Below are 114,081 nucleotides of genomic sequence, written 5' to 3'. Positions count from 1 at the left end.
CGTGGAAGCCCATCCGCTTGAGCGCGGAGCCGTGCCAGGTCTGGATGTACGTGGTCCCAGGGCGCTTGGCGAGGGCCAGCGGGAAGCCCTGGTTGTCGACCCAGAACTCGGCCTGAGCCAGCGCGCGCAGATAGGCCCAGCCCCAGCGCCGCACCAACGTGGCCTCCTTGGGGAAGCCGGTGGGCTTGCCGCCCGCGTACGACCAGATCGCCTCGAAGGGCGCGCCCTGGCGCACCATCTCCTCGTAGATCGCCTTCGGGCTGTCGCTGTACTGCTTGCCCATGTGGCTCTCGAAGACGACCGTGCCCTTCTTGATCGGCAGCTTCGAGAAGACCTCGTGGTAGATCTTGACCTTCTGCTCGCCGGAGCCCATGTTCCGGCGGGCCCGCAGGGCCTTGCGCAGGCCCCGCTTGACCACGTTGGCAGCCTTGCCCTGTATGGCGTTGTTGAGCAGGCTCTGGGTGCGGACGGCGGCGGCGCTCTCGGCGGTCAGGACGTACGAGAGGTTGCCCTTCTTGGTCACCTCCGGCTCGAACCGGTCGGAGACCAGCCGGGTCAGCCGCGGTCGCACGCGCAGCCGGGCCGCCGAATCCAGGTCCACGCCGCCGACCGAGACGCGGGTGGTGACCCGGTCGCCGCCGGCGGTCAGCTTCAGCCGGACGTCCCAGACGGCGTCGATGATGCCGAGGGGACGGACGGTGCCGCCGACGTCGGCCGTAGCGGTCCACTCGATCGTGTCACCGGCGTGCCGCACGGTTGCCACCGGGAAGCTGAACGAGCGCACGCCGATCTGCCGGCGGGCCCGGAACTCCAGGGAGGCCTTCAGCTCCGCGTCCGGGGCGATCCGGCCGAGCGGATTGACGACGGCGCCGGACAGCGTGACCGTGCCGCGCCCGTCGTCCTCGTACGAGGTGAGGCGGTTGCCGAGCTGCAGGGAGCCGAGCGGGGTGGTGTGGAAGCCCTGCTCCGTGACGTCCAGTATCCGGCGGGCCTCGTCGCCGTCCGGGCCGTCGATGTGGCGGGCGCACCAGTAGACGCGCCCGTCCCGCTCGGCGAGCGGCGAGGAGAGCCGGCCCTTGTTGGTCATCGCGTCGGCGGCCGGGAGCAGGTTGTCCCAGTCCTCCTTGCCCAGCAGGTAGGCGCAGATCGCCTGGAGGTACGTGACGTTCTCGTACGCGGCCGGATCGATCCCGGCGAGGTAGCCGTTGGCGAGGCGGGCGAACTCCTGGCGGTACTCGTCGCTCAGCAACGGCAGGTCGCGCAGGTGCAGGACCAGGTCGTGCTTGAGGAACTTGGCGTCCTTCGCGGACTTGATGTCCGTGTGCCCCTTGGCGGCCAGCAGCTGGTCGACGCGGCGGTGGATCTCCATCCGGTGGACGAAGTTCGCGATCTCGTGGCGCCGGTTGCTGATCGACTTGGACGCGGCCTTCTCGACGACGTTCCAGAAGTAGACGTGGTTCGGGATCAGCGTGATGCGGCGGGCCGCGACGTACGCCTGCGCGGAGAACAGCAGGTCCTCGTAGTGGATCCCGACCGGGAACTCCAGGCCCTGCTCCAGCAGGAACGCGCGCCGGTAGCACTTGTTCGTGGAGAGGGTGTCGTAGACCAGCAGGTCGGGGAATTCGGTGATCGACTCCAGGGTGCGCGTGCGCGAGTAGATCCACGGGTACCACTCGGTGGTCTTGCCCCACCGGTTGTCGAGGTGCACGCGCACGCACATGCCCGACACCAGGTCGGAGCCGGTGCGCTCGGCGGCGTCGAGCATGTTCCGGCAGGCGTTGCGCTCCAGGACGTCGTCGCTGTCCAGGAACATGACGTAGGTGCCGGTGGCCTGCTGGATGCCGTGGTTGCGGGGCGCGCCGCAGCCGCCGCTGTTCTCGGGCAGCCGGAAGGCGCGCACCCTGCCCGGGTGGGCGGCCTCCAGCTCCTGGGCGACCGCGTACGAGCGGTCCTGGCTGCAGTCGTCGACGATCACAACCTCGACCCCGTGCAGGGTCTGGTCCAAAACCGACTGGACTGCTGTCGACAGACGCTCTGCGTCGTTGTAGACGATGACGACCACGGAGACGTCAGGCACGTGCACCTCGATCCCTTCGCTTCATTCCGCTTATCCCGTCAAAGCTACCGTGTGCCGCACTCGACTCGGGCAGGCCGACCCTCGGCGTGCATACTTCTAAGGAAGAGGTGAGTGGCGGGTCCGGTCGCCGATAATCACCCGTTCGGACCCAGCAGGAAGTGTTCATGACGAAGCTGTCCGTAGTCGTCCCTTGCTACAACGAAGAAGCCGTGATCGACAGCTTCGACGTGGAGATCCGCAGGGTCCTGGACGCCCTGCCCGTCGAGTACGAGGTCTGTTACGTCGACGACGGGAGCCGCGACGGCACCCTCGACAAGCTCCGCAAGATCGCCGCCGAGCACGGCGAGCGCACCCGCTACGTCTCCTTCAGCCGCAATTTCGGCAAGGAAGCGGGCATGCTCGCGGGCCTCCGCGAGGCCACCGGCGACGCGGTGGTGATCATGGACGCGGACCTCCAGCACCCGCCGGAGCTCATCGCGACCATGCTCGACTACCACCGGCAGGGCCACGACCAGATCATCGCCCGCCGCACGCGCGAGGGCGACAAGAAGGTCCGCTCCGCGCTCAGCCGCCTCTACTACCGCGGCGTGAACCGCTGGGTCGACGTCGAACTCACCGACGGTGTCGGCGACTTCCGCCTCCTCTCGCGCCCGGCCGTGGACGCGCTGCTCTCGCTGCCGGAGTACAACCGCTTCTCCAAGGGCCTCTTCTCCTGGATCGGCTTCGACACCGTCCACTTCGACTACCGCAACGCCCAGCGCGAGGCCGGCGAGACGAAGTGGAAGTTCGGCTCGCTGCTGAACTACGCCATGGACGGCCTGATCTCCTTCAACAACCGGCCGCTGCGCATCGGGATCTGGCTCGGCGTGTCGCTGGTCGCCCTGACCGGCCTGTACGCCCTGTGGATCACGATCGTGGCGATGACCAACGGCGTCGAGTCGCCGGGCTACGTCACCCTCGTGGCACTGATCGCCGGCATCGGCGGCGTTCAGATGATCATGCTGGGTCTGATCGGCGAATACATCGGCCGTATCTACTACGAGACCAAGCGAAGGCCGCACTTCCTGGTGAAGGAGGCCCACGGCGCCGATCCGCTGGCGCGGGCCCGGCGGGCCGAAGCGGTGGCGGGCGCGAGCATCGCGGAGCGCGGCCCGGAGCGGGAACTCGCCCCGGAGCCCGGGTCCCCGTCCCCGTCCGAGCCCCAGCGCAGCGGCCGCGGCAGCACCCGATGAGCCGCAGGGAACAGCTCGGCCAGATCTTCCGCTTCGCCCTCGTGGGCGGCGTCAACACCGCCACCTTCTTCGGCATCTACCTGCTCCTGCACCCGTGGATGCCGTACTTCGCCGCCTACTCGCTCGCCTTCGTGCTGGCGATGGTCGGCTCGTTCTTCATGAACACCTACTTCACCTACCGGACCCGGCCGACCTGGAAGAAGTTCGTCCTCTTCCCGCTGACGAACGTCACGAACTACGTGATCCAGTCGGTCGGCCTCTACGTCCTGGTGACCTGGGTCGGGATGGACACCCGGATCGCCCCGCTGGTCGCCGCGATCGTGGCCATCCCCTTCACCTTCCTGCTCTCGCGCAAGATCCTCGTCCCCGGGGCCGCCGCCCGGGCCGAGGAGCCCCAGCCCACGGAGGCCGGGTCGTCCAGGGGCTGAAACCCCCGGGCGGCCGCCGCGGCCCACCCCGTAGATTGAGACGGCAGCAATCCGGCAAGGGGCAAGGGGTAAGACGTGTCAGCCGCTAGGCAAGGTGTCGTGGACGCCCGCAGGATCGTGGTCAAGGTCGGCTCCTCCTCCCTGACCACCGCGGCCGGCGGCCTCGACGCCGACCGGGTGGACGCGCTGGTCGACGTCCTGGCCAAGGCCCGAAGCGGCGGGGAGAAGGAGATCGTCCTCGTCTCCAGCGGAGCCATCGCCGCCGGACTGTCCCCGCTCGGCCTGCGCCGCCGCCCCAAGGACCTGGCCCGGCAGCAGGCCGCCGCCAGCGTCGGCCAGGGACTGCTCGTCGCCCGCTACACCGCCTCCTTCGCGCGCTACGGCGTCCGCGTGGGCCAGGTGCTCCTCACCACCGACGACACCAGCCGCCGGGCCCACTACCGCAACGCGTACCGCACCCTTGACCAGCTGCTGGCCATGGGGGCGCTGCCCGTCGTGAACGAGAACGACACCGTCGCCACCGACGAGATCCGCTTCGGCGACAACGACCGCCTCGCCGCCCTGGTCGCCCACCTGGTCCGCGCCGACCTCCTCGTCCTCCTCTCGGACGTGGACGGCCTCTACGACGGCGACCCCTCGCTGCCCGGGACCACCCGCATCGACGAGGTCCGCGGCCCCGAGGACATCGCGCACGTCTCCATCGGCAGCGCGGGCAAGGCGGGCGTGGGCACCGGCGGAATGGTCACCAAGGTCGAGGCGGCGCGGATCGCCGCCGCCGCCGGGATCCCCGTGGTGCTCACCTCCGCGAGCCAGGCCGCCGACGCGCTGGCCGGGCGGGCCACGGGCACGCACTTCCACGCGACGGGCCGGCGCTCGGCGGACCGGCTGCTGTGGCTCCAGCACGCCTCCACCCCCCAGGGACACCTCGTACTCGACGAGGGGGCCGTACGCGCGGTCACCGAGCGCGGCAGCTCGCTGCTCGCGGCGGGCATCGCGGCGGTCGAGGGCGAGTTCACGGCGGGCGACCCGGTGGAACTGCGCGACACCTCGGGCCGGGCCGTGGCGCGCGGACTGGTCAACTTCGACGCCAAGGAACTGCCGCAGCTGCTGGGCCGTTCCACGCGTGATCTCGCGCGGGAACTCGGACCCGCGTACGAACGGGAGGTCGTCCACCGGGACGATCTCGTCCTGCTCCAGGGCTGAGGTTCGGCAAAACCGCCGCGCGGCGGGCCGGGGACTGGTCAACTGTGAGGGGCGGACACCCGCGGCGGACACCCGCGGCGGAGACGAGGAGGCGACTGGTGAGACGAGCGCTGACCAGCGTCGGTCCGGGCGACGGTGCGGGTGACGGCGGCGGTGGCGGAGACGACCGGGACGAGACCTCCCGCCTCTGGCACGTGACCCTGAGCGTCTCCGGCAAGCCGGCGCCGCTGTCCGAGGTGCGGCGGGGGCTGGAGCAACTGGCCCACGACCACCCCTTCCTGCTGACCAGCCGGTACGCCGACGACCACGCGGAGATCCGCTACTGGGAGGAGGCCCGCGACCTCCACGACGCGGCGGCCGTCGCCCTGCGGCTCTGGGGCGAACACCGCTCCTCGGCGCAGCTCCCGCCGTGGGAGATCGTCGGCCTGGAGGTCATCGACCGCGCCACCTACCACCAACGGGTGGCGGAGGGCTACGGCCTACCCCCCGCCCACCCGGTGGGCGTCCACCCGTACTGAACGTGGCAAGATCCAGCCCCTCCGGCGTTTGAGGAGCGGGGTACGGGGCGGAGCCCCGATCCTGAAGCCGCACCCGCGAACCCAGGGACCCACATCCAGCCCCGCCCGCGTTTGGGGCGGCTCCGGGCAGCGCCCGGGGAACGGCGGAAGGGCGGGTAGGGGACCAGCCCCGCGCAGCGGCACCCGCAGGCCCGGCCGGAGGCCGTCTCGCGGGGTGGAAAGGGCGTCGGCCGGGGGCTGCCCGGGGACTACCCTGGGCGGCATGACCTCGCTCGACGACGCCACCGCCACCTCGCCCGTCCTCGCCACCGCGGCAGCGGCCCGCACCGCGGCCGCCGCCCTCGCGCCACTCCCGCGGTCCGCCAAGGACACCGCGCTGCTGGCGATCGCGGACGCGCTGGAGGCCCGTACGGCCGAGATCATCGCGGCCAACGCCGTCGACACGGACAAGGCCCGCGCCGCCGGTACGAGCGAGACCGTCATCGACCGCCTCACCCTCACCCCCGAGCGCATCGCCGCCATCGCCTCCGACGTGCGCGACGTCGCCGCCCTCCCCGACCCCGTCGGTGAGGTCGTCCGCGGCAACACCCTTCCCAACGGCATCGACATCCGGCAGATCCGCGTCCCCCTCGGCGTCGTCGGCATCATCTACGAGGCCCGCCCCAACGTCACCGTCGACGCCGCCGCCCTCTGCCTGAAGTCCGGCAACGCGGTCCTGCTCCGCGGCAGCTCCTCCGCGTACGCGTCCAACACCGCGCTCGTGGCCATCCTGCGCGACGCCGTCGAGAGCGCCGGCCTGCCCGCCGACGCGGTCCAGCTCGTCCCCGGCGAGTCCCGTGACTCCGTCCGCGAGCTGATGCGCGCCCGCGGCCTCGTCGACGTGCTCATCCCGCGCGGCGGCGCCTCGCTCATCAAGACCGTGGTCGAGGAGTCCACCGTTCCGGTCATCGAAACCGGTACCGGCAACTGCCACGTCTACGTCGACGCCCAGGCCGACCTGGACATGGCCGTGGACATCCTCATCAACTCCAAGGCCCAGCGGCCCTCCGTCTGCAACGCCGCCGAGACGCTACTCGTCCACCGCGACATCGCCGACGCCTTCCTGCCGCGCGCCCTCGACGCCCTCGCCGACGCCGGCGTGACGGTCCACGGCGACGCCCGGGTCCTGGCCGCCGCCGAGGGCGGCAAGGCCACCACCCTGCCCGCCACCGACGAGGACTGGGCCGCCGAGTACCTCTCCTACGACATCGCCGCCGGCGTCGTCGACTCCCTCGACGAGGCCGTCGCCCACATCCGCCGCTGGACCTCCGGCCACACCGAGGCGATCGTCACCACCTCGCAGGCCGCCGCCCGCCGCTTCACCCAGCTGGTCGACTCGACCACGGTCGCCGTGAACGCGTCCACCCGGTTCACCGACGGTGGTCAGTTCGGCTTCGGCGCCGAGATCGGGATCTCCACGCAGAAGCTGCACGCCCGGGGCCCGATGGGCCTTCCCGAGCTGACCTCCACCAAGTACATCGTCACCGGCGACGGTCACGTGAGGTAGTCGGAGCCTGAACACGGTGTGGCCGGATTCGGCTCACACCCTGCCCAAAGCGGCCCCCCAGGTCTACGCTGGTCCTGTGCCGGACGACGTGGGGGGCAAGCCGTTCCCGGACGACGGGACCCCCGAAGACCATGCAGACGACCGCGGAGGCGCGGACAAGGACTTCGCCTCCGTGGTGTTCGACGAGGACTTCGTCCGGAACGCCGAGATCCACGAACCGAGCGCCGCCGAGCGCCAGCGGGCGGCCGACCGGGCGCGCGCCGAGGCGGAAGCCGCCCGCGCCGTCGCCGGCGGCTGGACCGGCGAGGACGACTACGACGGCTACGGTTACGGCCACCCCGACGGGTACGGCTCCGACGACCACGGCTGGGAGCAGGACCGCGGCCACGGCTACTCCGACGGACCGTACGGGGCCTACGGCGGCAGCCTGCGCCCCTACCGCGGCCGCGCGCCCTGGCTGCGTCCCGTCGCCTGGGTGCTCGCCTTCGTGATGGGTCTCGGCATGGTCGCGCTCGCTTTCAGCGCCGTCTACCGCAGCGCCGCGGGCGAGGCGGATCCCGCCCCCGCGCCCGCCAGCACCCCCCTGCGGGAAGTCACCGGCGTCGGCGCGTTTACGTACCCCTCCGGCCGCCAACCCTGAAGGTACGACCCCACTCGCTTACGTTGGAGGTGGGGGCTTCTCTGAAGCGGGGACAGCGGGAGAAGCGATGGCCGTGCCAGGAGATCCACCCAGCGGCACCCCCGATGGCATCGGAGGGGGCGACGACGAATTCCGTGCGGACGAATTCCGGTCGGTGGTGTTCGACGAGGACTTCGTGCGGGCCGCCCGGCTCCAGGAGTACTCCGCGCAGGAGCGCATGGGTGAGCACGCCCGCGCCGTACGCAGCCGGTCGATCTGGTCATCGGGCGGCGCATCGGCCTCCCGCACCGGCACTCCCGGCCGCGGCGCCCGCCAGGGCATGCTCCTCGTGCTGCTCATCGCCACCGCCTTCGCCGCCGCCGTCTACATGGGGCTGCGCAACCCCTACGTGCCCCCGGCGGGCGGCCCGGCCCAGCCCCTGGCCAGCACCGTCGTCCCCCTCGCGCCCGCCGCCGCCGTGCCCGGCGGGCGGCCCGCCGACCTGTACGCGACGAGCCCCGCCGCCGACTTCCGCGTCGGGGCGTCCGGGATCGCCCTGCCCGCCGTGCGGCGCACCCAGCACTTCACCGACGGGCAGGTCGTCACCGCGCTGTCCATCGCCAAGGACTACCTCGTGCAGTCCTCGCTGGACCCCGACGTCCTGGCCGGGACGGCCTCCCGGCCCGTGCGGGTGCTGCTCGACCCCGACCAGCTGGCGCAGTTCGACCGCAGCATGAGCGCCCCCGTCGGCGACGGCGCGCACGCCGCCACCGGCTGGCTGGTCCGCTTCGACCCGGGCACCGCCGTCCTCGCCGACTCCCGGGTCCGGGTCGGCGGCACCCTCTCCGTCGCGGAGGTCACCCCGAACGTGCTGGAAGTGACCACCGACCACACCTTCGTGTACGCCGTACGCCCCGCCACCGGAGCCCCCGCCGCGGCCGACGGCGCCTCGCTCTTCACCGTCCGCCGCGAGCTGCGGCTGCGCTTCGACCGGGAGGACCTCGCCGCCCGGCGGGCGGAGCTGGCCTCGGCCTACGTGATGGCCGGGCCGCAGGACTGCTCCGCCGACCCGGCCGGAGGCTTCCGCCCCGCCCTGGCCGGCGCCGGACCGACCACCGTGGGCCCGGCCGCGAGCGACCCGTACGCCGTCGGCCACCCGCGGCGCGCGGCCGGGCTGTGCGGCGTCCTGGCCCAGCCCGCGACCCCGACGGGCACCCCGGTCAGCCCTGCTCCGTAGCCCCGCCACCGCCCTTGCCCTCGGCGCCCGGGCCGCCGCCCGCGGCGGGCCCCGAGCCGGCACCGGTGAACCTGTCGCGGAGCTTGCCGCCCAGGTCGCCCGCCCCGCCGGCGATGTCACCCACCAGCTTCATCAGCGGATCCTTGCTGGTGCGCACCGAATCGGCGTAGTGCGCGGCCGATTCCCGGAAGGAGTCGGTCACCGAGGTGTCCTTGTCCTCGTCCCGCCGCGGGTAGTGGCCGGCCATGATCCGCTGGAAATCGCGGCTCTCCGCCCACTTCTTCAGCTCGGCCGCCCGCACCGTGGTGAAGGGATGCGTCCGCGGCAGCATGTTGAGGATCTTCAGTACGGAGTCGCGCAGATCGCCGCTCGCCTCGTACTCCTCGGCCTGGGCCAGGAAGGCGTCCACGTTCATCTCGTGGAGGTGGTTGCCGCCCGCGATCTTCATCAGCCCCCGCATCGAGGCCTGCACGTCCTGCCCCACCAGCAGCCCGGCCCGGTCCGCCGACAGCTCCGACTTGCGGAACCACTCCCGCAGGGCCGTGACGATCGCCATGATCGCCATGTTGCCCAGGGGGATCCAGGCCACCTTCAGCGCCAGGTTCGTCAGGAACAGCAGGATCGTGCGGTACACCGAGTGCCCCGACAGCGCGTGGCCCACCTCGTGGCCCACCACCGCCCGCATCTCCTCCTCGTCAAGCAGCTCGACGAGGGCCGTGGTCACCACGATGATCGGCTCGTCCATGCCGATGCACATGGCATTGGGCTTCGGGTCCTGCTGGACGTACATCTGCGGGACCTTCTCCAGGTCCAGGATGTAGCAGGCGTCGCGGAGCATCGCGTACAGGTGCGGGAACTGCGTCTCGCCCACCCGCACGGAGTCCGACAGGAACAGCAGCCGCAGGCTGCGCTCCGGGAGCAGCCCGCTCAGGGCCTTGAACACGGTGTCGAAGCCGCTCAGCTTCCGCAGCGCGACCAGCGCCGAGCGGTCCGCCGGATGCTCGTACGTCCGCGAGGAAATGCCGGGGAACCTCCTGCGGTCCCGCGCCGGTGCCTGTCCGAACCCTGTCTCCGTCATTGCGCCCTCCCCTGGATCGACCTGACCGCTCTGCGTCTATCCTCTCCAACGCCTGAGTCGGCGCGAGCGTGCCCCAGGCCCCCGCATACGATGTGAGCGAAGTCTCCGCCCGCTCCCCGACTCGATAGGTACCTGCCTGATGAGCCTCTCCTCCACCGCCCACAACCTGGTCGTCCTCGCCTCGGAGGGGGCCGAGCAGCACGGCGGCAACCACGACAGCCTCAACCCCTACCTGACCGGCGGCGGCGCCCTCTTCATCCTCTGCCTGATGCTCTGGATCACCACGCGCCTGAACCGTGACCGCTAGGCCCCGTCCGACCGCAGTGCACGCGCCACCGGGCCAGTAGGCTCTGCGCTCATGGGAGAGCAGGAAATGCCTACCGGCCCGGTCAAGCGCCGGCTCGGCGTGATGGGCGGGACATTCGACCCGATCCACCACGGACACCTGGTGGCCGCCAGCGAGGTCGCCGCCCTTTTCCACCTCGACGAGGTGGTGTTCGTACCGACCGGCGAGCCGTGGCAGAAGTCGCAGCGGGCCGTGTCGCCCGCCGAGGACCGCTACCTGATGACGGTCATCGCCACGGCCTCGAACCCGCAGTTCTCGGTCAGCCGCATCGACATCGACCGTGGCGGACCGACGTACACCATCGATACCCTGCGGGACCTGAAGGCGCTGAACGACGACGCCGACCTGTTCTTCATCACGGGCGCCGACGCGCTCGCCCAGATCCTGACCTGGCGAAACGCCGACGAGCTCTTCTCGCTCGCCCATTTCATCGGAGTCACCCGGCCGGGTCATGTGCTCACCGACGACGGCCTGCCCAAGGGCGGGGTGTCCCTGGTCGAGGTGCCCGCGCTGGCGATTTCCTCCACGGACTGCCGCGCACGGGTCGCCGAGGGGGATCCTGTCTGGTACTTGGTGCCGGACGGCGTGGTGCGCTACATCGACAAGCGTGAGCTGTACCGGGGAGCCTGAGCTTCCGGAGAGAGGGGCCCCGCGGTGAACGACCGACAGGATCCGTACGACCGGTACGATCCGCACGCCGCCCACGAGCAGCAGCTCATCGGCTACGACGCGTACGGACGGCCGGTGTACGGCCAGGTGCCCGCGCAGTCCGCCCCCCAGTACGAGCAGTACCAGCAGCCGTACGAGCCGCAGCAGCAGTACGGCTACGAGCAACAGCAGCAGTACTACGCGCCGCAGCCCGCCCCCCAGCAGTACGCCCAGCCGCCGGCCTACGGGTACGACACGCAGCAGACCCAGCAGTGGATCCCGCAGCAGACCGCACCGGAGCCGCCGCAGCCCGAGCCGCAGCCCGACCGGCAGCAGCCTCAGCCCGACCGACAGCAGCCGGCCGGGGCGCACGTCCCCGAGCCGCGCAGGGCGTCCGACTACCGCACCGAGCAGTTCTCCTTCATCGAGGAGCCGGACGAGGACTCCGAGGACGTCATCGACTGGCTCAAGTTCACCGAGAGCCGGACCGAGCGCCGCGAGGAAGCCCGCCGCCGCGGCCGCAACCGCGTGGTCGCGCTGATCGTCGTCCTCGCCCTGTTCGTCGTCGGCGGTCTCGGCTACCTCTGGTACGCGGGCAAGCTGCCCTTCCTCGAGGGTCCGGGGGAGAAGCAGACCGGTGCCACCGCCGACGCCGGCGCGCAGAAGCGGGACATGATCGTCGTCCACCTGCACAACACCAAGAAGGGCGGCACCTCCTCGGCGCTGCTCGTCGACAACGTCACCGCGAAGCAGGGCGCCACCGTCCTGCTGCCCAACGCCCTCGCGGTCCCCTCCCAGGACGGCACCTCCAGCGGCCTCGGCAAGGCGGTGGAGGAGGGCGGCCTCGGCACCCGCGAGTCCCTCGACTCGGTGCTCGGCACCCACATCGGCGGCACCTGGCGCCTGGACACCCCCTTCCTGGAGAACCTGGTCGAGCTGGTCGGCGGCATCGAGGTCGACACCGACACCGCGGTCCCCGCCGACGACGCGGCCAAGGCCCCGGCCGTCGCCCAGGGCCAGAAGCAGAGCCTGAGCGGCGCGATGGCCGTCGCCTACGCCACCCACCACCCCCAGGGCGAACCGGAGGCCAAGCAGCTGGACCGCATGGGCAAGGTGCTCTACGCCGTCCTGCGCAAGGTGCCCGCCGACCCGAAGGCGGCAGCCGTCACCGTGGAGAGCATGGGCCAGATCCTCGACCCGGCCCTGAACGCCCAGACCCTCGGCGCACTGCTGTCCCGTCTCGGCGCCCACGCCAAGGTGGGCGCGTACCGCACCGACCTCCTCGCGGTGAAGCCGGACGGGACGCTGACGGACGACGCCACCCAGAAGGTCGTCAAGGAGGTCCTCGGCGGTTCGGTCGCGGCGGCGCAGCCCGGCGCCGCCCCGCGCGTCGGCCTCAAGGACGCCACCGGCGACGAGAAGACGCAGGTCGCGGCCAAGGCGGCCCTGCTGAACGGCGGCTACACCTTCGTGGAGGGCGGCAAGGCGGACAAGACCGCCGCCACCTCGCAGATCACGTACCAGGACGACGCGCAGCGGGACCGGGCGATCGAGGTCGCCAAGACGCTGGGGCTGCCGGAGACGGTCGTGAAGAAGGGCGAGAACGCGGTGAACGCCGAGGTCGTGGTGATCCTGGGCAAGGACTACAAACCCTCCTGACCAGGCCCCGGGGAGCATCGTCGCCCGCGCGGAACGTTCCGCGCGGGCGGTGTCGGCGGTACATGAGACCCTTGTAAGGATCTGCCCGCCAACCCGAAAGCATGGCCAGTGACCGCCACGGACCGCTCCATCGAGCTCATCACCACCGCTGCCCAGGCAGCGGCCGACCGGCTCGCGCACGACATCATCGCGTACGACGTCAGCGACGTGCTGTCGATCACCGACGCCTTCCTGCTCGCCTCCGCGCCCAACGACCGCCAGGTCAAGTCGATCGTGGACGAGATCGAGGAGCGCCTGCTCAAGGAGCTCGGCGCCAAGCCGGTGCGCCGCGAGGGCGACCGCGACGCCCGCTGGATCCTGCTCGACTACGTCGACATCGTCGTCCACGTGCAGCACAGCGAGGAGCGGGTCTTCTACGCGCTGGAGCGCCTGTGGAAGGACTGCCCCGAGATCGAGCTGCCCGAGGACGCCAAGCTCACCATCGGCAAGGCCGAGGAGCACGCCAAGCTGCGCGAGGCGGCGGGCGACGACGAGCTGGACGGTGATCTGTTCTGAGCACGACCGCCAGCGGAAAGACCGGCCGGAAGATCGTCCTCTGGCGACACGGCCAGACCTCGTGGAACCTGGAGCGCCGCTTCCAGGGCTCCACGGACATCGAGCTGACCGAGACCGGTGTGGCGCAGGCGCGCCGCTCGGCCCGGCTGCTCGCCTCGCTGAAGCCGGACGCCATCGTCGCCTCCGACCTGCGGCGCGCCTCCGCCACGGCCGCCGAGCTGGCCGCCGTCACGGGGCTGCCCGTGGCGCACGACCAGGCGCTGCGCGAGACCTACGCCGGAGAGTGGCAGGGCCTCACGCACGACGAGATCGTCGCGAAGTACGCAGAGCAGTACGCGGCGTGGAAGCGCGGCGAGCCGGTCCGCCGGGGCGGCGGCGAGCTGGAGACCGAGGTCGCCGACCGCGCGGCGCCGGTCGTGCTGGAGCACGCCGGCCGGCTGCCGGAGGGCGGCACGCTCGTCGTGGTCAGCCACGGCGGCACGATCCGTACGACCATCGGCCGCCTGCTGGGCCTGGAGGCGTACAACTGGGAGAGCCTGGGCGGGCTCTCCAACTGCTGCTGGTCCGTCCTCGGCGAGGGCGCGCGCGGCTGGCGTCTCATGGAGCACAACGCCGGCACGCTGCCGGAACCGGTGCTCGGCGACGACGACTGAGCGGCTCCCGACCGCTCCCCGCCGGGGCTGCCACCCGGATTTCACTTTCCGGCTGGTCACAGGCTAGAGTTCTTCTTGTTCGCAGCGCAGAACACCGGAAACGGGGGGAGCGCGGTGGAGAGCGGGGCTATAGCTCAGTTGGTAGAGCGCCTGCATGGCATGCAGGAGGTCAGGAGTTCAATTCTCCTTAGCTCCACAATCAGGATCCCGTCCCCAACAGGGGGCGGGATCCTTGCTTTTGTCCCCTTTGCGTTTGCTGACCGGGCCCGCACCGGCATGGCAGAATCGGACCGCCGGAGGGGGAGACGACGGCCCGATGCGGGAGGGAGTCGCTGACGGATGGGTGCACACCGGCGCCGGTGCGACTGGTGCAACAACGGCACGCCGATCGTGCGGGACATGGACCCGGTCAACCCCGACTACCAGTACTGGTGCGAGGAATGCGCGCGGGCGCTGATCATAAAAGGCGACCCGATCGAAACGTACCGCGAGCTGGAGGGGGAGCCGATCTATGGCCGGCTGCTCGACGAGCACTGCACGCTGAAGCGGTTCTACCAGTTCGCGAGAGCGTGACTGCGTGGCGGCGTGACGGCGCAATGTCGTGACGAGATGGGTCAAATCGGGCATGGCTCGGGGCTGACGGAAACCGATTTTTGGACCAGGGCCATGACCGTGTAATGTTTGGGACGTCGCCAAGGGGAACCGGCAAGGGAAACCGAAGCGGCAAGCAGGGCAAGGGGCTATAGCTCAGTTGGTAGAGCGCCTGCATGGCATGCAGGAGGTCAGGAGTTCAATTCTCCTTAGCTCCACAGTGAAGAAGAAGCGGGCCACCCGGATCGGGTGGCCCGCTTCTCGTTGTGCTCGGCCCTCGGAACGGCTGAGCGCCCGCGGGGGCCGCTGCGGTACCCTGACGCCATGCGTGCCGTACGCCTTCTGCTTATCGAGCCGCGCTGATCAGTGCCGACCCTTCGAGACGGTCGGCATCGGCGCGGCGTCCCCTCCTGTGCGAGGGGTTTTTTCGTTTGGGCAGGCAGAGACGGCAGAGACGATCGATGGAGCTTCAGGAATCATGAGCGAGACGAACACCCCGGCCCCCGAGGCGGCCGAGGCGCACCGTTACACGGCTGCCATGGCCGCCGACATCGAGGCACGCTGGCAGGACGTATGGGACGCGCAGGGCACCTACGAGGCCCCGAACCCCACCGGTGACCTGGCCGGGGACGCCGCGGTCGTCGCACGGCCCAAGAAGTTCATCATGGACATGTTCCCGTACCCTTCCGGTGCGGGGCTGCACGTCGGCCACCCGCTCGGGTACATCGCCACCGACGTCTTCGCCCGTCACCAGCGGATGACCGGCCACAACGTCCTGCACACCCTGGGCTTCGACGCCTTCGGCCTGCCGGCCGAGCAGTACGCCGTGCAGACCGGCACGCACCCGCGCGTGTCGACCGAGGCGAACATCGAGAACATGAAGGTCCAGCTGCGCCGGCTGGGCCTGGGCCACGACAAGCGCCGCTCGTTCGCGACGATCGACCCGGACTACTACAAGTGGACCCAGTGGATCTTCCTGCAGATCTACAACTCCTGGTACGACGCGGACGCGAAGAAGGCCCGCCCGATCGCCGAGCTGGTCGCCGCCTTCGAGAACGGCACCCGTGAGGTCCCCGGCGGCCGCTCCTGGGCCGGTCTGACCGCGGGCGAGCGGGCCGACGTACTGAACGGGTACCGGCTGGCGTACGCCTCCGACGCGCCCGTGAACTGGTGCCCCGGGCTGGGCACCGTACTGGCCAACGAGGAGGTCACCGCGGACGGCCGGTCCGAGCGCGGCAACTTCCCGGTCTTCAAGTCGCGCCTGAGCCAGTGGAACATGCGCATCACCGCGTACGCCGACCGGCTGCTGGACGACCTGGACGAGCTGGACTGGCCCGAGGCGATCAAGCTGCAGCAGCGGAACTGGATCGGCCGCAGCGAGGGCGCGCGCGTCGACTTCGCGCTGGGCGACGAGGCCGTCACCGTCTTCACCACCCGACCCGACACCCTGTTCGGCGCGACCTACATGGTCCTGGCGCCCGAGCACCCGCTGGTCGAGAAGTTCATCCCGGCCGCCTGGCCCGAGGGCACCCACGACGTATGGACCGGCGGGCACGCCACCCCGGCCGAGGCCGTCGCGGCGTACCGCAAGCAGGCCTCCTCGAAGTCGGACGTCGAGCGGCAGGCCGAGGCCAAGGACAAGACCGGTGTCTTCACCGGCGAGTACGCGGTCAACCCGGTCAGCGGCGAGAAGGTCCCGGTCTTCATCGCCGACTACGTGCTGATGGGCTACGGCACCGGTGCGATCATGGCCGTCCCCGCGCACGACGCCCGCGACTTCGAGTTCGCGCGCGCCTTCGAGCTGCCGATGCGCTGCGTCGTCCAGCCGTCGGACGGGCGCGGCACCGACCCCTCGACGTGGGACGACGCCTTCGTGTCGTACGACGCCAAGCTGGTCAACTCCACCGGCGAGGGCATCTCGCTGGACGGCCTGGGCGTCGTCGAGGCCAAGGCCGCGATCACCGACTGGCTGACCGAGCGCGGCATCGGCGAGGGCACCGTCAACTTCCGCCTGCGCGACTGGCTGTTCAGCCGCCAGCGCTACTGGGGCGAGCCCTTCCCGATCGTCTACGACGAGGACGGCGTGGCGCACCCGCTGCCCGAGTCGATGCTGCCGCTGGAGCTGCCGGAGGTCGAGGACTACTCGCCGCGCACCTTCGAGCCGGACGACGCCGCCTCGAAGCCCGAGACCCCGCTGTCCCGCAACGAGGCGTGGGTCAACGTGGAGCTGGACCTGGGCGACGGCCGGGGCGTCCGGTCCTTCCGGCGCGAGACCAACACCATGCCCAACTGGGCCGGTTCCTGCTGGTACGAGCTGCGCTACCTGGACCCGAACAACTCTTCGGCGCTGGTCGACCCGGCCGTCGAGCAGTACTGGATGGGCCCGCGCGAGGGCGCCCCGCACGGCGGTGTCGACCTGTACGTGGGCGGCGCCGAGCACGCGGTGCTGCACCTGCTGTACGCGCGCTTCTGGTCCAAGGTGCTGTTCGACCTGGGCCACGTGTCGTCGGCGGAGCCGTTCCACAAGCTGTTCAACCAGGGCATGATCCAGGCGTACGCCTACACCGACGAGCGCGGCGTGTACGTCCCGGCGGCGGAGGTCGAGGAGCGCGACGGCGGCTACTTCTACCAGGGCCGGCCGGTCAAGCGTGAGCACGGCAAGATGGGCAAGTCCCTGAAGAACGCCGTCACCCCGGACGAGATCTGCGAGGAGTACGGCGCGGACACCCTGCGCCTGTACGAGATGGCGATGGGCCCGCTGGACGTCTCCCGGCCCTGGGACACGCGGGCCGTGGTCGGCCAGTACCGGCTGCTGCAGCGCCTGTGGCGCAACATCGTGGACGAGGAGACGGGCGCCGTCACCGTCGTCGACGGCGAGCCGGGCGAGGACACCCTGCGCGCGCTGCACAAGGCGATCGACGGGGCCGGCGCGGACATGGCGGGCCTGCGGTTCAACACCGCGATCGCCAAGATCACGGAGCTGAACAACTTCCTGACCAAGGCGGGCCGCCCGCTGGAGCGCTCGGTCGCCGAGCGGCTGGTCCTGCTGGTCGCCCCGCTGGCCCCGCACATCGCGGAGGAGCTGTGGCACCGCCTGGGCCACCGCGAGTCGGTCGTCCACCAGGACTTCCCGGTCGCGGACCCGGCGTACGTCGTGGACGAGAGCGTGACGTGCGTCGTGCAGGTCAAGGGCAAGGTCAAGGCGCGCCTGGAGGTGTCGCCGACGATCTCGGAGGCGGAGCTGGAGCAGCTGGCCGTGACCGATGAGGGTGTCGTCGCGGCGCTGGGCGGCGCGGAGATCCGCAAGGTGATCGTGCGTGCGCCGAAGCTGGTGAACATCGTCATCTGATGTCCCGGATCTGACGCCGGTGCCCCCATGGGGGCATCCCATGGGGGACATCCCGTACGGGCAGGTTGGGGGTTCGATTGGAACCCCTGGCCTGCTCGTGGCGTTTACGGTGGAGGGGAAGAGCTGACGCCTGGGGAAAGGGGCCACCATGGAGGCCGCGTTGATCATCTTCGCGCTGATGTTGCTGGCCTTCGTCGGCCTCGGCGCGTACCTCACGGTCAAGGCGGTGGGCGCGGCCAAGCGGGGCGTGGAGCGCACGGTCGTGCAGGCGCGGCGCACGGTGGAGGACACCACCCTGCGGGCCAAGAGCCTCGGCCAGATCGGGGTGGTGAGCGCGCTGGCCCAGCTGCGCCTGGACCTGCGGACGTCGATGCGGGCCACGCAGCAGGCCCTGTCCGAGGGCGCGCGGACGGACGCCTCGCTGCGCGAGTCTCTGGGGCTGTTCGAGCGGCTGAGCGCACACGGGCAGGAGTTGGACGCGGAGCTCAAGCGGCTGGAGCAGGAGCCGGACCGGCGGCGCACCGCCGAACTCCTGCCGGAGCTGCGGGAGCGCACGGCCCAGATCACCAAAGCCGCGGACTCCCTGCGCTGGGCGGCCCGGGACCGGGCCCGCCGCTTCGCGGAGGACGACCTGTCCGCGTTGTCGGAACAGATCGAGATGGAATCCGGGGCCTTGCGGGACTGGTCCCGCGAATCGGTGGACGACCTGGCGGCGGCGGCAGCCGCCTGGGACGCGACCCAGCCGGCCACCCCGCCGCAGACCCCGCCCGCCGCTCAGCAGCCGCAGCAGCAGCCGCAGCAACGGCCCGCGGCCCTGAACCCGGCGCCCCCGGCGACGCCGTACCCCTGGCAGAAAACCCCCCGACCGGAGAGCGCGGGCTGAGGGGGCCGGTGTTCCCGCCGGGGCTGGTGGGTGCGCGCTTTGGGTTTTCGGGGGCGGAGCCTTCGCGGGGGTCCGGCGTGGGACTCGCCCGGACTGCGTGGGCCGGGGCGGGCTGCCGTCAGTTCCGGGGCGGAGCCCCGGCGTGGGGCGGGGCCGGCCCCGCGCTGGGCCAGGGACGCGGCCGGGGCTAGGCATGCGCCCGGCCTGCCCGGGCGCCGGAGCCGCCGTTAATTGTGCGGCGGAGCCACGGCTTGGGAGCGGGTCCGGCCCCGCGCCGGGCCAGGCACGCGGCCCGGGCCGGGCATGGGGCCGGCCCGGACCCCGGAGCTGCTGCGTTAATTTCGGGGCGGAGCCACGGCTTGGGGGCGGGTCCGGCCCCGCGCCGGGCCAGGGACGCGGCACGGGCCGGGCATGGGGCCGGCCCGGACCGGAGCTGCCGTTAATTTCGGGGCGGAGCCACGGCACGGGGCGGGGCCGGCCCGGCGCCGTGTCAGGGACGCGGCACGGGCCGGGCATTGGCCGGCGGTCGGTCGGCCCGGGCGCCGGAGCTGCCGTCAGTTCCGGGGCGGAGCCCAGGCAGGGGGGGCCGGGGGAGAGCCCCCCGGTTTCGGGAAGGGGCGGGGTGGGGGAGAGCCCCGCAGGGCCAAGCCACCGCCCCGGCTCGCCGCCTGGCGCCACGGCTGCCGTAGGCTCTGACCGCCCGCCGTGAGGGGCGTACCGGCGCCCCGGGCCAGGCACGCGGCCCGCGGTCGGCCCCGCCGGGGACGGGCAGGCGGCGCGGTCGATGCACCGGCACGGGGGCCCAGGCTGCCGTCGCACCCCCACTGGCGGTAACCTCCGCCTCATGTCCCGCCATGTCGCCATCGTCACCGATTCCACGGCCTACCTGCCCCAACCGGCCATGGCGCGGCACGGAATCACCGCCGTCCCGCTCACCGTCGTACTGGGCGGCGAGGCGCTGGAGGAGGGCACCGAGATCTCTGCGCGCAGCCTGGCCCTGGCCCTGCAGAAGCGCCGGTCGGTCACCACCTCCCGCCCCGGCCCGGAGGAGTTCGTACGGGCCTACCAGGCGGCCGTGGACGCCGGTGCGGCCGCCATCGTGAGCCTGCACCTGTCCGCGGAGTTCTCCGGGACGTACGACGCCGCCGTGGTCGCCGCCAGGACCGCGCCCGTACCCGTACGCGTCGTGGACACCGGCATGGTGGCCATGGCCCTCGGCTTCTGCGCGCTCGCCGCCGCCGAGGCCGCCGAGGCGGGCGGTTCCGCCGACGAGGCCGTGGCCGCCGCCGAGAAGCGGGCCGCGGACATGTCCGCGTACTTCTACGTTGACACCCTCGACTACCTCCGCCGCGGCGGACGGATCGGGGCCGCGCAGGCCCTCCTCGGCTCCGCCCTGGCCGTGAAGCCGCTGCTCACGCTGGAGGGCGGCCGGATCGAGATGCTGGAGAAGGTGCGTACGGCCTCCAAGGCCATCGCCCGCCTGGAGGAGTTGGCGGTCGAGCGCGCGGGGTCGGGCAGTGTCGACGTGGCCGTGCACCACCTGGCGGCACCGGAGCGGGCCGAGAAGCTCGCCCAGCGGTTGCGGGAGCGCATCCCCGGGCTGGTCGAGCTGCACGTCAGCGAGGTCGGCGCGGTGATCGGCGCGCACACCGGGCCGGGGCTGCTGGCGGCGGTCGTCTCTCCCCGCTGATCACCGGAACGGGTGACCCGGTTATCCACAACGGGCTGGTTGTCCCCCGGAATTGAGGGCTCCGAACGGCGCCCGTGCTTCGCCCCTACCGTCGTGGCATGACTCTTCGAACGCGTACCTCACATCCGTCGGGCTCGGGCGCCACCAGCGGCCCGGGCCGTCCCCGACTCTCCGACAGCCGTGTACGGCACCGCCGTGAGCGGCGCCGCCCCCATCCCGAACCGGCCGCGGTGCGCCGCCGCGCGGAGGCCCTGCTGGGCGGCAGCAGTCCGCCACCGGCGGAGTCGTCTGCCGCGCCGGCGGCGCCGTCCTCGTTGCAGCCCCCGCCTCCGCCCGCGGTCCCCGCTCCCGTCGAGGCGGCGTCCGGAGCCCCGCCCGGGGAGGCGGCCGAGTCGTCCGCCGGGCGGGCGCGGAGGCTGGCCGTACGGGAACGGCTGCCGGTGTGGCTCCAGGCCCGTTGTGCGGTGGAGCCGCGCACGGTGGCCGCGGTGGCGGTGGTGCTGGCCGCCGGGCTGGGCTTCGCGGCGCAGCAGTACTGGTCGGCGCGGCCGCAGCCGGTGACCGTGCCCGCAGTGGTCAACCCCGGCCCGGGGGCCGCGACGGCGCCCGCCCTGGCGGGAATCGCCGGCCCGCCCGCCCCCGCCGGTGCCGCCGGGCGGATCGTGGTCGACGTGAGCGGCAAGGTCCGGGACCCGGGTGTGCGGCGGCTGCCTGCCGGCTCGCGGGTCGAGGACGCACTGGCCGCCGCCGGGGGAGTGCGGCCGGGTACGGACACCTCCGGGCTGAACCGGGCCCGGGTGCTGGTGGACGGCGAACAGGTGCTGGTGGGCGCCCCCGCACAGCCGCCGCCGGGCGGGGCGGGGCCGAGTCCCGGCCCCGTCAGCCTCGGCACGGCCACGGTCGAGCAGCTGGACGACCTGCCCGGAGTCGGGCCCGTGCTGGCCCAGCACATCGTGGACTTCCGCACCGCACGCGGGGGTTTCCGCTCCGTGGAGGAGCTCCGACAGGTCAACGGCATCGGGGAGCGGCGCTTCGCCGACCTGCGCACGCTGGTGAGGCCGTGAACCGCCCAGGGGACCGCAGGCCGGCGGACCTGCGCCTGGTCGTGCCCGCCCTGGCCGCCTGGGCGGCAGCCGCCCTCGCCCTGGACGCCCCGGCGGGCGTGAGCGCCGCCGGGGCGGGCCTGGCGGTGGTCGCCGCCGGGCTGCTCCTGGCGGTCGGATGCCGTCGCCCCCGGGCGCTGTGGAGGATCGCCCCGGCGGCTGCCGCGGCGTTGCTGTGCGCGGCGGCCGGCGCCGGGGTGGCGGGGCTCCAGCGGGCCGAAGCACGGGCCGGGCCCGTCGCCGCGCTGGCCCGCGAGCATGCCCGTGTCCAAGCGGAGCTCACCGTCGGCTCCGATCCGCGGGTCCCGCTCTCCCCGAGCGGGAGCGGGCCGCCCCTGGTGGTGCTGGACGCGGTGGTGACCCGGGTGACCGGACCCGATGGGGCGAGCACCCGGGTGCGGACCCCGGTACGGATGCTCGCGGGACACCCGGGATGGGCGCGGCTGCAGCCCTCCACCCGGGTCGCGGTGGTCGCACGGCTCGCCCCGGCGCGGAGCGGGGAGCGGGCGGTGGCCCTGCTGCGCCCGGCCGGTGACACCCCGCCCGAGGTGAGCGGCGGACCGGATCCCGCGCAGAGGTTCGCCGGACGGCTGCGGGCCGGGCTGCGCCGGGCCACCGAAGGGCTCGCACCGGACGCCAGGGCCCTGCTGCCGGGGCTGGTCGTCGGGGACACCTCCAGGGTGCCGCCGGACCTGCACGAGGCCTTCCGGGCCACCGACCTGCTGCACCTGCTGGCCGTCTCCGGATCCAACCTGACCGTGGTGCTGTTCCTGCTCATCGGGCCGCCGGCCCGCGCACAGCAGGCCGAGCGGGGCGGACTGGCGCCCCGGCTGGGACTCTCGCTCCGGGCGACCGCCCTGGGCGGGGCGGCCCTGATCCTGGCCTTCGTGGTGGTGTGCCGGCCGGAGCCCAGCGTGCTGCGGGCCGCGGCCTGCGGCGCCATCGGCCTGGTGGCCATCGCCACCGGGCGGCGCAGATCACTGGTCCCGGCTCTGGGCGCCGCCGTGCTGCTCCTCGTGCTCTACGACCCTTGGCTGGCCCGCAGTTACGGCTTCCTGCTCTCGGTCCTGGCCACCGGGGCCCTGCTCACCCTCGCTCCCCGGTGGAGCGAAGCCCTGCAGCGGCGCGGGATGCGGCCCCGGCTCGCCGAGGCCCTGGGGGCCGCCGCGGCCGCCCAGGCGGTGTGCGCGCCCGTGGTCGCCGTGCTCGCCGCCCGGGTCAGCCTGGTGGCGGTGCCGTGCAACCTGCTGGCCGAGCTGGCGGCCGGTCCGGCGACCGTGCTCGGCTTCGCGACGCTGGCGGTGGCCCCGGTGTGGATGCCCGCGGCCCGGGTGCTCGCGTGGTGCGCCGGGGTGCCGGCCGGGTGGATCGCCGCCGTGGCCCGGGCCGGGGCACGGCTGCCGGGAGCGGAGCTGTCCTGGCCGGGCGGGCTCACCGGCGGGCTGCTGCTGGCCGCCGCCACCGTGGTCCTCGTCGGCCTCGGCGCGCGGTTCGGCCGGCGGCGGTGGGTGTGTGCCGCCCTGGCGGTGCTGCTGCTCCTCGTCGTCCTGCGGCCGCCGCAGCTGACCCGTACGCTCACCGGATGGCCCCCGCCCGACTGGAGCTACGTCCAGTGCGCCGTGGGCCAGGGGGACGCCGCCGTACTTGCCGTCGGCCCGGGCGAGGCCGTCGTGGTCGACACCGGTCCGGATCCAGGTCCGGTGGACTCCTGCTTGAGGTCCCTGGGCGTGCGCCGGGTGCCGATGCTGCTGCTGACGCACTTTCACGCCGACCATGTGGGAGGTCTGCCAGGGGTGCTGCGCGGCCGGTCCGTGGGTGTGATTCAGGCCACCGCGCTGGAAGAGCCGCGGGGCCAGGCGGAGTTCGTCCACCGGGCCGCTGCGGCCGCAGGGGTGCCCGTCGTCCGGGCGGTGGCCGGGGAGCGGCGGCGCGCCGGACCGCTGGAGTGGCAGGTGCTCTGGCCGCCTTCCGACGCGCCCCCGCCCGAGGGGCCCAACGATGCGAGCGTGGCCCTGCTGGTGCGGGGCGCGGGACTGACGCTGCTGCTGCTCGGTGATCTCGAACCACCGTCCCAGGAAGCCCTGTTGAGGGGTCATCCGGAGCTGGGGCCGGTGGACGTGCTGAAGGTCGCGCACCACGGTTCGGCGCACCAGGACCCGGCGCTGCTCGCCCGAGCCCGGCCCCGGCTCGCGGTCGTCCCGGTCGGTGCGGGCAACCGCTACGGGCACCCCGCACCCCGTACGCTCGCCCGGCTGCGGGCGGTGGGGGCGACCGTACTGCGCACCGACACCGACGGCTCGATCGCGGTCACCGGAAGCGGCCTGGGGATGCGGGCGGTTCCGGCCAACCGGCGGCGGCGCCGGTGTGGGCATACCGGGCGCGACCATTCTGTTTGCCCCCAACCCGGCAGCATGATCGAATGCGTCTTCGCCAGAGCGGTCCAAGTCCACACAGCACGGGGGTGCATCAGCCATGTTCGGTCGCCGACGGGGGATGGAGACGGCCGGAAGTTCCAGCCCACACACATCCGCGACACTGAGCCTGCCGCCGACGGCACGGCTGCTCAGCTGCCGGGTTCTCGACACCGTCCACCAGCCGGTCCGGCAGGCCGCGTTCGAGGTGACCGACCCGATCGGCCGCCGGATCGTCAGCGGGGAGACCGACCCGTACGGCGGATTCACGGCGGCCGTGCCGGAGGGGGAGTACCGGCTCTCGGTCACCGCGGAGGGGTACGCGCCGTTCCACGGGGCGACGCTCGTGGGGGACCCCGCGCAGCCCGGTACGGGGGAGATCATCCTCGACACGGTGGAGCCGCCGCTGCTGCCGCAGCCCGGCCACTGGGAGCTCGACCCGACCCACTCGTCCATCGGCTTCACGGCCCGGCACATCGGCTTCGCGCGGATCCGCGGCCGGTTCAACACGTTCGCCGGCGCGGTTCGGATAGCCGAGCGCATGGAGGACTCCTCCATGCACGTGATCATCGATGCGGCGAGCATCGACACCGGGGTGCGGATGCGCGACGACCACCTGAGGTCGGCGGACTTCCTGGACGCGGCCCGTCACCCCACGGTGGAGTTCTACAGCGAACGGTTCATCCACCGCAGCGGCAGCCGCTGGGCCGTCGCGGGGGCCCTCACCCTCCATGGGGTGAGCAGCTCCGTCACCCTGGACACCCGGTACCTGGGCCTCGGCACGGGCCTGGAGGGCGAGCCGCGGGCCGCCTGCCGGGCCACCGCCGAACTGCAGCGCGAGGACTTCGACCTGAACTGGCAGTCGATTCTGGCCCACGGCATCGCGGCGATCGGTTCGAGCGTGCAGGTGACCCTGGACGTCCAGATCGTCCACAAGGCCTGAGGCCAGGGCCCCGGGCGACGGGGCCCCTAGGGGGCTTCCAGCCAGCCCTCGTACTCGGCGGCGAGGGCGTCCAGGGCGGTGGCGTCGAGCTGTTCGCGCGGGTCCTCGACGACCACCAGCCACTGGGCGTCCTCGGCGTCGTCCTCGCCGGCGAGGGCGTCGCGGACCAACTGCGGTTCCTCGGGGAGGCCGAAGCGGTCGACCGCCTCCTGCGCCACATCCTCGGCGGCGTCACGGTCGGGCAGGACGAGTACATGTCGCACGTTCACGCGACCATTCTCGAGTATGCGCCGAGCGGGGCCGCCGCGCGGGGGGCTGTCAGTGCGGCGTGGGATGCTGGAGCCGATGGCCACCAGGAAGAACTCAACCGACGATCCGCTCGCCCCGCTCACCCTCGCGGTGGGGCAGGAGGACCTGCTGCTCGACCGTGCCGTGCGGGAGGTGGTGGCGGCCGCCCGCGCCGCCGACCCGGACACGGACGTCCGCGACCTCGCCTCCGAGCAGCTCCAGCCCGGCACGCTGGCCGAGCTGACGAGCCCCTCGCTCTTCTCCGAGCGCAAGGTCCTGGTCGTGCGGAACGCCCACGACCTGTCCGCGGACTCGGTCAAGGAGGTGAAGGCGTACCTCGACGCGCCCTACGAGGAGATCATCCTCGTCCTCCTCCACGCGGGCGGCGCCAAGGGCAAGGGCCTGCTGGACGCGGCCCGGAAGGCGGGTGCGCGGGAGATCGCCTGCCCGAAGATGACCAAGCCGGCGGACCGGCTGGCCTTCGTCCGGGGCGAGTTCCGCACGCTGGGCCGCTCGGCGACCCCGGAGGCGTGCCAGACGCTCGTCGATGCGATCGGCAGCGACCTGCGGGAGCTCGCGAGTGCGGCCGCGCAGCTGTGCGCGGACGTCGAGGGGACGATCGACGAGGCCGTGGTCGGCCGCTACTACACCGGGCGGGCGGAGGCCTCCAGCTTCACGGTCGCCGACCGGGCGGTCGAGGGGCGCGCGGCGGAAGCCCTGGAGGCCCTGCGCTGGTCGCTGTCCACCGGGGTGGCGCCGGTCCTGATCACCAGCGCGCTGGCCCAGGCCGTGCGCGCGATCGGCAAGCTGGCCTCCGCCCCGCGCGGGGCCCGCCCGGGCGACCTCGCCCGGGACCTCGGCATGCCGCCGTGGAAGATCGACCGGGTCCGCCAGCAGATGCGCGGCTGGTCGGCGGACGGTGTCGCGGACGCCCTGCGCGCCGTGGCGGCCGCCGACGCGGGAGTGAAGGGCGGCGGCGACGACCCCGAGTACGCCCTGGAGAAGGCGGTCGTGGCAGTGGCCCGCGCCGCCCGCCCCCAGCGCCGCTAGGACGGACCTCCCGCCTCGGGACCCGAGCGGGCCTGGCCCCGGGTTCGATGCGCCCTGCCGCCCTGCCCCTGCCGCCCTGCCGCCCTGCCGCCCTGTTTTGCCCTGGCCCGCTGGTGGGTTCGGGGCGCCGCGGCCCGGGTGGTTGTGGGCGGGGTGCACCGCCGGGGGTGGGGTGCTTCCGGCGGCTCGGCGGGGGGCGCGGTCCTGTGCGTGCCGCTCCGGGCGGAGCCGGGGCTCCGCCTGGGGTGGGGCGGCGCTCGGTGTCCGGATCCCGGCGGGCTGGTCTCCGTAGAAGATGCATATGCCCTCACGGAGAAGGGCCTCGCCCTGTGGCCGGCCCTGAGCCACCTGATGCAGTGGGCCGCCGCCCGCCCGACCGGCACCGGCTGTGCGACCCGCCCGGCGCCGCCGACGTCACCATCCGCTCCGGCCTGTCGCCTACCTCCGGGGTAGCACGAAGGCCCCGGGCGCCACCCTGGGGAAGGGTGGTGACCGGGGCCTTCGTCGTTACTGCTCTGTGTGCGCCGCACCCGCGTGGCGAACGCAGGCCGCGTGCGGCGCGGTGTGCCGGTCCGGAGCGGAAGAGAGGGCCCGCTGGGTCCTTACCGGCGATTCACATCGAGAGCTCAGCCCTGCAGGGAGGCAACCTTGGAGGCCAGCGCCGACTTCTTGTTGGCGGCGGCGTTCTTGTGGATGACACCCTTCGAGACAGCCTTGTCGAGCGCACGCGCGGCGGCGCGGGAAGCCACGGTGGCCTTCTCGACGTCACCGGCGAGGACGGCCTCGCGGGCCTTGCGGATCGCGGTCTTGAGCGAGGACTTGACGGCCTTGTTGCGCAGGCGCGCCTTCTCGTTCGTCTTGTTCCGCTTGATCTGGGACTTGATGTTCGCCACGAAAGAGCCTTTTCAGGTTCAGAGTTTGATCTTCGGATTGTGCCTCGACAGCTGAGAGGGCATACGAGACACAGCTGCCCAGGCTACCAGGCACGCTTCGGGCAGCCCAAACCGAGCGCACTGCCCCGTCCATGGGACCATGGGAGCCTGCGTACAGATCCGACATCGCGCCGACGAAGGCGACGAGATCCGAACTTTCGCTCCGAGCTTCGTTCCGACTGCGACCCGAGAATCAGGACACTGCGTGCCCGCGATCCCCAGCCACGTGCCCGAGCCGAGCCGTACCGACCCGGCGCTGATCCGCAACTTCTGCATCATCGCGCACATCGACCACGGCAAGTCGACCCTTGCCGACCGGATGCTCCAGCTCACCGGTGTGGTCGACCAGAGGCAGATGCGCGCCCAGTACCTCGACCGCATGGACATCGAGCGTGAGCGAGGCATCACGATCAAGTCCCAGGCGGTCCGGCTGCCCTGGGCGCCCACCACGGGCGAGGGTGAGGGCAAGACCCACATCCTCAACATGATCGACACTCCCGGGCACGTCGACTTCACCTACGAGGTCTCGCGCTCCCTCGCCGCGTGCGAGGGCACGATCCTGCTGGTGGACGCCGCGCAGGGCATCGAGGCGCAGACCCTCGCCAACCTGTACCTGGCGATGGAGAACGACCTCGCGATCGTCCCCGTCCTGAACAAGATCGACCTGCCGGCCGCGCAGCCGGAGAAGTTCGCCGAGGAGCTCGCGAACCTGGTCGGCTGCGACCCGGACGACGTGCTGCGCGTCTCGGCCAAGACGGGCCTCGGTGTCGACGCGCTGCTCGACAAGGTCGTCGCCACTGTCCCGGCCCCGGTCGGCGTCAAGGACGCGCCCGCCCGCGCGATGATCTTCGACTCGGTCTACGACTCGTACCGCGGCGTGGTCACCTACGTCCGTGTGGTCGACGGCCAGCTCAACAAGCGCGAGCGCATCAGGATGATGTCCACCGGCGCCACGCACGAGCTGCTGGAGATCGGCGTCTCCTCCCCGGAGATGACCCCGGCCGACGGCATCGGCGTCGGCGAGGTGGGCTACATCATCACCGGCGTGAAGGACGTCCGTCAGTCCAAGGTCGGTGACACCATCACCAGCCTCAGCAACGGCGCGACGGAGGCCCTCGGCGGTTACAAGGACCCGAAGCCGATGGTCTTCTCGGGCCTGTACCCGCTGGACGGCTCGGACTACCCCGACCTGCGCGAGGCCCTGGACAAGCTCCAGCTCAACGACGCCGCGCTCGTCTACGAGCCGGAGACCTCCGCGGCGCTCGGCTTCGGCTTCCGCGTCGGCTTCCTCGGCCTGCTCCACCTGGACGTGGTCCGCGAGCGCCTCGAGCGCGAGTTCGGCCTCGACCTGATCGCCACCGCGCCCAACGTGGTCTACCGGGTGGTGCTGGAGGACGGCAAGGAAGTCACCGTCACCAACCCGAGCGAGTTCCCCGAAGGCAAGATCAAGGACGTCTTCGAGCCGGTCGTGCGGGCCACCGTGCTCGCGCCCACCGAGTTCATCGGCGCGATCATGGAGCTCTGCCAGCAGCGTCGCGGCACCCTCCTCGGCATGGACTACCTCTCCGAGGACCGGGTCGAGATCCGCTACACCCTCCCCCTCGCTGAGATCGTCTTCGACTTCTTCGACCAGCTGAAGTCCAAGACGCGCGGCTACGCCTCCCTCGACTACGAGCCCACCGGCGAGCAGGCCTCCAGCCTGGTCAAGGTCGACATCCTGCTGCACGGCGACAAGGTCGACGCCTTCTCCGCCGTCACCCACAAGGACGCCGCCTACGCCTACGGCGTGCGCCTGGTCGCCAAGCTGCGCGAGCTCATCCCGCGGCAGGCCTTCGAGGTGCCGATCCAGGCCGCGATCGGCTCCCGCGTCATCGCCCGCGAGACCATCCGCGCCATCCGCAAGGACGTCCTCGCCAAGTGCTACGGCGGTGACATCTCCCGTAAGCGGAAGCTGCTGGAGAAGCAGAAGGAAGGCAAGAAGCGGATGAAGATGGTCGGCTCCGTGGAGGTCCCGCAGGAGGCCTTCATCGCCGTCCTCTCCAGCGACGAGTCCGGCGGCAAGAAGAAGTAGCCGATCAGGCAGCGGTGCGGGCGATCGTCGGCGCCCGCCGCCCGCTCGTGTGTGAAAACAGGCCCCCACGCGGAAGCGCGGGGGCCTGTTTCGTTATGAATCGGCCGCTCGCGGGCCCTTACGCGCCAGGCGGAGGGCCCCTAGTCTGATCACTGCTCGATGGTTACTCGCCAGTTACAAGACCCTGAATGACAGCCCCTGCCGCTGGTCCGGAGGACGTCCGTGAGCGACACACAGACCTTGATCGAGAACCGCCCGCCCACCGTGGCGGCCCTCTTCCTTGAGCGCGTCGCCGCCACGCCCCATGCGGAGGCGTACCGGTTCCCCGTTCCGGCGGCCGGCGGCCAGGGCCCCGACGACTGGAAGTCGCTGAGCTGGGGCCAGGCGGCCGACCGGGTCTTCGCCATCGCCGCCGGCCTGATCGGCCTCGGCCTCGGCCCGGAGGAGCGCGTCGCGCTCGCCTCCAACACCCGCGTGGAGTGGATCCTCGCCGACCTCGGCGTCATGTGCGCCGGCGGCGCGGTCACCACCATCTACCCCAGCACGAACGCGGAGGAGTCGGCGTTCATCCTCGCGGACTCCGACAGCCGGGTGCTCATCGCCGAGGACGGGAAGCAGCTGGCGAAGGCACGCGAGCGCCGCGCCGACCTGCCGCACCTCGCCCACGTGGTGGTCGTGGAGGCGGCCGATGCGCTCGCCGCCGAGGGGGACCCCGAGGGCTGGGTGCTCTCGCTCGCCGACCTGGAGGAGCGCGGCAAGGAGTACCTGGCCAAGCACCCCGAGGCGGTCAAGGAGCGGATCGCGGCCATCACCGCCGACCAGCTCGCCACGCTCATCTACACCTCCGGCACGACCGGCCGCCCCAAGGGCGTCCGGCTGCCGCACGACAACTGGTCGTACATGGCCAAGGCCACCGTCGCCACCGGCATGATCTCCAGCGACGACGTCCAGTACCTGTGGCTGCCGCTCGCGCACGTCTTCGGCAAGGTGCTGACCTCCGGTCAGATCGAGGTCGGGCACGTCACCGCCGTCGACGGCCGCATCGACAAGATCATCGAGAACCTGCCGATCGTGCAGCCGACCTACATGGCGGCCGTCCCGCGCATCTTCGAGAAGGTCTACAACGGGGTCGCGGCCAAGGCCCGGGCCGGCGGCGGAGCCAAGTACAAGATCTTCCAGTGGTCGGTGGGCGTGGCCCGCGAGTACGCCAAGGTCACCCAGGACAACTTCCGCCGGACCGGCCAGGCGACCGCCCCCCTCGGCCTCGCCACCAAGCACAAGATCGCCGACGCGCTCGTCTACTCCAAGCTCCGCGAGGCCTTCGGCGGCAACCTGCGCGCCGCCGTCTCCGGCGCCTCCGCCCTGGCCCCCGAGATCGGCTACTTCTTCTCCGGCGCGGGCATCCACATCCTGGAGGGCTACGGCCTGACCGAGTCCAGCGCAGCCTCCTTCGTCAACCCGGGCGAGGCCTACCGCACCGGCACGGTCGGCAAGCCGCTCCCCGGCACCGAGGTCCGCATCGCCGACGACGGCGAGGTCCTGCTGCGCGGCCCCGGCATCATGCAGGGCTACCACGGCAAGCCCGAGCAGACCGCCGAGGTGCTGGAGTCCGACGGCTGGCTGCACACCGGTGACATCGGCGAGCTGTCGCCCGACGGCTACCTGCGCATCACCGACCGCAAGAAGGACCTGATCAAGACCTCGGGCGGCAAGTACGTCGCCCCGGCCGAGGTCGAGGGCCAGTTCAAGGCGATCTGCCCGTACGTGTCGACCATCGTCGTGCACGGCGCCGACCGGAACTTCTGCTCGGCGCTGATCGCGCTCGACGAGCCGTCGATCCTGGGCTGGGCGGCCGAGAACGGCCTGGAGGGGAAGACGTACGGGGAGGTCCTGGCGGCGCCGGAGACCGCGCGCATGATCGAGACGTACGTGCAGACCCTGAACGAGGGCCTGCAGCGCTGGCAGACGGTCAAGAAGTTCCGGATCCTGCCGCGCGACCTGGACGTGGAGCACGGGGACCTCACGCCGAGCCTGAAGCTGAAGCGGCCGGTCGTCGAGCGTGAGTTCAAGCACCTGATCGAGGAGATGTACGAGGGGGCGCGCGAGGCCTGACGCCTGCCGCGGGCTCGGGGGGTGGGGTGGCTGGGCTGCCCCGCCGCCCCCGCCAGTGCCGGGCGTACGGCCGTGGTTCCCTGCGGCGCCGCTTCCCGGGGCTCCGCCCCGGACCCCGCGCCTCAAACGCCGGCGGGGCTGGTTTTGCCCCCGCTCGAGTACGCGGGTGCGGCTGCAGGAGCGGGCTCCCTCGCCGGAGGGCGGTCTCGGACGTGCGGCGGTGCGGGATGATGGGGGTATGCCTTCCGCACTGCCCGATGGTGAACCCATGCCCGAAGACGGCTCGCTGCCGTCGCACGCCCTGGCGGGCGCCGGGGACCGGCCGCTCGGGTTCTACCTGCACGTCCCGTACTGCGCCACGCGCTGCGGGTACTGCGACTTCAACACCTACACGGCCACCGAGCTGCGGGGCACCGGCGGGGTGCTCGCCTCCCGGGAGAACTACGCCGACACCCTGATCGACGAGGTCAGGCTCGCGCGCAAGGTGCTCGGGGACGACCCGCGGGAGGTCCGGACCGTCTTCGTCGGCGGCGGTACGCCCACGCTGCTGCCCGCCGGGGACCTCGTACGGATGCTCGCGGCCATCCGCGACGAGTTCGGTCTGGCGCCCGACGCCGAGATCACCACCGAGGCCAACCCGGAGTCGGTGAATCCGGAGTACCTGGCCGAGCTGCGGGCCGGCGGCTTCAACCGGATCTCCTTCGGCATGCAGAGCGCCAGGCAGCACGTCCTGAAGGTGCTGGACCGCACGCACACCCCCGGCCGCCCGGAGGCATGTGTCGCCGAAGCCCGCGCGGCGGGGTTCGAGCACGTCAACCTGGACCTGATCTACGGGACGCCCGGCGAGTCGGACGACGACTGGCGGGCCTCGCTGGAGGCCGCGCTCGGGGCCGGCCCGGACCACATCTCGGCGTACGCGCTGATCGTGGAGGAGGGCACGCAGCTGGCCCGCCGGATCCGTCGCGGCGAGGTCCCGATGACGGACGACGACGTGCACGCCGACCGCTACCTGATCGCCGACGCCGTGATGGCCGAGGCCGGCTACTCCTGGTACGAGGTGTCGAACTGGGCCACCTCGGAGGCCGGGCGCTGCCTGCACAACGAGCTGTACTGGCGCGGCGCCGACTGGTGGGGCGCGGGCCCCGGCGCCCACTCGCACGTCGGCGGGGTCCGGTGGTGGAACGTCAAGCACCCGGGCGCCTACGCGGCGGCGCTGGCCGCGGGCCGCTCCCCGGGCGCGGGCCGCGAGCTCCTCTCCGAGGAGGACCGCCGGGTCGAGCGGATCCTGCTGGAACTGCGCCTGGTGGACGGGGTCCCGCTGTCCCTGCTGGCCCCGGCCGGGCTCAGAGCTGCAGGGAAGGCGCTCGCGGACGGGCTGCTGGAGGCGGGCCCGTACGAGGCCGGGCGGGCCGTGCTGACCCTGCGGGGGCGGCTCCTGGCCGACGCGGTGGTCCGGGACCTGGTGGACTGACCACTCGCGCGGGTGAATCCGGGCGGGACCGGCGCGAGCCTGCCTATCCTGTTCCTAGGCTGCCACCGTAAGTGACGGCGGCAGGACGCGGAGGACCACGGAGATGACCGCTGTGGATGACCGGCTGATCACGGATGCCGTCCAAGCCTTCGAGGACCTGGAGGTCCCCGAGGGTTTCAAGGCGGAGCTCCTCAGGGGGGACATCGTGATGATGGCCGGGCCCGATTGGGTCCATAATCTGATCGTCCTGCATGTGCAGAAGCAGATCCCACTCGACAAGTGGTATCCGGTGCAGACGCAGGACATCGCGATTCCCGGAGAGTCCTCGGAGCCGCAGCCGGACCTCGTGGTCGTCGAGCACGGTGCCTTCGACGGTCCGGGCAGGCTCGTGCCCGCCCCGGCCATCACGCTGCTCGTCGAGGTCGTGTCCAAGAACAGCTCGGTCGCCGACTATGGGATCAAGCGTTCGATGTACGCGGCGGGCCAGGTCCCCGCCTACCTGATCATCGATCCGTTCGAGGCGGAATGCCTGCTCCTCACGGAGCCGACCGGTGCCGGGGAGGACGCCGACTACAAGGTCGAACGAAGGGTGCCGTTCGGCGACCCCGTCCCCCTGGCCGTCCTGGACCTCAAGCTGGAGACTGGCGAGTTCGGCACGCTGCCGAAGTTCAAGAAGTACCACCGACAGTGACGAAGTCGATCAGCTCCTCGACCCGGCCCAGGAGGGTCGGCTCCAGGTCCTTGTAGGACGTCACCCGGGACAGGATGTGCTGCCAGGCGGCCCCCGTGTTCTCCGGCCAGCCCAGCGCCCGGCAGATGCCCGTCTTCCAGTCCTGACCGCGCGGAACCTCCGGCCACGCGCCGATGCCGAGCGCGGACGGTTTCACCGCCTGCCAGACGTCCACGTACGGGTGGCCCACGACCAGCACGTCCGGTGAGGTCACCGAGGCCGCGATGCGGGACTCCTTCGAGCCGGGGACCAGGTGGTCCACCAGGACCCCCAGACGGGCGTCCGGCGCCGGGGCGAACTGCGCCACCACGGCCGGGAGGTCGTCGATGCCCTCCAGGTACTCCACCACCACGCCCTCGATGCGCAGGTCGTCACCCCAGACCCGCTCCACCAGCTCCGCGTCGTGCCGGCCCTCGACGTAGATCCGGCCCGCCCGTGCCACCCGCGCCCGGGCCCCCGGAACGGCCAGCGAGCCCGACGCCGTCAGCCGCGGCGCGGAGGGCGCCCGGGACGGCCGGACCAGCGTGACGACGGCGCCTTCCAGCAGGAAGCCGCGGGGCTCCATCGGGAACACCCGCCGCTTGCCGAACCGGTCCTCCAGGGTCACCGTGCCGGCCTCGCAGGCGACCACCGCGCCGCAGAAGTCCATACCGGCCACCTCGACCACCAGATCGGGCTCGGCCGGCACTTCCGGCACGGCCTTGGGGCGCTTCCACTGCGGGGTCAGGTCGGGGGAGTACTCGCGCATCCGGCCGACACTAGGAGAGCCGCGGCCGTCACGTCTCCGACACGCCGAAACGGGCGGCCAGTGTGGCGCGTTGCGCACGCACGAAGCCCGCGTCGACCACCGCTCCGTGACCCGGCACGTACAGCGCGTCCTCGCCGCCCAGCGACAGCAGCCGGTCCAGGGCCGCGGGCCACTGCCGCGGCACGGCGTCTGTGCCCGCCTGCGGCTCGCCGGACTCCTCCACCAGGTCCCCGCAGAACACCGCCTCCCGCTCGCCGGGTACGCAGACGGCCAGGTCGTGCCCGGTGTGGCCCGGTCCCACGTTGGCGAGCAGCACCTGCACCCCGCCCAGGTCCAGCGTCCACTCCCCGGACACCAGGTGCTTCGGCAGCACCAGCAGGTCCACCGCCTCCGCGGCCTCCGCCTCGGCCAGGCCGTGGCGGACCGCGTCCGCGCGCAGCGCCTCCCGACCCGTCGACAGCAGCGCGTCGAGTCCGACCGCACCGTAGAACTCGGCCCCCGCGAAGGCGGCCCCGCCCAGTACGTGATCGAAATGGCCGTGCGTGAATGCGATATGGGTCACGTGCCGTCCGGTCAGCCGCTCCGCCTCGGCCCGCACCGCGGCACCCTCCCGCAGGCAGGAACCGGGGTCGATCAGGAGCACCGACTCGTCCCCCACCACCAGCCCCACCGTGCAATCCCACACCGGAAGCCGCCTCCGGCCGGTCCGCCCGGTCAGCCGTTCCCAGCCCGCCTCTTCCCAACGCACGTCCATGCCGCGACGCTACCCTGGCGGGCCTCCCTTGCCAGGGTCTTACTACCCGGCCGTACACTGAGCGGGGGGATCTCTGGCACTCGAACGATCAGAGTGCCAACGAACTGCCCACGAACAAGGCAACGGACCAGCTGGAGGTGCGCGCGATGCTCAGCGAACGCAGACTCGAAGTGCTGCGCGCCATCGTCCAGGACTACGTCGGGACGGAGGAGCCCGTCGGCTCCAAGGCGCTCACCGAGCGGCACCGTCTCGGCGTCTCGCCCGCCACCGTGCGCAACGACATGGCCGTGCTGGAGGAAGAGGGCTACATCGCCCAGCCCCACACCAGCGCCGGCCGGATCCCCACCGACAAGGGCTACCGGCTCTTCGTCGACAAGCTGGCGGGGGTCAAACCGCTGTCGTCGCCCGAGCGCCGCGCCATCCAGAACTTCCTCGACGGCGCCGTCGACCTGGACGACGTGGTCGGCCGCACCGTGCGGCTGCTCGCGCAGCTCACCCGGCAGGTCGCGGTCGTCCAGTACCCCTCGCTGACGCGCTCCACCGTGCGCCACGTCGAGCTGCTGTCGCTGGCCCCGGCCCGGCTGATGCTCGTACTGATCACGGACACCGGGCGCGTCGAGCAGCGGCTGATCGACTGCCCGGCGCCCTTCGGCGAGACCTCGCTGGCGGATCTGCGGGCCCGGCTCAACAGCAGGGTCGTCGGCCGCCGGTTCACCGATGTCCCCCCACTCGTCCAGGACCTCCCCGAATCCTTCGAGGCCGAGGACCGCGGCACCGTCTCCACCGTGCTCGCGACGCTCCTCGAAACCCTGGTCGAGGAAGCCGAGGAGCGGCTGATGATCGGCGGCACCGCCAATCTCACGCGCTTCGGACACGATTTTCCCCTGACGATCAGGCCGGTGCTCGAGGCGCTGGAGGAGCAGGTCGTGCTCCTCAAGCTGCTCGGCGAGGCCAATGAGTCGGGAATGGCCGTACGGATCGGGCATGAGAACGCCTACGAGGGGCTGAACTCCACGTCGGTCGTCTCGGTCGGTTACGGTTCGGGCGGCGAAACCGTCGCCAAGCTCGGCGTGGTCGGACCGACCCGCATGGACTACCCCGGAACGATGGGAGCGGTACGCGCAGTGGCACGTTACGTCGGACAGATCCTGGCGGAGTCGTAAGTGGCCACGGACTACTACGCCGTTCTCGGCGTGCGCCGCGACGCATCGCAGGACGAGATCAAGAAGGCATTCCGGCGGCTTGCGCGCGAGCTGCACCCGGATGTGAACCCCGATCCCAAGACGCAAGAGCGTTTCAAGGAGATCAACGCCGCCTACGAGGTCCTCTCGGACCCGCAGAAGAAGCAGGTCTACGACCTCGGCGGCGACCCGCTCTCCTCCTCGGGCGGTGGCGGCGGAGCCGGCGGCTTCGGCGCGGGCGGCTTCGGCAACTTCTCCGACATCATGGACGCCTTCTTCGGCCAGGCCTCGCAGCGCGGCCCGCGCTCGCGGACCCGCCGCGGCCAGGACGCCATGATCCGCCTGGACCTGGAGCTGGACGAGGCGGCCTTCGGGACCCAAAAGGACATCCAGGTCGACACGGCCGTCGTCTGCACCACCTGCTCCGGTGAGGGCGCCGCCCCCGGCACCTCGGCGCAGACGTGTGACATGTGCCGCGGCCGCGGTGAGGTCTCGCAGGTCACCCGGTCCTTCCTGGGCCAGGTCATGACCTCGCGCCCCTGCCCGCAGTGCCAGGGCTTCGGCACCGTGGTCCCCACCCCGTGCCCCGAGTGCGCGGGCGACGGCCGGGTCCGCTCCCGCCGCAGCCTCAAGGTCAAGATCCCGGCCGGCGTCGAGAACGGCACCCGGATCCAGCTCTCGGGCGAGGGTGAGGTCGGCCCCGGCGGCGGCCCCGCCGGCGACCTGTACGTGGAGATCCACGAGCTGCCGCACCCGACCTTCCAGCGGCGCGGGGACGACCTGCACTGCACGGTCACCATCCCCATGACGGCGGCGGCCCTGGGCACCAAGTGCCCGCTGGAGACGCTGGACGGCATGGAGGAGATCGACATCCGGCCCGGCACCGGGTCGGGGCAGTCGATCCCGCTGCACGGGCGGGGCGTCACGCACCTGCGGGGCGGCGGGCGCGGGGACCTGATCGTCCACGTCGAGGTCACCACCCCGACCAAGCTGGACGCCCAGCAGGAGGAACTGCTGCGCCAGCTGGCGAAGCTGCGCGGCGAGGAGCGCCCGATGGGCCAGTTCGCGCCGGGGCAGCAGGGCCTGTTCAGCCGCCTGAAGGACGCGTTCAACGGCCGCTGACCGGCCCGCGATCCGATACGCCGAGCCCGGCCGGGGACGCCCCCGGCCGGGCTCGCCGCATCCCCCGGCCGGGCCCGCCGCAGCCGTTCCGGCCACGCCGGGAAGCGGACTATGCCAGGCGAATGCGGTGATTCGGCCCCCTGAGCGGGACATGGCACGATGCAGTCCATGTCCACCGCACCGAACGGTCTCTGCCGCCATCCGATCGTGCAGGCTCCCATGGCGGGCGGCGCCTCCTGTCCTCCCCTCGTCGCCGCCGTGTGCGAAGCGGGCGGACTGGGCTTCCTGGCCGGCGGCTACAAGACCGCCGACGGCATGTACCAGGAGATCAAGCAGGTGCGCGCGCTCACCCGGCGCGCCTTCGGCGTGAACCTCCTCCTGCCGCAGACCGGCTACGTGGACCCGGCCGCCGTGGAGGCGTACCGCGGGCAGCTGGCCGGCGAGGCCCGCTGGTACGACGTCTCCCTCGCCGACGAGGACATCATCGGCACCAGCGACGACGGCTACGACGCCAAGCTGGCCATCCTCCTGGAGGACCCGGTCCCCGTCGTCTCCTTCACCTTCGGCTGTCCCACGCCCGTGGCGCTCGCGGCCCTGCGCAAGGTCCGTACGTACACCGTCGTCACCGTGACCTCCGTGGAGGAGGCGCGCGCCGCGCAGGAGGCGGGCGCGGACGCCGTGTGCGTCCAGGGCGTGGAGGCGGGCGGCCACCAGGGCACCCACCGGGACGACCCGCAGGCCGACGGCACGGCGGCCGTCGGACTGCTCGCGCTGGTGGCGCAGGTACGGGAGGCCGTGGCCCTCCCGATCATCGCGGCGGGCGGCCTCATGCGGGGCTCGCAGATCGCCGCGCTGCTGGCGGCGGGCGCGGAGGCGGGCCAGCTCGGAACCGCCTTCCTGGCCTGCCCCGAGTCGGGCGCGCACCCGCTGCACAAGAAGGCGCTGACCGACCCGCTGTTCGTACGGACCGAGCTGACCCGGGCCTTCTCCGGGCGGCCCGCGCGGGGGCTGGTCAACCGCTTCATGCGGGAGCACGGGCCCTACGCCCCGGCCGCCTACCCGCAGATCCACCACCTGACCTCGGGGCTGCGCAAGGCGGCCGCCGCGGCCGGGGACCCGCAGGGCATGGCGTTGTGGGCGGGCCAGGGGCACCGGCTGGCGCGGACGCTGCCGGCCGGGGAGCTGGTGGAGGTGCTGGCGGCCGAACTGGCCGAGGCGCAGAGCACGTTGAAGGCAAGACAGATGAGGAGTGCGTCATGACCGCCCCGGTGTTCGTGGTCGAAGAGGTCCCCGCGGGACCGGAGTTCGTCCTGGACGGCCCGGAGGGCCGGCACGCGGTGTCCGTGAAGCGGCTGAACCCCGGCGAGGACGTGGTCCTGACCGACGGGCGGGGCCACTGGACGGAGGGCGTCGTCAAGGCCGCCGAGGGCAAGGACCGCCTCGTGGTCATGGACCTGCACACCGTCGAGGAGGAACCGGAGCCGCAGGTGCGCATCACCGTGGTCCAGGCCCTCCCCAAGGGGGACCGCGGAGAGCTGGCCGTCGAGACCATGACCGAGACGGGCGTGGACGCGATCGTGCCGTGGCAGGCCTCGCGCTGCATCACCCAGTGGCGCGGCGAGCGCGGGGCCAAGTCCCTGGCCAAGTGGCGGGCCACGGCCCGGGAGGCGGGCAAGCAGTCCCGCCGCGTCCGCTTCCCGGAGGTGGCCGAGGCCATGTCCACCAAGCAGGTGGCGGCGCTGCTCGCCGGCGCCGACCTGGCGATGGTCCTCCACGAGGACCGCGACACCCCCTCCGAGGCACTGGCCACGGCCGAACTGCCCGCCTCCGGCTCCGTCGTGCTGGTGGTCGGCCCCGAGGGCGGGGTCTCCCCGGAGGAGCTGGCCGTCTTCGCCGGGGCGGGGGCCCACCCCTACCGCCTGGGCCGCTCCGTGCTGCGGACCTCCACGGCCGGCACGGCCGCGACCGCCGTCCTGCTGGCCCGCACCGGCCGCTGGTCCTGACGGCCGGGGCGCGCTCCCGGCGCGGACGGGACCGGAGCGGGCCCCGGCCGGCCGGAAGCGGGACCCGAACCGGCCGGGACCGGACCGGACGGGACCGAACCGGGAGGCCCAGACCGGGCCTCGGCCCGCGGCGGGCGCACGGCTGGATACGATGCCCCGACCGATCACGATCACCGTCACGAGAGGCGAAGCAATGGCCGGGGAACCGCAGGCCGACTGCCTGTTCTGCAAGATCGTCGCGGGGAAGATCCCGGCGACGGTGGTCCGGGAGACCGAGACGACCGTCGCCTTCCGGGACATCAACCCCCAGGCGCCCACCCACGTGCTCGTCATCCCGAAGGTGCACTACCCGGACGCCGCCACCCTCGCCGAGGCCGAGCCGGCCGTCGCCGCCGACATACTGCGTGAGGCCGCACGGATCGCCGCCGACGAGAAGATCGCCGACCACGGCTACCGGATCGTCTTCAACACCGGCACCGGCGCCGGCCAGACCGTCTTCCACACCCACGCGCACGTCCTCGGCGGCCGTGGCCTCGAGTGGCCCCCCGGATAGTCGTGTCCGTACGCGAATTCGTGGTGCTGGGCACCGCCAGCCAGGTGCCCACCCGCCACCGCAACCACAACGGCTACCTCCTCCGCTGGGACGGCGAGGGCATCCTCTTCGACCCGGGCGAGGGCACCCAGCGCCAGATGCTCCGCGCCGGGGTGGCCGCGCACGACATCAACCGGATCTGCGTCACGCACTTCCACGGTGACCACAGCCTCGGCCTGGCCGGCGTGATCCAGCGCATCAACCTCGACCGGGTCCCGCACCCCGTCACCGCGCACTACCCGGCCTCCGGGCAGAAGTTCTTCGACCGGCTCCGGTACGCCACGGCCTACCGGGAGACGGTGATCATCGACGAGGAGCCGGTCGCCGCGGACGGGCCGCTGGCCCGCGGGGCCTCGTACGTCCTGGAGGCCCGGCGGCTCTCGCACCCGGTGGAGTCCTTCGGCTACCGGCTCACCGAGCCGGACGGGCGCCGGATACTGCCCGGACTGCTCGCGCGGCACGGGATCAAGGGGCCCGACGTCGGCCGGATCCAGCGGGAAGGCGCGCTGAACGGGGTCACCCTCGAGGAGGTCAGCGAGCCGAAGCCGGGACAGCGGTTCGCGTTCGTCATGGACACCCGGCTCTGCGACGGGGTGGAGGCGCTGGCGGAGGCCTGCGACATGCTGGTGATCGAGTCGACCTTCCTCGACGAGGACGCGCAGCTCGCCGCCGACCACGGGCACCTCACCGCCGGGCAGGCGGCACGGGTGGCGCGGGACGCGGGCGTCCGGCACCTGGTGCTGACGCACTTCTCGCAGCGGTACTCCGACCCGTCCGAGTTCGAACGGCAGGCCCGCGCGGCGGGATTCGAGGGCGAGCTGACGGTGGCGGCGGACCTGCTCCGGGTCCCCCTGCCGAAGCGGGTCTAGGGGGTTCCCGAAGAGGCGGAAAACGGCGCCGTGAAGGTGATCTGCGACACACTGGGGTTTGGCTCCCCCCGCAAGGGGCAGGGCTGGCAGCTTTCCACCGCAGAAACGACCCTTCAAGAGCTACGGGGAGTACACCGTGACCAGTCGGGACAGCATCGACAGCCGCGCCGCCGCAGTGGACCCCCTCGGTCCGCTGCGGGACCCCCAGGAACCGGGCTGCGACGTCTTCCTCACCGGGACGGTCTTCCTCGACATCATCTTCACCGGCCTCGACTCCGCACCCGTGCGCGGTACGGAGTCCTGGGCCCGCGGCATGGGCTCCAGCCCCGGCGGCGTGGCCAACATGGCCACCGCCCTGGCCCGCCTCGGCCTGCGCACCTCGCTGGCCGCCGCCTTCGGGGACGACCACTACGGCGAGTACTGCTGGGACGCCCTGGAGCAGGGCGAGGGCATCGACCTGTCCATGTCCCGGACCATCCCCGGCTGGCACAGCCCCGTCACCGTCTCCATGGCCTACGAGGGCGAGCGCACGATGGTCTCGCACGGCCACGAGGCGCCTCCGCCGTCGGGCCCCGGGCCGTTCCCGCAGTGCCCGCCGCTCGCCCGCGCGGCCGTGGCCTCGCTCGCCCCGGGCCGCGGCGAGCAGTGGATCGGCGAGGCCGCCCGGCGCGGCTCGCGGGTCTTCGCGGACGTGGGGTGGGACGAGAGCGGGCGGTGGGACCTGGGGGCCCTGGCCGACCTGGAGCACTGCGAGGCCTTCCTGCCGAACGCGGGCGAGGCCATGCGGTACACGCGGACCGACTGCCCGCGCGCGGCGGCCCGGGCGCTGGCCGAGAAAGTGCCGATCGCGGTGGTGACGATGGGCGCGGAGGGTTCGTACGCGGTGGACGGGCGCACCGGCGAGACGGCGCACGTACAGGGGATCACCGTGGACGCGCTGGACCCGACCGGGGCGGGGGACGTCTACGTGGCGGGCTTCGTCACCGGGACCCTGGCGGGCTGGCCGCTGGCGGACCGGCTGGCCTTCGCCGGGCTGACGGCGGCCCTGTCGGTCCAGGAGTTCGGCGGCTCCCTGTCGGCCCCAGGCTGGCCGGAAGTGGCCCACTGGTGGCTGACCGCCCCCGAGGCCCTGCGCGGCCGCTACGGCTTCCTGGACGACCTGATCCCGGGGGCCTCGACCCCCGCGGCCCGCCGCAGAGCGGTCCCGACGATCGGTTTCCGCCACTCCGCGTAGGCCTGCGCCGGGCTCTCCCCGTCGCGCTGTGCACCGGCGTCGCAGCAGGGCGTAAAACCCCTCGGGGAAGCCGCGGCGGGGACGTACGCTTGGTTATCCGGAGGTCGTCGATCGGCGCGGCCCCTCAGCGGGAGGTATGTGCAGGCCACAGTGCCGGCCCATGACTCAGACACCCACAGCCCACATCCCCGTGCCGGGGCAGGCGCGAGCCCACTTCACCGTTCCGGCCAGGCACCCGATGGTGACGGTGCTCGGCTCCGGTGACGCCCTGTTGCGCGTCATCGAGAAGGCCTTCCCGAAGGCCGACATCCATGTTCGGGGCAATCAGGTCAGCGCGGTCGGCGACGCGGTGGAAGTCGCCCTGATCCAGCGCCTGTTCGACGAGATGATGCTGGTGCTCCGCACCGGGCAGCCGATGACGGAGGACGCAGTGGAACGCTCGATCGCCATGCTCAAGGCGAGCGGCAACGGCAAGGCGGGCGGGCCCGAGGAAACGCCCGCCGAGGTGCTCACCCAGAACATCCTCTCCAGCCGCGGCCGCACCATCCGCCCCAAGACCCTGAACCAGAAGCGGTACGTCGACGCGATCGACAAGAACACGATCGTCTTCGGCATCGGCCCCGCCGGTACCGGCAAGACGTACCTGGCCATGGCCAAGGCGGTCCAGGCGCTCCAGTCCAAGCAGGTCAGCCGGATCATCCTGACCCGGCCCGCCGTCGAGGCGGGGGAGCGGCTCGGCTTCCTGCCGGGCACCCTCTTCGACAAGATCGACCCGTACCTGCGCCCGCTCTACGACGCCCTGCACGACATGCTCGACCCGGATTCGATCCCGCGGCTCATGGCGGCCGGGACCATCGAGGTGGCCCCCCTCGCCTACATGCGTGGTCGCACGCTCAACGACGCGTTCGTCGTCCTCGACGAGGCGCAGAACACGACCACCGAGCAGATGAAGATGTTCCTCACCCGTCTCGGCTTCGACTCGAAGATCGTCATCACCGGTGACATCACCCAGGTCGACCTGCCGGGCGGCGCGAGGAGCGGTCTGCGCCAGGTCCAGGAGATCCTGGACGGGGTGGCGGACATCCACTTCTCGCGGCTCACGTCCGAGGATGTCGTCCGGCACAAGCTGGTCGGCCGTATCGTCGACGCGTACGAGAAGTACGACGACGCCCATCCGGCCCCGAACGGCCTCCAGCGGAAGTAGAACCCAGCGCACCATGTCGATCGACGTCAACAACGAGTCCGGAACCGAGGTCGACGAGCAGGCGATCCTCGACATCGCCCGCTACGCGCTCACCCGGATGCGGATCCACCCGCTCTCGGAGCTCTCCGTCATCGTCGTCGACGAGGACGCCATGGAGCAGCTCCACATCCAGTGGATGGACCTGCCCGGACCCACCGACGTCATGTCCTTCCCGATGGACGAACTGCGTCCCCCGGCGAAGGACGACGAGGAGCCCCCGCAGGGGCTCCTCGGTGACATCGTGCTCTGCCCCGAGGTCGCCAAGAGGCAGGGCGAGGACGCCCCGACGCAGCACTCCATGGACGAGGAGCTCCAACTCCTCACGGTCCACGGGGTGCTGCACCTGCTCGGCTACGACCACGAGGAACCCGACGAGAAGGCCGAGATGTTCGGCCTCCAGGCGGCCATCGTCGACGGCTGGCGCGCCGAGCGCGGCATGACCGGTCCGTCCCCGGCCCCCACCGTCTCGTGACCGCCGCGCCTCAGCTGATCACCGGGGCGGTCCTGCTGGTGGTGGTGGCCTGGTTCGCGGCCTGCGCCGAGTCCGGGATCGCCCGGATGTCGAGCTTCCGCGCCGAACAGGCCGTACGGGCGGGCCGGCGCGGCAGCGCGAAGCTGGCGCAGGTGGCCGGCGACCCCACCCGCTACCTCAACGTGGCCCTGCTGGTCCGCGTGACCTGCGAGATGGCGGCCGGCGTCCTCGTCACCTACGTCTGCCTCGACGAGTTCGGCGAGAACTGGACCGCGCTGCTCGTGGCCATCGCCGTGATGGTGCTGGTCTCCTTCGTCGCCGTCGGGGTCTCCCCGCGCACCATCGGCCGACAGCACCCGCTGAACACCGCGACGGCGGCCGCGTACGTCCTCGTCCCGCTCGCCCGGGTGATGGGGCCGATCCCGCAGCTGCTGATCCTCATCGGCAACGCGCTCACGCCCGGAAAGGGCTTCCGCAAGGGGCCGTTCGCCTCCGAGGCCGAGCTGCGCGCGATGGTGGACCTCGCGGAGAAGGAATCGCTGATCGAGGACGACGAGCGCCGGATGGTGCACCAGGTCTTCGAACTGGGCGACACGCTGGTGCGCGAGGTGATGGTGCCGCGCACCGACCTGGTCTGCATCGAGCGGTACAAGACGATCCGTCAGGCCACGACCCTCGCCCTGCGCTCCGGCTTCTCGCGCATCCCGGTGACCGGGGAGAACGAGGACGACATCGTCGGGATCGTCTACCTGAAGGACCTCGTCCGCAAGACCCACATCAGCCGGGAGGCGGAGGCCGACCTGGTCTCCACGGCGATGCGGCCGGCCGCCTTCGTGCCCGACACCAAGAACGCGGGCGATCTGCTGCGCGAGATGCAGCAGGTGCGCAACCACGTGGCGGTCGTCATCGACGAGTACGGCGGCACGGCCGGCATCGTCACCATCGAGGACATCCTCGAGGAGATCGTCGGCGAGATCACCGACGAGTACGACCGGGAGCTCCCGCCGGTCGAGGACCTCGGCGAGGACCGCTACCGGGTCACGGCGCGCCTGGACATCACCGACCTCGGTGAGCTGTTCAAGGTCGAGGCCTTCGACGACGAGGACGTGGAGACGGTCGGCGGACTGCTGGCCAAGGCCCTGGGCCGGGTGCCGATCGCGGGCGCCTCGGCGCTGGTGGCCCTGCCCGACGGGCGTCCGCTGCGGCTGACGGCCGAGTCCCCCGCCGGGCGGCGGAACAAGATCGTGACGGTGCTGGTGGAACCGGTGGCCGCGGCGGAGACCGCGGGGGAGGAGGGGGAGTGACCCCGGCGCAACTGCGGGAGTTCTGCCTGAGCTTCAACGCGGCGGTGGAGGAGTTCCCGTTCACCCCGGAGACCTCGGTGTTCAAGGTGCTGGGCAAGATGTTCGCGCTGTCGGCGCTGGACGCGGAGCCGCTCAAGGTCAACCTCAAGTGCGAGCCGGAGCTGGCGGTGCGGCTGCGCGAGGAGCACGAGGCGATCGCGCCGGGCTATCACATGAACAAGCGGCACTGGAACACGGTGACGGTGGGCGGCCTGCCGGACGCGATGGTCCGGGAGCTCGTGGAGGACTCGTACGACCTGGTGGTCGCCGGTCTGCCGAGGGCGGAGCGGCTGCGGCTCGACCGGCCGTGAGACCGCCCCGGCGGGGTGGTTGCACGGCTGCGCCGGGAGGCTCCCTATGCTTTCGCCCATGACCGACACCACCGGGATCGACCCCGAGGACACCAAGATCATCACGCTGGCGCGCAGCGCCCGGGCCCGCAACGGCGTGCCCGAGGGCGCGGCGGTGCGGGACGAGACGGGCCGCACCTACGTCGCCGGGACGGTGGAGCTCGACTCCCTGAAGCTGAGCGCGCTCCAGACCGCGGTCGCGATGGCGGTGGCGAGCGGGGCCCGGTCCCTGGAGGCCGCCGCCGTGGTCAGCGCGGCCGACGCCCCGGCCGAGGCCGACCGGGCGGCCGTCCGCGACCTGGGCGGCCCGGAGACCCCGGTCCTCCTGGCGGCCCCGGACGGCACCCTGAAGTCGTCCACGCCGGCCGGCCCGTAGGCCTCGGGCCGGGACTACTGGGCCGCCGCTGCAGCGGGCGCGGGCCCGGCGGAGCGGGAGCGGCGGATGACCATCGCCATCAGGGCCGCCATCGCGCACAGGCCGCCGGACGCGTACCAGACCAGGTCGTACGAGCCGAAGGCGTCCCGGGCCAGGCCGCCGAGGAAGGCCACCACGGCCGCGCCGACCTGGTGCGAGGCCAGGACCCACCCGAAGACGATCGCGCTGTCCTGTCCGTACTGCTCGCGGCACAGCGCGATCGTCGGCGGGACGGTGGCGACCCAGTCCAGCCCGTAGAAGACGATGAAGAAGACCAGGGGCGGCTGCACCGAGGGCGCCAGCAGCATCGGCAGGAAGAGCAGCGAGATCCCGCGCAGCGCGTAGTACACGGCCAGCAGGCGCCGGGCGTCGAAGCGGTCCGTGAACCAGCCCGAGGCGATCGTGCCGACCACGTCGAACACGCCGATCACCGCGAGCAGCCCGGCGGCCGCCGTCACCGGCATGCCGTGGTCGTGGGCGGACGGCACGAAGTGGACCCGCACCAGCCCGTTGGTCGAGGCCCCGCAGATAGCGAAGGTGCCCGCCAGCAGCCAGAACGGTCCGGTCCGGGCCGCCTTGAACAGTACGGTGACGGCTCTGCGGGCCGCGCCCGTGACGGGTGCGGGCTTGGGCTCGTAGGTGCCCCCGTACGGGGCCAGGCCCACGTCCGCCGGGTGGTCGCGCAGCAGCAGCCACACGAAGGGGACCACGGCCAGGGCCGCCAGCGACACGGTGATCGACGCCGGCCGCCAGCCGTGGTGTTCCACCAGCCACGACAGCAAGGGCAGGAAGATCAGCTGCCCGGAGGCGCCGGCGGCGGTCAGGATGCCCGTGATCAGCCCGCGCCGCGCGGTGAACCAGCGGTTGGTCACCGTCGCCGCGAAGGCCAGTGCCATAGAGCCGCTGCCGAGGCCGACCAGCACGCCCCAGAACAGCACCAGCTGCCAGGACGCGGTCATCCACACCGTGGCCGCCGAACCGCCGGCGATGACGGTCAGGGCCACCGCGACGACCTTGCGGATGCCGAAGCGGTCCATCAGGGCGGCGGCGAAGGGGGCGGTGAGCCCGTAGAGCGCGAGATTGACGGAGACCGCGAAGCCGATCGTGCCGCGCGACCAGTCGAACTCCTCGTGCAGCGGCTCGATGAGCAGTCCGGGGAGGGAGGCGAAGGCGGCGGCGCCGATGATCGTCACGAAGGCCACGGCGGCGGCGAACCACGCGCGGTGGATGCGTCCGGGCCTGCGGGGCGCCTGCGGGGCGGCGGTGGAGGTGGGTGCTGTCTGCGTCACGACGACAGCTTCCGGCCTCCGGGACACCGCACGACAGTGGCCTGACTGTCATCCTTCGATATGATCGGGCCATGGATGCGACCCAGCCGCAGAAGACGCAGGAGACCCCGGAGCCGTCGGAGGGCCGCAGGCCGCACCGGGTGGTCGTCCTCGCCCTCACCGGGCTGCTGCCCTTCGAACTCGGCATGCCGCACCGGATCTTCGGCCGCGCCAAGGACCCGGCCGGGCGGCCGCTGTACGAGATCCTCACCTGCGGGCTCGCCCCCGGCGCGGTGCGTACGGACGCCGACTTCGCGATCCACGTCGAGCACGGCCCCGAGCTGCTCGGCACCGCCGACACCGTGGTGGTGCCGGCCTCGCACGAGCTGGGCCCGGTCCACGAGCGGGGCGCGCTGACCGACGAGCTCGCGGCGGCCCTCGCGCACATCCGGCCCGGCACCCGTCTGGTCTCCATCTGTACCGGCGGCTACGTCCTGGCGGCGGCCGGATACCTGGACGGCCGCCGGGCCACCACCCACTGGGCCTACGCCGAGCACTTCCAGCGGCTCTTCCCGGCCGTACGGGTCGACGCGAACGTGCTCTACACCGACGACGGGGACGTGCTGACCTCCGCCGGAGTCGCCGCCGGCATCGACCTGTGCCTGCACATCGTCCGCCGCGACCACGGCGCGGCCGTCGCCAACGACGTGGCCCGGCGGACCGTCGTACCGCCGCACCGGGACGGCGGGCAGGCACAGTTCATCGCGCGCCCGGTGCCGAAGCCGCAGGTCGCCAGCACCACGGCGGCCCGCGCCTGGGTGCTGGACCGGCTGCACGAACCGCTGCGCCTGAGCGACCTGGCGCGCCAGGAGGCCATGTCGGTACGGACCTTCACGCGCCGGTTCCGGGAGGAGTCGGGCATCAGCCCCGGCGAGTGGATCACCGGTCAGCGGGTGGAGCGGGCCCGGCAGTTGCTGGAGCAGACGGACCTGCCGATGGAGCAGGTGGCGCGGGAGACCGGCTTCGGGACGGCCCAGTCGCTGCGCAAGCACGTGCAGGCGGCGCTGGGCGTCAGCCCGACCGCCTACCGCCGCACCTTCAAGGCGACGGCCCCGGCTCCCGGTTCGCCGACATCTCCTGATGGGCCATCAGATGATGCCGGCTCCGTGCATTGACTTCTCCCGCCGCCCACTCGTGAATGGCCCCCTGTCGGCGGGACGGAACCCAGGGGGCGGGCAGTGCGAACAGGGGCGCGCAGCAGGAGATGGTCGGTGGCCGTCGGCATGGCGGTCCTCGCGGCCGCGACCGGGGGCGCGCTGAGCGCACCGGCCGCCGCCGACGGAGAACCGGCCCCCGGCCAGGTGACCTTCCCGACGCACTGCCTGCCGCCGCAGGAGGCCGGGCTTCCGCCCGCCGAGGGCCCGACCACCGCCCGGATCACCGTCGACGACCCGGCCCCGCAGGTCGGCGACACCGTCACCGTGACCTACCAGGTGGCAGTGACCCCCGCCGTGAACCCCGTCGGCGGCGAACTCCCCGCGGACGTCCTGACCCCGACCGGACGCGTCCTTCTCGCGGGCGCCCAGCGCGGCGAGGTCACCGTGGTCGGCGCCAGGCGAAACGATCCCGTCCCGCCGGGCGCGGCCCTCCCGGCCGTCACGATGACCGGCACCTTCACCGTCACCGCGCCCGGCGAGATCACCCTGGCCCCCGCCGGCTACACCCTGCACACCGGCCATCTGCTGGACCTCGACACCACCTGCTCGGCGACCGGAACCCCCGTCTCCGAGCGCCTCCACGCGACCCCGCTGCCCACGGCGAACCTGCGCAGCGTCGCGCTCGCGGCGGCGTACGGGAAGCCGGGCGCCAAGGTCGAGGTCACCGCCGCCGGCTTCACCCCGGGAGCCACGGTGACGGTGGCGGGCCGGGCGGGCGCCGCCGAGACCGCCGACCGGGTGGCCGCCACGGCGGACCGGCTGGGCGTGGCCCGGGCGCAGCTCCCGGTCACCGACCGGGCCACCAGCGCGGTGGTCGCCTACGAGGGCCCGGGCTGGTCGGCGGAACGGGGCTCGGGGCCGGCCGCGTACACGGTCGTCGACGCCGCGCCGCTGCCGCCGGGCACGCAGAAGCTGACCGCCACCGTCGAGCCGGGCGCGCTGGGCATGACCCAGGCGGGCGAGGACATCGCCCTCGGGGCGGTCCCGTACGGCGAGGGCGGCGCCGCCCCCGGCCGGATCGGGACCGTCACGGTCAGGGACGCGCGCGGCGGCCCGGCCGGCTGGTCGCTGACCGGCAAGGTCGGCGACTTCACGGGGCCGGGAGGGGTGCGGATCCCCGGGGGCGCGCTGTCGTGGAACCCGTCGTGCGTGGCGGCGGCGGGCAGCCCGAGCGTGTGTGTGGCGGGCAGCGCGGGGGTGGTGGGGCCGGAGGGGGCCGTCCTGGCGTCGACGCCCGACGCGGCGCTGGTCGGCGGCACGTTCACCGTGGACGCGGACGTCACCCTGCGGGTGCCGCCGTACACGCCGCCGGGCTCGTACACGGCGGTCCTGACCCTCACCCTGTCGTGACGGCCCGCGCGGCGGTGGCCCGCCTCGGCCGGGCGGCGCAGGCCGGGTTCGCCGCCGGGGCGGCCGCGGCCGGGCTCGTCGCCGCGGCGGCCGTAGCGGGCCTGGGCCTGGTACTGGCCGGGCCCGCCGGGACGGCCGCGGCCGCCGACAACGGGCAATGGTCCGTGCTGCCGGCCGCGAACACCGTGGGCCAGCGCCCGTACTTCTACCTCGCCGCCGCCCCCGGCCAGAGCGTCACCGACTCCGTCACCATCGCCAACCGCACCGACCGCCCCCGCACCTTCCGCCTCTACGCCGCCGACGCCTACAACACCCCCCGCGACGGCGGCTTCGCCCTCCGCGGCCCCGACGAACCGCGCCGGGCCACTGCCGCATGGGCCACGCTCGACCGCGAGCGGGTGACCGTACCGGCCCGGGCCGCGGTCGGCGTCGCCTTCCGCCTCACCGTCCCCGACCGGGCGGAACCCGGCGACCATCCCGGCGCCATCGTGGCCCTGGAGGACCGTGCGGGCGCTGCCGCGACCACGGGGATCGGCGTGCAGCAGGCCGTCGCCGCCCGCGTGTACCTCCGGGTGACCGGGCCCACCGCGCCCGCCCTCGCCGTACGGGAGGTCAGGGCCACCGGTACCGACGTCTCGTACACGCTCCACAACAACGGCAACGTCACCCTGCGCCCCCGCGCCACCCTCACCGCCACCGGTGCACTCGGCCGCCCCCTGCCCGGCGGCGGCCGCGAGCTCGCCGGGCTGCCCGCCGAACTGCTGCCGGGTCAGGAAGTCCGGCTCAAGGCCGCCTGGGACGGCCCGCCGCCCGCGGAATGGGCGGAGCTGACCGTACGCGCCCGGGCCGACGGAACCACAGCTCAGGGCAGTGCGGCCTACGCCGCGCACCCCCGGCTCGCCCCCCTCCTCGCGGGCGGGTCGGCCCTCGCGGCGGTGGCCTGGTCGGCGCGGGGAGTCGCATCGGGGAGAATGGCCCGTATGAGCGATCGTTCCCCCGAGTCCACCGCCCCGCACCGTGCGGGCTTCGCCTGCTTCGTCGGCCGCCCCAACGCGGGGAAGTCGACCCTCACCAACGCACTCGTGGGCACCAAGGTCGCGATCACCTCCAACCGGCCGCAGACCACCCGCCACACCGTCCGCGGCATCGTGCACCGCCCCGACGCCCAGCTCGTCCTCGTCGACACGCCCGGCCTCCACAAGCCGCGCACCCTGCTCGGCGAGCGCCTCAACGACGTCGTACGGACCACCTGGGCCGAGGTCGACGTCATCGGCTTCTGCCTGCCGGCCGACCAGAAGCTCGGCCCCGGCGACAAGTTCATCGCCAAGGAGCTCGCGGGGATCAAGAAGACCCCCAAGATCGCCATCATCACCAAGACCGACCTCGTCGAGTCCAAGGTGGTGGGCGAGCAGCTCATCGCCGTCCACCGGCTCGCCGAGGAGCTCGGCTTCGAGTGGGCCGAGATCGTCCCCGTCTCGGCGGTCGGCGACAGCCAGGTCCAGCTGCTGGCCGACCTGATCGCGCCGCTGCTGCCGGAGAGCCCGCCGCTGTACCCGGAGGGCGACCTCACGGACGAGCCCGAGATGGTCATGGTCGCCGAGCTGATCCGCGAGGCCGCGCTGGAGGGCGTACGGGACGAGCTCCCGCACTCCATCGCCGTGGTCGTCGAGGAGATGATCCCGCGCGAGAACCGCCCGGCCGACCGGCCGCTGCTCGACATCCACGCCAACGTCTACATCGAGCGGCCGAGCCAGAAGGGCATCATCATCGGCCCGAAGGGCGCCCGCCTGAAGGAGGTCGGGATGAAGTCGCGCAAGCACATCGAGGCGCTGCTCGGGACCCCGGTCTTCCTCGACCTGCACGTGAAGGTCGCCAAGGACTGGCAGCGGGACCCGAAGCAGCTCCGCAAGCTCGGCTTCTGATTCCCTCTCCACGCGCCGGACACCCCGCGGGGTGTCCGGCGGATCCCGGCCGGGCCGGCGCTCAGGCCGCCGGGGGCTCCGCGATCAGGGCCGTCGCCACGCGGCGGAAGCCGGCGCGGGCGTAGATGCGGGCCACGTCCTCGTCGCCCGCCGAGAGGAAGACGGTACGGGCGCCGTGCGCGAGGGCGTCCGCGACCAGGGCCGCCGTGACCCCGAGGGCCAGGCCCTGGCGGCGGGCTGCCGGGAGGGTGCCCACGGCCACCACCTCGGCGACGTCCCCGACCGGGTTGTACTGGCCCGAGCAGAGCACCACGCCGTCGCGGACGGCGGCCGCCATGGCGGTGGTACCTGCCGCGATCTTCCCGGACACCCGGGCCCGGCCTTCCTCAGCCGAGGGCTCGGCCGCCTTCGCCGCCAGCTCTGCCGGACCGGCTTCGCCGACCGCGGTCCCCGGGGCCCGGAAGGCCAGTGCCGGGACCGTGACCGCCGCCGTCAGCAGCGGATCGTCCGCGCCGAGGAGGCGTACCTCCGGATGCGCGGGGAGCGGTATGGCCCCGGCGTCGAGCACCATCAGCGGGTGCGCGTGCACGTGCAGCCCCGCCGCCTCCACCGCGGCGCGCAGCGAGGGGCTGGTTTCGGCCACCCACTCGAAGGACTCCGGCACCTCCAGCTCCCGCTGCCTCTCGAGCACCTTCCGTACGTCCGCGGCGGTCACCTCGCCGTCGCCCCCGAGCGCGGGCCGCGCATAGTACGGCCAGCCCGTGCCCTCCTGGACGAACAGGGTGAGCGGTCCGAAGTCCTCGGCCCGTGCCCCGCCGACCCGCGGGGCCGTGTCGTAGTACTGCTCAAGCGAGTCCAAGATCGTAGTCATCCGGCCATCCAAGCAAAACGGTGCCGGGAGGGCACTCCTTTTAGAGCGCCCTCCCGGCACCGTGCCACCTCTCAGGCGCCCCCGCTCACGCCCCCTCCTTCAGGATGCGCGAGATGAGGGACCGCTGCGCATCCGACAGGTTCGGCTCCTGGCAGGCCACCGTCCGCCCGTCCACCGTGATCCGGTACGAGAACCCGTCCCGCACCCGGTCCGCCCCGGGCCCCGGCGGGCCGGGCCGCAGCGCCAGCCGGGCCAGGGCCTGCAACTCGGCCTCGTCAGGCCGGCCCGAGGTGTCCACCTCGGCCCGGCGCTCGATGCCCGCGAAACCGCCCGTCCGTACCACCTGAATCCGCATGCGTGCCGTTCTACCCCGCCGGCGCGACGCCCACCACCGACCAGGCCTTTTGCAGGGCCAGGTGTTCGGCGCCCCCGTCCCCGTACCGGGCGACGGCGGCAGCCGTCGACAGCCGGGCGAAGTCCGCGAAGTCGGCGTTCGAGTCCAGCCCGCCGCCCGTGAGGGTGTCGTACCAGATCTGCCCGGCGCGCTCCCAGGCCTTGCCGCCCAGCTCGGTCGCCACCACGTAGAAGGCGTGGTTGGGAATGCCGGAGTTGATGTGCACGCCGCCGTTGTCGCGCTCGGTCCGCACGTAGTCGTCCATGGTGGCCGGCTGCGGGTCCTTGCCGAGCTCGTCGTCGTCGTACGCCGTCCCCGGCGCCTTCATCGACCGCAGCGCGACCCCGCTGACATCGGGCCCGAGCAGTCCGGCCCCGATCAGCCAGTCGGCCTGGTCCGCCGTCTGCTCCAGCGAGTACTGCTTGATCAGGGAGCCGAAGACGTCCGACATGGACTCGTTCAGGGCGCCCGACTGGCCGTGGTAGTTCAGATTCGCCGTGTACTGCGTGACCCCGTGGGTCAGCTCGTGCCCGATGACGTCCACCGCGACCGTGAAGTCGAGGAAGAGGTCCCCGTCCCCGTCGCCGAAGACCATCTGCTGCCCGTCCCAGAAGGCGTTGTTGTAGTCCTCGCCGTAATGGACGCTCGCGTCCAGCGCGAGACCGGCGCCGTCGATCGACCGCCGTCCGAAGCCCTTCAGGAACAGCTCGTACGTCGCCCCGAGCCCGGCGTACGCGCGGTTGACGGTGGCGTCCCTGCTCGGCTCCTCTCCCTCCCCGCGCACCTTCTTCCCGGGCAGCCGGGTGCGGTGCTGGGCGTCGTAGACGGTCCGGCGCGGATCGTCGGAGTCGGGCGCCTCCGGCGTTGCCGCGAGGCCCCGGACGGCGGTGACCCGGCGCCGGGTGCGCAGGAGGGAGTCGCGTTCGAGGGTGCGCTGGGCGAGATCGGCGCGCCGCGCGTCGCCGGAGAGGGCGGCCTTGTCGAGCAGGTGCGGCGGCACGACGGTGCAGAAGACGGGGTGACGGTGGCTGTGGGAGGCATCCATGCCCGGAAATGTGGCAGCGGGTCATACCAATGTCACTAGCTGCAACCATGATTCATTCAGGTGTCTGAATGCGGGGGCGTCGCGTTGACGGATCCAACGGACCTTCCCGAGTGAAAGAGGCTTAGCTCACATTTGGTGTAAATCGGACAGGGCGGTCTTGCATACTGAACAGGTCCTCGCGTTACGGCGCGGCTCGGCTAGGCTCGGCCCATCATGCGTTTCGGGCTGCTTCTCCTTAGCTGCCGCGGCGAGGGTCTGTAGTCGTAGGCCGACCCCCTCCCCGCGGAGTTTGGTGTTGCGGTTTTTACGACCGTCGTCGGCCGTTCAGCGAACTACACGCGAACACGCGAGGAGCCCAACGCCATGAGTCAGCACACTTTTGTCGGTCGCCCCACGCCCATCACCAACGCGACCCACACCCAGAAGCCCTCCGGGATGCCGATCCACAAGTACGGCCAGTACGAGCAGGTGGACATCCCGGACCGCACCTGGCCGGACGCCCGCGTCACGAAGGCTCCCCGCTGGCTCTCCACCGACCTGCGCGACGGCAACCAGTCGCTGATCGACCCGATGACGCCCGCCCGCAAGCGCGAGATGTTCGACCTGCTGGTGCGCATGGGCTACAAGGAGATCGAGGTCGGCTTCCCGTCCTCCGGTGAGACCGACTTCGCCTTCGTACGTTCCATCATCGAAGAGGGCGCGATCCCGGACGACGTCACCATCTCCGTGCTGACCCAGGCCCGCGAGGACCTGATCGAACGGACCGTCGAGTCGCTGATCGGTGCCAAGCGCGCCACCGTGCACCTGTACAACGCGACCGCCCCGACCTTCCGCCGGGTCGTCTTCCGCGGCTCCAAGGAGCAGATCAAGCAGATCGCCGTCGACGGCACCCGCCTGGTCATGGAGTACGCCGAGAAGCTGCTGGGCCCCGAGACCGTTTTCGGCTACCAGTACAGCCCGGAGATCTTCACGGACACCGAGCTGGACTTCGCCCTGGAGGTTTGCGAGGCGGTCTGTGACGTGTGGCAGCCGGCCGAGGGCCGCGAGATCATCCTGAACCTGCCCGCCACCGTGGAGCGCTCGACGCCGTCCACGCACGCGGACCGCTTCGAGTGGATGGCCCGCAACCTGACCCGCCGCGAGCACATCTGCATCTCCGTTCACCCGCACAACGACCGCGGCACCGCCGTCGCCGCCGCCGAGCTGGCGCTGATGGCCGGCGCCGACCGCATCGAGGGCTGCCTGTTCGGGCAGGGCGAGCGCACCGGCAACGTCGACCTGATCACGCTGGGCATGAACCTGTTCTCCCAGGGCATCGACCCCCAGATCGACTTCTCCCAGATCGACGAGATCCGCCGCACCAGCGAGTACTGCAACCAGATGGAGGTCCACCCGCGCCACCCCTACGCGGGCGACCTGGTCTACACCGCCTTCTCCGGCTCCCACCAGGACGCCATCAAGAAGGGCTTCGACGCCATGGAGGCCGACGCGGCCGCCCAGGGCAAGACGGTCGACGACATCGAGTGGGCGGTCCCGTACCTGCCGATCGACCCGAAGGACGTCGGCCGCTCCTACGAGGCGGTCATCCGCGTCAACTCGCAGTCCGGCAAGGGCGGCATCGCGTACGTCCTGAAGAACGACCACAAGCTGGACCTGCCGCGCCGCATGCAGATCGAGTTCTCCCGGATCATCCAGGCGAAGACCGACGCCGAGGGCGGCGAGGTCACGCCGAAGGCGATCTGGGACGTCTTCTCCGACGAGTACCTGCCGAACCCCGAGAACCCGTGGGGCCGCATCCAGCTGCGTTCCGGCCAGACCACCACCGACAAGGACGGCACCGACACGCTGACCGTCGAGGCGGTCGTGGACGGCGTGGACACCGTGCTGAACGGCACCGGCAACGGCCCGATCTCGGCCTTCTTCGACGCACTGGCCGGCATCGGCGTCGACGCCCGCCTGCTGGACTACACCGAGCACACCATGAGCGAGGGCGCCTCCGCCGTGGCCGCCTCGTACATCGAGTGCGCGATCGACGGCCGTGTCCTGTGGGGCATCGGAATCGACGCCAACACCACCCGCGCCTCCCTGAAGGCGGTCATCTCCGCCGTCAACCGCGCGGGCCGCTGAACCACCCGTGCGAAGCCCCGCCCCTCCGGCCGGAGGGGCGGGGCTCCGCCATTTTCCGTCGGGCCTCAGCGGGCCAGGTAGCCGCCGTCCACCGGCAGGACCACCCCCGTCACGAACGAGGCCGCGTCGGAGGCGAGGAAGGCGATGACGCGGGCCACCTCCTCCGGTTCCCCGAGCCGGCCCATCGGATGGGCTCCGGCGATCTCGGCGAGGTACTCCGGGCCACCCGGCTCCTCGTCCAGCGCCAGCACCCGCTCCGTACGGATGGTGCCGGGGGCCACCGCGTTGACGCGGATCCCGTGCGGCGCCCACTCCACCGCGAGGTGCTTGGTCAGCCCCGAGGCCACGAACTTCGCCGGCCCGTAGGCCGCCTGCCGGGCCTGTCCCGCGACCCCCGAGATCGAGGACAGGCACACCAGCGCCCCGCCCGGCGGATCCTGGGCGGTCATGGCCTCGATCGCGTACTTGCAGGTCAGGAACATCCCCCGGCCGTCGACCGCCATGACGTGGTCCCAGTCCTTGGGGCTGGTCTCCCGTACATCCGAAAGGGGGATCACGCCGGCGTTCGCCACGGCGACGTCGAGCCGCCCGTACGCGCCGACGGCCGCCTCGACCATCGCGCGGTTGGCCGCCGGATCGGACACGTCACCGGTCACGACGGTGATCGTGTGACCCTCGGCGGCCAGCTCCGCGCGCAGGGCCTCGAGGCCGGGGCCGTTGACGTCGGACGCGGTCACCCGGGCCCCCGAGCGGGCCAGCAGCAGGACCGTGGCCCGGCCGATGCCGCTCGCGGCGCCGGTCACCAGACAGGACTTCTCGTTCATGCGGCCGAGCGTAGGGAAGAGGGCGAGGTGGCGGGGGCGCACTTCGGCCAAGTGCGGCCCCCGCCCGATGTTGTCTTGTCACACGACTGACGCATCCTCACCGATGTGGCTAACATCACGCCAACCCGGCGATGTTGCCGTGGGGGTCCCTCCCGTGCCCGAAGGGCGACGGGGGCGTTTACGGAGGTGCGACGTGCTGCCAGTTCGGGGTGGGGACGGCCGGAAGCTGACGGTCTGGGGCATCCGTACCACCTGGAGCACCGTGGGCGACGGGGAGTTCTTCTGCCCGGCCTGCGGTGGAGACCGCAACTACCGCCGGCGGACCGGCCGCCGCCGTTTCACCGTCATGGGCGTGCCGCTGCTGCCGCGCGGGAGCGCCGGGCCCGTCGTCGAGTGCCAGGCCTGCCGGGAGCGCTTCGCCACGGACGTCCTGGACCACCTCACCACCACCCGCTTCACCGCGATGCTGCGCGACGCCGTGCACACCGTGGCGCTGGCCGTGCTCGCCGCCGGCGGCACCGCCTCGCGCAGCGCGCTGGAGGCCGCGCTGCACGCCGTACGGGCCGCGGGGTTCCAGGACTGCTCCGAGGAGCAGCTGGAGTCCCTCGTGGAGGCGCTGTCGAGCGACGAGGGGCGGCTCGGGCTGTACGACGTACCGGAGTGCTGCGGGGCCGCGCTGTCGATCGAGCTCCACGAGGCCCTGGAGCCGCTCGCTCCGCACCTGGCGGGTCCGGGCCGGGAGTCGATCCTGCTGCAGGGGGCCCGTATCGCGCTCGCGGACGGCCCGTACATCCCGGCGGAGCGCGAGGTGCTCTCCACCGTCGGCGCGGCGCTGCGGATCGACGCGGACGACGTGGCCCGGCTGCTGTCGGCGGTGCGCGCGCCGTAGCGCCCGCCCCCGTACCCGCCGACGTGACGCCCGAGCCCTCCGGGGTTCGGGCGTTTTTCGCTGTTCCGGACGCCGGGACCCGCTGAGCGGAGCGGATCCGTCCGAAAGTGGCCGGGTGGGAGGTAACGATCCGGCCTCACAGGGCCCTTTTCCGGTCTCGTGAACGTCCTGTGAACGCCGGAATCACATGGTCCACACACCGTCAGTCCACCAGTCGGACACCCGGAGCGCGCGTTCCGACTTCGCGGATCCGAAGGGAAGCGAAGCCTTTCTTCGCAGGTCAGACGGCGTGGACTTCGCGGGTGCGCAGCCGTCGGAGCCCTTTTGGGGGCGCTGTGCGCGTACACCTCCGCACGCGGTCGTGCCATTGGAGAAACCTACAGATCAGGTGCTCTCCAGGGTCAACAATTTGTGGAAGTCGACGATATCTGTGAGGCCCCCCACAGGCGTTCAATTCCGGTCACACGACAACACGAGGCCGTTAACACAGAGCGGCTTCGATGCACATAAGCGTGAACACACTGACAACCCCGGCGGATCAACGGGATAGCGACCCACTCCGGCCGGGGATAACCAGATCTCCTCTCAATTACCTACCTCTTTGAAGGGCAAGGCAGAGATGGCACGTGTCGCCGCCCGGCTCTCCCCCAGTGGAGACCAGAGCACGCACCCGGTCGACGAGGTGCTCCCCGTTCCCAAGCTCGCGCTGTACGGCTTCCAGCACGTACTCGCCTTCTACGCCGGCGCGGTGATCGTCCCGATCATCGTGGGCGGTGCCCTCGGCCTCACCACCGAGCAACTGGTCTACCTGATCAACGCGGACCTGTTCACCTGCGGTATCGCCTCGATCATCCAGGCCTTCGGCATCGGCCGGATCGGCGCGCGCCTGCCCCTCATCCAGGGCGTCACCTTCACCGCGGTGTCCCCGATGATCGCGATAGGCCTCGGGGCGGGCGGTGGGACGGCGGGCCTGCTCGTCATCTACGGCGCGGTCATCACGGCCGGCATCGCCACCTTCGCCTTCGCCTGGCTGCCCCCCAAGGCCTTCCGTACGGTCATGAGGCTCTTCCCGCCGGTCGTCACCGGCACGGTGATCACCGTCCTCGGCATCGTGCTGATCCCCGTCGGCCTCAACGACGCCGCGGGCGGCCTCGGCAGCCCCGACTTCGGCGATCCCAGGAACTTCGCCTACGCCGGCGGCACGATGATCTTCATCCTCGTCCTGATGAAGCTCGGCAAGCCCTTCCTCTCCAGCATCTCCATCCTGCTCGGCCTGGTCGGCGGCACCGCGGTCGCCTTCCTGCTCGGCGACGCCAAGTTCGGCGACGTGACCAACTCGGACTGGATCGGCATCACCACCCCGTTCCACTACGGAGCGCCGAAGTTCGCCTGGTTCCCGATCCTGCTGATGCTGATCGTCATGCTGATCACCATGGTCGAGACCACCGGTGACACGTACGCCGTCGGCGACATCGTCGGCAAGGAGATCGACAGCGAGACCGTGGCCCGCGCCCTGCGGGCCGACGGCGCCGCGACCGCCCTCGGCGGCGTCCTCAACTCCTTCCCGTACGTCGCCTTCGCCGAGAACGTCGGCCTGGTCCGCATGACCAAGGTCAAGAGCCGCTTCGTCGTGGTCGCCGCCGGTGTCTTCATGATCGTGCTGGGCCTGATCCCGAAGGCCGCCGCGATCGTCGCCGCCGTCCCGCACGGCGTGCTCGGCGGCGCCGCGACCGTGATGTTCGCCATGGTGGCCCTGGCCGGTATCCAGACGCTGGCCAAGGTCGACCTCAAGGAGGAGAAGAACGCGCTGGTCGTGGGTGTCTCCCTGGCCTTCGCGCTGCTCCCCGCCACCGTCCCGGTGCTCTTCAAGGACCACATGGACGCGGACCTCTCCTCGCTCCTGAACAGTGGTGTGACGCTCGGTGCCACGGCGGCGATCGTGCTCAACCTGATCTTCAACGGTCTGGCCAAGGACGACGCGCACGCCTCCATATCGGCCGCGGTGCCCGCCCAGGCGTCGGGTCCGGCCGACAGCGAGGCGCCGGCCGAGGCGGAAGCCCCGTCCGAGGCGAAGGCCCCGGCGGTCGAGGCGGAAGCCGCGTCCGAGACCGAGCCCGAGCCCGAGGCCAAGGCCGCCGACAAGGCAGCCGACAAGGCAGCCGACAAGCCCGCCGGCAAGGAAGAGGCGCCCGAGGTGCCTCAGGCGAAGACCGAGGCCGCAGCCGAGACGGTGGCCGAGGCCAAGGTCGGCGCCGCCGTGACCGCGGTCGCCGCAGATGCCGCGAAGGCGGACGCGGACGAGGAACCCGCACCCGCCTCCTGATCCTCCCAAGGGGCGTCGGCCCTCCGCCCGGACCGTGTCCGGGCGGAGGGCCATCGCCCTGCCCGGGCAGGCGACAATGGGCGCATGAGTCTGTTCCGCGACGACGGCATCGTGCTGCGCACCCAGAAGCTGGGTGAGGCGGACCGCATCATCACGCTGCTCACCCGGGGCCACGGCCGGGTACGGGCCGTCGCCCGCGGGGTCCGGCGCACGAAATCCAAATTCGGCGCCCGGCTGGAACCTTTCTCCCATGCCGACGTGCAGTTCTTCGCCCGCGGCAGCGAGCTGATCGGCCGCAGCCTCCCGCTGTGCACGCAGACCGAGATCATCGCCCCGTACGGGAACGGGATCGTCACCGACTACGCCCGCTACACCGCCGGCACCGCGATGCTGGAGACCGCCGAGCGGTTCACCGAGAACGAGGGCGAGCCGGCCGTACAGCAGTACCTCCTGCTGGTCGGCGCCCTGCGCACGCTCTCGCGCGGCGAACACGAACCGCACCTCATCCTCGACGCCTTCCTGCTGCGCTCCCTGGCCGTCAACGGCTACGCCCCCAGCTTCGAGGACTGCGCGAAGTGCGGGATCCACGGCCCGAACCGGCACTTCTCCGTCGCCGCGGGCGGGGTCATATGCGGGGACTGCCGGGTGCCCGGCAGCGTCGTACCCTCGTCGGAGGCCATCGCCCTGCTCAGCGCCCTGCTGACGGGCGACTGGAACCACGCGGACGCCTGCGAGGCGCGTCACGTGCGGGAGGGCAGCGGGCTGGTCTCGGCCTATCTGCACTGGCATCTGGAGCGCGGGCTACGCTCCTTGCGATACGTCGAGAAATAGGAGCTGGACACATGGCACGACGCGGGATTCTGGGACGCTCTCGCCGGGAGTACAAGGTTCCCGAGCCGCACCCGTCCGGTGCGGTCCCGCCGAAGATCCCCGGCGAGCTGATCCCGAACCACGTGGCCATCGTCATGGACGGCAACGGCCGCTGGGCCAAGGAGCGTGGCCTGCCGCGCACCGAGGGCCACAAGGTCGGCGAGGGCGTCGTGCTCGACGTGCTCAAGGGCTGCCTGGAGATGGGAGTCAAGAACCTCTCCCTCTACGCCTTCTCGACGGAGAACTGGAAGCGCTCGCCCGACGAGGTGCGCTTCCTCATGAACTTCAACCGCGATGTCATCCGGCGCCGCCGCGACGAGATGAACGAGCTGGGCATCCGCATCCGCTGGGTCGGCCGCATGCCGAAGATGTGGAAGTCCGTCGTCCAGGAGCTGCAGGTCGCGCAGGAGCAGACCGTCGACAACGACGCGATGACCCTGTACTTCTGCGTCAACTACGGCGGCCGCGCGGAGATCGCGGACGCGGCGCAGGCCATTGCCCGCGATGTCGCGGCCGGCAAGCTGGACCCGTCGAAGGTCAACGAGAAGACCTTCGCGAAGTACATCTACTACCCGGACATGCCGGACGTGGACCTCTTCCTGCGCCCCAGTGGCGAGCAGCGCACCTCCAACTACCTGATCTGGCAGAGCGCCTACGCCGAGATGGTCTACCAGGACGTGCTGTGGCCCGACTTCGACCGCCGTGACCTGTGGCGGGCCTGCCTGGAGTACGCGCAGCGCGACCGCCGCTTCGGCGGCGCCGTGCCCAACCAGCCGGAATCCCCGACCGGCTGAGCCCGCCCGGCCGCTACCCTCCACTGTCATGGACATGAATGTGGAGCAGGAGCAGGAGCAGGCGGTGGAGCTCGCCTACCGGCTCACCAAGGCGGACATGGCGGAGGCGCTCCGGGCCCGCGACCGGCACACGGCCGCGGGGCGCCGCAGGCTCTGGGTGTTCCGCGGGGTCGGGACGCTGCTGCTGCTCCTCGGCGTGCCCGCCCTGTTCGCGTCGAGCCCTTCCACCGACAAGCCGGCCTTCTTCGTGGCCGCCGGGGTGCTGCTGTGGGTGGTCTCGCTGTACGGCCACTGGCTCACGGCGCGGGCCTTCGGCGGGCTGCTGGCGAAGGCGGGGGACACCCGGACCACCGTCGACGACTCCGGGTTCCAGGTGGCGAACCAGGCCTCGACGACGCGCATGGGCTGGGCCGTGCATCCGACGTACGCGGAGACGGCGGGTTCGTTCGTGCTGCTCAGCGAGGGCAAGGGGGCGGTGGCCATCATGGTCCTGCCCAAGCGCGGCGCCCAGGACCCGGCCGAGGTGGACCGGCTGCGCGCGATCCTGGACCGGAACCTGAAGCGGCTCTAGCGGCGGCGCCGCGGCGCGCGGTCACACCTTTGGGGCGGCGGCCGCGCAGTCGGCGCAGGTGCCGAAGATCTCCACCGTGTGGGCGACGTTCACGTAGCCGTGCTCGGCCGCGATGGACTCGGCCCACTTCTCCACGGCCGGGCCCTCCACCTCGACGGCCTTGCCGCACTTGCGGCAGACCAGGTGGTGGTGGTGCTCCCCGGTGGAGCAGCGCCGGTACACGGACTCGCCGTCGCTGGTGCGCAGCACGTCGACCTCGCCGGCGTCCGCGAGGGACTGCAGGGTGCGGTAGACGGTGGTCAGGCCCACGGAGTCGCCACGGTGCTTGAGCATGTCGTGGAGTTCCTGGGCGCTGCGGAACTCGTCCACCTCGTCCAGCGCCGCCGCTACGGCGGCCCGCTGGCGGGTGGATCGTCCTCGTACTGGCGCGGTATTCGTCTCGCCAGGCGCAGTCGCCACCGGTTCCTCCTCGTATCGGCCTGCCGTCATTGTGCCAGGCGGCCGGCCGCCCTAGACCTTCACGTCGTCGCGGGTGCAGACCTCCTCGGCCTCGCGGGCCGCGTTCGCCCGCCTCCTGGCCAGCGGGGTCGAGACCGCCGTCATCACCATGAAGACGGCGATGGCGAGCAGCACGATGGTCCCACCGGACGGCGCGTCGATGTAGTACGTGGTCACCGTGCCCGTGAGCGAGACGAGCACGCCGATCACCATGGCCGCCGACAGGGTCGCGGTGAATCCGCGGGTGACGCGCTGGGCGGCCGCCACGGGGATCACCATCATGGCGCTGACCAGCAGCAGGCCCACGATGCGCATGGCGACGGTCACGGTGACGGCCGCCGTGACCGCGATCAGCAGGTTCAGCGCGCGCACCGGCAGGCCGGTGACGCGGGCGAACTCCTCGTCCTGGCAGACGGCGAACAGCTGACGGCGCAGGCCCAGCGTGACGGCGATGACGAACGCGGCGAGGATCACGACCGCCGTGACGTCCTCGGCCGAGACGGTGGTGATGGAGCCGAAGAGGTAGCTGGTCAGGTTGGCGGTGGAGCCGCCCGGAGCCAGGTTGATGATCATCACGCCGCCGGCCAGGCCGCCGTAGAAGAGCATGGCCAGCGCGATGTCACCGCTGGTCCGGCCGCGGGAGCGGATCAGCTCCATGCCGACCGCGCCGACGACCGCGACCAGGGTGGCCATCCACACCGGGCTGGCGTTGAACAGGAAGCCCAGCGCGACGCCGGTCATCGCCACGTGGCCGATGCCGTCGCCCATGACGGCCTGGCGGCGCTGGACGAGGTACGTGCCGATGGCCGGGGCGGTGAGGCCGACCAGCACGGCCGCGAGCAGCGCCCGCTGCATGAAGGCGTAGTTCAGGAGGTCCATCAGCTCAGCAGTCCCGTCCGCAGGGGCTCGGCGTCGTGCGCCGCGTGGGGGTGTACGTGGTCGTGGCCGGGCAGGGCGTGCTGGCCCACGGCCTCCGGGGGCGGCCCGTCGTGGACGACGCAGCCGTCGCGCAGCACGACGGCCCGGTCGATCAGCGGCTCCAGCGGGCCCAGCTCGTGCAGGACGAGCAGGACGGTGGTTCCGGCGGCGACCTGCTCGCGCAGGGCGCCCGCGAGGACCTCCTGGTTGGCCAGGTCCACCCCGGCCATCGGCTCGTCCATGATCAGGAGCTCCGGCTCGACTGCGAGCGCCCGGGCGATGAGTACGCGCTGGTGCTGGCCGCCGGAGAGGGCGTTGACGGAGGCGTCGGCGTGGGACTCCATGCCGACCAGCGTCAGGGCCCGCTCGACGGCGGCCTTGTCGGCCTTGCGCAGGATTCCGAAACGGGAGCGGGCCAGGCGGCCGGAGGAGACGACCTCGCGGACGGTGGCCGGGACGCCGCTGGCGGCGGTGGTGCGCTGGGGGACGTACCCGATGCGCGACCAGTCGCGGAAGCGCTTGAAGCCGGTGCCGAAGAGCGACAGCTCACCGCCGGAGAGCGGGACCTGGCCGACCACGGCACGCACGGCGGTGGACTTGCCGGAGCCGTTGGCGCCGAGCAGGGCGACGACCTCACCGCGGCGGACGGTGAGGTCGATCCCGCGCAGCACGGGGCGCGAGCCGAGCGAGGCCGTGGCCCCGCGCAGGGATATGACGGGCTGGTCGTCAGCCGGTCGGGGCGTGGACTGCATGGCTCGCGCCTCCGTTGCTGCTGCTGTCATCACTTGGCTCCGAGGGCCTTCTGCAGGTTCTTCAGGTTGGAACGCATGACCTCGAAGTAGTCAGCGCCCTGGGACTTGTCGGTGATTCCCTCGAGCGGGTCCAGGACGTCCGTCTTCAGGCCGGTGTCGGTCGCGAGGGACTTGGCGGTCTTGTCGCTGGCCAGCGTCTCGAAGAACACCGTGGAGACATTCTCCTGCTTCGCGACGGCCTGGAGTTCCTTCATCCGGGCCGGGCTCGGCTCGGACTCGGGGTCGACTCCGGAGATGCCCTCCTGGTCCAGGCCGTAGCGCTCGGCGAGGTAGCCGAAGGCGGAGTGGGTGGTGATGAAGGTCTTGGTGGCCGTGTTCTTCAGGCCGTCCTTGAACTCGGTGTCCAGCGCGGTCAGCTTGCCGACGAGCTCGTCGGTGTTCTTCCTGTAGTCCGCCGCGTGGTCGGGGTCGGCCTTCTCCAGGGCCGCGCCGACACCCTTGGTGACCTCCGCGTACTTGACCGGGTCGAGCCAGACGTGGGGGTCCTCGCCGGCTTCGGCCCCGTGGTCGTGGCCCTCGCCCTCGCCCTCGGCGTGATCGCCTTCGTGGCCGTGGTCGTGGCCGGAGGTTCCGTGGGCCTCGAGCCGGGTGAGGGTGGCGGCGTCGACGACGTTCTTCACGCCGGACTGGGCGACGGCCTTGTCGACGGCGGGCTGCAGGCTCTTGAGGTAGAGGACGACGTCGGCCTCGGCGAGCTGCGCGGTCTGCTTCGGGGTGATCTCCAGGTCGTGCGGTTCGACGCCCGGCTTGGTCAGGGCGGTGACCTTCACGTGGTCCTTGCCGATCTGCTCGGCCAGGAACTGCATCGGGTAGAAGGACGCCGTCACGTCGAGCGTGCCGTCCTTGCCGCTGCCTGCCGCTCCGGAGCAGGCGGTGAGGGCGGTGGCGGCGAGGGCCACGGCCCCGGCGAGGGCGGCGGTCGGTATGAGGCGTCGTACGTTCATGACATCCATTTTCATCAAAGATGGAAACGGTTGTCAAAAAGCCTGGTGAGAGGGGTGTGGGCGGGCCCGTGGAAGGGGATCCGATTTGATAGGGGGGGTGCGGGCGCCGGTAACCTGGAGCCTTCGCCGTTCGTCCTCGTAATGAAGAGAGCACCGTGGCCGCCGACAAGATCGAAACCATCGTCAGCCTGAGCAAGCGCCGTGGCTTCGTTTTCCCGTGCAGTGAGATCTACGGCGGCTCCAGGGCTGCCTGGGACTACGGCCCGCTCGGTGTCGAGCTCAAGGAGAACATCAAGCGCCAGTGGTGGAAGGCGATGGTCACCGGACGTGAGGACATCGTCGGCATCGACTCCTCCGTCATCCTGGCCCCCGAGGTCTGGGTGGCCTCCGGTCACGTCGCGACGTTCTCCGACCCCCTGACCGAGTGCACCGCCTGCCACAAGCGTCACCGCGCGGACCACCTGGAAGAGGCGTACGAGGCCAAGCACGGCCGCCTGCCCGCCAACGGTCTCGCCGACATCAACTGCCCCCACTGCGGTGTGAAGGGCCAGTTCACCGAGCCGAAGCAGTTCTCCGGCATGCTGGAGACCCACCTCGGCCCGACCCAGGACACCGGCTCCAAGGCGTACCTGCGCCCCGAGACCGCCCAGGGCATCTTCACCAACTTCGCCCAGGTGCAGACCACCTCGCGCAAGAAGCCCCCGTTCGGCATCGCGCAGATGGGCAAGTCCTTCCGGAACGAGATCACTCCGGGCAACTTCATCTTCCGCACGCGCGAGTTCGAGCAGATGGAGATGGAGTTCTTCGTCAAGCCGGGCGAGGACGAGCAGTGGCAGGAGTACTGGATGCAGGAGCGGTGGAACTGGTACCGCGACCTCGGCATCCGCGAGGAGAACATCCGCTGGTACGAGCACCCGAAGGAGAAGCTGTCCCACTACTCGAAGCGCACCGCCGACATCGAGTACCGCTTCAACTTCGGCGGCAATGAGTTCTCCGAGCTCGAAGGCGTCGCCAACCGCACCGACTTCGACCTCAAGGCGCACTCCGCGGCCTCCGGCCAGGACCTCACCTACTTCGACCAGGAAGCGGGCGAGCGCTACACCCCGTACGTCATCGAGCCGGCGGCCGGTGTCAACCGCGCCATGCTCGCCTTCATGCTCGACGCGTTCAACGAGGACGAGGCCCCGAACGCCAAGGGCGTCATGGAGAAGCGCACCGTGATGCGCTTCGACCCGCGCCTGGCCCCGATCAAGGTCGCCGTCCTGCCGCTGTCCCGCAATGCGCAGCTGTCGCCGAAGGCCAAGGGCCTCGCCGCCGACCTGCGCAAGAACTGGAACATCGAGTTCGACGACGCCGGTGCCATCGGCCGCCGCTACCGCCGCCAGGACGAGATCGGTACGCCGTTCTGCGTCACCGTCGACTTCGACACCCTGGACGACAACGCGGTGACCGTGCGCGAGCGCGACACCATGAAGCAGGAGCGCGTCTCCCTGGACCAGATCCAGAGCTACCTCGGCAGCCGCCTGCTCGGCTGCTAGGGACGAGCTGGGTCCCCGCGGACACACGAAGACCGGTGGCCCGGTGCGCGAGGTGCGCACCGGGCCACCGGTCTGTCCGGCCCCGATCAGGCGGTCTGGGTACCGGCCCCGGCGGCGGCCGCCTCGGCGGCGCGGCGCTCGCCCTCGGCCTGGGACCGCTTTCCGTAGAGCGCCGTCCACACGCCCAGGCAGCCCAGCACCCCGTAGATCATGATCGGGCTCAGGGTCACCATGGTCTTGGTGTCCAGGACGTAGGCCAGGCCGATCCGCACCAGCGCCTCGGCGATGTAGGCCACGCCCCAGACGAGGGTCATGGTGCGCATGGTGGTGCGGAAGCCCTCGTACTGCCACAGGCCGTTCCACCAGGCCGTGCTCTCGGGAGTCCCGTCGGTGGCGAACTTGCGGCCGAAGTAGAACATCAGCGGGCGAGACGCGAGCAGGGTGGCCAGGCAGAGCAGGCCGAACAGCCCGGTCACGCCCGAGTCCTTGATCAGCAGCGCGCGGGCCGAGTGGGCGCCGACGAGCGAGACGACGGCCGTGATCACCAGGAACACCAGGGTGACGACGGCGAATTCGTCGAGCTTGCGACGCCAGGCCACGCTGATGGCGCTGTCGAGCACCGGCCAGGCGCTGCTCAGGAGCAGTGCCGAGAACTCGCTCCAGCCGTGGTCCTCGGTGAGCGTGTTGTACGTGATGATCGGCGCGACCACGTTGAGGCCGATGGTCAGGATCCAGCCGATGGCGGTGGCGGCGCCGGAGCGTGCGGGAGGCGCGGGTCGTGCTGCTTGGGCGGACAAGGTTCCCCCTGGAACGTGCCTGATGAGTGCGGTAGGGGGACCGTAAGGACACGGAGGTGACATGTACAAGCCGACCAGGCCCAAAATGATCGCCAAGCCGTCCGGACCGACCGGTTCCGGACACACCGGGGCGGGACCCGGGCCGGGCCGTGGCCCGCGTCAGGCGCGCAGGCCCCGAATGATCAGCGAGGTGACCGCCTCGAACTCCGTGAAGATCGTGGGGGAGACCCAGTCGGCCGCGTACTGCGGATCGTGGAAGCGGCCGGTGGCATCGAAGACCGCGCGGGCGGCGGCCGGCACGTCGTCGGCGGCGAGCGAACCCGCCTCCACCCCCTCGGCGATGATCCGGGCCAACTGCTCGATCAGCTCGGTCAGGTGCGCGTCCACGATGCTGCTGTTCTCGGCGAGCAGCACCGTGTAGGTGGCGAACAGCTCCGGGTCGTCGCCGGCCTTGTGGCGCTTGGCCTCGAAAAGGGCCTCCAGCCACGCCTCCAGCTTGGAGGGGGCGCTCTCGGTGGGCGCCGAGGTGATCTCCTCCAGCATCACCACGCTCTTGGCGAGCCAGCGGTCCGTGACGGCCTCGCGCAGCGCCGCCTTCGACGGGAAGTGCCGGTACACACTGCCGTGGCTGACGCCCAGGGCGCGGGCCACATCCACCACCGTCGCCTTGGTGGGTCCGAAGCGGCGCAGCACTTCCTCGGTGGTTTCGAGGATGCGCTCGGGTGTCAGGGGCTCGGCGGCAGCGGGTGGCATGTGTAAGACCGTACCGCCGGCTCAGTGTTCGCTGTCGAGGTGGGCCATCTGGGCCGCCGGGTAGCGATCGCCCGCCGCGGCGCCGACGGGCACGGCCTCCTCGATGGCCGCCAGGTCGGCCGCGCCGAGCGTGATCTCCGCGGCCCCCAGTGCCTCGGCCAGCCGGTCCCGGCGCCGGGCGCCCACCAGCGGCACGATGTCCTCGCCGCGCGACAGCACCCAGGCGATGGCGGTCTGGGCCACGCTCACCCCCTTGTTCTCCGCGACCTTCCGCAGGGCGTCGACCAGGTCGAGGTTGCGGTCGAGGTTGGCCCCCTGGAAGCGGGGGCTCATGCCGCGGAAGTCGCCCGGGGCCAGCGCACGGTCGCGGGCGAAGTGCCCGCTGATCAGCCCCCGGGAGAGCACCCCGTACGCGGTGATGCCTATGCCCAGCTCGCGGGCGGTCGGCAGGATCTCCGCCTCGATGCCGCGGGAGATGAGGGAGTACTCGATCTGGAGGTCCGCGATCGGGGCCACGGCGGCGGCCCGGCGCAGGGTGTCGGCGCCGACCTCGGAGAGGCCGATGTGGCGCACGTGCCCGGCCTCGACCGCCTCGGCGATGGCGCCGACGGTCTCCTCGATCGGCACGTCCGGGTCCACCCGGGCGATCCGGTAGATGTCGATGTGGTCCCGCCCGAGGCGCTGGAGCGAGTAGGCGAGGAAGTTCCGGACGGCCTCCGGCCGGCCGTCGTAGCCGGTGAAGCCGCCCTCGACCGTGCGCAGTGCGCCGAACTTGACGCTGGTCAGCGCCTGCTCGCGGGCCGCGGCGGGCGCCGTGCGCAGGGCTTCGTTGATCAGCAGCTCGTTGTGGCCCATGCCGTAGAAGTCGCCCGTGTCGAGCAGGGTGACGCCCGCGTCGAGCGCGGCGTGGATGGTGGCGAGGGACTCGGCGCGGTCGGCCTCCCCGTAGAGGGCGGACATCCCCATGCAGCCGAGGCCGATCGGGAAGACGGACGGGCCGGTCGCACCGAGCGTGCGGTGGGCCGGGGCGGCCGCGGGGGCCGGGCTCGGGGTGGTCGGGGTCGGGGTCGGGTTCGGGAGGACGTTGAGGTTTTCGTGGGTAGCCATGGAACGAGAATGGCATGACGAGTGACAGATTTCAATATCTGTCACTCGTTAGCGTGGCGATGCCATGGATGAGCTGTTCGCTGCCCTCCCGGAGGATGAGCCGGGCCACGCGGCGCGGCCTGCAGGCACGGATCGACACCGGCGCGGACGAGTCGGACGGGCAGAGCGGGTCCGGACGCCGCGATGAAGGGGGACGGTCGGTCAGACGTCGGCCGGGGCGTGGGCGGCCGCCGGGTCGAGGGCTCGGGCCGTCCGCTCCGCCGTGGAGCGGGCCCAGGGGCCGCTCGAGGCCGCGCCCACCACCAAGACCAGCAGGCCGCACCCCGTGATGATCCACCAGGCCGGCCCGGTCGCCCGGGCGAAGTCCGAGCCGTCCGCCAGGCCCGCCGCCAGGACGGAACCGACGATCGCGACACCCAGCGTGCCGCCGGTCTGCCTGCTGGTGGAGGCGATGGCGGCGGCGACGCCCGCCTGGGAGCGCGGCATCCCCGAGACCGCCGTATTGGTGATCGGGGCGTTGACCATGCCGAAGCCGAGCCCGAACACCACGTACGCCGTGAACAGCAGCGGCGTGGAGGTCTCGGCCCCGAACGCGGCGAAGAGCAGCCCGCTCGCGGCCATCGCGACACCCGCGATCAGCAGCGGCAGCCGCGGCCCCCGACTGCCCACCAGCCGCCCCGACAGCGGCGCGAAGAGCATGGTCAGCGCCGCCATCGGCAGCATGTAGAGCCCCGCGTGCAGCGCGTCCAGCCCGCGTACGTCCTGGAGGTACAGCGTGTTCAGGAAGAGGAACCCGGCCATCCCGGCGAAGGCGGTGACGGCGATCAGGTTCGCCCCGCTGAAGGGGACGCTGCGGAAGAACCGGAGGTCGATCAGCGGCTCCGCGCGCCGGGGCTCGTACGCCAGCAGCCCCACCAGCGAGGCCAGGGCCACCAGGGCGCAGCCCATGATCAGCGGCGAGTGCCAGCCCGCGGCCGGCGCCTCGATGATCCCGTACGTCAGGCTGCCCAGCAGTGCCATGACCAGCAGCTGGCCCACCGGGTCGGCCCGCCGCGGCCGCGCCGCACGCGACTCGGCAATGTGCCGCAGGGTCAGAGCGAGCGCCACGAGACCGACCGGCAGGTTCACCCAGAAGATGGAGCGCCAGCCCACGGAGTCCACCAGCACGCCGCCGATCAGGGGGCCGGCGGCCATCGAGATGCCACCGACCGCGCCCCACACGCCGATGGCCCGCGCCCGCTCCGCGGGGTCCGTGAAGGTGTTGGTGATGATCGACATCGCCACCGGGTTGAGCATGGCGCCGCCGACCGCCTGGACCATCCGGAAGACGATCAGCCAGTCCAGGCTGGGGGCCAGCGAGCACAGCAGGGAGCCCACGGAGAACAGCACGAGGCCGGCGACGAACACCTTGCGGCGCCCGATCCGGTCGGCCGTGGAGCCCATCAGCATCAGCAGTGAGGCCAGCACCAGCGTGTAGGCGTCGATCGTCCACTGCATGCCCGACACCGAGGCGTCCAGATCGCGGCGCATCGAGGGCAGCGCGACGTTGAGCACGGTGTTGTCGAGGCTGACGATCAGCAGGCTGATGCAGCAGATCGCCAGAACGATCATGCGCTGCCGGCGACTCGGCTGACCCGGCTGACTCGGCTCGATCATGCCGCCGATCGTACGTCTGCCCTACCCGCTCGGCATGCGGGACAATGGGCGGATGACCACGCTCCCTCCGCCCCTCGCGATCGGCCCGCACACCGTCCAGCCCCCGGTGGTGCTCGCGCCCATGGCCGGCATCACCAATGCCCCGTTCCGCACTCTCTGCCGAGAGTTCTCCGGCGGCAAGGGGCTGTTCGTGAGTGAGATGATCACGACCCGCGCCCTGGTCGAGCGCAACGAGAAGACCATGCAGCTGATCCACTTCGACGAAACGGAGAAGCCCCGCTCGATACAGCTGTACGGGGTGGACCCGGCAACGGTCGGCAAGGCGGTCCGCATGATCGTCGAAGAGGACCGTGCCGACCACATCGACCTGAACTTCGGCTGCCCGGTCCCCAAGGTCACCCGCAAGGGTGGCGGCTCGGCCCTCCCGTACAAGCGGAACCTGCTGCGCGCGATCCTCCGCGAGGCCGTCTCCGGAGCCGGTGACCTGCCGGTGACCATGAAGATGCGCAAGGGCATCGACGACGACCACCTCACCTACCTCGACGCGGGCCGCATCGCCGTCGAGGAGGGCGTCACCGCCATCGCCCTGCACGGGCGCACCACCGCCCAGCACTACGGCGGCACCGCCGACTGGGAAGCCATCGCGCGGCTCAAGGAACACGTGCCGGAGATCCCGGTGCTCGGCAACGGTGACATCTGGTGCGCGGAGGACGCGCTGCGCATGGTCCGCGAGACCGGCTGCGACGGCGTGGTCGTCGGCCGCGGCTGCCTGGGGCGCCCGTGGCTGTTCAACGACCTGGTGGCGGCCTTCGAGGGCCGCCCGGAGGACTTCCACAAGCCGGCGCTGCGCGAGGTCGCGGGCACCATGCTCCGGCACGCGCAGCTGCTGGGGGAGTGGATCGGCGACGAGACGCGCGGGGTGATCGACTTCCGTAAGCACGTGGCCTGGTACCTCAAGGGCTTCTCGGTGGGCTCCGAGATGCGCAAGAAGCTCGCGGTCACCTCTTCGCTGGCCGAACTGGATGCTCATCTGAGCGAGCTCGACTTGGATCAGGCCTGGCCCGAGAGTGCGGACGGTCCGCGGGGCCGGACGTCCGGAAACAACCGAGTTGTCCTGCCGGACGGCTGGTTGAAGGATCCGTACGACTGTGCGGGCGTGAGCGAGGACGCCGAACTGGACACCTCCGGAGGCTGACAAATCGCCCTCCGTGCTGCGTGATATACGCCACGCATGGGAAAGGTTTCGCTCAGATGAGCAGCGAGGTCACGGGTAAGACTTTCAAAGGGTGGCACTGGGTGCCACCCTTTGTTCGTTCAAGACTTGAACGCAAATGTATCGATGATCGCTCATCCGAGCGCGTTCAGGCGGATCGGGCGCCCTCTCCCTTCGGGAGGTGAACGCTCTTTGGGTCTTCTGATTACTCTTGAGTTACTTTCGATCTGCTGGCGCACGGGTGGTTACAGCCGCATGTCGACCAAGTGGACATACCCATAAGCCTTCGATCTGGGTATGTTCCTGGCCGTCAGGGCAGCCACCGAGCCTCGAGGAGTCGAGACCCGTGTCGGAAAACAAAGATCAGAAGTTCGTCTACGACTTCACCGAGGGCAACCGCGACCTCAAGGACCTTCTCGGCGGCAAGGGAGCCAACCTCGCCGAGATGACCAACCTTGGCCTCCCGGTCCCTCCCGGCTTCACCATCACCACCGAGGCCTGCAAGGTCTACCTGGAGAGCGGTGAGGCCCCGGCCGCGCTGCGCGACGAGGTCAGCGCCCACCTTGCCGCCCTCGAGTCGAAGATGGGCAAGAAGCTCGGCCAGTCGGACGACCCGCTGCTGGTCTCGGTGCGCTCCGGCGCCAAGTTCTCCATGCCGGGCATGATGGACACCGTCCTCAACATCGGCCTCTCCGACGAGTCCGTGAAGGGCCTCGCCGCCCAGGCCGGTGACGAGCGCTTCGCGTGGGACTCGTACCGCCGCCTCATCCAGATGTTCGGCAAGACCGTCCTCGGCGTCGAGGGCGAGCTCTTCGAGGACGCCCTCGACGAGGCCAAGGCCGCCAAGAAGGTCACCGTCGACACCGACCTCGACGCCGCCGACCTGAAGAAGCTGGTCACCCGCTTCAAGAAGATCGTGGCGAAGGAGGCCGGCCGCCCCTTCCCGCAGGACGCCCGCGAGCAGATGGACCTCGCCGTCGAGGCGGTCTTCAACTCGTGGAACACCGACCGCGCCAAGCTCTACCGCCGCCAGGAGCGCATCCCGAGCGACCTGGGCACCGCGGTCAACATCTGCTCCATGGTCTTCGGCAACCTGGGTCCCGACTCCGGTACCGGCGTCGCCTTCACCCGCGACCCCGCCAGCGGCCACCAGGGCGTCTACGGTGACTACCTGCAGAACGCCCAGGGCGAGGACGTCGTCGCCGGCATCCGCAACACCGTGCCGCTGGCGGACCTGGAGGCCATCGACAAGGTCTCGTACGACCAGCTCATGACGATCATGGAGACGCTGGAGACCCACTACAAGGATCTCTGCGACATCGAGTTCACCATCGAGCGCGGCCAGCTGTGGATGCTCCAGACCCGCGTCGGCAAGCGCACCGCCGGCGCCGCCTTCCGCATCGCCACCCAGCTCGTGGACCAGGGCCTGATCGACGAGGCCGAGGCCCTCCAGCGCGTCAACGGCGCCCAGCTGGCGCAGCTGATGTTCCCGCGCTTCGACGACGAGGCCAAGACCACGCTGCTCGGCCGCGGCATCGCCGCCTCCCCGGGCGCGGCCGTCGGCAAGGCCGTCTTCGACTCGTACACGGCCGTCAAGTGGTCCCGCTCCGGCGAGAAGGTCATCCTGATCCGCCGTGAGACCAACCCGGACGACCTGGACGGCATGATCGCCTCCGAGGGCATCCTGACCTCGCGCGGCGGCAAGACCTCGCACGCCGCCGTCGTCGCCCGCGGCATGGGCAAGACCTGCGTCTGCGGTGCCGAGGAGCTCGACGTCGACACCAAGCGCCGCCGCATGACGGTCGGCGACACGGTCATCGAAGAGGGCGACGTCGTCTCCATCGACGGCTCCACCGGCAAGGTCTACCTCGGTGAGGTACCCGTCGTACCCTCCCCGGTCGTCGAGTACTTCGAGGGCCGCATGCACGCCGGCGCCGACGACGCCGACGAGCTCGTCGCCGCCGTGCACCGGATCATGGCGTACGCCGACCGCGTCCGCCGGCTGCGGGTGCGCGCCAACGCCGACAACGCCGAGGACGCGCTGCGCGCCCGCCGCTTCGGCGCCCAGGGCATCGGCCTGTGCCGCACCGAGCACATGTTCCTCGGTGAGCGCCGCGAGCTGGTCGAGCGCCTGATCCTCGCCGACACCGACGGCGAGCGCGAGGAGGCACTCAGTGCCCTCCTGCCGCTCCAGAAGAAGGACTTCGTCGAGCTGTTCGAGGCGATGGACGGCCTGCCCGTCACCGTCCGCCTCCTCGACCCGCCGCTGCACGAGTTCCTGCCCGACATCACCGAGCTGTCGGTGCGCGTCGCCCTCGCCGAGTCCCGCAAGGACGCCAACGAGAACGACCTGCGCCTGCTCCAGGCCGTCCACAAGCTGCACGAGCAGAACCCCATGCTGGGTCTGCGCGGTGTCCGCCTGGGTCTGGTCATCCCCGGCCTGTTCAAGATGCAGGTCCGGGCGATCGCCGAGGCCGCGGCCGAGCGCAAGAACGCCAAGGGCGACCCGCGCGCCGAGATCATGGTCCCGCTCGTGGGCACCGTCCAGGAGCTGGAGATCGTCCGCGAGGAGGCCGACGCGGTCATCGCCGAGGTCGAGGCCGCCACCGGCACCAGCCTCAAGCTGTCCATCGGCACGATGATCGAGCTGCCGCGCGCCGCCCTGACCGCCGGCCAGATCGCCGAGGCCGCGCAGTTCTTCTCCTTCGGTACCAACGACCTGACCCAGACGGTGTGGGGCTTCTCCCGCGACGACGTCGAGGCCAGCTTCTTCACCGCGTACCTGGAGAAGGGCATCTTCGGGGTCTCGCCCTTCGAGACCATCGACAAGGACGGCGTCGGCTCGCTCGTCCGCAGCGCCGTCCAGGCCGGCCGGGCCACCCGCCCCGACCTGAAGCTCGGCGTCTGCGGTGAGCACGGTGGCGACCCCGAGTCCGTCCACTTCTTCCACGAGGTCGGCCTCGACTATGTCTCCTGCTCGCCCTTCCGGATTCCGGTGGCGCGCCTGGAGGCCGGTCGTGCGGCCGCCGAGGCGAAGGGCAGCGACAGCCGCTGATCCCCGGCCCCGCAAGGGCCTGCAGACCGCGTCCGCCCCCGGGTTCCCTGACCCCCGAGGGCGGACGCGCCTATTTCTTTGTTGTTCAACGAATCTTTACGCCAGCAGGCGGTGGACGGATCCCCACCCGTCCACCGCCGCTGTCATTCTGCCGGGCACGTCGGCGCTTCCCGGTGCGACCGACCGCCAGGCCCCGCAAAGCCCCCCACGGCCTTCGCGGAGCGTTTCGGTCGCATCGGAGTGTGCCCGGCGGAGTACAGGATTTCGGTTGTCACGCCCCTGCCGAAAGGGGTTTCAACTGTGGCCGAAAGGGCGTGGTGACCACGTGTGACGGCGTGCATACTCATGGGGCGGGGGGATTGCGGTTGCACAGGTGGGGGTTCGGTGCTGCGTATCCATTTCACTGGAGTGGACCTGGCACGCGTACGGATGGCAGGGCGTCCCGATGCGTTGTGGGAAACGATTCTCAGCTTTCATCGCTTAAGAGACCGGCGCGATGCCCGGTTGTTCGGTGAATGGCGGACGGAAACCCGGAGCAGGTTGAATAGTGAAACACGCATGCTCGGTATGCTTATACCGGGCCGGGGCTATTTCCCCGATTTCCTCACGCCCGTGGAGGGCCAGTACGGGTGGGACGTGGGCCTCGACGCCCTGCGCGGGCTCCGGCCCGAGCGGTTGCGGCGCGAGCTCTCGCTGCTGACCGCGGGCGCGCCGCCGGCGCCGCGGCTACGGGACTTCGTGGACGGCGGGACCAAGCACCTGCCGAGACTGCTGGGCGAGCTGCGGGGCTACCACCGGGCGGCCGTCGAGCCGTACTGGACGCACATCCAGGCCCAGATCGAAGCCGAACGGGCCGCCCGCGGCCGGGCCCTGCTGGACGGGGGCGCGGACGAACTGCTGGCCTCGCTGCCGCCGATGCTGCGCTGGCGGGCTCCGGTCCTCGAGTGCGACTACCCGGTCGACCGGGACGTGCGGCTGCGGGGACGCGGGCTGCTGCTCCAGCCGTCCTTCTTCTGCCGCCGTACCGCGGTGACCCTGCACGACCCCGAGCTGCCGCCGGTGCTGGTCTACCCCGCCGCGGCCCACCTGGCCTCGGCGCCGGCGGGAGGCGAGGCGGCGCGGCCGGCGGTGGAGGAGCAGCGGGTGCGCACCCTGGGCAAGCTGGTGGGGCACACCCGGTCGGTGGTCCTGCGGGCCATAGGGGACGGGGCCACCACTAGCGAGCTGGCCCGCCGGGCCGGGGTGTCGCTGGCCTCCGCGAGCCAGCACGCGTGCGTGATGCGGGAGGCGGGGCTGGTGACGACGCTGCGGCACGGCAACGCCGTGCTGCACACCGTGACCCCGCTGGGGGCGGCGCTGCTCAAGGGCGGTGCGGTCGCCTCATGACGGCGCCGCACCCCGGCGGAGCGAACCCGCCGGGGTGCGGCTTACGAGACCGGGGGCTCAGGTGCGGAACGGGCCCGTCACCTCGTAGGTGATGCCGCCCGTCGAGCTGCCGCTCGTGCCGCGCTGGCTGCTGAAGTAGAGGCGGGTGCCGTCGGGGGAGAAGGCAGGGCCGGTGATCTCCGAGGAGGACTGGCCGGTGATGCGCAGGAAGACGGCGACCACGTCGTCCGGAGTGATCAGGCAGACTTCCATGTTGCCGCCGTCCTCGGCGACGTACAGGTCGCCGTACGAGGACCCGGTGACGTTGTCCACGCCCGTCAGCGGGGCCGCCCCGCCGGGGACGAGGGAGTCGTCGTAGGCAAGCTCGTAGGTGCTGTTCGCGAGGTTGAGCTGCCAGACGCGGTTGTCCCCCTTGGTGGTGAACCAGACCGTGTCGTTGGCGTAGTGGCAGCCCTCGCCGCCGCTGAACTTCTTGGCGCCGGAGACCTGGGTGCGGGTGGTGGTCGGGGAGCCGTCCGGGTCGGGGACGTTCTGCCAGGTGAAGGAGCCCGAGGTGGCCGTTGTGGCCTTGAGGACCTGCAGGGTGCCGGAGGAGAGGTCGCCCCAGGTGGTGGGGATGAAGCGGTAGAAGCAGCCGTCCGTCTCGTCCTCGGTCAGGTAGATCACGTGGCGGACGGGGTCGGCGGCGGCCGCCTCGTGCTTGAACCTGCCCATCGCCGGGCGCTGCACGGCCGCGTTCACGCCGTACGGGTCGGTCTCGTAGACGAAGCCGAGGCTGACCTCCTCGCAGGACAGCCAGGTGTTCCACGGGGTCTTGCCGCCCGCGCAGTTCTGCCGGGTGTTGGAGAGGATCCGGTAGGAGCCGGTGATCGTGCCGGAGGAGTCGAACCTCACCGCGCTCGCTCCGCCGGAGGGGTTGATCTCCGAGTTGGACACGTAGATCCAGCCCGTGCCGTCGGCGAAGCAGGCGCCGCCGTCGGGGGCGCTGTGCCACTTGTAGGTGGTGGGGCCGACGTTCTGGCCGGACCGGGCGATCACCCGGCTGCTGAAGCCGGCCGGGAGCATGATGCCGTTCGCGTCCGCCGCGCCGAGCGCCCCGTAGGGCCCGGCGCCGGGCTGGGCGGGTGCCGCGTAGGCGGCTCCGCGCATCAACGTGCCGCCGAAGGCGGCGGCCGACGAGCCGATGACGGCGCCGCGCAGGAAGGTACGACGTTCCACGGTCACTCCTGGGGGAGGGAGGCCCCGCGTCCGGTCGGATGCGGGGTCGCACGCGTGGAGGAACCTAGGAGCGCCGGGTTGACGTGACGTCAATTCCTCATGACGAGGGAGCGTCCGGCTCGGGGTCAATGACCGCGCCATTCCTCCCGCACCGATTTCCCGGGGCCGGGGTGGCGCGCTCCTTTCCGCGGGATGACATTTTCGGCGGGACTTTCTCCCCTGGGCGGCCCTCCGGTGGGGGAGGATGGTGGAACCATGAACCACTCTGCCGCCGACATCTCGGACCGCGCCGACCTCGAGGCCGTGCTGCGCCGCTTCTACACGGCCGCCTTCGCGGACCCGCAGATCGGGCCGTTCTTCACGCAGATCGCGGGCACTGACCTGGAGGTCCACCTGCCGCGGATCACCAACTTCTGGGAGCGGGCGATCTTCCGCACGGCCGACTACCGGCGCAACGCCTACGCGCCGCACGCCGCGCTGCACTCGGTACGGGCGATGACGGCCGCGGACTTCGGGCGCTGGGTGCAGCTGTGGAACGCGACGATCGACGGCCGCCACCGCGGGCCCAACGCGGAGCGCGCCAAGGCGCAGGGCGAGCGGATCGCGCTGACCCTCCACAAGAGGCTGGCCGGCCACGACGCCTCGACGGCGGCGGGCGGCGACGGGCTGGGCTTCGTCCCGCTGGCGGCCCTGGAGCTGCGCTCGGCACTGGCCTGACCTGGGCCTGCCTAGGCCTGAACTGGGCCTGCCCTAGGCCTGACCTGCGGTTTCGAGAAATCTCGAAAAAAGTTCACGGCGAGCGATGAGTTCTTCGCGGCGCCCCGGTCTACCTCTCGAAAGCAACGACGACCCGAGAGAAGAGGGACCGCGATGTCCGCCGCCACCACCATGATCTTCGTCAACCTGCCCGTCAAGGACCTCGACGCCACCAAGGCCTTCTGGGCCCGGCTCGGCTACTCCTTCAACGCCCAGTTCACCGACGAGAACTGCGCCTCGATGCCGATCACCGACAGCATCGTCGCGATGTTCCTCACCGAGGCCCGCTACAAGGACTTCACCCACAAGGCCATCGCGGACGCCACCACCACCTCCGAGGTGCTGCTGTGCCTGAGCGCCGAGAGCCGCACCGCGGTCGACGAGCTGGTCGACGGGGCCCTGGCGGCCGGGGCCACCGAGCCCCGCCCCGCCCAGGACCACGGCGTCATGTACGGCCGGGCCTTCGACGACCTCGACGGCCACACCTGGGAGATCATGTGGATGGACCCGGCCATGGTCCAGGGCTGAGGGCCCGGTCCCCTACGAGGTGGCGGCGGTCCGCACCGGGTAGGTCCGGACCTCCACCTCCTCGTCGTCCAGGCAGCGCCCCGACTCCAGGTCGAAGCGCTGCTTCAGCAGCGGCGAGGCCACGAACGGCCGGTCCCCCGCACGCCCCAGCAGCCCCCGCGAGAGCACCTGCGCCCCGGTGAAGGGGTCCTGGTTGCCGATGGCGTACGGGCGCCCCGAGCGGTCCACGAACACCGCGGCCTGGCTCCCGTCGGGCAACAGGGCGGCCACCCCCCGTCCGGGGACGAGCGCCGAGAGCTCGCAGACGGTCAGCCAGCCCTCCGCCACCTTCAGTTCCACGGTCATCGGACTCCTCCGATCGTCAGGACGGCCAGGTCGGGCTTGACCTGGTCGCGCTCGGGCACGAACTTCACGGTCGGGTCGGGGGCGCCGGGCGCGTTGACGAACGACACGAACCGGCGCAGCCGCTCCGGGTCCTCCAGCGTCTGCGCCCACTCGTCGCGGTAGTGCGCCACGTGGTCGGCCATCAGGGCCTCCAGCTCCGCGCACAGGCCGAGCGAGTCGTGCACGACCACGTCCCGCAGATGGGCCAGCCCGCCCTCCAGCCGCTCCAGCCAGGTCGAGGTCCGCTCCAGCCGGTCGGCGGTGCGGATGTAGAACATCAGGAACCGGTCGATAAGCCGGACCAGTTCGGCGTCCGACAGGTCCTGAGCCAGGAGGTCGGCATGGCGCGGGGTGGCCCCGCCGTTGCCGCCCACGTAGAGGTTCCAGCCGCTCGCCGTGGCGATGACCCCGAAGTCCTTGCTCTGCGCCTCCGCGCACTCGCGGGCGCAGCCGGAGACCGCCGACTTGAGCTTGTGCGGGGCGCGCAGCCCCCGGTAGCGCAGCTCCAGGTCGATGGCCATCCGCACGCTGTCCTGCACCCCGTAGCGGCACCAGGTCTGCCCCACGCAGGACTTCACCGTCCGCAGGGCCTTGCCGTAGGCGTGCCCGGACTCGAATCCGGCGTCGACCAGCCGGGCCCAGATCCGGGGGAGCTGGTCCACGCTCGCGCCGAAGAGGTCGATCCGCTGACCACCGGTGATCTTCGTGTAGAGGCCGAAGTCCCGGGCCACCTCGCCGATCACGATCAGCTTGTCGGGGGTGATCTCACCGCCCGGGATGCGCGGGACGACCGAGTAGGAGCCGTTGCGCTGCATGTTCGCGAGGAAGTGGTCGTTGGTGTCCTGGAGGGCCGCCTGCTCCCCGTCCAGGACGTAGCCGCTCGCGCCGACGGTCGGGGCGAGCGAGGCGATGATCGAGCCGACGGTGGGCTTGCACACCTCGCAGCCGTCGCCGCCGCGCGCCTCCGGGCGGCCGTGGCCGTCGAGGAGCTGCTCGTACGAGGTCAGGCGCCGGGTGCGGACGATCTCGTAGAGCTCCGCGCGGGTGTACGGGAAGCAGCCGCACAGGCCCTTGTCCGCGGCGGCGGGCAGCAGCTGCCCGATCACCTTGAGGCAGCTGCCGCAGCCGGTGCCCGCCTTGGTGCACTTCTTGACCTCGGGCAGGGTCGCGCAGGCGGTGATCTCCTTCTTGGTGACGTTGTGGCAGGAGCAGATCACCGCGTGGTCGGGGAGCGAGGACGGGCCGAGCGCGACGGGCGCGCCGACGCCGGCGGGCAGCACCAGCTGCTCGGGGGCGACGGGCGGGACACTGCCGGTGAGCGGGCGCAGCAGACCGTACGAGTCCGCGTCGCCGACCAGGATCCCGCCGAGGAGGACGCCGTCGGGGGAGACGACCAGCTTCTTGTAGACGCCGGAACGGGAGTCGGACCACACGACGTCGAGGCTGTCGGGGGCAGTTCCGTGGGCGTCGCCGAAGGAGGCCACGTCCACGCCCAGCAGCTTGAGCTTGGTGGAGAGGTCGGCTCCGGTGAACTCCTTCTCGCGGCCCAGCAGATCGTCCGCGGCGGTCTCGGCCATCTCGTAGCCGGGGGCCACCAGACCGTAGACCCGGCCGTCGACGGCGAGGGCGCACTCGCCGATGGCGTAGACCTGCGGGTCGGAGGTGCGGCAGCGGGCGTCGACCGCGATGCCGCCGCGCTCGCCGACCTCCAGCCCCGCGTCGCGGGCCAGTTGGTCGCGGGGGCGGACGCCGGCGGAGAAGACGACGAGGTCGGTGTCGACGGTGGAGCCGTCCGAGAGCCGCATGCCGCTGACGCGGCCGTCCTCGCCCGTCACGACCTCCTGGGTACCGACACCGGTGTGGACGGTCAGGCCCATGGACTCGATGGTGCGCAGCAGCGCCGCGCCACCGCCGTCGTCGACCTGGACGGGCATCAGGCGCGGGGCGAACTCGACGATGCGGGTGGCCAGACCGAGCCCCTGCAGAGCGCCGGCCGCTTCGAGCCCGAGCAGACCGCCGCCGACGACCGCGCCGCTGGTGCGGCCCTTCGCGTACTCCTCGATGGCGAGGAGGTCCTCGATCGTGCGGTAGACGAAACACCCGGGGGCGTCCTTGCCGGGGACCGGCGGCACGAAGGGGTAGCTGCCGGTGGCCAGGACCAGGACGTCGTACGGGAAGACCCGGCCGGAACGGGAGGTGACGGTACGGGCGTCGCGGTCGACGTGCTCGGCGGGGTCGTCCAGGTGGAGGGCGATGCCGTGCTCCTCCATGAACCCGGAGGGCGTCATGGACAGGTCCTCGGGGGTGCTGCCGGAGAAGTACGAGGTCAGGTGCACGCGGTCGTAGGCAGGCCGGGGCTCCTCGCAGAGCACGGTGATCCGGTGGGTCCGGGTCGCACCGCGCTCGGCGAGGGCCTCCAGGTAGCGCTGGCCGACCATGCCGTGCCCGATGAGCACGATCGTGGGCAGGGGCTTGGTCATGTCAGTCTCCTTGAGTGGAAACCCCCGGCTTCGGCCGGGAGGGGTACCTCGTCGGTGCGGAGCCGCGCAACCTGGACGTATCGCTGCGTGATGCTCAGACCTGGGCTTGTGTTCGGTTTTCGACCGGCTCTAGCGTCGGGGGCGTGGAGGCCTCTACTTCTGTGAAGCGGGCGTTCAGGTACCGCTTCCATCCGACCCGTGCACAGGCAGCTGAGCTGTCGCGGACGTTCGGGTGTGTGCGGAAGGTCTACAACCTGGCCCTCGCCGCCCGTTCCGAGGCCTGGGCGGCACGTGGAGAGCGGGTGAACTTCGTCCAGACATCGGCGATGCTCACGGTCTGGAAGCAGTCCGAGGAGCTGGCCTATCTGGCCGAAGTGTCGTGTGTGCCCCTGCAGCAGGCGCTGCGGCATCTGCACAGTGCGTTTGTGGGGTTCTGGGGCAGGCGGGCGAAGTATCCGCGCTTCAAGTCGAAGCGGAAATCCCGGGCATCGGCCGAGTACACGCGCAGTGCGTTCCGCTACGCCGACGGCCGGCTGACCCTGGCCAAGATGGCGGAACCCCTGGATGTCGTGTGGTCGCGCCTGCTGCCGACGGGTGTGGAGCCGTCCACGGTCACGGTCTCCCAGGACAGTGCGGGGCGCTGGTTCGTGTCCCTGCTGTGCGAGGACACCCCCGCACCGCTGCCTGCGGTCACAGCGGCGGTCGGCGTGGATGCCGGGCTCACGGCTCTCGTCACGCTCTCTACCGGGGAGAAGATCACCAACCCGGGACATGAGCGCAGGGACCGGGGGCGGTTGGCCCGTGCCCAGCGGGCGCTGGCACGGAAGGAGAAGGGCAGTAAGAACCGGGCCAAGGCCCGCGTCAGGGTGGCGAGGATCCATGCCCGGATCGCCGACCGCCGCCGGGACCATCTGCACAAGCTGACGACTCGACTCGTGCGCGAAAACCAAACGCTCGTGATCGAGGACTTGACCGTCCGCAACTTGCTCAAGAACCACACGCTCGCCCGCTCCATTTCGGACGTGGCCTGGCGTGAGCTGCGGCGCATGCTGGAGTACAAGACGGCCTGGTACGGGCGCCGGCTGATCACCGTCGACCGGTGGTTTCCCAGCACGCACCTGTGCTCCGCATGCGGGGCACTCGCCGACAAGATGCCCCTCGACGTCCGCGAGTGGACATGTGAGGGCTGCGGGACGGTCCATGACCGGGACGGGAACGCAGCGGTGAATCTCCTGGCCGCCGGGCTGGCGGTCGCTGCCTGTGGAGCGGGTGTAAGACCTCATCGGGAGTCCTCCTCTCGGTCGGGGCGGTCCGTGGTGAAGCAGGAAACCCCACCCGTGAGGGTGGGAATCCCCTCCCGCTAGGGAAGGGAGAGGCCAAGTCAGTGGCCTCCGTCGTCGGTGAGCAGGTGGAACAGGCTGTTCAGGTCCTCGTCGTCGGCCCAGCCGCGGGCGAGGGCGCCCACGGTGGACAGCTCGCCCAGCAGGACCCCGCCGACGAGGCGGTCGCCGCGGACGACGACCGTCCGGTAGGTCCCGCGGGTGGCGTCGGCGAGGCGGACCACGTCGTCGCCGGGGCGGGGCGTGGTCTCGCCGAAGGCGGCGAGGTCGAAGGGGTCCGCGGCTCCGCCGAGGGTGAGGCGGGTGAGGGCGCGGGTGCCGGTGTACTGCGCGGAGGAGCCGGTGAGGGTGGCGGCGAGGGCGTCGGCCTGCTCCAGGGCGGCGCCGGCCAGGCCGTACACCTGGCCTGCGTGCTCGGCGCAGTCGCCGATGGCGTGGACGCGGGGGTCGCCGGTGCGCAGCCGGTCGTCGACCACGATGCCCTTGCGGACCTCCAGACCGGCGGCCTGCGCCAGGCCCGTACGGGGGCGGACGCCGCAGGCGAGCACGACGACCTCGGCGTCGAGCCGGTAGCCGTCGGCGAGCTCGGCCCCGGTGACCTTGCGGGCGCCTTCTCCCGAGGCCGGGTGCGGCGCCGCAGACGTCGTCGTCAGGCCGCGCACCCGGCACTCGGTGTGGATTTCGATCCCGAGCTCGGTCAGGTGCGTGGCCAGCAGGGCGGAGGCGGCCGCGTCCAGCTGGCGCTCCATCAGCCGCTCCGACTGCTGGGCCAGCACCACCTGCGCGCCCCGTGCGGCCAGCGCGCGGGCCGCCGAGACGCCCAGCAGGCCCCCGCCGATCACCACCGCCCGGACCCCGGGCCGTACGGTCGCCGACAGGGCCAGGCAGTCGTCCATGGTGCGGAAGGCGTGCACCCCGTTCGGGAGTTCCCGGCCGCCCGGTTCGAACAGGCCCCGCAGTGGCGGCAGTACCGGGTTGGACCCGGTGGCCAGCACCAGGGTGTCGTACCCCAGGGCCGCCCCGTCGTCGCAGTGGACCGTCCGGTCGGCGCGGTCGACGCGGACCGCCCGCACCCCCCGCCGCAGCACCGGGCCGGGCGCCGGGAGCGCGATCACCTCCGGTGCGTACCGGCCCGCCAGGACCTCGGCGAGCAGGACGCGGTTGTACGGGATGTGCGGCTCCTCGCCGAGGACGGTCACCTCCGCGTCCCCGCCCAGCCGCGCAGCGAGCCGCAGGCCCGCCAGGCCGCCGCCGATCACCACCACACGCTGCTTCGAGGTCATGCCCTGAGCGTGCGCGCCCGCTGTTTCCCCTCCGGATCGCCCCTGTTACCCGGCGGGAACGCCCCCCTCAGCGCCGGGGTCGGGCGTCCGTGAGGCGCCTGCGGGGTGCCGGTGGCGCCGGCCGGGCCGGGGAAAGCTCAACCTTTGCGCAAGTTTCCGGGGATCGATGGTCCCTGCACCCGACAGGTCCATAGGGTCGAGTGGTGCCTGACATATCAATGACCATGATCATCGTCCTGTGCGTGGCCGCCGCGGCGGCCGGCTGGATCGACGCCGTGGTGGGCGGCGGCGGCCTGCTGCTCCTGCCGGCCCTGCTCCTCGGCCTGCCCCACGCCCACCCCGCCACCGTCCTCGGCACCAACAAGGCCGTGGCGATCGTCGGTACCGCGGGCGCGGCCGTGACCTACGTCCGCAAGGCCCCGGTGAACGTGAAGCTCGCCGTCCGCATCGGCCTCGCCGCGCTCGCCGGCTCGATGGGCGGCGCCGCGCTCGCCGGGGGCATCAGCAAGGACGCGCTCCGCCCGCTGATCATGGTGGTGCTGGTGGTCGTCGCCGGCTTCGTCCTCTTCCGGCCCGCCTTCGGCACCGCCCCTTCCGCCTCGCCCGTCAGCCGGCAGCGGGTGCTTCTGGCCATCGGGCTCGCCGGCCTCGGCATCGGCTTCTACGACGGGCTCATCGGGCCCGGCACCGGCACCTTCCTGGTGCTCGCCCTCACCGCGCTGCTCCACCTCGACCTGGTGACCGCGTCCGCCACCGCCAAGATCGTCAACTGCTGCACCAACGCCGGGGCGCTCGCGATGTTCGCGTACCAGGGCATGGTGCTGTGGCAGCTGGCCGCGCTGATGGCGGTGTTCAACCTGGCGGGCGGCATGATCGGCGCGTGCATGGCCCTCAAGAAGGGCAGCGGCTTCGTCCGGGGCGTGCTGCTCACGGTGGTGGGCGCCCTGGTGGTCAAGCTCGGCCTGGAGCAGTGGGGCTGACGGGCACGCCTCAGAACGTACTGGTGAGGTGGGCGAAGACGACCACGTTGCCGCTGTAGCCCGTGCGCGGCGAGAAGCTCCCGCCACAGGTGATCACCCGGAGCTCGGCGCGCTGCGAGGGCCCGTACACGCGGGTGTCGGGGAAGGCCTTGGCGTCGTAGACCTCGACCGCGTGGACCGTGAACACGGCGGTACGGCCGTCCGCGCGCGGGACCTCGATGGCGGCCCCGCGGTGCAGTGCGCCCAGGTTGTAGAAGACCGCCGGCCCGACCGCGTTGTCCACGTGCCCGGCGATGACGGCGGTGCCCGGGGCGCCCGGGGTGGTGCCTTCGCGGTACCAGCCGGCCAGGTCGCGCCGGGCGGGCGGGGGCACTTCGAGGCTGCCGCCCGGCTCCAGGCCGAGCCCGGTCAGCGGGGCGTCGACGCCGATGGAGGGGATCCGGACCCGGGTGGGCGGGGAGCCGGGGAGCGGCGCGATACCGGGGCCCGTGGCTCCGGCGGCGGTCAGGGCCTCGGCGGGGGAGGGCAGCGGCGGCCCGACCGGCTCGCGGGAACCGCTGGTCACGAGCCAGATCCCGAGGCAGGCGGCGAGTGCGACGAGTCCCCCGTGGCGGGGGGTCAGGGTGCGGACGGCCCGGTTCGGCGCGCGCGCACCGGGTCCGGGGCCGTTGCCGGCCGTGGGCCAGGGCCGCCGGTCGCGCCCCCGGACGCCACCGAAATCGCCACCCATGTGTATACCCTCGGCTTCCGTTTCGGGGTGACAGGCCGTCGCCCGGCCCCGCGAACGGGGGGGACCTCGCGGGGCGGGCGACGGGGGACGGTACCGGTCGGACCGCGGCCGGAGCCGCGGTGGGCGTCCGTCAGCTCTGCGTGCCGCTCGCCCGGCGACGCAGGAGCCAGGTACCGCCGACGGCGGAGGCGGCCAGCACAGCCGCTCCCGCCGCGATCTTGGCGGGGTCGGTGGTGGTGGTGGTGCCACCGCCCACCCCGGTCCGTACGTGGCCCTGCGGGCCGCGTTCGGTGACGACCAGGTCGCCGGTGGCGAACTTGCCGTTCGCGCAGGTCACCCCGATGTCGTAGCTGCCGGGGCGGGTGGCGTGGGCGACCTGGAACTGTCCCACGACCACCTCCTTGTGGGTGCCCGGGACCAGCTTGAACCGGCCGCCGCCCACCGTGGTGGCATCACCCTCCGCGTGGCTGCCGGAGCCGCATGCGGTGGTGTTCACGGTGACGGTGGCGCCCGGGGCGGCGGACTTGGGCCACACCTCCAGCGCGGCGAAGTCGCCGGGCGCGAAGCTCACCATGCCCAGTTCCGCGGCGGCGACCGCACCGGCGACCGGGCCGGTGAACGCGGCGGCGGTCAGCACGGTCGCGGTCAGCGCGTGTGCGGTTCGTCGGCGCATGGGGACTCTCCCTGGAGACACGGGGTCGTGTTTCCGAGGTAACCCGGCCTTCCGGCCATGCGCCTGCTGATGTCCCGTCAGCTCGCCGCGCCGGCGCCCGGCACGTGGGCCGTTCCCGCAGGTCAGGGCGGGACGTACGGCCATCCGTGGCATCCGTGCCGACTGGGTGACCGCGGGGCCCGGGCCGCCGGCGGGGGTCATGGAGGCGGAAGCGCCAGGTGGAGGGATCCGACGCCGGGTGGTGAGGGTCCCGGCCGCCGCGAGGGTGGGGGACAGGGGTGCGTACGGTGGTGGGGCGCGGGCCCGTGGGGGCTTTGGCCACGGCCCGCGGACTGTCGCGCCGTATCCCAGGGAGGGCCCCGTGACATCGGTCGTTCGGCCACCGGATCCGTTCGCTCCGCCCGGTCCCCTGCCGTTCTTCGTCTACGGGACCCTCCGGCCGGGCGAGGTCAACCACGACCTCTTCCTGCGCGGCCGCACGATCGGGGAGGAGCCCGCCCGCCTCCCGGACGCGGCGCTCTACGACGGCCCCGGATATCCGTTCGCGGTCCACCACCCCGGCTCGGCCGTCGTCGGAGAGCTGATCACCGCCGCCCCGGGCGCCTACCGGGAGCTGCTGGCGGCCCTGGACCGGCTGGAGGAGTACGAGGGCCCGGGCCGCCCGGGGAACGTCTACGACCGGCTCGCCCGCCAGGCCCTGCGCGCCGACGGCACGCCCGTCCGGGCCTGGGTCTACCTGGCGTCCCCGCTCCTCGCCCGCGACCTGCGGGAGTCGGGCACCGAGATACCGGGCGGCGACTGGCTGGGACGCTGAGGGGCCGGGGCAGCCGCCCTCACAGGCCTTCGGCGCCTCGGTTGCGCAGGCGCTGCCCGTACTGCTGGAGCACCCACAGCTCCTCCTGGACCGCGGCCAGTTGCTCCGGAGGGGCCTGGGGGCCCAGCCGGGACAGCGTGCCCTGGATCTCGTGGACCCGGCGGTCGACGGCGCGCAGCCGGACCTGGACCAGCTGCATGCCGGCGTACACCTCGTCCACCGTCTTCGCGTGGATGGCCTCGACCGCCAGCTCGGTGACGAGCGCGCGGACGGTGTCGTTGGGGGCCGCCTCGCGCACCCGGGCCAGATAGTCCTCGGCGGCCGGCGAGGCGCCCCCCGCGTCCTGGATGGCCTGGCGCACGGCCGCGTACGGCGGGGCGGTGAACTCGTCGATCCCGTACGCGTCGAAGGCGGGCGAGACCAGGGCCGGGCGCTGCAGGGCCAGCTTCAGCAGCTCCCGCTCGGTGCGGTGGGCGGGGCTGCGCAGGTTCAGCGCGGGACCGCCGGCCGGCCGCGCGGCAGGCGCCGGGGCGGCGGCCTCGTAGGAGGGGCGGCCCCTGCCCTGCTGCGGGGGCTGGTTTCCGCGCTCCCGCGCCCAGCGAGCCAGCTGGGCCACCCGCTTGACCACGAACTGCTCGTCGCGGATGCCGAGCATGCCCGCGAGCTGGACCGCGGACTCGTGCTGGATCGCGATGTTCTTGATGTTGGCGACGACCGGAGCGGCCTCGTCCAGGGCGGCCGCCCGGCCGGCCGGGTTCTCCAGGTTGTGCCGGGCGACGATGTGCCGCAGGGCGAACTCGAACAGCGGGGTACGGGACTCCACCAGCCCCGACACCGCGGCGTCCCCCTGGGCCAGACGCAGGTCACACGGGTCCATGCCGCCCGGGGTGATCGCGATCGAGGTCTCCGCGGCGAACTTCTGGTCGTCCTCGAACGCCCGCAGCGCCGCCTTCTGGCCGGCCGCGTCGCCGTCGAAGGTGAAGATCACTTCGGCGGTGGCGTTGTCCATCAGCAGCCGCCGCAGGATCTTGATGTGGTCCCCGCCGAAGGCCGTGCCACAGGTGGCGATCGCGGTGGTGACCCCGGCCATGTGGCAGGCCATCACGTCCGTGTAGCCCTCGACGACCACGGCCCGGGAGGTCTTCGCGATCTCCTTCTTGGCCAGGTCGATGCCGTACAGCACCTGGGACTTCCGGTAGATCGGCGTCTCGGGGGTGTTCAGGTACTTGGGGCCGTTGTCGTCGTCGCGCAGCTTGCGCGCGCCGAAGCCGACCACCTCGCCGCTGATGTCGCGGATCGGCCACATCAGCCGGCCGCGGAAGCGGTCGATGGGCTTGCCGCTGCGGCTGTCCTGGGCGAGGCCTGAGGTGATCAGCTCCTTGTCGCTGAAGCCCTTGCCGCGCAGGAAGCGGGTCAGGTGGTCCCAGCCGGCCGGGCTGTAGCCCACGCTGAAGTGCGCGGCCGCGGCCTGGTCGAAACCGCGCTCCGCCAGGAACTTGCGGCCGATCTCCGCTTCGGCGCTGCCCAGCTGGTCCACGTAGAACTGCGCGGCCGCCTTGTGCGCCTCGACGAGGCGGATGCGCTCGCCGCGCCCGCTGGTGCCGGCGGTGTAGCCGCCCTCCTCGTAGCGCAGGGTGATGCCGGCCTGTCCGGCGAGCCGCTCGACCGCCTCCGAGAAGGAGAGGTGGTCGATCTTCATGATGAAGTCGAGGGTGTCCCCGCCCGCCTGGCAGCCGAAGCAGTGGTAGAGACCCTTGCTGGGGCTGACCTGGAAGGACGGGGACTTCTCGTCGTGGAAGGGGCACAGGCCCTTGAGGTTGCCGCCGCCGGCGTTGCGCAGCTGGAGGTAGTCGGAGACCACGGCGTCGATCGGGACCGCGTCCCGTACCGCCTTCACGTCGTCGTCGTTGATCCGTCCTGCCACGCGTGAAGTCTACGGCCGGACACCGGCAAACCCGTCAGGCCCCCTCGGCCGCGACCAGCGACTCAAGCGGAACGGACGGATCCGCGAGGGCCTCGCGGTCCACGGGCGCCTTCGACCTGATCAGGGCCTGGATGTGCTCGGTCACGTCCCAGACGTTCACGTTCATTCCGGCGAGCACCCGCCCGTTCGACAGCCAGAAGGCGATGAACTCCCGCTTGCCCACGTCCCCGCGGATCAGCACCTGGTCGTAGCCGCCGGGCGGCGCGTACCCCGAGTACTCCAGGCCCACGTCGTACTGGTCGGAGAAGAAGTACGGCACCCGGTCGTAGGCGACCTCCTGCCCCAGCATGGCCCGCGCCGCGGCCGGGCCCCCGTTCAGGGCGTTCGCCCAGTGCTCGACCCGCAGCCGGGTGCCCAGCACCGGGTGGTGGGCGGCCGCCACGTCCCCGACCGCGTAGACGTCCGGATCGGACGTGCGCAGCGAGGCGTCCACGGCGATCCCGCCGCCGTGCTCGCGGTCCACCAGCGCCAGCCCCGAGGTCTCGGCGAGCGCCGTACGCGGCGCGGCCCCGATCGCGGCGAGCACCGCGTGCGCCGGATGCTCCTCCCCGTCGTCCGTACGGGCCGCCAGCACCATGCCGTCCTGACCGACGATCTCCGTCAGCCGGGCCCCGAAGTGGAACCGCACCCCGTGGTCGGCGTGCAGGTCCGCGAAGAGCCGGCCGATCTCCGGGCCGAGCACCACGTGCAGCGGGGTGGCCTCCGGCTCGACGACGGTGACCTCGGCGCCGTACCCGCGGGCCGCCGCGGCCACTTCCAGGCCGATCCACCCGGCGCCCGCGATCAGCAGGTGCCCGTTGTCGCGGCCCAGGGTGACCAGCACGTTGCGCAGCCGCTCGGCGTGCGCCAGCCGCCGCAGGTGGTGCACCCCGGCCAGGCCCGTGCCCGGGATGTCCAGGCGGCGCGGCTCGGCACCGGTGGCCAGCAGCAGCTTGTCGTAGTGCAGCGCGGTGCCGTCGCCGAGGACCACCTTCTTGGCGTCCCGGTCCAGCTGGACGGCGGGCTGGCCGAGGTGCAGCTCGATGTCGGAGGCCGCGTACCAGGACGGCTCGTGGACGAAGACGCTGTCACGGTCGTCCTTGCCCGTCAGGTACCCCTTGGAGAGCGGGGGCCGTTCGTAGGGATGGTCGCGCTCGTCGCCGATCAGGATCACCCGCCCCGTGAACCCCTCGGCCCTCAGCGTTTCGGCCGCCTTTGCCCCGGCCAGCCCCGCGCCCACGATGACGAACGTCCGGTGTGCGTCGACCACCTGATGCCTCCTCATAACCTCTCCGCCACATGCGACCACATGCGAGCGTCCCGCACCGAGCCTGCCGCGTGAAGGGGGAGTGGCCCGATCAGCTCACCCTTCGGCGCGTCGGGTGCGCTGTGTGAGGCGCGCGTGCAGGGAGCGGGCAGCTGCGTCCGTGAGGGACGCGATCTGGTCGATGACCGCCCGCTTCCTGGCCTTGTCGTCCGGGGCCGTGTCGAAGATGGCGCGGAACTGCGGGTCCAGGCCCTCGGGGGCGCGGGCGCTGAGGGCCTCGGCGAGTTCGGCCAGGACGATGCGCTGGTCGGCGCGGATCCGCTCCTGCTCGTCGCGCTGCATGACGTACAGGTCGGCCACCGCCTTGAGCACGGCGCACTCGTTGCGCGCCTCGCGCGGGACCACCAGCTCGGCCGCGTACCGGGTCAGTCGGCCGGAGCCGTACGCCTCGCGGGTGGCGCCCTCGGCGGCCAGGCAGAAGCGGCCGATGAGCTGGCTGGTCGCGTCCTTCAGACGGGCCTGGGCTACGGCGGAACCGTCGTACCCGTGCGGCCACCACTCCTGCTCCATCAGCCGGTCCAAGGCCTCGCGGAGCTCCTCCGGGCCGGTGTCGGCAGGCACGTACCGGCCGATGGCCACCCGCCAGATCGCGGCGCGCTCGGGCTCGGCGAAGAGGAGGTTGGGGTCGAGGTGGCCCGCGTGCAGGCCGTCCTCGAAGTCGTGGACGGAATACGCGACGTCGTCGGACCAGTCCATGACCTGGGCCTCGAAGCACTTGCGGTCCGCGGGCGCGCCGAGGCGCAGCCATTCAAAGACCGGCAGGTCGTCCTCGTACGCGCCGAACTTCACCGAATCGGGATCGGTGGGGTGGTTCCCGCGGGCCCACGGGTACTTGGTGGCCGCGTCCAGACAGGCCCGGGTGAGGTTGAGGCCGACGCTGACGAGCTCGCCGCTCGCCGGGTCGGGCACGAACCGCTTGGGCTCCAGACGGGTCAGCAGGCGCAGCGACTGGGCGTTGCCCTCGAAGCCGCCGCAGTCCTTGGCGAACTCGTTGAGCGCCTCCTCGCCGTTGTGGCCGAAGGGCGGGTGGCCCATGTCGTGGGACAGGCAGGCCGCCTCGACGAGGTCGGGGTCGCAGCCGAGCGCGGCGCCGAGCTCCCGGCCGACCTGGGCGCACTCCAGGGAGTGGGTGAGGCGGGTACGGGGACTCGCGTCCCAGTCGTAGGAGCGGGTGCCGGGGGTGACGACCTGGGTCTTGCCGGCGAGGCGGCGCAGCGCGGCGGAGTGCAGGACGCGGGCACGGTCGCGCTGGAAGGCCGTACGGCCCGGCCGTTTGTCGGGCTCGGCGGCCCAGCGCTCGGTGGCCGCGGAGTCGTACAGGGGGTCTGCGGGGGCGTGCGCGGTGCCTTCCATGAAAAGACGGTAACCGGAACCTCTGACACATCGGGATCAGGCGGAGACGAGTTCCGGCCGCGCGGGGTCGCGGAGCGCGGCGAGGGCCTGGTCGTAGCGGTGCAGCAGCAGGCGGGCCAGGGCCGGGTGGCAGCCCAGCGGCGCGGCGGCGGGCCCGGGCGCGGCGGCCGCGCACTGGGCGGCGAACCGGCCGGGCGCGGTGAAGTACGAGGCCACCGCGACCCGGTGGTGGCCGCGCGCGGTCAGGGCGCGGACCGCGTCGGGGACGGTGGGCGCGGCGGCGGAGGCGTAGGCGGGGACCACGGGGACGCCGCCGAGGCGCTCGGAGAGCAGGTCCGCGGTGCGGCGGGTGTCGACGGCGGACTCGGGGTCACGGGAGCCCGCGGCCGCGAGCACGACGGCCGAACCGGCGCTCCAGCCGGCCTCCACGAGGCGTTCGCGGAGGGCCTCCACGAGCAGGGGATGCGGGCCGAGCGGGGCGGCGACGGTGGTGTGCAGGTGGGCCGCGCGGGCGGCGGAGGCGGGCAGGTCGCGCTTGACGTGGTAGCCGCGGCCGAGGAGCAGCGGGACGAGGACGGCCTCGCCGCGCAGCTCCCGCAGGACCTCGTCGAGCGGGGGCTCGCTCAGCTCTATGTGGCCGAGCCGGACGGGGAGGCGGGGGCGGAGTTCGCGGACGACGTCGAGGAGCGCGCGGGCGGTGTGCGCGGCGCGCGGGTCGCGGCTGCCGTGCGCGACGGCGACGAGGGTGGGCTGCATGGGCGGACTCCGGGTCGGCACAGGCCGTCCAGCTGGGTGCCCAGTTGGACGGTGATGCGGCTGAGCAGTTCGACCGCGCTGTCGAAGGGGAGGGCGGGGGACTCGGGAGGGTGCACCGGCTCCGTCATGGACCGATCCTGCGCGCCGGAGGTTGCCGGGGCGTTGCGCCGGGGTGACGGGTGTTTTCCGGCTGCTCACTCGCTCATTCGTACGGGTGAAAGGAGGGGAGGGGGGAACTGCGGGGCCGTGTCGGGTCGTCAGTCCGTGCGAATGATGTGTCGGTCGTGGAGCGCGAAGCACGCAGCGTGTGGCGCGCGGGGGATGGGGAGCGGTCATGGAGATGCCGGGCTGGGTGCGGTCGGTGGCGGGGCGGTGGCGGGGGCTGCCGTGGGGCGTGCGGGGGGTCCGGCGGGCTCGGGGAGTGCGGGGGTCTGGGGGTGTGCGAGGCCGGCGGCGGGCCGTGCAGGTCGTGATGGCCGGCTGCGTGCTGGCGCTGCTGCCCTCGGCGTGGACGCACGCGGCGGCCGCGGACCGGCTGCGGTCGACGGCCGACGCACCCGCCACCGGGGTGGCCGTGGTGTTCGGGGCGGGCCTGTGGAACGGCCGGCCCACCCCCTACCTGGCGGGCCGGCTCGACGCCGCAGCCGAGCTGTACCGCACGGGCAAGGTCAAGGTCGTGCTGGTCACCGGCGACAACAGCCGCACCGAGTACGACGAGCCCGACGCGATGCGCACGTACCTGACGGCGCACGGGGTGCCGGAGGCGCGGATCGTCGCCGACTACGCCGGCTTCGACACCTGGGACTCGTGCGTACGGGCCAAGGAGATATTCGGGGTCGAACGGGCCGTGCTGATCAGCCAGGGCTTCCACATACGCAGGGCCGTCGCCCTGTGCCAGGCGGCGGGCGTGGACTCGTACGGGGTCGGGGTGCCCGACGAGCACGACACGACCTGGTACTACGGCGGGACCCGGGAGGTCTTCGCGGCCGGCAAGGCGGCGCTGGACGCGGCCTTCAAGCCCGAACCGCGCTTCCTGGGACCGAAGGAACCGGGGGTGTCGCAGGCCCTGGGCGCTCTGGCAGACTGACGCGGCAGTCGGCCTATGCCGATTAGTCATATGCCGACCTGTCCTATCGGTACGAGCGTCAGAGGTGAACCGTGGCTGTGGTGGATCTGAGCGGCAAGGTCGTCGTCATCACCGGAGGGGCCCGCGGTCTGGGTGCGGCGGCAGCCCAGGCCGTCGTGGACGGCGGCGGCAAGGTGCTGATCACGGACATCCTGGAGGCGGAGGGCGCCGAGACGGCCGCCAAGCTCGGTGACGCGGCCCGCTTCCTGCGGCACGACGTGACGAGCGAGGCCGACTGGCAGGCGGCGCTGGAGTACGCGGTCGCCGAGTTCGGCCGCTTGGACGGCCTGGTGAACAACGCCGGCATAGCCACCGGCCAGTTCCTGGAGCACGAGAGCGTCGAGCACTTCCGCCAGGTCGTGGAGATCAACCTGGTCGGCGTGTTCATCGGCATCAAGGCGGCGATCCCGCTGCTCCGGGCGAACGGCGGCGGCTCCATCGTCAACATCTCCTCCGCCGCAGGCCTGACCGGCCTCGCGCTCACCGCCGGCTACGGCGCGTCCAAGTGGGGCGTGCGCGGCCTGTCGAAGATCGGCGCGGTCGAGCTCGCGGAGGCGAAGATCCGCGTCAACTCCGTCCACCCCGGCATGACGCTGACCCCGATGACCGCCCCCATCGGCATCCAGCCGGGGGAGGGCAACTACGCCGGCGCCCCGCTCGGCCGTGTCGGAGTGCCCGAGGAGATAGCCGCCGCGATCGCGTTCCTCCTCTCGGACGCCGCCGGCTACATGACCGGCGCCGAACTGGCGGTCGACGGCGGCTGGACCGCGGGCCTGACGGTGAAGTACCTGACGGGCCAGTGAACCCATCCCCGCTTCCGGGCCGGTACCCGCAGGTTTCGACGGGGCCGGGTGTGTGCCGGGGCGCCCCCGCAGGGCGCCGAACACACCCCCCCTCCGCTCTCCGACCCCTGGAAACGTTCGGCGCCCGAGGAGGTGCCCCGGCACACACCCGGCCCCGGCGGAGCCGGCCCGTCACCGGCCCGACCCCGCCACGACCCGCCCGCTTACCGGCCCGGAAGGGCGGGGCTGGGCGCCTGGGCTCACCGCCGGCGCCGGGCGGCGCTGAGGCAGAGCACCCGGACTTGTAACGCGGGGCGGCGGCCGGCGTAACACCGCCGACCCACGCTGGACCGTATGCACACCTCGGACTCCGCCACCGCCACGCACTGCCCGTACTGCGCGCTGCAGTGCGGGATGAACCTCCGGCCCGAGCCGGGCGGGGTGGGCGTGGCGGTGGAGGAGCGTGCGGACTTTCCCGTCAACCGGGGCGCGCTGTGCGGCAAGGGCCGCACCGCCCCCGCCGTGCTCTCCTCCCGGGTACGCCTGACCGAGCCGCTCGTCCGCACCCACGCCGGGACGCTCGAACCGGCCACCTGGGAGGAGGCCCTCGACGCCGTGGCCGCAGGCCTAGCCCGTACCGCCGGCGCGCACGGCGCGGACGCCGTCGGAGTCTTCGGCGGCGGCGGGCTCACCAACGAGAAGGCCTACGCACTGGGCAAGTTCGCCCGCGTCGCCCTGCGCACCTCGCAGATCGACTACAACGGCCGCTTCTGCATGTCCTCGGCCGCCGCCGCGCACCAGCGGGCCTTCGGGCTCGACCGGGGTCTGCCCTTCCCGCTGGAGGACATCCCCCGCACCGGCTGCGTGATCCTCGTCGGCTCCAACCTCGCCGAGACCATGCCGCCCGCCCTGCGCTACCTCACCGAGCTCAAGGCCAACGGCGGCACCCTGATCGTCATCGACCCGCGCCGCACCCGCACCGCCGACCAGGCCGACCTGCACCTCGCCCCGCGCCCCGGCACCGACCTCGCCCTCGCCCTCGGCCTGCTGCACCTGGTGGTCGCCGAGGGCCGTACCGACGAGGAGTTCATCGCCGAGCGGACCACCGGCTGGGAGGAGGCCCGGGCGGCCGCCATGGCGCACTGGCCGGAGCTGGTGGAGCGCATCACCGGCGTGTCCGTGCCCAAACTCCGCCAGGCCGTCGAGATGTTCTGCGCCCCGGAATCCGCCATGGTCCTCACCGCCCGCGGCCCCGAGCAGCAGTCCAAGGGCACCGACACCGTCGGCGCCTGGATCAACCTCTGCCTGGCCACCGGCCGGGCCGGCCGCCCGCTCTCCGGCTACGGCTGCCTCACCGGCCAGGGCAACGGCCAGGGCGGCCGCGAGCACGGCCAGAAGGCCGACCAGCTCCCCGGCTACCGCAAGCTCACCGACCCGGCGGCCCGCGCACACGTCGCCGAGGTGTGGGGCGTCGACCCCGACACCCTCCCCGGCCCGGGCCGCAGCGCGTACGAACTCCTCGACGCCCTCGGCACGGACGTGAAGGCCCTCCTCCTCATGGGCTCCAACCCGGTGGTCTCCGCCCCCCGCGCCGCCCACGTCGAGGACCGCATCCGTTCCCTGGACTTCCTCGCCGTGGCCGACGTCGTCCTCTCCGAGACCGCGGCCCTCGCGGACGTGGTCCTGCCCGTCACCCAGTGGGCGGAGGAAACCGGCACCACCACCAACCTGGAGGGCCGCGTCCTGCTGCGCAGGCAGGCACTCACCCCGCCCCCGGGAGTCCGCACCGACCTGGAGGTCCTGCACGGCCTCGCCGCCCGGCTCGGCGTGGAGAAGGGTTTCCCCACCGCCCCCGAGGAGGTCTTCGAGGAACTGCGCCGCGCCTCGGCCGGCGGCCCCGCCGACTACTCCGGCATCTCCTACTCCCGCATCGAGGCCGAGCAGGGGGTCTTCTGGCCCTGCCCCCAGGACTCGCCGGGGCAGCCGCGCCTCTTCCTCGACCGTTTCGCCACCGACGACGGCCGGGCCCGCTTCGTCCCCGTCTCGCACCGCGAGGCCGCCGAGGTCCCCGACGCGGAGTACCCGATCCTGCTCACCACCGGCCGCGTGGTCTCCCAGTACCAGTCCGGCGCCCAGACCCGCCGCGTGGACGAGCTCAACGAGGCCGCCCCCGGCCCCTTCGTGGAACTCCACCCCCGCCTCGCCGCCCGCATCGGCGCGGTCGACGGCAGCCCGCTCGCGGTGACCTCCCGCCGCGGCCGGGCGGTGGCTCCGGCCCGGATCACCGACGCCATCCGCGCGGACACGGTCTTCATGCCGTTCCACTGGCCGGGCGAGGGCCGCGCCAACTCCCTGACCAACCCGGCGCTGGACCCGGTTTCCCGGATGCCGGAGTTCAAGGTCTGCGCGGTCCGCGTCGAGCCGGCGTAGCGGCGCCCCGCACCATGTCGAGCCGGCGCAGCGCGCCCCGCGCCGCGCCGAGCCGGCGTAGCGGCCCCGCACCATTTCTTGCCGCAGACTTGGCCGCCGCTTTGGCGAGGGGACCACACACCGCGAACTAGCGTTCCCGCCATGCCCCTACGCCCCCTCCCGTACCGCAAGCCGACCCGCGGCCGCGACTACTGGGTCCTGGACGACGTCCTGCCGGATGTGGACTCCGTACGGGCCCGCTGCCTGGCGAAGGACGACTGGGTCCAGGGCGCGCCGCACAAGCCCGAGCCCTGGCCGGGCCTGCGCGCCATGCCCGCGCTGGAACCCGCCGAACTGGCCCGCGTGGAACGGCTCGTGCGCCAGGCCACCGGCGCGCCGCGGATCTGGGCCGAGGAACCGGCCGGCTCCGGCACCTTCAACCACAACTGTGTCCAGGTCGTCGGCGAGGACGAGTGCGAGCCGCGCCCGCACACCGACTCCCGCACCCTGTGCCGCTACGCCGCCGTGCTCTACCTCAGCCCGGACACCCCCGAGGACTGCGGCACCAGCTTCTACCGCCAGAACCTGCCGGGCGGCACCCTCGGCGGCAACCAGGTCCTCGCCCCGCACAACAACCTGGTCGACGCCCTCGGCACCCGCTTCGTCCCCCCGGACTCCTTCACCGAGGACGTCCGCGTCCCCCACCGCTACAACCGCCTGCTCCTCTACTCCGCCAACCTCATCCACAGCGCGACGGGTTACTGCGGTACGACGCTCGAGGACAAGCGGATGACGGCCGTCTTCTTCTGGATGGCCTGACCTCCTCCGGACGGCCGGCGAAGGCCCGTTCCGTGTTCGTACACGGAACCGGCCTTCTCGGACATGCGTCCGGTCCGCATCGGGATTCCCGCCGGGGGGTAACCATCCCGTCACGCACCGAGTGCAGAAAATGCCCGCACGCCCCTCGTGGCAGCGATGTGTCGTACCCCACACTGAGTTGCGGTGCCTGAGTCCTCGGACCCCTGGAGGTCGCCCCCGTGCAGACCCAGACCCAGCCCCTGACCGTGACCGATCAGTCCGAGCGCGAGGCCGAGGCCATGGACGACGAGCCAGAGCCCCTCGAGCTGACCGAGCCGGTCCCGACACAGCGCGGACGCAGCGGCGGCAGTGGCAGCAGCGGCGACCGTGCGGGCGGAGCGGGTCCTTCCGCCGATCTGTTCCGGCAGTACCTGCGCGAGATAGGCAGGATCCCGCTGCTCACCGCCGCCGAGGAGGTCGAGCTCGCGCGGCGCGTCGAAGCCGGCCTGTTCGCCGAGGAGAAGCTCGCCGGCACCCCGGACCTCGACTCCCGGCTCGCCGTGGACCTCGACCGGCTCGTCGTCATGGGCCGCATGGCCAAGCGCCGCCTCATCGAGTCCAACCTGCGGCTCGTGGTCTCCGTCGCGAAGCGCTACGTGGGCCGCGGGCTCACCATGCTCGACCTCGTGCAGGAGGGGAACCTCGGGCTCATCCGGGCCGTTGAGAAGTTCGACTACGCCCGCGGCTACAAGTTCTCCACCTACGCCACCTGGTGGATCCGGCAGGCCATGTCCCGGGCCCTCGCCGACCAGGCCCGGACCATCCGCGTGCCCGTCCACGTCGTGGAGCTGATCAACCGCGTCGTGCGCGTCCAGCGCCGCATGCTGCAGGAGCGCGGGTACGAGCCCACCGCCGAAGAGGTCGCCGTCCACCTGGAACTGACTCCCGAGCGGGTCATGGAGGTGCTCCGCCTCGCCCAGGAGCCGGTCTCCCTGCACGCTCCGGTCGGCGAGGAGGACGACGTCGCGCTCGGCGACCTCATAGAGGACGGCGACGCCGCCTCGCCCGTGGAGTCCGCCGCCTTCTTCCTGCTGCGCGAACACCTCGAAGCGGTGCTGTCCACGCTCGGCGAGCGCGAGCGGAAGGTCGTCCAGCTGCGGTACGGGCTCGACGACGGGCGCCCCCGCACCCTGGAGGAGATCGGCCGGATCTTCGGCGTCACGCGCGAACGGATCCGCCAGATCGAGTCCAAGACCCTCAACAAACTGCGCGACCACGCCTTCGCCGACCAGCTGAGGGGCTACCTGGACTGAGCGGACCCCGGCGGAGCGGCGGGCCGACGGCACGGGGGCACGGGGACACAGGGACACAGGGACACAGGGACACGGGGACACGGGAAAGGGGCGCCCCGAAGGACGCCCCCACCCGGCCCGCCCCGAGGTCAGTCGACCTCGGCGACCGCCTGCGCGAACTGCGCCGCGTACAGCCGCGCGTACGCGCCGCCCGCGTCCAGCAGCTCCTCGTGCGTGCCCTGTTCCACGATCGAGCCGCTCTCCATCACCAGGATCACGTCCGCGTCGCGGATCGTCGACAGCCGGTGCGCGATCACGAAGGACGTACGGCCGTGCGCCAGGCGCGCCATAGCCTTCTGGATCAGCACCTCGGTCCGGGTGTCCACCGAGCTCGTCGCCTCGTCGAGCACCAGGATCACCGGGTCCGACAGGAACGCCCGGGCGATGGTGATCAGCTGCTTCTCGCCGGCGCTGACGCCCGCGCCCTCGTCGTCCAGCACGGTGTCGTAGCCGTCCGGCAGGGTGCGGATGAACCGGTCGGCGTGCGCCGCCCGCGCGGCCTCCTCGATCTCGGCGCGCGTGACCTCGCGCGAAGCCCCGTACGCGATGTTCTCGGCGATGGTCCCGCCGAACAGCCAGGTGTCCTGGAGCACCATGCCGATCCCGCCGCGCAGTTCCTCGCGGGTCATCTTCGCGATGTCCACGCCGTCGAGGGCGATCTCCCCGCCCGTGACCTCGTAGAACCGCATCAGCAGGTTCACGAGCGTGGTCTTGCCGGCGCCCGTCGGGCCGACGATCGCGACCGTCTGGCCGGGCTCCACGCTCAGCGAGAGGTTCTCGATCAGCGGCTTGTCCGGCTCGTAGCGGAACGCCACCTTGTCGAGGGTGACCTGCCCGCGCAGGGTCTCCGGGCGATCCGGAACCTCGGCGTCCGGCTCCTGTTCCGCCGCGTCCAGCAGCTCGTACACCCGCTCCGCCGAAGCGACCCCGGACTGCACCAGGTTCGCCATCGAGGCGACCTGTGTCAGCGGCATCGAGAACTGCCGCGAGTACTGGATGAAGGCCTGCACGTCACCGATCGACAGGGTGCCCGAGGCGACCCGGAGCCCGCCGACGACCGCGATCAGCACGTAGTTGATGTTCGAGATGAAGAACATCACCGGCTGCATGATGCCGCTGACCAGCTGCGCCTTGAACGAGGCCCGGTACAGCGCCTCGTTCTGCTCGGCGAAGACGGCCGCGGACTCCTTCTGCCGGCCGAAGACCTTGACCAGGTTGTGGCCCGAGTACATCTCCTCGATGTGCGCGTTCAGCGCGCCGGTGGTCTTCCACTGCGCCACGAACTGCGGCTGCGACTTCTTGCCGATCTTCGCCGCGACGAAGATCGAGAGCGGTACGGTCAGCAGCGCCACCAGCGCGAGCAGCGGCGAGATCCAGAACATCATCGCCAGCACGCCGACGATGGTCAGCAGCGAATTCATCAGCTGCCCCATCGTCTGCTGGAGCGTCTGGCCGATGTTGTCGATGTCGTTCGTCGCCCGGCTCAGCACCTCGCCGCGCTTCTGCTGGTCGAAGTACGACAGCGGCAGCCGCGACAGCTTCCCCTGGAGCTCCTCGCGCATCCGGTACACGGTGCCGTTCATAATGTGGTTCGACAGGCGCGTCGCAACCAGCATCAGCAGGCCGGCCATCGTGAAGACCACCAGAGCCCAGACCGCCACGACCCCGACGGCACCGAAGTCGATGCCCTCGCCGGGGGTGAAGTCCGTGCCGGACAGCATGTCCGCCATACCGCCGTGGCCCTCGGCGCGCATGCCGTCCAGCGCCTGCTGCTTCGTCAGGCCCGCCGGCATCTCCCGGCCGACGATCCCCGCGAAGACCAGGTCGGTGGCCTCGCCGAGGATCTTCGGCCCGACGACCGCGCAGCCGACGGAGCCGACCACGGCCAGGACCATGCCCCAGATCTTGGCCCGGTCGTGGGCGAGCTGACGCAGCAGCCGCTTGCCCGAGCCCTTGAAGTCCAGGGACCGCTGGGCCGGTCCCATCATCATCCGTCCTCCGGGCCCGCTCATGCGGCCTCCGCCTCCGTCAGCTGGGAGAGCACGATCTCCCGGTAGGTCTCATTGCCGGCCATCAGCTCGTGGTGGCGTCCCTCGCCGACCACCTGGCCCTCGTCGAGGACGATGATCCGGTCGGCGTCGCGGATCGTGGAGACCCGCTGGGCGACGATCACCACGGTCGCGTCCTCGGTCTCGCGGGCGAGCGCCGCGCGCAGCGCCGCGTCCGTCGCGTAGTCCAGGGCCGAGAAGGAGTCGTCGAAGAGGTAGATCTCCGGGCGCTGCACCAGGGTGCGGGCGATCGCGAGCCGCTGGCGCTGGCCGCCGGAGACGTTCGTACCGCCCTGGGTGATGGGGGCCTCCAGGCCGCCCTCCAGCTCGGACACGAAGTCCTTGGCCTGGGCCACCTCCAGGGCCCGCCACAGCTCCTCGTCGGTCGCGTCGGGGCGCCCGTAGCGGAGGTTGGAGGCGACGGTTCCGGAGAAGAGGTACGGCTTTTGCGGGACCATGCCGACCGTCTTGGCCAGCAGTTCCGGCTCGAGCCGGCGTACGTCCTCCCCGTCGACCAGCACCTCGCCGCCGGTCGCGTCGAACAGCCGGGGCACCAGGCCCAGCAGGGTGGACTTGCCGCTGCCGGTGGAGCCGATGACCGCCGTGGTCTCGCCGGGCCGGGCCACCAGGTCCACGCCGCGCAGCACCGGGGCCTCGGCGCCCGGGTAGCGGAAGTCGGCGCCGCGCAGCTCCAGTACGCCGCTCTGCAGGAGCTTGCGCACCGGGTCGGTGGGCGGCACCACGCTGGACTCGGTGTCCAGGACCTCCTGGATGCGCTCGGCGCAGACCTCGGCGCGCGGCACCATCATGAACATGAAGGTGGCCATCATCACGGACATGACGATCTGCATCAGGTAGGCGAGGAAGGCCGTCAGCTGGCCGATCTCCATGCCCCCGCTGTCGATGCGCATCGCGCCGAACCAGATGACGGCGACGCTGGAGATGTTCACGACCACGATGACGGCGGGGAACATCAGCGCGAGGAGCTTGCCGGCGGCCAGCGAGACACCGGTGAGGTCCTGGTTGGCCTCCCGGAACCGGTCCTTCTCGTAGTCGTCGCGGACGAAGGCGCGGATCACCCGGTTGCCGGTGATCTGCTCGCGCAGGACCCGGTTCACGGTGTCCAGCCGCTCCTGCATCTGGCGGAACAGCGGGCGCGTCTTGAGCACGATCGCCCCGACCGACAGGCCGAGTACGGGGACGACGGCCAGCAGCACGCCCGACAGCTTCACGTCGAGCGACAGGGCCATGGCTATGCCGCCGACGCACATGATCGGCGCCGAGACCATCAGCGTGAAGGTCATCAGCACCAGCATCTGGACCTGCTGGACGTCGTTCGTCGTACGGGTGATCAGGGACGGGGCGCCGAACTGGCCGAGCTCCCGCGCGGAGAAGCTCTGCACCCGGTCGAAGACGGCGGCGCGGACGTCCCGGCCGAAGGCCGCCGCGGTGCGGGCGCCGTAGTAGACGGCCCCGACGTTGCAGACGAGCTGGACGAGCGAGACGCCGAGCATCAGCGCGCCGAAGCGCAGGATGTAGCCGGTGTCCCCGTTGACGACACCGTTGTCAATGATGTCCGCGTTGAGCGTGGGCAGGTAGAGGCTCGCACTGGTCTGCAGCAGTTGGAGCAGGACCAGCAGGGCGATGGGTTTCCGGTACGGACCCAGATGGGTCCGCAGAAGTCGTATGAGCACGCGCAGGCTCCGGTCGGCAAGATCGAGGGGGTTCACCCCATCTTCGGCCAACCGGCGGCCCGATCCCCACCGGTTTTCGCAAAGCCCGGTCAAAAGGAGTAGACCGCCCTACGCCTCCGGTCCCGGGAATGCCCGGCTCGAACGCTCCCACGCCCGGCCAGAACGCTCCCGCGCCCCGGCTAGAACGCTCCCGCGCCCGGCTGGAACGCCCCGGGGTGGATCTGCTCCCGCGTCGCGATGTACTGCTGGCGCACCGCCTGCCAGGCCGGGAACTCCTCGCCCGGCTCGAACACCTGCGCGGCGGGGGCCGGCCACACCGGCGGGGTGTGCGGGGCCAGCGTGCCCTGCGCCACACCGAGCGCCCACGCCGCCTGGCGCGCCGCGCCCAGCGCCGCGTAGTCGGCCGGCGCCGGTACGACGACCTGCGTCCCGAACAGCCCGGGAGCCGCGGCCTGCACGGCGGGCAGCTCGGCCGCCGCGCCCAGCAGGAACACCCGGCGGATCTCGGCCCCGCGCGTGCGCACCACGTCCAGCGCGTCCACCAGCCCGCACAGCATGCCCTCGAAGGCGGCCCGCGCCAGGTGCTCCGGCTTCATCGAGTCCCGGCGCAGCCCGGCCAGGGTCCCGGCGGTGTGCGGCAGGTTGGGCGTCCGCTCACCCTCCAGGTACGGGAGCAGTACGAGGCCGTGCGCGCCCGGGGTCGACTTCAGCGCGAGTTCGGACAGCCCCTCCAGATCGGTGCCCAGCAGCTCGGCGGTACCGCGCAGGGCCCGTACGGCATTGGAGGTGTTCACCACCGGCAGGTGCATGCCCGTGGCGTCGGCCAGGGAGGTGATCAGGCCGCCCGGCTCCGACAGGGCCTCGTGGTGCACCGCCATCACCGATCCGGAGGCGCCCAGCGAGACCACCGCGTCACCGGGACCGAGCCCCAGGCCGAGCGCGGCGGCCATCGTCTCGCCGGTGCCGGCGGATATGAGCAGCCCCTCGGGCGTGGTCCCGGCGGCGTCGGCCGGACCGAGCACCTCGGGCAGCAGCGCCCGGTGACCCAGGGCGAGCTCGACCAGGTCGGGCCGCCAGGAACCGGTGGCCGTCGACCAGTACCCGGTGCCGGAGGCGCCGCCGCGATCCGTGGTCCGGCGGGCGGGCCGGCCCAGCAGCTGCCAGACCAGCCAGTCGTGCGGGGACATCAGCACGGCCACCCGACGGGCCGCCTCGGGCTCGCTACGGGCCAGCCAGGCCAGTTTCGCCAGCGGCTGCGCGGCGTGCGGGACGGAACCCACCGCCTCGACCCACGCCTGCCGGCCGCCGAGGCCGTCGACGAGGTCGGCGGCGGCCACCTGCCCTCGCTTGTCGTTGCCGACCAGGGCCGGGCGCACGAGCCCGCCCTGCGCGTCGAGCGGCAGCAGGCCGTGCTGCTGCGCGGAGACGCCGATGGCCTGGACCCCCTCGAGGAGCCCGCCGCCGGCGGCCTCGCCGAGCGAGAGCAGCCAGGCCTGCGGATCGGTCTCGTGGGGATTCGCGCCGTCCGGTTCCCCGGCGGGCTGTGGATGGGGTGCGTACCCCTGGCGCAGCACGGCACCGGTCTCGGTGTCGCAGACGACGATGCGTGTGAACGCGGAAGAGCTGTCCAGCCCGGCGACTATCCCCATGCGGAGAATTCTGCCGCACGCCGCCCCGGTCTCGACCGGCGCGGAGCCTCCGGGACCACACCGGTCCCGGAGGCCACGGGAGCCTCATGCGCCGCGGGCGCCCCCGGTGTCCTGGAACACCACGGATCCCGCGCTGCCCGGGCGCGAAGCCGGCCGTCAGGTGTTGCTGGTGCCCCACTCGTCCTCGGAGCCGCCTCCCCGGCCGCGCAGTCCGCGCACCCGCCCGGCCAGTCCGGCCGGTACGGCGTCGCCGACCTTGTCGCTCACCGCGGCGAAGGCCTTCCCCGCGAACTCGCGCCCGGTCTGCCCGGCCGCCTCGGCGGCATTGCGCACCGCGGGGTTCTGCGCGAGCTGCCGCGCGGATTTCTTCAGCTCCTCGTACCGCTCCCGTCCGGCCCGGGTCCCGAGCACGTACCCGAGGGCCAGTCCGACCACGAACGTGACCTTGTACCGCATGCCTGTCACCCTTCGTCGTGTGGTGCCCGGCCCGCTGTCGATACCGATTGGCGGAGCACCCCCCTGCTTGCGCTAATCTATGACTCGCAGCGGGCGCTCGCCCCCCGGCAAGGCCGGAGGTGGGCTGTTCGATGCACCGCAGCAATCCCCTGTAGCTCAATTGGCAGAGCAGCCGGCTGTTAACCGGCAGGTTACTGGTTCGAGTCCAGTCGGGGGAGCGCGATCCCCTGTAGCTCAATTGGCAGAGCATTCGGCTGTTAACCGGAGGGTTGCTGGTTCGAGTCCAGCCGGGGGAGCAAGGAAGAAGAGGGCCCTCCGGGTCCTCTTCTTTTTTGCCCTGGCCGGGAACCGGGCAGCCCTCAGCGCGGTCTCTCTGAACAGGCGAAGCCGATCATGCGAGGCATCCGAGGCAGGAGATCGTATGAGCGGCTATGCTGCGGCAGACGGCGCGCACACGTGTACGCGCCACGCCGTGAAGGGGCGGTAGCTCAGCCGGTTAGAGCAGCGGACTCATAATCCGTCGGCCGTGGGTTCGAGTCCCACCCGCCCCACCGCAAGCCGCAGGTGCAGAAACGATTGCACCTGCGGCTTTGGTGTGTCGGCGGGGATGTGCCGGTGCCGCGGTCAGAAGTTCTCCGTTTCGTCCGCCAGGTGGCGCAGTACGTCGGTCAGGTCCTGGCGGCGGGCGTAGGCCGCGCGTTGGCGGTGGGCGCCTGAGCCGTCGCGGAGGAGGCCGGCCATGGTCTTGGCGGCGTGGTCGAGGTCGCCGGAGGCGGCCAGTTCCGGAGCGACCAGGTCCAGCAGGGCCTCCGCGAGGTCGGCCGCCGGGAGTTCGGCGCCCGTGTACGGGTCCAGGCCGAAGCCCTCGAGGCCGTCGTGGGCCGCCCGCCAGCGCGCGAGGCGCAGGACGTCGTCCCGCAGGGCCGGCTCGGGGCGCTGCTCCGCGTTTTCGCGCAGCGCCGTGGACACCAGGGCCCGGGCCAGTTCCGCCTGGAGGATGGCCGTGTCGATGTCCGGGGACATGTCGGGCGCCCGGATCTCGAGCGTGGGCCAGTTCCCGGACGGGCGGAGGTCCCAGTAGACCATCTTGGTGTCCAGGGCGGCTCCGGAGCCGAGCAGGGTCTGCACCGAGCGCCGGAAGTGTGCCGTGGACGTGAAGTGCGGGGGCAGGCCCGCCGAGGGCCAGCCCGACCAGGCCATCGCCCGCCAGCTGGCGTGGCCGGTGTCACGGCCGCCCCAGAACGGCGAGTTGGCGGCCAGCGCGATCAGCGTGGGCAGCCATGGCCTGAACCGGTTGGAGACGGACACGGCCGTGTCCACGTCGAGGGTGCCCACGTGGATGTGGCGGCCGCAGCTCACCAGGGTGTCGGTGAGCGCGCCGAAGCGGCGGTGCTGTTCGCGCTGGCGCGGTTCGTCGTCGGTCAGGTGCAGCGGCCCTTCCACGGCCAAGACCGGCGAGGGGGCGGCCAGCAGGCGGCAGCCGTGGGCGCGGGCGGCCCGCCCGAGGGCGCGCCGCCGGGCGGCGAGTTCCTCGCGCAGCGAAGCCGCCGAGTGGGCGATCGGGGTGGAGATCTCCACCTGGTAGCGGGTGCCTTCGGCATGCAGCTCACCCGGCAGCCCGCCCGCCGTGGCGAGGACGAGCGGGGCGGCGGGGACCACCCGGAAGGTGCGGGCGTCGACGAGCAGGAACTCCTCCTCGACACCGATGGTGAGGGGGACGGTGGAGCGCACCGTGTTCTGTGTGGTGCCGGTGCTCGTGGTGCTGTTGCCAGGTTCGATCACTGCGCCTCCCTGGACATACGAGTCTTTTCATCATGAGCTGAACGGGTGGCGGCAGCGCACGCCGATTCGGTCAAATGTCCGGTGATAGTGGCGGGTTACCGGCAAATTCCGCCCACGGCGGGACCTCGGGGCACTGTGGGGCGAACGGGGCGGGTGAGAGCAGGCGCGGACGCTTCCCGGGCGCAGGCCGGCCGGCGGTTACCATCCCGTGTGACTCGTACGACCGCGCCCGCCCCGGCCAGACGGCGCATATTCGCCGACCTCACCCCTCTGCGCACGTCGCCGGACTACCGGCGGCTGTGGGTCGGCGGCACCATCTCCTGGCTCGGCCAGGCGATGACGGCCCTCGCGATCTCGCTCCAGGTCTACGACATCACCCGCTCCAGCTTCTCCGTCGGACTCGTGGGGCTCTTCACGCTGGTCCCGCTCGTCGCCTTCGGGCTCTACGGCGGTGCCATCGCCGACACCGTCGACCGGCGCAAGCTCGGCCTGCACAGCTCACTGGCCGCCGCCGGGCTGTCCGCGGCGCTGGCCGCGGCCGCACTGCTCGACTACCACCGGGTCTGGTTCCTGTACGCCGTCGTCGCGCTCCAAGCGGTGTGCGGGGCGCTGACCGGACCGGCCCGGTCCGCCATGATCCCGAGGCTGCTGCCGGCCGATCAGCTGCCCGCCGCCAACGCCCTGAACTCCGTGACGATGACCTCCGGGATGATGGCCGGCCCGATGCTGGGCGGGCTGATCGTCGGCTGGTGGGGCTACCAGGCCGCGTACCTGATCGACGCCGTGACCTTCGGCGCCGCCCTCTACGCGATGTGGCGGCTGCCGTCGATGAAGCCGGACCGCGCCGAGGGGACGCGGGGCAGGGCCTCCGTGGTCGACGGCCTGCGCTTCCTGGGGACCCGGCCCAACATCCGGATGACCTTCTTCTCCGACCTGTCCGCCATGGTCCTGGCCCATCCGCGGGCACTGTTCCCGGCCATCGCCGGGCTCTGGTTCGGCGGCGACGCCAAGACCGTGGGCCTGCTGGCGGCCGCGCCCGCCGTCGGGGCGCTGCTGGGCGGGCTGTTCTCCGGCTGGCAGGGCCGCATCCGGCGGCACGGGCTGGCGATCCTGCTCGCCGTGGCCGCCTGGGGGCTGGCCGTCGCCGTCTTCGGGCTCACCCGGAACCTGTGGCTGGGGCTGCTCTTCCTGGCCGTGGCCGGGTGCGCGGACACCGTCTCGATGGTGTTCCGGACCACCATGCTCCAGGCGGCCACTCCCGACGAGATGCGCGGCCGCCTCCAGGGCGTCTTCATCGTGGTCGTCGCGGGCGGCCCCCGGCTCGGCGATTTCCTCGCCGGCACCGTCGCGGACCTGACCTCCCCGGCCGTGGCGATCACGGGCGGGGGCCTCGCGTGCGTCCTCGTACTGGGCGTGCTCGCGCTCCGCTGGCGCGGCTTCGCCCGCTACGACGCGCACGCGCCGCAGGCCTGACGGCGCGGGCGGGCGGCCGGGCCGCCGGGCCGCCGGGCCCCCCGGCCCCCCCCGCCGTCTCCACCGCCGACCCGGGGGCTTCCGTCGGGGGTGTCAGGCGTCCACCGGCTCCCGGGTGCGTTCGCCGCCCGCGGTCCCGGTGTTGACGGTGCCCGTCGGCTCGAACAGCAGGATCGCCGCCTCCTCGTCCGCCGCCGGGCAGTGCTCCACCCCGCGCGGGACGACGTACAGCTCCCCGGGCCCGAGGACCACGTCCCCGTCGCGGAGCCGGATCGTCAGGGTGCCGCTGATCACGAGGAAGAGCTCGTCGGTGTCCTCGTGGGTGTGCCAGACGAACTCGCCCTGGACTTTGGCGGCCTTGACCTCGTAGTCGTTGACGCGGGCGATGCGGCGCGGGGCCCACTGCTCGTCGAAGGCGGACAGCGTCCGCGCGATGTTCACGGGGGTCTTCGGTGTCATGGTCATGGGTGCAGGCTGCCCGGCCGGGAGCGGGCGGTCTTGTACGTTCCTGACATGGCCGCGATACGTCCGCGCAGCACCGTTTCCGCCTGGCAGCCGCCGGTCCCGGGGATCGCCGAGGTCTTCCACGCCCGGTTCACGGACCACGCCTACCCGGCGCACGTGCACGACACCTGGGCGCTGATGATCCTGGACGGCGGCCGGGTCGACTTCGCGCTGGACCGCGAGCGGCACGGCGCCGGGGTGCGGGACTGCGTGGTCCTGCTGCCGCCCGGGGTGGCGCACGACGGGCGGACCGTCACCGAGTCCGGCTTCCGCAAGCGCGTCCTCTACCTCGACACCTCCGTCCTTCCGGAAAGCCTGACCGGGGCCGCCGTGGGCGCCCCGCTGCTGCCCGACCCGGTGCTGTGGGAACGCGTGCACGGCCTGCACCGGGCGCTCGGCGCGCGGGGGCTGCCGGCCGGGGCGGTCGAGCGGCTGGAGGCCGAGTCGCGGCTGGCCCTCGTACGGGAACGGCTGCACCGGTGGCTCGCCGGGCGCGCGCCGGCGGCGTACGGGGCGCGGGGCGCCGGGCTCGCCGTACGGCTGCGCGAGCTGCTCGACGCACGGCCGGCCGAGGGCATCGGGCTCGAGGAGGCGGCGGCGGAGCTGGGGCACGTCCACCCCACGCACATGATCCGGAGCTTCCGGGCGGCGTACGGGCTGCCGCCGCACGCGTACCTCACCGGGCGGCGGGTGGCGTCGGCGCGGCGGCTGCTGCTGGCCGGGATGCGGCCGGCCGAGGCGGCCGTGGCGGCGGGCTTCTACGACCAGGCGCATCTGGCGCGGCACTTCGGGAGGCACGTGGGGATCAGTCCGGGGCGGTTCGCCCGGTCCGGCCGGGCGTGAAGGGGAGTTGGCCGGTCTGTGGCGATCGTGTTGCGTACCCTTCCTCTTTCCTTCGATTCGGCATAGGACAGTTCGGAAGTCGGATTGTTTGTGTCCGCCGAATCAGGAGGAAGGCTCCGTGCGCCTTCGTACGCTCGCCACCACCGCGGCAGCCGCCGCCGCGCTCTCCGGCATGCTCGTGCCGCCCGCCGTCGCGGCCCCGGAGGAGGACCGGTCCTGCTCGCCGTACCTCTTCGTCGCGGGCTACTCCGACGCGCTCGACAAGACCACGCTCGACGGGCGCCTCGTCGGCGGCATCTCCGGGCTCGCGGTCGACGGCAAGGACGGCACGGTCACCGGGATCTCCGACAAGTCGGCTCTGTACTCGCTGACGGTCGCCCGCGGGGACACCCCGACCGCCCGGGCCACGGCGCGACTCCCGCTGACGGACGGTGCCGGGAAGGCAGTCGACTCGGAGGGGATCGTCGTCGACCGCGACGGGACCTACCTGATCACCGACGAGTTCGCGCCCGCCATCCGGCGCTACAGCCGGACCGGGGAGGTGTTGGGCACGCTGCCGGTCCCGGACGCCTTCCGGCCGGCACCGCAGGGGCGGGCAACCGCGAACCAGACCTTCGAGTCGCTGACGCTGCTCCCCGGAGGGCGCACGCTGGTCGCGGGCGTCGAGGGGGCGCTGGCCGGCGACGGGAAGGACGCGCAGGGGCGGACCCTCCAGCGGATCCAGACCTGGGAGCGGCGCGTGGACGGGGAGTTCACACTGGGACGGCAGTACGCGTATCCCGTGGAACCGGGGCACGGCCTCGTGGAGCTCGCGCCGACCCGTGACGGCAGGTTGATCGTGCTGGAGCGGGGCTTCACCCAGCAGTTCGTGATCACCGTACGGCTGTACGTCGCCGATCCGCTGGGCGCGACGGACACCTCAGCCTTGGAGACCCTGGCAGAGGGGCCGCGGCTGCGGGTGGCGCGCAAGACGGTGCTCGGGGACTTCGACGACTGCCCGTCGCTGGGGGCGCCGTCGCGGCTGCCGCAGAACCACCCGCTGGTCGACAACATCGAGGGCATGGCGGTGACCGACTACGACGGCTTCGGGCGGGTGCGGCTGCTCCTGGTCAGTGACGACAACGAACTGGCGCAGCAGGTGACGCGGCTGTACCGGATGGACGTCCGGCTTCCGGCGAGGCACCCCCGGGCACCTCACGCCCGGCAGGCCCGGGCGATCGCCCCGGTGTCCCAGTAGAAGGGGCGGACCTCGGCGATCCGGCCGTCCCTGACGGTGATCGTCTGGAGGACCGGGAAGGACAGGCGCGCACCGGTGGCGCGAGCCCGGGCATGGACCTGCGTGTGCACCACGGCGGTGGCGCCGGTGGCGAGGAACTCCTGCCCCTCGATGTCGAAGGACTCCCACACCTCGCTCATCTTCAGGAAGAAGCGCTCCATCCCCGCGTGGCCGCGCCAGGTTCCGCCGTAGGGCAGGCCGTCGGCCTGGTGCAGTACGACGTCCGGTGCGAAGAAGGGGGCGAGCAGGTCGAAGGAGGCCGCGCCGGGGCCTCCGGCCGCCAGGTAGGCGGACTCGGCTGCGTACATGCGGCTGAGGAGGGTGGTCGTGTCCGTGGGGGAGGTCGGGGAGGTCGGGGAGGTCCTTGAGGGTGTCGGCATGCGACAAGAGTGGAGGGCAGGGACCGATCGGTCCGGCAGGAATCCGACGCCGAGGTGGGGAGCCGCCGTCATCCCCTCCGGCGGTCACTCCTGAGGCAGGGGCCCGGCCGGTCCCACGATGCCGCGGGCCACGCCCAGGGCGACCAGGTCCTGGGGGCGGATGCGGAGTTGGTCGGCGGTGGCGGGAGCGGCCGTCGGGGGGCGTTTGAGGATGGCGGCCGCCAGTTCCGGGGCGATGACCGAGAAATAGCTGTCCGGGGTGACCCAGGTGTTGCCCGGCGCGGCCAGGGCGAGGGCGCCGCCCGAACCGCCCTCGCCGATCAGCAGGGTGGTGACGGGGACGCCGGCTCCGGCCAGCGCCGCGAAGGTGTCCGCGATGGCGGCGCCGGCGCCGGCGTGTTCGGCGGCGGCGTCGTTGGCCGCGCCGGGGGTGTCCACCAGGGTGAGCACCGGGATGCCGAGCCGGTCGGCGAGGCGGATGACGCGGGCGGCCGTACGGTACCCCGCCGGGCGGGTGGCGGTGCCGCCCTGGGCGGCGTACGCCACGGCCCGGCCCTCGCGCAGCCCGAATCCGCACAGCATGCCGGGGTCGGTGCCGCCGGCCCGGTCCCCGGAGAGGGGGAGGCGGAGGGTGAAGTACGCGTCCAGGTACGCCTCGGCGTGCGGGCGGTCCGGATGACGGGCCTGCCGGACGGCGTCCCAGCCGGTTGCGGGCGCCGCTACGTCGGCCAGCGCGGCCGGGGGTTCGACCGCCCCGGCGGCGCGGGGCGCGGCCAGGACCCGGAGCCAGTCGGCGAGCGTGCCGGGCAGGTCGGCCGGGGGGACGACGGCGTCCACGTGCCCGGCGGCGTACTGCCCCTCGGCGCAGTACGCCGCCGGGTCCGCGTCCGCCGGGCGCACCCGGGAGCCGGCGAAGCCGACCTGGGCCCCGGGCAGCGCGAGGACCACATCCGCGCCCGCCCCGAGCGTGGCCCAGCCGCCGCCGGTGGTCGGGTCGCGCAGGACGGCGATCTGGGGGAGACCGGCGGCCCGGGTCAGGACGCTCTGGCGTGCCACGCGTTGGAGCTGCGTCAGCGCGAGCATGCCCTCCTGCATGCGGGAGCCGCCGGTGGCGATCAGGGAGACGAGGGGGAGCCGGTGCTGGCGGGCGTAGCTGTAGGCGGCTTCGAGCCGGTCTCCGGTGTGCTGGCCCAGTGAGCCGCCGAGGAAGCCGAACTCGAAGGAGATCACGGTGGCTTCGCGGCCGCCGATGAGGGCGGTGCCGGTGACGACGGACTCCCGCTCGCCGGTCCGCTGCGCGGCGCGGGCGCGGGAGTCGTCGTAGCCGGTCCAGGCCAGGGGGCCGTCGGCGGGTGACTCCCTTCGGGGGGCGGGGAGTTCGGCGAAGCTGCCGGGGTCGGTCACGGAGGCGATGGCTGCGCGGGCCGAGAGGCGGGTCGTCGTCACGCAGCCACCCTAGGGGGTGTCTTACGGATCAGGCCGGGCGCGGGCTCAGGGGAGCGGGAGGGCGATCTTGACGGCGTAGGCGGCGACCAGCCCGTAGCCGAGGCGGAAGGTCCACACCCGGGCGGTGTCGGAGATCCGGCTGCCGGCGAGCGCGGCGAGGGCGACGAGGGTCTGCTGCCAGAGGAGCGAGGCGGTGCCGACGCCGAGGAGGAAGGCGGCTCCGGCTGCGCCGGTTCGGAGGGTGGCGCCCTGGGCGGTGGTGAGGGCGGCGAAGTAGAGCGCGGTGGTGGGGTTCAGGGCGGTGAGCCCGACGTAACGGGCGAAGGCCCGGCCGGGACCCCCCGCCGTGCGGCTCCGCCCCGGACCCCGCGCCTCGGTCACCGACGGGGCTGGGATGGGCTGCCCTGCCTCGGGGTTGGGCGGGGTTGGGTGGGCGGGGTGTGGGTCGGGGTGGTGAGCCGGGCCGGCCGGGGCCGGGGGGGGGGGGGGGGCGGGGCGGGGGGGGGGGGGGGGGCCGCGCGGGGGGGCGCCGGGCCGCGCCCGGGGCCGCCGCCGGCGGGGCCCCCCCCCCGGGGCCGCCCGCCCGC

At 72.1% G+C, this 114,081-nt stretch carries 99 protein-coding genes, 5 tRNA genes and 2 pseudogenes (1 of these 106 only partly in view); 68 read left to right on the top strand and 38 right to left on the bottom strand.

Annotation, left to right across the window (positions count from 1 at the left end):
* Positions 1–2,083: the 5' portion of a CDP-glycerol glycerophosphotransferase family protein gene (locus ACIP5M_RS30660; RefSeq protein WP_401202681.1), read on the bottom strand. Its footprint begins 797 nt before the window's first position; only the first 2,083 of its 2,880 coding nucleotides appear in the window; it begins with the start codon at positions 2,081–2,083; its stop codon lies beyond the left edge, outside the window.
* Between the two features lie 158 nt (positions 2,084–2,241).
* On the opposite strand from ACIP5M_RS30660, the gene ACIP5M_RS30655 reads away from it, so the two are divergent.
* From ACIP5M_RS30655 to ACIP5M_RS30625, 7 genes are all read left to right on the top strand, one after another.
* Complete coding sequence (locus tag ACIP5M_RS30655; protein WP_401202680.1) at positions 2,242–3,309, top strand: glycosyltransferase family 2 protein; 1,068 nt, start codon at positions 2,242–2,244, stop codon at positions 3,307–3,309.
* Positions 3,306–3,737 (top strand): GtrA family protein, encoded by a 432-nt coding sequence (locus ACIP5M_RS30650; RefSeq protein WP_401202679.1) that lies wholly within the window; start codon positions 3,306–3,308, stop codon positions 3,735–3,737. Before ACIP5M_RS30655 ends, ACIP5M_RS30650 begins: the two co-directional genes overlap by 4 nt.
* Before the next feature lie 75 nt (positions 3,738–3,812).
* Positions 3,813–4,940 (top strand): glutamate 5-kinase, encoded by a 1,128-nt coding sequence (proB, locus tag ACIP5M_RS30645; protein WP_401202677.1) that lies wholly within the window; start codon positions 3,813–3,815, stop codon positions 4,938–4,940.
* A gap of 44 nt (positions 4,941–4,984) precedes the next feature.
* Positions 4,985–5,458 (top strand): hypothetical protein, encoded by a 474-nt coding sequence (locus ACIP5M_RS30640; protein WP_401202676.1) that lies wholly within the window; start codon positions 4,985–4,987, stop codon positions 5,456–5,458.
* Positions 5,459–5,720: 262 nt separating this feature from the next.
* The gene (locus ACIP5M_RS30635) at positions 5,721–7,004 is read left to right on the top strand and encodes a glutamate-5-semialdehyde dehydrogenase (RefSeq protein WP_401202674.1); all 1,284 of its coding nucleotides are present in this window, start codon (positions 5,721–5,723) and stop codon (positions 7,002–7,004) included.
* A 76-nt stretch (positions 7,005–7,080) separates the two neighbouring features.
* Positions 7,081–7,644, top strand: a complete 564-nt coding sequence (locus ACIP5M_RS30630) for a hypothetical protein (RefSeq protein ID WP_401202672.1) — start codon at positions 7,081–7,083, stop codon at positions 7,642–7,644.
* A gap of 67 nt (positions 7,645–7,711) precedes the next feature.
* On the top strand, positions 7,712–8,860 hold the full coding sequence (locus tag ACIP5M_RS30625) for a hypothetical protein (protein WP_401202670.1): 1,149 nt from the start codon (positions 7,712–7,714) through the stop codon (positions 8,858–8,860).
* On the opposite strand, the gene ACIP5M_RS30620 is transcribed toward ACIP5M_RS30625, so the two are convergent.
* Complete coding sequence (locus ACIP5M_RS30620) at positions 8,844–9,938, bottom strand: M48 family metallopeptidase (RefSeq protein WP_401202669.1); 1,095 nt, start codon at positions 9,936–9,938, stop codon at positions 8,844–8,846. The two genes, ACIP5M_RS30625 and ACIP5M_RS30620, sit on opposite strands and share 17 nt — an antisense overlap.
* Before the next feature lie 139 nt (positions 9,939–10,077).
* On the opposite strand from ACIP5M_RS30620, the gene ACIP5M_RS30615 reads away from it, so the two are divergent.
* The 14 genes and pseudogenes from ACIP5M_RS30615 (at position 10,078) to ACIP5M_RS30550 (ending at position 24,769) form a co-directional block, all read left to right on the top strand.
* Positions 10,078–10,245, top strand: a complete 168-nt coding sequence (locus ACIP5M_RS30615) for a hypothetical protein (RefSeq protein WP_382646447.1) — start codon at positions 10,078–10,080, stop codon at positions 10,243–10,245.
* A 51-nt stretch (positions 10,246–10,296) separates the two neighbouring features.
* The gene (nadD, locus tag ACIP5M_RS30610) at positions 10,297–10,914 is read left to right on the top strand and encodes a nicotinate-nucleotide adenylyltransferase (protein ID WP_401202667.1); all 618 of its coding nucleotides are present in this window, start codon (positions 10,297–10,299) and stop codon (positions 10,912–10,914) included.
* A 24-nt stretch (positions 10,915–10,938) separates the two neighbouring features.
* Positions 10,939–12,591: an LCP family protein gene (locus ACIP5M_RS30605; RefSeq protein ID WP_401202666.1), complete on the top strand. Its 1,653-nt coding sequence runs from the start codon at positions 10,939–10,941 to the stop codon at positions 12,589–12,591.
* A gap of 108 nt (positions 12,592–12,699) precedes the next feature.
* Entirely contained in the window at positions 12,700–13,146 is a 447-nt protein-coding gene (rsfS, locus tag ACIP5M_RS30600) for a ribosome silencing factor (protein ID WP_215141872.1), read from the top strand.
* Positions 13,143–13,799 (top strand): histidine phosphatase family protein, encoded by a 657-nt coding sequence (locus ACIP5M_RS30595; protein ID WP_401202768.1) that lies wholly within the window; start codon positions 13,143–13,145, stop codon positions 13,797–13,799. Before rsfS ends, ACIP5M_RS30595 begins: the two co-directional genes overlap by 4 nt.
* 123 nt (positions 13,800–13,922) lie before the next feature.
* Positions 13,923–13,995, top strand: a tRNA-Ala gene (locus ACIP5M_RS30590).
* A gap of 143 nt (positions 13,996–14,138) precedes the next feature.
* On the top strand, positions 14,139–14,372 hold the full coding sequence (locus ACIP5M_RS30585) for a hypothetical protein (protein WP_008738908.1): 234 nt from the start codon (positions 14,139–14,141) through the stop codon (positions 14,370–14,372).
* A gap of 163 nt (positions 14,373–14,535) precedes the next feature.
* Positions 14,536–14,608, top strand: a tRNA-Ala gene (locus ACIP5M_RS30580).
* Between the two features lie 260 nt (positions 14,609–14,868).
* Positions 14,869–17,739 carry a leucine--tRNA ligase gene (leuS, locus tag ACIP5M_RS30575; protein WP_401202664.1) on the top strand — a complete coding sequence of 957 codons (2,871 nt, stop codon included), beginning with the start codon at positions 14,869–14,871 and terminating at the stop codon, positions 17,737–17,739.
* 148 nt (positions 17,740–17,887) lie between these two features.
* Positions 17,888–18,622, top strand: coding sequence for a hypothetical protein (locus tag ACIP5M_RS30570; protein ID WP_401202662.1), 735 nt, complete (start codon positions 17,888–17,890; stop codon positions 18,620–18,622).
* A gap of 844 nt (positions 18,623–19,466) precedes the next feature.
* Positions 19,467–20,312, top strand: a complete 846-nt coding sequence (locus tag ACIP5M_RS30565) for a DegV family protein (RefSeq protein ID WP_401202660.1) — start codon at positions 19,467–19,469, stop codon at positions 20,310–20,312.
* Positions 20,313–20,410: 98 nt separating this feature from the next.
* The gene (locus ACIP5M_RS30560; RefSeq protein WP_401202658.1) at positions 20,411–21,376 is read left to right on the top strand and encodes a helix-hairpin-helix domain-containing protein; all 966 of its coding nucleotides are present in this window, start codon (positions 20,411–20,413) and stop codon (positions 21,374–21,376) included.
* Positions 21,373–23,754, top strand: a pseudogene (locus ACIP5M_RS30555) (ComEC/Rec2 family competence protein); the annotation flags it as partial. The gene ACIP5M_RS30560 and the pseudogene ACIP5M_RS30555, both read left to right, overlap by 4 nt.
* A gap of 133 nt (positions 23,755–23,887) precedes the next feature.
* Complete coding sequence (locus tag ACIP5M_RS30550) at positions 23,888–24,769, top strand: YceI family protein (RefSeq protein ID WP_401202656.1); 882 nt, start codon at positions 23,888–23,890, stop codon at positions 24,767–24,769.
* A 26-nt stretch (positions 24,770–24,795) separates the two neighbouring features.
* On the opposite strand, the gene ACIP5M_RS30545 is transcribed toward ACIP5M_RS30550, so the two are convergent.
* Positions 24,796–25,038, bottom strand: coding sequence for a hypothetical protein (locus ACIP5M_RS30545; protein WP_401202655.1), 243 nt, complete (start codon positions 25,036–25,038; stop codon positions 24,796–24,798).
* A 76-nt stretch (positions 25,039–25,114) separates the two neighbouring features.
* Here ACIP5M_RS30545 and holA point away from each other — a divergent pair, with 76 nt between their 5' ends.
* Positions 25,115–26,107, top strand: coding sequence for a DNA polymerase III subunit delta (gene holA, locus ACIP5M_RS30540; protein WP_401202653.1), 993 nt, complete (start codon positions 25,115–25,117; stop codon positions 26,105–26,107).
* A gap of 626 nt (positions 26,108–26,733) precedes the next feature.
* Here holA and rpsT read toward each other — a convergent pair.
* Complete coding sequence (gene rpsT, locus ACIP5M_RS30535; protein WP_356868905.1) at positions 26,734–27,000, bottom strand: 30S ribosomal protein S20; 267 nt, start codon at positions 26,998–27,000, stop codon at positions 26,734–26,736.
* A gap of 244 nt (positions 27,001–27,244) precedes the next feature.
* Between rpsT and lepA the strand changes: the two genes are divergently transcribed.
* From lepA to ACIP5M_RS30515, 4 genes are all read left to right on the top strand, one after another.
* Entirely contained in the window at positions 27,245–29,110 is a 1,866-nt protein-coding gene (lepA, locus tag ACIP5M_RS30530; protein WP_401202650.1) for a translation elongation factor 4, read from the top strand.
* A 222-nt stretch (positions 29,111–29,332) separates the two neighbouring features.
* Entirely contained in the window at positions 29,333–31,222 is a 1,890-nt protein-coding gene (locus ACIP5M_RS30525; protein ID WP_401202649.1) for an AMP-dependent synthetase/ligase, read from the top strand.
* Positions 31,223–31,460: 238 nt separating this feature from the next.
* Entirely contained in the window at positions 31,461–32,693 is a 1,233-nt protein-coding gene (gene hemW, locus ACIP5M_RS30520) for a radical SAM family heme chaperone HemW (protein WP_401202647.1), read from the top strand.
* 103 nt (positions 32,694–32,796) lie between these two features.
* Positions 32,797–33,384: a Uma2 family endonuclease gene (locus tag ACIP5M_RS30515; protein ID WP_401202646.1), complete on the top strand. Its 588-nt coding sequence runs from the start codon at positions 32,797–32,799 to the stop codon at positions 33,382–33,384.
* Here the strand turns inward: ACIP5M_RS30515 and ACIP5M_RS30510 are convergent.
* Together ACIP5M_RS30510 and ACIP5M_RS30505 are read right to left on the bottom strand one after the other, a co-directional pair.
* Positions 33,362–34,171: a DUF3097 domain-containing protein gene (locus ACIP5M_RS30510; protein WP_401202644.1), complete on the bottom strand. Its 810-nt coding sequence runs from the start codon at positions 34,169–34,171 to the stop codon at positions 33,362–33,364. The genes ACIP5M_RS30515 and ACIP5M_RS30510 overlap by 23 nt on opposite strands.
* Before the next feature lie 28 nt (positions 34,172–34,199).
* Positions 34,200–34,925, bottom strand: a complete 726-nt coding sequence (locus ACIP5M_RS30505) for an MBL fold metallo-hydrolase (RefSeq protein ID WP_401202642.1) — start codon at positions 34,923–34,925, stop codon at positions 34,200–34,202.
* A 146-nt stretch (positions 34,926–35,071) separates the two neighbouring features.
* Here ACIP5M_RS30505 and hrcA point away from each other — a divergent pair, with 146 nt between their 5' ends.
* From hrcA to ACIP5M_RS30445, 12 genes are all read left to right on the top strand, one after another.
* A complete protein-coding gene (hrcA, locus tag ACIP5M_RS30500; RefSeq protein WP_401202640.1) occupies positions 35,072–36,088 on the top strand; it encodes a heat-inducible transcriptional repressor HrcA in 1,017 nt (338 codons plus the stop codon).
* Positions 36,089–37,228, top strand: coding sequence for a molecular chaperone DnaJ (gene dnaJ, locus ACIP5M_RS30495; RefSeq protein WP_401202638.1), 1,140 nt, complete (start codon positions 36,089–36,091; stop codon positions 37,226–37,228). It abuts the gene before it with no gap.
* Between the two features lie 168 nt (positions 37,229–37,396).
* Positions 37,397–38,488 carry a nitronate monooxygenase gene (locus ACIP5M_RS30490; protein ID WP_401202636.1) on the top strand — a complete coding sequence of 364 codons (1,092 nt, stop codon included), beginning with the start codon at positions 37,397–37,399 and terminating at the stop codon, positions 38,486–38,488.
* Positions 38,485–39,231, top strand: a complete 747-nt coding sequence (locus ACIP5M_RS30485) for a 16S rRNA (uracil(1498)-N(3))-methyltransferase (protein WP_401202635.1) — start codon at positions 38,485–38,487, stop codon at positions 39,229–39,231. The genes ACIP5M_RS30490 and ACIP5M_RS30485 overlap by 4 nt, the downstream gene beginning before the upstream one ends.
* 193 nt (positions 39,232–39,424) lie before the next feature.
* Positions 39,425–39,784 carry a histidine triad nucleotide-binding protein gene (locus tag ACIP5M_RS30480; RefSeq protein ID WP_401202634.1) on the top strand — a complete coding sequence of 120 codons (360 nt, stop codon included), beginning with the start codon at positions 39,425–39,427 and terminating at the stop codon, positions 39,782–39,784.
* Between the two features lie 2 nt (positions 39,785–39,786).
* Positions 39,787–40,692 (top strand): ribonuclease Z, encoded by a 906-nt coding sequence (locus ACIP5M_RS30475; protein ID WP_401202633.1) that lies wholly within the window; start codon positions 39,787–39,789, stop codon positions 40,690–40,692.
* 136 nt (positions 40,693–40,828) lie between these two features.
* A complete protein-coding gene (locus ACIP5M_RS30470) occupies positions 40,829–41,926 on the top strand; it encodes a carbohydrate kinase family protein (protein WP_401202632.1) in 1,098 nt (365 codons plus the stop codon).
* A gap of 160 nt (positions 41,927–42,086) precedes the next feature.
* Positions 42,087–43,130, top strand: a complete 1,044-nt coding sequence (locus ACIP5M_RS30465; protein ID WP_401202630.1) for a PhoH family protein — start codon at positions 42,087–42,089, stop codon at positions 43,128–43,130.
* 13 nt (positions 43,131–43,143) lie between these two features.
* Positions 43,144–43,641 (top strand): rRNA maturation RNase YbeY, encoded by a 498-nt coding sequence (ybeY, locus tag ACIP5M_RS30460; protein WP_401202629.1) that lies wholly within the window; start codon positions 43,144–43,146, stop codon positions 43,639–43,641.
* Entirely contained in the window at positions 43,638–44,945 is a 1,308-nt protein-coding gene (locus ACIP5M_RS30455; RefSeq protein ID WP_401202627.1) for a hemolysin family protein, read from the top strand. The genes ybeY and ACIP5M_RS30455 overlap by 4 nt, the downstream gene beginning before the upstream one ends.
* Positions 44,942–45,295, top strand: coding sequence for an MmcQ/YjbR family DNA-binding protein (locus ACIP5M_RS30450; protein ID WP_401202626.1), 354 nt, complete (start codon positions 44,942–44,944; stop codon positions 45,293–45,295). The genes ACIP5M_RS30455 and ACIP5M_RS30450 overlap by 4 nt, the downstream gene beginning before the upstream one ends.
* 58 nt (positions 45,296–45,353) lie before the next feature.
* Entirely contained in the window at positions 45,354–45,710 is a 357-nt protein-coding gene (locus tag ACIP5M_RS30445; protein WP_401202624.1) for a cytidine deaminase, read from the top strand.
* Between the two features lie 14 nt (positions 45,711–45,724).
* Here ACIP5M_RS30445 and ACIP5M_RS30440 read toward each other — a convergent pair whose 3' ends face one another.
* Positions 45,725–47,038 carry an MFS transporter gene (locus ACIP5M_RS30440; protein ID WP_401202622.1) on the bottom strand — a complete coding sequence of 438 codons (1,314 nt, stop codon included), beginning with the start codon at positions 47,036–47,038 and terminating at the stop codon, positions 45,725–45,727.
* A 71-nt stretch (positions 47,039–47,109) separates the two neighbouring features.
* Between ACIP5M_RS30440 and ACIP5M_RS30435 the strand changes: the two genes are divergently transcribed.
* The 4 genes and pseudogenes from ACIP5M_RS30435 to era all read left to right on the top strand — a co-directional run bounded on the left by ACIP5M_RS30435 (position 47,110) and on the right by era (position 51,506).
* On the top strand, positions 47,110–48,192 hold the full coding sequence (locus tag ACIP5M_RS30435) for a GlxA family transcriptional regulator (RefSeq protein WP_401202620.1): 1,083 nt from the start codon (positions 47,110–47,112) through the stop codon (positions 48,190–48,192).
* A gap of 108 nt (positions 48,193–48,300) precedes the next feature.
* Positions 48,301–49,584, top strand: coding sequence for a beta-xylosidase (locus tag ACIP5M_RS30430; protein WP_401202767.1), 1,284 nt, complete (start codon positions 48,301–48,303; stop codon positions 49,582–49,584).
* Positions 49,581–50,060, top strand: a pseudogene (locus tag ACIP5M_RS30425) (WxL protein peptidoglycan domain-containing protein); the annotation flags it as partial. The gene ACIP5M_RS30430 and the pseudogene ACIP5M_RS30425, both read left to right, overlap by 4 nt.
* A 495-nt stretch (positions 50,061–50,555) precedes the next feature.
* The gene (era, locus tag ACIP5M_RS30420; RefSeq protein ID WP_401202765.1) at positions 50,556–51,506 is read left to right on the top strand and encodes a GTPase Era; all 951 of its coding nucleotides are present in this window, start codon (positions 50,556–50,558) and stop codon (positions 51,504–51,506) included.
* 61 nt (positions 51,507–51,567) lie between these two features.
* Here the strand turns inward: era and ACIP5M_RS30415 are convergent, their stop codons facing one another.
* From ACIP5M_RS30415 to ACIP5M_RS30405, 3 genes are all read right to left on the bottom strand, one after another.
* Entirely contained in the window at positions 51,568–52,377 is an 810-nt protein-coding gene (locus ACIP5M_RS30415; protein WP_401202619.1) for a GNAT family N-acetyltransferase, read from the bottom strand.
* A gap of 85 nt (positions 52,378–52,462) precedes the next feature.
* Positions 52,463–52,732, bottom strand: a complete 270-nt coding sequence (locus ACIP5M_RS30410) for a protealysin inhibitor emfourin (RefSeq protein ID WP_401202617.1) — start codon at positions 52,730–52,732, stop codon at positions 52,463–52,465.
* Positions 52,733–52,742: 10 nt separating this feature from the next.
* The gene (locus ACIP5M_RS30405; RefSeq protein ID WP_401202616.1) at positions 52,743–53,816 is read right to left on the bottom strand and encodes a M4 family metallopeptidase; all 1,074 of its coding nucleotides are present in this window, start codon (positions 53,814–53,816) and stop codon (positions 52,743–52,745) included.
* A 363-nt stretch (positions 53,817–54,179) separates the two neighbouring features.
* On the opposite strand from ACIP5M_RS30405, the gene leuA reads away from it, so the two are divergent.
* Positions 54,180–55,943 carry a 2-isopropylmalate synthase gene (leuA, locus tag ACIP5M_RS30400; RefSeq protein ID WP_401202614.1) on the top strand — a complete coding sequence of 588 codons (1,764 nt, stop codon included), beginning with the start codon at positions 54,180–54,182 and terminating at the stop codon, positions 55,941–55,943.
* Between the two features lie 65 nt (positions 55,944–56,008).
* On the opposite strand, the gene ACIP5M_RS30395 is transcribed toward leuA, so the two are convergent.
* Entirely contained in the window at positions 56,009–56,767 is a 759-nt protein-coding gene (locus tag ACIP5M_RS30395; protein WP_401202612.1) for an SDR family NAD(P)-dependent oxidoreductase, read from the bottom strand.
* A 193-nt stretch (positions 56,768–56,960) separates the two neighbouring features.
* Here ACIP5M_RS30395 and ACIP5M_RS30390 point away from each other — a divergent pair, with 193 nt between their 5' ends.
* The 5 genes from ACIP5M_RS30390 to ACIP5M_RS30370 all read left to right on the top strand — a co-directional run bounded on the left by ACIP5M_RS30390 (position 56,961) and on the right by ACIP5M_RS30370 (position 62,214).
* The gene (locus tag ACIP5M_RS30390; RefSeq protein ID WP_401202610.1) at positions 56,961–57,656 is read left to right on the top strand and encodes a TerB family tellurite resistance protein; all 696 of its coding nucleotides are present in this window, start codon (positions 56,961–56,963) and stop codon (positions 57,654–57,656) included.
* A 619-nt stretch (positions 57,657–58,275) separates the two neighbouring features.
* Positions 58,276–59,979: a solute carrier family 23 protein gene (locus tag ACIP5M_RS30385; protein WP_401202608.1), complete on the top strand. Its 1,704-nt coding sequence runs from the start codon at positions 58,276–58,278 to the stop codon at positions 59,977–59,979.
* A gap of 84 nt (positions 59,980–60,063) precedes the next feature.
* The gene (recO, locus tag ACIP5M_RS30380) at positions 60,064–60,810 is read left to right on the top strand and encodes a DNA repair protein RecO (RefSeq protein ID WP_215141943.1); all 747 of its coding nucleotides are present in this window, start codon (positions 60,064–60,066) and stop codon (positions 60,808–60,810) included.
* A gap of 11 nt (positions 60,811–60,821) precedes the next feature.
* Positions 60,822–61,643 (top strand): isoprenyl transferase, encoded by an 822-nt coding sequence (locus tag ACIP5M_RS30375; RefSeq protein ID WP_401202606.1) that lies wholly within the window; start codon positions 60,822–60,824, stop codon positions 61,641–61,643.
* Between the two features lie 28 nt (positions 61,644–61,671).
* Positions 61,672–62,214, top strand: a complete 543-nt coding sequence (locus ACIP5M_RS30370) for a hypothetical protein (RefSeq protein WP_401202604.1) — start codon at positions 61,672–61,674, stop codon at positions 62,212–62,214.
* Positions 62,215–62,235: 21 nt separating this feature from the next.
* Here ACIP5M_RS30370 and ACIP5M_RS30365 read toward each other — a convergent pair whose 3' ends face one another.
* Genes ACIP5M_RS30365 through ACIP5M_RS30350 form a run of 4 tightly spaced genes read right to left on the bottom strand, consistent with a single transcriptional unit; the run spans position 62,236 to position 65,386 of the window.
* Positions 62,236–62,673, bottom strand: a complete 438-nt coding sequence (locus tag ACIP5M_RS30365) for a Fur family transcriptional regulator (RefSeq protein WP_401202603.1) — start codon at positions 62,671–62,673, stop codon at positions 62,236–62,238.
* 51 nt (positions 62,674–62,724) lie between these two features.
* Positions 62,725–63,591, bottom strand: a complete 867-nt coding sequence (locus tag ACIP5M_RS30360) for a metal ABC transporter permease (RefSeq protein WP_401202602.1) — start codon at positions 63,589–63,591, stop codon at positions 62,725–62,727.
* Positions 63,591–64,382 (bottom strand): metal ABC transporter ATP-binding protein, encoded by a 792-nt coding sequence (locus ACIP5M_RS30355; RefSeq protein ID WP_401202763.1) that lies wholly within the window; start codon positions 64,380–64,382, stop codon positions 63,591–63,593. Before ACIP5M_RS30355 ends, ACIP5M_RS30360 begins: the two co-directional genes overlap by 1 nt.
* A 29-nt stretch (positions 64,383–64,411) precedes the next feature.
* Positions 64,412–65,386: a metal ABC transporter substrate-binding protein gene (locus ACIP5M_RS30350; RefSeq protein ID WP_401202601.1), complete on the bottom strand. Its 975-nt coding sequence runs from the start codon at positions 65,384–65,386 to the stop codon at positions 64,412–64,414.
* A 155-nt stretch (positions 65,387–65,541) separates the two neighbouring features.
* Here ACIP5M_RS30350 and ACIP5M_RS30345 point away from each other — a divergent pair, with 155 nt between their 5' ends.
* Positions 65,542–66,924 carry a glycine--tRNA ligase gene (locus ACIP5M_RS30345; RefSeq protein ID WP_401202599.1) on the top strand — a complete coding sequence of 461 codons (1,383 nt, stop codon included), beginning with the start codon at positions 65,542–65,544 and terminating at the stop codon, positions 66,922–66,924.
* Between the two features lie 86 nt (positions 66,925–67,010).
* Here ACIP5M_RS30345 and ACIP5M_RS30340 read toward each other — a convergent pair whose 3' ends face one another.
* The 4 genes from ACIP5M_RS30340 to ACIP5M_RS30325 all read right to left on the bottom strand — a co-directional run bounded on the left by ACIP5M_RS30340 (position 67,011) and on the right by ACIP5M_RS30325 (position 71,192).
* Positions 67,011–67,721 (bottom strand): VC0807 family protein, encoded by a 711-nt coding sequence (locus tag ACIP5M_RS30340; RefSeq protein WP_401202598.1) that lies wholly within the window; start codon positions 67,719–67,721, stop codon positions 67,011–67,013.
* A gap of 159 nt (positions 67,722–67,880) precedes the next feature.
* Positions 67,881–68,474 carry a TetR family transcriptional regulator gene (locus tag ACIP5M_RS30335; protein WP_401202596.1) on the bottom strand — a complete coding sequence of 198 codons (594 nt, stop codon included), beginning with the start codon at positions 68,472–68,474 and terminating at the stop codon, positions 67,881–67,883.
* A 21-nt stretch (positions 68,475–68,495) separates the two neighbouring features.
* Positions 68,496–69,581 (bottom strand): aldo/keto reductase, encoded by a 1,086-nt coding sequence (locus ACIP5M_RS30330; protein WP_401202595.1) that lies wholly within the window; start codon positions 69,579–69,581, stop codon positions 68,496–68,498.
* Positions 69,582–69,782: 201 nt separating this feature from the next.
* Positions 69,783–71,192, bottom strand: a complete 1,410-nt coding sequence (locus tag ACIP5M_RS30325; protein ID WP_401202760.1) for an MFS transporter — start codon at positions 71,190–71,192, stop codon at positions 69,783–69,785.
* Positions 71,193–71,271: 79 nt separating this feature from the next.
* On the opposite strand from ACIP5M_RS30325, the gene dusB reads away from it, so the two are divergent.
* From dusB to ACIP5M_RS30310, 3 genes are all read left to right on the top strand, one after another.
* Entirely contained in the window at positions 71,272–72,432 is a 1,161-nt protein-coding gene (gene dusB / locus ACIP5M_RS30320; RefSeq protein ID WP_401202593.1) for a tRNA dihydrouridine synthase DusB, read from the top strand.
* Between the two features lie 364 nt (positions 72,433–72,796).
* Complete coding sequence (ppdK, locus tag ACIP5M_RS30315; RefSeq protein ID WP_401202591.1) at positions 72,797–75,505, top strand: pyruvate, phosphate dikinase; 2,709 nt, start codon at positions 72,797–72,799, stop codon at positions 75,503–75,505.
* Between the two features lie 384 nt (positions 75,506–75,889).
* Complete coding sequence (locus ACIP5M_RS30310) at positions 75,890–76,891, top strand: ArsR/SmtB family transcription factor (protein ID WP_401202590.1); 1,002 nt, start codon at positions 75,890–75,892, stop codon at positions 76,889–76,891.
* A 57-nt stretch (positions 76,892–76,948) separates the two neighbouring features.
* Here the strand turns inward: ACIP5M_RS30310 and ACIP5M_RS30305 are convergent, their stop codons facing one another.
* Complete coding sequence (locus ACIP5M_RS30305) at positions 76,949–78,109, bottom strand: alkaline phosphatase PhoX (protein WP_401202588.1); 1,161 nt, start codon at positions 78,107–78,109, stop codon at positions 76,949–76,951.
* 255 nt (positions 78,110–78,364) lie between these two features.
* On the opposite strand from ACIP5M_RS30305, the gene ACIP5M_RS30300 reads away from it, so the two are divergent.
* Positions 78,365–78,826 carry a group III truncated hemoglobin gene (locus tag ACIP5M_RS30300; protein ID WP_401202587.1) on the top strand — a complete coding sequence of 154 codons (462 nt, stop codon included), beginning with the start codon at positions 78,365–78,367 and terminating at the stop codon, positions 78,824–78,826.
* 153 nt (positions 78,827–78,979) lie between these two features.
* Positions 78,980–79,393, top strand: coding sequence for a VOC family protein (locus tag ACIP5M_RS30295; RefSeq protein WP_401202585.1), 414 nt, complete (start codon positions 78,980–78,982; stop codon positions 79,391–79,393).
* Positions 79,394–79,405: 12 nt separating this feature from the next.
* Here ACIP5M_RS30295 and nirD read toward each other — a convergent pair whose 3' ends face one another.
* The gene (gene nirD / locus ACIP5M_RS30290; protein WP_401202583.1) at positions 79,406–79,738 is read right to left on the bottom strand and encodes a nitrite reductase small subunit NirD; all 333 of its coding nucleotides are present in this window, start codon (positions 79,736–79,738) and stop codon (positions 79,406–79,408) included.
* On the bottom strand, positions 79,735–82,257 hold the full coding sequence (gene nirB / locus ACIP5M_RS30285; RefSeq protein ID WP_401202581.1) for a nitrite reductase large subunit NirB: 2,523 nt from the start codon (positions 82,255–82,257) through the stop codon (positions 79,735–79,737). Before nirB ends, nirD begins: the two co-directional genes overlap by 4 nt.
* A gap of 161 nt (positions 82,258–82,418) precedes the next feature.
* Here nirB and ACIP5M_RS30280 point away from each other — a divergent pair, with 161 nt between their 5' ends.
* Entirely contained in the window at positions 82,419–83,621 is a 1,203-nt protein-coding gene (locus ACIP5M_RS30280) for an RNA-guided endonuclease InsQ/TnpB family protein (protein ID WP_401202758.1), read from the top strand.
* A gap of 17 nt (positions 83,622–83,638) precedes the next feature.
* On the opposite strand, the gene ACIP5M_RS30275 is transcribed toward ACIP5M_RS30280, so the two are convergent.
* The gene (locus ACIP5M_RS30275; RefSeq protein WP_401202580.1) at positions 83,639–84,880 is read right to left on the bottom strand and encodes an NAD(P)/FAD-dependent oxidoreductase; all 1,242 of its coding nucleotides are present in this window, start codon (positions 84,878–84,880) and stop codon (positions 83,639–83,641) included.
* Between the two features lie 203 nt (positions 84,881–85,083).
* On the opposite strand from ACIP5M_RS30275, the gene ACIP5M_RS30270 reads away from it, so the two are divergent.
* Positions 85,084–85,860 (top strand): sulfite exporter TauE/SafE family protein, encoded by a 777-nt coding sequence (locus tag ACIP5M_RS30270; protein ID WP_401202578.1) that lies wholly within the window; start codon positions 85,084–85,086, stop codon positions 85,858–85,860.
* 10 nt (positions 85,861–85,870) lie between these two features.
* Here the strand turns inward: ACIP5M_RS30270 and ACIP5M_RS30265 are convergent, their stop codons facing one another.
* Positions 85,871–86,590: a class F sortase gene (locus tag ACIP5M_RS30265; protein WP_401202576.1), complete on the bottom strand. Its 720-nt coding sequence runs from the start codon at positions 86,588–86,590 to the stop codon at positions 85,871–85,873.
* Positions 86,591–86,720: 130 nt separating this feature from the next.
* Positions 86,721–87,263 carry a hypothetical protein gene (locus tag ACIP5M_RS30260; protein WP_401202574.1) on the bottom strand — a complete coding sequence of 181 codons (543 nt, stop codon included), beginning with the start codon at positions 87,261–87,263 and terminating at the stop codon, positions 86,721–86,723.
* A gap of 361 nt (positions 87,264–87,624) precedes the next feature.
* Here ACIP5M_RS30260 and ACIP5M_RS30255 point away from each other — a divergent pair, with 361 nt between their 5' ends.
* A complete protein-coding gene (locus ACIP5M_RS30255; RefSeq protein WP_401202572.1) occupies positions 87,625–88,077 on the top strand; it encodes a gamma-glutamylcyclotransferase family protein in 453 nt (150 codons plus the stop codon).
* 19 nt (positions 88,078–88,096) lie between these two features.
* Here the strand turns inward: ACIP5M_RS30255 and dnaG are convergent, their stop codons facing one another.
* From dnaG to ACIP5M_RS30235, 4 genes are all read right to left on the bottom strand, one after another.
* Positions 88,097–90,001: a DNA primase gene (gene dnaG, locus ACIP5M_RS30250; protein WP_401202570.1), complete on the bottom strand. Its 1,905-nt coding sequence runs from the start codon at positions 89,999–90,001 to the stop codon at positions 88,097–88,099.
* A gap of 34 nt (positions 90,002–90,035) precedes the next feature.
* Positions 90,036–91,310, bottom strand: coding sequence for an NAD(P)/FAD-dependent oxidoreductase (locus tag ACIP5M_RS30245; protein ID WP_401202568.1), 1,275 nt, complete (start codon positions 91,308–91,310; stop codon positions 90,036–90,038).
* A 93-nt stretch (positions 91,311–91,403) separates the two neighbouring features.
* A complete protein-coding gene (locus ACIP5M_RS30240; protein ID WP_401202566.1) occupies positions 91,404–92,720 on the bottom strand; it encodes a deoxyguanosinetriphosphate triphosphohydrolase in 1,317 nt (438 codons plus the stop codon).
* Positions 92,721–92,756: 36 nt separating this feature from the next.
* The gene (locus ACIP5M_RS30235) at positions 92,757–93,476 is read right to left on the bottom strand and encodes a sirohydrochlorin chelatase (RefSeq protein ID WP_401202564.1); all 720 of its coding nucleotides are present in this window, start codon (positions 93,474–93,476) and stop codon (positions 92,757–92,759) included.
* A 472-nt stretch (positions 93,477–93,948) separates the two neighbouring features.
* Here ACIP5M_RS30235 and ACIP5M_RS30230 point away from each other — a divergent pair, with 472 nt between their 5' ends.
* The 5 genes from ACIP5M_RS30230 to ACIP5M_RS30210 all read left to right on the top strand — a co-directional run bounded on the left by ACIP5M_RS30230 (position 93,949) and on the right by ACIP5M_RS30210 (position 99,904).
* The gene (locus ACIP5M_RS30230; RefSeq protein ID WP_401202757.1) at positions 93,949–94,563 is read left to right on the top strand and encodes a vancomycin high temperature exclusion protein; all 615 of its coding nucleotides are present in this window, start codon (positions 93,949–93,951) and stop codon (positions 94,561–94,563) included.
* 77 nt (positions 94,564–94,640) lie between these two features.
* The gene (locus ACIP5M_RS30225) at positions 94,641–95,405 is read left to right on the top strand and encodes a glucose 1-dehydrogenase (RefSeq protein ID WP_401202755.1); all 765 of its coding nucleotides are present in this window, start codon (positions 94,641–94,643) and stop codon (positions 95,403–95,405) included.
* A gap of 333 nt (positions 95,406–95,738) precedes the next feature.
* Positions 95,739–97,814, top strand: coding sequence for a molybdopterin oxidoreductase family protein (locus tag ACIP5M_RS30220; RefSeq protein WP_401202562.1), 2,076 nt, complete (start codon positions 95,739–95,741; stop codon positions 97,812–97,814).
* A 141-nt stretch (positions 97,815–97,955) separates the two neighbouring features.
* A complete protein-coding gene (locus ACIP5M_RS30215; RefSeq protein WP_401202560.1) occupies positions 97,956–98,612 on the top strand; it encodes a DUF6445 family protein in 657 nt (218 codons plus the stop codon).
* Between the two features lie 278 nt (positions 98,613–98,890).
* Entirely contained in the window at positions 98,891–99,904 is a 1,014-nt protein-coding gene (locus ACIP5M_RS30210; protein WP_401202753.1) for an RNA polymerase sigma factor, read from the top strand.
* A 128-nt stretch (positions 99,905–100,032) separates the two neighbouring features.
* Here ACIP5M_RS30210 and ACIP5M_RS30205 read toward each other — a convergent pair whose 3' ends face one another.
* The 4 genes from ACIP5M_RS30205 to ACIP5M_RS30190 all read right to left on the bottom strand — a co-directional run bounded on the left by ACIP5M_RS30205 (position 100,033) and on the right by ACIP5M_RS30190 (position 105,790).
* On the bottom strand, positions 100,033–101,955 hold the full coding sequence (locus ACIP5M_RS30205) for an ABC transporter ATP-binding protein (RefSeq protein WP_401202558.1): 1,923 nt from the start codon (positions 101,953–101,955) through the stop codon (positions 100,033–100,035).
* Complete coding sequence (locus tag ACIP5M_RS30200) at positions 101,952–103,685, bottom strand: ABC transporter ATP-binding protein (protein WP_401202555.1); 1,734 nt, start codon at positions 103,683–103,685, stop codon at positions 101,952–101,954. The genes ACIP5M_RS30205 and ACIP5M_RS30200 overlap by 4 nt, the downstream gene beginning before the upstream one ends.
* Positions 103,686–103,864: 179 nt before the next feature.
* Entirely contained in the window at positions 103,865–105,334 is a 1,470-nt protein-coding gene (locus ACIP5M_RS30195) for an FGGY family carbohydrate kinase (RefSeq protein WP_401202553.1), read from the bottom strand.
* Between the two features lie 156 nt (positions 105,335–105,490).
* On the bottom strand, positions 105,491–105,790 hold the full coding sequence (locus ACIP5M_RS30190; protein WP_401202551.1) for a YtxH domain-containing protein: 300 nt from the start codon (positions 105,788–105,790) through the stop codon (positions 105,491–105,493).
* A 145-nt stretch (positions 105,791–105,935) separates the two neighbouring features.
* Between ACIP5M_RS30190 and ACIP5M_RS30185 the strand changes: the two genes are divergently transcribed.
* The 3 genes from ACIP5M_RS30185 (at position 105,936) to ACIP5M_RS30175 (ending at position 106,341) form a co-directional block, all read left to right on the top strand.
* Positions 105,936–106,008 (top strand) — tRNA-Asn (locus ACIP5M_RS30185).
* A 5-nt stretch (positions 106,009–106,013) separates the two neighbouring features.
* A tRNA-Asn gene (locus ACIP5M_RS30180) sits at positions 106,014–106,086 on the top strand.
* Positions 106,087–106,267: 181 nt separating this feature from the next.
* Positions 106,268–106,341 (top strand) — tRNA-Ile (locus ACIP5M_RS30175).
* A gap of 73 nt (positions 106,342–106,414) precedes the next feature.
* Here the strand turns inward: ACIP5M_RS30175 and ACIP5M_RS30170 are convergent.
* Positions 106,415–107,572 (bottom strand): glutamate--cysteine ligase, encoded by a 1,158-nt coding sequence (locus ACIP5M_RS30170; protein WP_401202549.1) that lies wholly within the window; start codon positions 107,570–107,572, stop codon positions 106,415–106,417.
* Positions 107,573–107,782: 210 nt separating this feature from the next.
* Here ACIP5M_RS30170 and ACIP5M_RS30165 point away from each other — a divergent pair, with 210 nt between their 5' ends.
* Positions 107,783–109,045: an MFS transporter gene (locus ACIP5M_RS30165; RefSeq protein ID WP_401202547.1), complete on the top strand. Its 1,263-nt coding sequence runs from the start codon at positions 107,783–107,785 to the stop codon at positions 109,043–109,045.
* A 93-nt stretch (positions 109,046–109,138) separates the two neighbouring features.
* Here the strand turns inward: ACIP5M_RS30165 and ACIP5M_RS30160 are convergent, their stop codons facing one another.
* Positions 109,139–109,510 carry a cupin domain-containing protein gene (locus ACIP5M_RS30160; RefSeq protein ID WP_401202545.1) on the bottom strand — a complete coding sequence of 124 codons (372 nt, stop codon included), beginning with the start codon at positions 109,508–109,510 and terminating at the stop codon, positions 109,139–109,141.
* A gap of 48 nt (positions 109,511–109,558) precedes the next feature.
* Here ACIP5M_RS30160 and ACIP5M_RS30155 point away from each other — a divergent pair, with 48 nt between their 5' ends.
* Together ACIP5M_RS30155 and ACIP5M_RS30150 are read left to right on the top strand one after the other, a co-directional pair.
* Positions 109,559–110,392, top strand: coding sequence for a helix-turn-helix domain-containing protein (locus ACIP5M_RS30155; RefSeq protein ID WP_401202543.1), 834 nt, complete (start codon positions 109,559–109,561; stop codon positions 110,390–110,392).
* A gap of 118 nt (positions 110,393–110,510) precedes the next feature.
* Positions 110,511–111,629, top strand: coding sequence for an esterase-like activity of phytase family protein (locus ACIP5M_RS30150; RefSeq protein WP_401202541.1), 1,119 nt, complete (start codon positions 110,511–110,513; stop codon positions 111,627–111,629).
* Here the strand turns inward: ACIP5M_RS30150 and ACIP5M_RS30145 are convergent.
* From ACIP5M_RS30145 to ACIP5M_RS30135, 3 genes are all read right to left on the bottom strand, one after another.
* Positions 111,587–112,048 (bottom strand): nuclear transport factor 2 family protein, encoded by a 462-nt coding sequence (locus tag ACIP5M_RS30145; RefSeq protein WP_401202539.1) that lies wholly within the window; start codon positions 112,046–112,048, stop codon positions 111,587–111,589. The genes ACIP5M_RS30150 and ACIP5M_RS30145 overlap by 43 nt on opposite strands.
* Positions 112,049–112,132: 84 nt before the next feature.
* A complete protein-coding gene (locus ACIP5M_RS30140; protein WP_401202537.1) occupies positions 112,133–113,494 on the bottom strand; it encodes a carboxyl transferase domain-containing protein in 1,362 nt (453 codons plus the stop codon).
* 45 nt (positions 113,495–113,539) lie between these two features.
* Complete coding sequence (locus ACIP5M_RS30135; protein WP_401202535.1) at positions 113,540–113,875, bottom strand: hypothetical protein; 336 nt, start codon at positions 113,873–113,875, stop codon at positions 113,540–113,542.
* Positions 113,876–114,081 lie beyond the last annotated feature (206 nt).

This window comes from Streptomyces sp. NPDC088762 (assembly GCF_044750905.1).
In the GTDB taxonomy this organism is placed as follows: Bacteria; Actinomycetota; Actinomycetes; order Streptomycetales; family Streptomycetaceae; genus Streptomyces.
This window is presented reverse-complemented; position numbering and strand designations above follow the sequence as displayed.

Coding starts and splice junctions, on each gene's coding strand:
- ACIP5M_RS30655 (WP_401202680.1), top strand. CDS start 2,242: ATGACGAAGCTGTCCGTAGTCGTCCCTTGCTACAACGAAGAAGCCGTG.
- ACIP5M_RS30650 (WP_401202679.1), top strand. CDS start 3,306: ATGAGCCGCAGGGAACAGCTCGGCCAGATCTTCCGCTTCGCCCTCGTG.
- ACIP5M_RS30635 (WP_401202674.1), top strand. CDS start 5,721: ATGACCTCGCTCGACGACGCCACCGCCACCTCGCCCGTCCTCGCCACC.
- ACIP5M_RS30625 (WP_401202670.1), top strand. CDS start 7,712: ATGGCCGTGCCAGGAGATCCACCCAGCGGCACCCCCGATGGCATCGGA.
- ACIP5M_RS30620 (WP_401202669.1), bottom strand. CDS start 9,938: ATGACGGAGACAGGGTTCGGACAGGCACCGGCGCGGGACCGCAGGAGG.
- ACIP5M_RS30615 (WP_382646447.1), top strand. CDS start 10,078: ATGAGCCTCTCCTCCACCGCCCACAACCTGGTCGTCCTCGCCTCGGAG.
- nadD (WP_401202667.1), top strand. CDS start 10,297: ATGGGAGAGCAGGAAATGCCTACCGGCCCGGTCAAGCGCCGGCTCGGC.
- ACIP5M_RS30585 (WP_008738908.1), top strand. CDS start 14,139: ATGGGTGCACACCGGCGCCGGTGCGACTGGTGCAACAACGGCACGCCG.
- leuS (WP_401202664.1), top strand. CDS start 14,869: ATGAGCGAGACGAACACCCCGGCCCCCGAGGCGGCCGAGGCGCACCGT.
- ACIP5M_RS30570 (WP_401202662.1), top strand. CDS start 17,888: ATGGAGGCCGCGTTGATCATCTTCGCGCTGATGTTGCTGGCCTTCGTC.
- ACIP5M_RS30565 (WP_401202660.1), top strand. CDS start 19,467: ATGTCCCGCCATGTCGCCATCGTCACCGATTCCACGGCCTACCTGCCC.
- ACIP5M_RS30560 (WP_401202658.1), top strand. CDS start 20,411: ATGACTCTTCGAACGCGTACCTCACATCCGTCGGGCTCGGGCGCCACC.
- ACIP5M_RS30550 (WP_401202656.1), top strand. CDS start 23,888: ATGTTCGGTCGCCGACGGGGGATGGAGACGGCCGGAAGTTCCAGCCCA.
- holA (WP_401202653.1), top strand. CDS start 25,115: ATGGCCACCAGGAAGAACTCAACCGACGATCCGCTCGCCCCGCTCACC.
- hemW (WP_401202647.1), top strand. CDS start 31,461: ATGCCTTCCGCACTGCCCGATGGTGAACCCATGCCCGAAGACGGCTCG.
- ACIP5M_RS30515 (WP_401202646.1), top strand. CDS start 32,797: ATGACCGCTGTGGATGACCGGCTGATCACGGATGCCGTCCAAGCCTTC.
- ACIP5M_RS30510 (WP_401202644.1), bottom strand. CDS start 34,171: ATGCGCGAGTACTCCCCCGACCTGACCCCGCAGTGGAAGCGCCCCAAG.
- ACIP5M_RS30505 (WP_401202642.1), bottom strand. CDS start 34,925: ATGGACGTGCGTTGGGAAGAGGCGGGCTGGGAACGGCTGACCGGGCGG.
- hrcA (WP_401202640.1), top strand. CDS start 35,072: ATGCTCAGCGAACGCAGACTCGAAGTGCTGCGCGCCATCGTCCAGGAC.
- ACIP5M_RS30490 (WP_401202636.1), top strand. CDS start 37,397: ATGTCCACCGCACCGAACGGTCTCTGCCGCCATCCGATCGTGCAGGCT.
- ACIP5M_RS30485 (WP_401202635.1), top strand. CDS start 38,485: ATGACCGCCCCGGTGTTCGTGGTCGAAGAGGTCCCCGCGGGACCGGAG.
- ACIP5M_RS30480 (WP_401202634.1), top strand. CDS start 39,425: ATGGCCGGGGAACCGCAGGCCGACTGCCTGTTCTGCAAGATCGTCGCG.
- ACIP5M_RS30465 (WP_401202630.1), top strand. CDS start 42,087: ATGACTCAGACACCCACAGCCCACATCCCCGTGCCGGGGCAGGCGCGA.
- ybeY (WP_401202629.1), top strand. CDS start 43,144: ATGTCGATCGACGTCAACAACGAGTCCGGAACCGAGGTCGACGAGCAG.
- ACIP5M_RS30445 (WP_401202624.1), top strand. CDS start 45,354: ATGACCGACACCACCGGGATCGACCCCGAGGACACCAAGATCATCACG.
- ACIP5M_RS30435 (WP_401202620.1), top strand. CDS start 47,110: ATGGATGCGACCCAGCCGCAGAAGACGCAGGAGACCCCGGAGCCGTCG.
- ACIP5M_RS30430 (WP_401202767.1), top strand. CDS start 48,301: ATGGCGGTCCTCGCGGCCGCGACCGGGGGCGCGCTGAGCGCACCGGCC.
- era (WP_401202765.1), top strand. CDS start 50,556: ATGGCCCGTATGAGCGATCGTTCCCCCGAGTCCACCGCCCCGCACCGT.
- ACIP5M_RS30415 (WP_401202619.1), bottom strand. CDS start 52,377: ATGACTACGATCTTGGACTCGCTTGAGCAGTACTACGACACGGCCCCG.
- ACIP5M_RS30410 (WP_401202617.1), bottom strand. CDS start 52,732: ATGCGGATTCAGGTGGTACGGACGGGCGGTTTCGCGGGCATCGAGCGC.
- ACIP5M_RS30405 (WP_401202616.1), bottom strand. CDS start 53,816: ATGGATGCCTCCCACAGCCACCGTCACCCCGTCTTCTGCACCGTCGTG.
- leuA (WP_401202614.1), top strand. CDS start 54,180: ATGAGTCAGCACACTTTTGTCGGTCGCCCCACGCCCATCACCAACGCG.
- ACIP5M_RS30395 (WP_401202612.1), bottom strand. CDS start 56,767: ATGAACGAGAAGTCCTGTCTGGTGACCGGCGCCGCGAGCGGCATCGGC.
- ACIP5M_RS30385 (WP_401202608.1), top strand. CDS start 58,276: ATGGCACGTGTCGCCGCCCGGCTCTCCCCCAGTGGAGACCAGAGCACG.
- recO (WP_215141943.1), top strand. CDS start 60,064: ATGAGTCTGTTCCGCGACGACGGCATCGTGCTGCGCACCCAGAAGCTG.
- ACIP5M_RS30375 (WP_401202606.1), top strand. CDS start 60,822: ATGGCACGACGCGGGATTCTGGGACGCTCTCGCCGGGAGTACAAGGTT.
- ACIP5M_RS30370 (WP_401202604.1), top strand. CDS start 61,672: ATGGACATGAATGTGGAGCAGGAGCAGGAGCAGGCGGTGGAGCTCGCC.
- ACIP5M_RS30360 (WP_401202602.1), bottom strand. CDS start 63,591: ATGGACCTCCTGAACTACGCCTTCATGCAGCGGGCGCTGCTCGCGGCC.
- ACIP5M_RS30355 (WP_401202763.1), bottom strand. CDS start 64,382: ATGCAGTCCACGCCCCGACCGGCTGACGACCAGCCCGTCATATCCCTG.
- ACIP5M_RS30350 (WP_401202601.1), bottom strand. CDS start 65,386: ATGAACGTACGACGCCTCATACCGACCGCCGCCCTCGCCGGGGCCGTG.
- ACIP5M_RS30335 (WP_401202596.1), bottom strand. CDS start 68,474: ATGCCACCCGCTGCCGCCGAGCCCCTGACACCCGAGCGCATCCTCGAA.
- ACIP5M_RS30330 (WP_401202595.1), bottom strand. CDS start 69,581: ATGGCTACCCACGAAAACCTCAACGTCCTCCCGAACCCGACCCCGACC.
- ACIP5M_RS30325 (WP_401202760.1), bottom strand. CDS start 71,192: ATGATCGTTCTGGCGATCTGCTGCATCAGCCTGCTGATCGTCAGCCTC.
- dusB (WP_401202593.1), top strand. CDS start 71,272: ATGCGGGACAATGGGCGGATGACCACGCTCCCTCCGCCCCTCGCGATC.
- ACIP5M_RS30300 (WP_401202587.1), top strand. CDS start 78,365: ATGAACCACTCTGCCGCCGACATCTCGGACCGCGCCGACCTCGAGGCC.
- ACIP5M_RS30295 (WP_401202585.1), top strand. CDS start 78,980: ATGTCCGCCGCCACCACCATGATCTTCGTCAACCTGCCCGTCAAGGAC.
- nirD (WP_401202583.1), bottom strand. CDS start 79,738: ATGACCGTGGAACTGAAGGTGGCGGAGGGCTGGCTGACCGTCTGCGAG.
- nirB (WP_401202581.1), bottom strand. CDS start 82,257: ATGACCAAGCCCCTGCCCACGATCGTGCTCATCGGGCACGGCATGGTC.
- ACIP5M_RS30275 (WP_401202580.1), bottom strand. CDS start 84,880: ATGACCTCGAAGCAGCGTGTGGTGGTGATCGGCGGCGGCCTGGCGGGC.
- ACIP5M_RS30265 (WP_401202576.1), bottom strand. CDS start 86,590: ATGGGTGGCGATTTCGGTGGCGTCCGGGGGCGCGACCGGCGGCCCTGG.
- ACIP5M_RS30260 (WP_401202574.1), bottom strand. CDS start 87,263: ATGCGCCGACGAACCGCACACGCGCTGACCGCGACCGTGCTGACCGCC.
- ACIP5M_RS30240 (WP_401202566.1), bottom strand. CDS start 92,720: ATGGAAGGCACCGCGCACGCCCCCGCAGACCCCCTGTACGACTCCGCG.
- ACIP5M_RS30235 (WP_401202564.1), bottom strand. CDS start 93,476: ATGCAGCCCACCCTCGTCGCCGTCGCGCACGGCAGCCGCGACCCGCGC.
- ACIP5M_RS30230 (WP_401202757.1), top strand. CDS start 93,949: ATGGCCGGCTGCGTGCTGGCGCTGCTGCCCTCGGCGTGGACGCACGCG.
- ACIP5M_RS30220 (WP_401202562.1), top strand. CDS start 95,739: ATGCACACCTCGGACTCCGCCACCGCCACGCACTGCCCGTACTGCGCG.
- ACIP5M_RS30215 (WP_401202560.1), top strand. CDS start 97,956: ATGCCCCTACGCCCCCTCCCGTACCGCAAGCCGACCCGCGGCCGCGAC.
- ACIP5M_RS30210 (WP_401202753.1), top strand. CDS start 98,891: ATGGACGACGAGCCAGAGCCCCTCGAGCTGACCGAGCCGGTCCCGACA.
- ACIP5M_RS30205 (WP_401202558.1), bottom strand. CDS start 101,955: ATGAGCGGGCCCGGAGGACGGATGATGATGGGACCGGCCCAGCGGTCC.
- ACIP5M_RS30195 (WP_401202553.1), bottom strand. CDS start 105,334: ATGGGGATAGTCGCCGGGCTGGACAGCTCTTCCGCGTTCACACGCATC.
- ACIP5M_RS30190 (WP_401202551.1), bottom strand. CDS start 105,790: ATGCGGTACAAGGTCACGTTCGTGGTCGGACTGGCCCTCGGGTACGTG.
- ACIP5M_RS30160 (WP_401202545.1), bottom strand. CDS start 109,510: ATGACCATGACACCGAAGACCCCCGTGAACATCGCGCGGACGCTGTCC.
- ACIP5M_RS30155 (WP_401202543.1), top strand. CDS start 109,559: ATGGCCGCGATACGTCCGCGCAGCACCGTTTCCGCCTGGCAGCCGCCG.
- ACIP5M_RS30145 (WP_401202539.1), bottom strand. CDS start 112,048: ATGCCGACACCCTCAAGGACCTCCCCGACCTCCCCGACCTCCCCCACG.